The organism is Streptomyces sp. CCM_MD2014 (assembly GCF_000772045.1).
Taxonomy (GTDB): Bacteria; Actinomycetota; Actinomycetes; order Streptomycetales; family Streptomycetaceae; genus Streptomyces; species Streptomyces salinarius.
Map to the genome: position 1 here is coordinate 4,617,966 of NZ_CP009754.1, position 112,402 is coordinate 4,730,367.

A 112,402-nucleotide genomic window follows, 5' to 3' on the forward strand; every position below is an offset into this window, starting at 1 on the left:
GTTCCACGAGCTCCGGGAGTCCGGCCTCCTCTGGCTCATCAACCACCGCCTCCTCCACCGCCGAGGCCTCGCCCTCGCCCTCCACCTCGACGCGGACGACGGAACGGCCACCGGCTGGAACCTCCTCCGCTCTCCGGACGGACAGCCCTGGACGTTCGACACCGCGACCAACGAGCACGGCCGGGAACGCGCGGAGGCCACCCTCACCGCCGCCGGCGCCCTCCCCACCCGCCAGGTCCCCGAGTTCCCGCCGTTCACCGGCGACACCGCCGAGTGCCCGAAGTGCTCCTACGACCTGGTCCGGACGACGTACTGCCACGCGCTCACCGCCATGGCCCGGGACACCCTCAACGAGCTGTGGGTGTGGGGGCCTCTCCCGGAGCGGCACCGCCGCGAGTGCGAGCGGTGCGAATACCAGTGGTTCGAGGCCACCGGCCAGGACCCGACACTCCCCGTCCCGCTCACGGAACGGCAACTCGCCTACGCCCTGGACAACTCCACGCCCTACCCGGAAGAGCTCCACCCCCAGGTGGCCGCCGCCATGGCCGCCAGCCTCGTGAAGATGTTCACCGCGTACGCCCGGCCCGGACACGTCGTGTGGGACCCGGAGGTGGAGGAGGCCCGCCCCGAAGACGTCCGGCCGACCCCGGCCGACGACGCCCCGCCGGCGGAGGTCTCCGCGGACGAGGCGGCCGGCGCATGAGCCGCCGACGTACATACACGCGCCGCTGCTCCGGCCCCGGCTACTGCCCGGAGACGAGCACGATCGAGTACACCGCCCGCCGGGAGCTGGAGCACGTCCCGAAGGACTGGAAGTGCCCGCGCCACGCCGCCCCGGACGAGTGGATGACCACCAGCAACACCGAGACGACCACCGTCCTGGAGCTCCAACCCCGCTACCTCGACCGGCCCCTTCCCGGCCAGGAGCCGCGTCTCCTCGGCTACTTCTGGGGCCCGCCCGGCGGCCGGGCCAGCCACGGGTCCGTCTCCGGCCCCGGCTTCCGCGCCCTCGGGGACAACTTCCCGCCCGGTACCCGCCTCACCGTCACCGCCACGATCACCCTGCCCGACCCCCCGGAAGAGACCGGCACATGACGTACCGGCTCCGCCTCCACCGGCGCGTTGACCGCCTGGCCGTCTGGCTCATCGACCACGGCCAGCACCGCGCCGCGCTCACGCTCTGGCGCACCTTCCGCATGGTCTGACCCCTCCTCACCGAAGGACCCCAACCCACCCATGACCCTCACCCGCGCGGACCTCCCCAGCCACCTCGGCCGGTGGGTCACCGTCGCCAACCCGAACCCCCACCTGGCCACCGCCGCCACCTGGTACGGCCGCCTCGTCGCCCTGTCCGACGACCCCACCGTCATCATCCAGGCCCCCGGCGGCGGACAGGGCGTGTTCCCGCAGGCCTTCACCATCACCCCGGCCGACCCCCCGGAGCCCGGCTCCGTCTCTCCCCGCCGGCAGGCCGCCTACGAGGCCGTATACGCCCTCATCCGCCAACTCGGCGCCTACCTCCCCCCGGACCCCGCCCACCGCAACGCGGTGATGTGGCGCGCGGTCACCGCCGCCCTGGACGCCGCGAACATCCCGGCCCCGGCCGACCCCTACGACCCCACCCCGGCCTCCAACTACCCGCCCGGTGCCACTCCGGGAAATGACCGAGACACCGTGACCTCCACGGAACTGGGCCGAGCCCTGGAGGAGTCCCACCACGGATGGGCCCTCGACCTTTCCCCCGAGTGCGCCGACGTTATGGCGGAGAGACTGCTGCAGCGGTACAACGTCCGCCCTCGGATCGGCCCCGGGGACACGGGGGACCAGACGTCCCCGGCGAGCGGGGGACACGTCCACCTCCCTGTCCCCCTGGACGAACGCGGATGCGACCTGACCAGCGGTGTCCCCGTCCGCCCCCACCCCGAGGACAACGGGGACACGGCAGGGGACACCGGCGAGGGCGGCGTCCGCTTCGCCTACACCGCGACCGTCCGCCGCGGCCAGGTCCGCCAGGCCATCACGGAGGCGTTTGACCTCCTCGGCGCCGAGCTCGACGCCGCCCCCCACCGCACGGAGGACAACAGCCATGGCGCATGACGACGTGATCACCCCCCTCCACCAGGTCCCGGTAACCGCCGTCCGCGTCACGTGGCTGGACCTCGCCGGCACCCCGGACCACCCGTGGGCCGTCACCTACCACTTCAGGGACCCGCTCCTCCTCAACCTCGCCCGCCGCCGCCCCGCCCCGTCGATCATCACCGTCCACAGCGGGGAGTACCTGGCCGCCCTCACCGCCCCGGAGGACCACCCAGAGCGCATGCGCGTCTGCTACGTCGCGCGGAGCCTCCGCCGCTCCTCCCCCGGCAAGTCCCTGGAGGTGTGGGCCGAGATCGAGGAGGGCCGCTGGTGGTACGCCCTCCTCCCCTGGTACCAGGGCAGGCCCACGGCGGACTGGCCCCTGGAGCCCGACCGCGGCCAGGAGCTCCACGCCGCCGGCGTCCTCCGCGACGTCGGCGCGTACACCTGGCCCCCGCTCCACCCGCTCCGCAAACCCTCCACCGTCCCGCCCGGAACCCCCATCCTCATCGCGGACACGAACGTCCCCCCACCCCCACACGGCTACCCGGAGCCCGCCCGGCCGCAAGGACGGCACGCCCGCCACCCCGCCCCTACCGCGTGACCCACGCCACACCCCGTGTGCTCCTCCGGAGCGGACCGCACGGCCGGCCGCCGGAACGCTGGAGACCAGGCACCGGGTGATGACTCCCACGGCCGGGCTGCCCACCACAGGGCAACCCGGCCGACCCGTACCCACCAACCTGAAACCGCGGCCACCCGGCCGACCCGTACCCACCAGCCTGGAGACCCTGATGACCACCAGCACCGCCGCCACCTACGCCACCGCGTACGCTGTCCTCACCGCCGCCCACGAGGCCGGGGACTACCTCGTCCAGCGCGACACCGACGCCCGCGACAAGGGCAAGCACGGCCACCTCGGCCGCGCCGCCTGCGCCCGGCACGTCGCCACCTACACCGCCACACAGGCCCTCACGCTCCTGGCCGCCGACCGCGGCCTCGACCTCCGCCTCAACTGGCGCCGCGCCGCCGCCGGCCTCGCCCTCTCCGCCGCAACCCACTACCTGGCCGACCGGTGCGCCACCCATTGGGCGGACGACACCCCCGCCGCCCCGCTCCTGGTCCGCGCCGCCCACGCCGCCGGAAAGGGGACCTGGCTCCAGCGCGACCCCGCCGCCGGCGCCCTCCTGGACCAGGCCTGGCACAAGACCTGCATCGCCCTGGCCGCCGCGGTGGCCGCCTCCGGACGACGCTCCCGAGGCGGCTTCCCTGCCACCACGACAAAAGCAGCGATTACGAGCACGCCGTGACGCCCCAGTAACTAGCCTGCCCTAGATGGGATACAGGTCTGATTGGCAGGACGGCCGCCGGGCATGGCAGCGGCTTAACGGCTGGCACAACAGGAACCCCACCCACCCCGTTCAGCGTCGCGACGACGGAGAGAGCGCCCTGGCCGCGCTCAAGGACATCCACCGAGTCCGCAGCCTCCTCGACCTGGCCGAGCAGAACGCGATCATCACCGCTCGCCGAGAGGGGATCTCCTGGGCGGAGATCTCAACAACCCTGCACATACCGCGTGCTGAACTCGAAGCACGGTGGGCCGACCTCGACACCGATCGGTGACCAGCGCGCCACCCGCACGGCACGCGGCCCCCCTCACCCGACACCACGGGCGAGGGGGCCACACCCTCACCAGGACCAGCTACTCCACCGGCATCCGATCCACCGTCGACACCTTCACGCTGCGGATGTCCCCGATCTTCCCGTTCGTGATCTCCGACTCCAACGGAGCCGTGTCCCCACGGTTAGTCTTCCCTGGTCCCACGTTGTCCGCGGTGATCCCCGTCGTCCCCAGTACGTCACCGTCCTGGTCCAGGAAGCGCAGTTGAACGAAGTACGAGGCGTCATCCTTGCCGCCGTTCGTCACCTCGTACGCCACCACGTACGCCTTCGGCCCCCACACGTCGTGGTCCTTGACGCCTGAACTCACGATCTTGACGTCCCGCTTCGCGATGTCCTCCCCGGCCGCCTTCGCCGAGTCCCCGGAGCCCGCCTCCTGGCCCGCCGTCGCCGCGGTGCTCTCCTTCCCCGCGTCGCCGGTGCCCCCGTCGCCGGAGCACCCGGCCACCAGACCCACGGCGGCCACGGCCGCACCCACGGACAACATGATCTTGCGCATGGAACCCTTCCTCGCTGCTCACTCCACGAGCGGCAGACGGTAGCCGCGCGACGCCGCCCCGGAGGCCGACACAGGGGAGCACCGCCCACATGAGGCATACCTAGACCACATGACCGAGACACCCCACCCCCTCCACCTGATCAATCCAGGCCGCTAGTCTCGGCTCCGCTCATCGGGAGCGGCGCGTCACAGCGTTCCCGGCGCGACGGCCCGCTCCGGCCGGCGCTCCACAGCGAACGGCCCCTCACCGGACCTAGACACCGGGTGGGGGGCCGTTCGTGGCTCCAGCTCGCGGCCCCTGGCCCGGAGGTCATCCGCCAGGGGCCGCGTCACTCGAAGAACCCGAGGGCCGTGTCCGGCCGACAGTGGATGCACGCCGGGACGCCCTGGCGCAGCGCATCGACCGCCGCCTCCCGCGGCACCGGCTGACACCGATCCGACTGCTCCGCCGCCCAGCAGTCACCGCAGTGGACCGCGTCCACGTTCCGCCGGTTCAACCCGTACTGGACCAGCCACTCCGGCGGCTCCGGCCGGTGCTCCTCCGCGTACCGCCGCTCCGCCTCCCGACGCTCCTCCTGAGCGATCCACCCGTCCAGCTGCCGGAGGCTCGCCTCCGCCTGCTGCACCACCACGCGACGCGCGAAGAGCAGCAGCTCCAGACGACTCAGCTCACCATCGCTCACGCGTTCGAATGTACCTCCGGTGTGTCCGCACAGCACACGGCCCCCGGCGCGGAGGTCATCCGCCGGGGCCCGGAGCGTGCGTGGCTACTCGGCCACGAAGTAGCGCGTCGCTGAGCCCGTCCCGCGTCGCTCAATCACGCCGTGCTGGACGAGTAGGACCAGGGTTCGCCGGATCGTTCCTACGGTGACGCCGAAGCGCTGTTCCAGGGCGCCGAGCGTGGGGAGCCTCTGGCCGGGGAGGAGGTGCCCCTCCTGGACGTCCTCCTGGAGAACGTCCGCGATGCACTCCGTCATGTGGCGCCCGCCACCGGACCACCGGCCGCCCACGGCTCGGTCAAAGTGCTCAAGGGTGCGCATCGGGCACAACCGCTCCCCGGCCGCGAGCTCCCGCCGTGGCGACGGTGCTCCTCCCACGTTGTAGAGCGGGCGCTGAGTGCGGATGATGCGGAGCTCAGTGTCGAGGGCGGCTTTGCGGCTGGCGAACCACTTAACGGTGACGTGCTGAGCGAGCGGCCACCAGGTGAGTGCGGCCCGTTCCTGGTGCTGCTTCCAGCGGCGCGGCGGGTTGTCCGTGACTCCCACGTACAGGGTCTCCCCGCCCGTGTTGAGGAACCGATACAGGGCGCTGAGGCCTGGACGTGGCTCCGGAGCCGTGAGGCTACGCCTTCCCCCCGCTTGGGCCTCCGTCATCAGTTGTCCCACGCTGTTTCCCCTTCCCGATCGGCCCCCGGGTCCTCCCGGACCCGGAGTAGCCCAGTTCGATGTCCTGGACGGTGGAAGGGGAGACACCGATCTCCTCCGCGATCGTCTTCCGCGTGGCTTTCTCGGCGCGCCGTGCCAGGACGTAGTCCCGACGTAGGGCCTTCAACTCCTGGAGCTCCCCGGGCTGCTCCCGCAGGAACTCGCTGATCGCGTGCGCACGCGCCTGCGGGTCCTCCATCGCCTTCAAGGCTTTCAGGGCGTCGAACACGCGCTGGACCTCCTCGCCACCGTCGTCCTCAAGATCGGCCATTTGGGCCCCAATCTGCCATGGCCGGTTGCCCAAATTACGGGAGTCCCGTAATTTGGGCAACCGGCGCCACTCCGCGCCTACAAGTCGGCCCCGGTCGGTGTCTTCCACAACAGCCGACCGGGGCCCGCCAGACACCTGCACACACAGGAGCTGACGCAGTGAGTAACTGTACTGATCAGATCAGGATCGGTGGCCCGAGTGGCACCGTTTCCGTCGACCGCGCGGCGGTCGGTGAGGTCCTGGCCCTCATGGCCGGCCACTTCACCAGGGTCCGCCCCGGTGGTTACCTCACGCCCGTGGCGCTCGGCGCCGCGGTGGCCGGTGAGGTCTACAACGCCGGTGGCCGTACCTCCCGCGCGAACGGGGCGGCCGTTTCGACGGCCGTCACGGCCGCGCTCCCCGCCGCCGACTTCACCAGCACCCGCGGCCAGTACGCCGTCCTCCTCCGCGAGGCGGCCACCGCGCACGGCTGGAGCGACGACGACAACGAGCGTGCCATCCCGACCGTGCCCGGCCCCCGCCCGGCGCCCGCGCCGAGCCCGCGCCCCGGTGTCCCCGGCCCGCGCCCGACCACGGGGGAGGTCGACCGATGAGCGCGGAGACGGAGCAGCAGCGGGCCGCCCGGGCCTACGCGGCCGGTCGGAGGCAGCGCGAGGACGCACAGAGGGTCGCCGACAACGTACGGAGCGGCGGGGCGAACAGCGCTGGCGCGCAGACCGGGGGTGCCCGGTGACGTGCTGCGGACGGCCCATGAAGGACGAGGGCGGAAAGAAGGTGTGCGGGTCGTGCGGCGCCTGGTTCCAGGGCGTGGCCCCGGCCCCGGCCGCGGTGACGGGGGGTGGCCGGTGATGGGTCTGCGTGACTTCGCCCGGTCCCTCGTACCGGGCAATGACGGCGCCCTGGCCGTGGAGCTCCAGCACCGCGCGGAGGAGAAGGAGCGGGCGCGGAAGGCCAAGCAGGAGAGGGAGCGGGAGGCGGAGCGGGCGCGGCGCGCCCGGGCCTCCAAGCAGCGGCTTGCCCGGAAGGGCAGCGGAGCCCGCCTCTTCTGACCCACCAGAACGCCAGGAGCCGGACCCGTACCCGCGGGTCCGGCCCTGCTGTGGAGCACAGAGCGAGAGACGAAAGGGCTACGGCCATGAGCAGGAAGAGGAAGACCCCGGAGGCCCCCCGGCCGCCGAAGGTCCCCGGCGTCCGTCACGTGAAGACGACGGTGTACGACGTCGAGGCCCGGACGTTCGAGGGGGAGACCTCCTACCGGCAGGTTCCGCGGACGGTGTGGGTGCCCGCGCCGCCGCGTGACTGGGACGCCGTGGTGGCCCGCGCGCTGGTGTGCGCCGCCATCCTGGGGACGGTCCTCTCCCTTGGCTGGTCCACGGACTCCATCGGCCACCTCCTGGACCGCACCGGATCCGACGTGACGGCGTACGCCGTGGCGGTCGTCTTTGACGTCGTCTGGCTCGCGTGCCAGGCCCGGGAGTGGCTGGAGCGGGAGTACCCGGAGCGGGCCGCGGGCGCGAAGGTCGGCGGTTACGTGTGCCTGGCGCTCGCCATGGCGGCGATCTTCGCCAACGGCTACGAGGCCGGGGAGACCGTCGCCGGAGCGGGCGGCGCGGCCGTCTCCGCCCTGGCCAAATTCCTGTGGGTCCTGGCCCTCGGCTACTACGCCGTGGAGCTGGACGAGGGCGCCGCGTACGACCTCCACACCCGCCGTCAGAGCATCGCCGTGCGCCTGGCCCTCCGGGCGAGCCGCCGCCGCCTGGACGCTGCGGAGGCGTACGAGCGGCACGTGTACGGCGACCAGGGCGGCGTGGACGTCCAGGTGACCCGGTACGAGGCGCCGGAGACCGCGCCGGCGGCCGTCCCCGCCCCGGTGTCCCCGCCCGTCCCCGCCGTGTCCCCGGCTCCCGCTCCGGCGTCCCTCTCGACTCCTCCGCCCGCCCCGCCGGCCCCGGCCCCGGCGGCCACCGTCCCCCCGGTGTCCCCGCAGGCCCCGGCCGCCTCCACGGTTCCTGTCCCCCCGGCCCCGGCGGACGCCCGTGAGCGTGTCCTCACCTCCCTCGGGCTCCCCCTGGACCACCCGGGCGGCGTCCCCGCCCCGGACCAGGCTCCGGCCGAGCCCGTGAAGGAGCCCGAGCCGGCGCCCCGCCCCGTCCTCAAGGTCGTGGGCGGCAAAACCGACTTCATCCGCGCCGCCATCGCCGCGGACCCCCGCATCACGTTGGACGACCTCACGGACCAGGTCCGGGCCGCGTTCGGCGACAAGCCGAACCTGCGGAAGGACGTGAGGCGCCTGCGTGCCCGTATCGAAGGGAAGGCCTCATGATCTACGTCATTGGGCTGTGGTTCCTCGGGGGCGTCGCCGTGGCGCTCTACGGGACCCGGCCAGGAAGCCAGGAACGCGGGCAAGCCGTCGCCCTCGTGGCGGCCGTCCTCCTGATCCTCCTGTGGGAGCAGTGGTGAGCGGCCAGCCCGACGAGGACGAGCTCCAGCTCCGTGACCGCCTCCGGGACCTCGGCGTCTCCTACGCCCCCGCCCCGGCCGGCGCAGCGCTCCGGGAGCCGGGGGAGGGCCACCTCGAGCAGGCCGCCCCCGCGGCGGAGGAGGCCTCCGTCCCGGCTCCCCGTCGGACCGCTCCGCGCCTGCCGGACTGGTGGGCACCAGAGCGCCCGGACGTCACCGCCGAGGACAAGCCGGCGGAACCGGCGCCCGCCCCCAGCGATGAGGACGCGGAGGACCAGGAGGAGCCCGCGCTACCGCAGACGCCGGCCACGCCGTCCTCCAGCCCCGACCGCGCCGACTTCCAGACCCGCATGCGGGAGTGGCTGGAGTCCAAGAGGGAGCCCGCCAGGCCGGGGGACACCGGCCCGGACGACGACCATGCACCGGACGATGACGAGGACACGGGGGAGGACGACGGGGACACCGCAGGGGACGGCCCGGAGCCTGGCGGACCCGTCCGCAAGATGGCAACCGGCCTCAAGCGCCGGGCCCGCCGTCCCGGCCGGCGTCCCCGGTTCGCCGCCGCTGGCGTTCCGCACACCATGAAGCCGGAGCGCCGCTCCCTCGTGGAGATCATCCGCTCCACCCCGGACCAAGTCTGGTGGATGGCCTACAACGGCAGCGCCCTGGCCGCCGGGTTCTGGCTCGGCTGGCCGCAGTGGGTCAAGGACGGCACGGCCTTCCTGGCGGCGGAACACCCCACCCTCACGGACACCTACTCCCTGACCTGCTACGCCCTGGCGGCCGGCGTGCTCGTCCTGGACTACCGGGCCCGCGGCTGGCTCTTCCCCGTCTCATGGCTGGCCCGCATCCCCACCGCGTCCCTCGTGGTCGGCGTACCGCTGTACGGCGTCGACACCCCGATCTCACAGCTGTACTGACACCCCGGAAGGGATCATGAGTTTCCTCGCAGGCGTCGGCGTCTTCAGCTTCGCCGCCATCCTGACCGTCATCCTGTGGTACGGCACGAAGGACAATGAGGGCGGCCAGCTCGGCCCCCTCAAGTGGGGATGGATCGTCGTCCTCGGGCTCCTGGCCGGCGCCGCCTACCGGGTCGTGGACGGGTTCCCGTTCAACATCATCACGTCTCTGCTCAACGATGTGCTCGGGATCATCGGCGTGGCTCTCCCGGAGCTCACCCTCCCCGGCCTCGGCCTCCTCCTCGTCGCACTGCTCGCGTTCAAAAAGAGCAGCCGGCGCGGCATCGCCATGCTGTGCATCTTCCTGGTGTTCGTGAGCTCGGACGCCAGCGGCCCGTTGGAGGAGGTCGCGACCCGCATCGAGACCATCGCCACGGAGCTCCCGAAGTGAGCGCGGCCCACCTGCACCCGGTCCCCGACCCTGACGACGCCCCGGCCACCGAGGCCGGGACCGTGCCGGGGGAGGAGGCCGTGGTCATGGAGCTCCCCGCCCCCGAGGTCCGGGAAGACACGGCGCCGGGGGAGCCGGCCGAGGACGACGACCAGGAGCCGGGGGAGGAGGACGGCCCCCGGCATGCCCTGGCCGTCCCCGACCTCCGCCCGTACGTGAAGGTGGACCGCCAGGCCGTGGGGGAGCTCGGCGCCCTGGCCGCCGACGTCACCCGGTCCACCGGGCCGCGGCTGGGCTCCGCCCTCCGCCCTGTCTGGCAGCTCCTCCGCGTCGGCGTCCGCGTCCTGGGCCTGGTCCTCCACGGCTGGTTTACCGGGCAGCTCTGCCCGAAGGTTCCGCCGTTCTGGCGGCTCCTGGCCGCGCCCGTCTTCGTCCTCTACTCCATCGGCTTCGCCGTGGCCGCCGATCCCGCCGCCTCCCTCCTCCTCATCCCCGGGTGGCTCCTGGTGGCCGTGGCGGTGGAGCGGTGGGCCGTCGTCAAGGCCTCCCGGGACGCGAAGGCGAAGGCCTCCGCGAAGGCCGGGAAGGGGGCGGCGAAGGAGGGCCGGAAGGCCTCCGGGAAGACGTCCCCGCCGTCCTTCGCGGCACGACTCGTCAAGGCCCGGGAGCGGACCTCCGCGGAGGCGCCGGCGGAGGCCTCCCCCGAGCCCGCCGCCGAGGCCGGGAAGGGCCCGGCGGAAGAGGCCCCGGAGGACCAGGAGGAGCCCCCCGTCCAGGAGGACCCGCCGGCCCCCTCCCGGGACCAGATCGTGAGGGCCCTACACGCCCTCGTCGGGGGGTCCTCCGGGGTGCTGGACACGGCCCTCCGCGACCGCCTCCGCTACCCCTCCACCCGGGCCGTCCGGGAGGCCCTGGACGCGGCCGGAATCCCCCACCGCGAAGGGGTGCGCGCGGTGGGCGGGAACGGGCCCGGCGTCCACCGCCTCGACTTCCCGCCCCTTCCCCCCTCTCAAGAGGGGCCCCCTGGAGACGGCGTTGTCGCAGGTCACGACGCCAACAACAACGCCAACAACACCGGAGAGGGGTCCGGGAAGGGGTCGGCTGTAGAGGGCAACGAGTATCCGTTCGACGTCGTCCCGGACCCCGAGCGTGGCCCTACCTTCTGGAGAGTCGTTCCCCATGACCAGCACCAGACCGCCGCGCGGCCCGGGCCGCAGGGCCCCGCCCGGGCACCAGGACGCCCGCCACGAGCGGGCAGGAAACGAACCGGCCGGGCCGACCACCCGGACCACTGACAACGGAGAGGAACGACCGTGCAGCAGGACCACCAGGAGACCCCGGCCGAGACCGACACGGCGCAGCTGCGCGCCGGAGACCGCATCACGCTGGACGAGCTCGCCGTCCACCTCTCGGCGGTGGACGTGCGCCTCCGGCAGCTCGCCCGCGCCGCCGAGGACCCGGACACGCCCGTGGAGCTGGAGCCCACCATCGACTCCCTCCGCCAACTCGCCGGCCAGGTCCAGGAGCTCGGCGACCGCATGGGCCACCTGGCCCGGATCGTGGAGGGGGACGTCCCCCTCGCCCCGCAGCTCGGCGTGCAGCGTGACCCGTGGGGCGCCGCCGCCCTGGACACCGACCGGGAGGACTTCGGCGGCCCGGCCGTCATCCCCACTCAGTGGCAGCTCATCCGCCTCGCGCAGGACGCCGGCGACGACGCCACCACGTACCCGGCCGCCATGGCCGACGTCCCCCGCTCCGTCCTCCTCAGCTGGGAGTCGAAGGCCGCGGGCGCCCGGCGCCGCCGGGAACGGGACGCGGAGGTGAGGGCCGAGACGCTTCGGATCCCGTGCGAGCGGTGCCAGGCGGCCTCCGGTGAGCAGTGCCGCACGTCCAGCGGGTGGACCGCGGAGCAGGCGCACACCGGCCGCCGGAGGGAGGCGGAGGCCCGGGTGGACGCGCGGCTCGGCTACGTCGGGGACAACCCCGTGGCCGTCGCCGAGGCCTGACCCTGACTCATTCGAACGCAATGACCGGTTTGTGATGTTGCCCGGAACGGTGACCTCCGGCCCGGGGAGAGGGCAAGCTAGGAGGTGAACGGATTGTGAGGAGGAGGGCATGGTGGGCACGTACGTCTACCGGTGCGACAACTGCCGGGAAGAGTCCGACCCGCTGACCCGCCGTGAGCTGGACGTCGTCCGGTACGACCACCGCCACCAGTTCCACGGCGGCCTCAAGCCGGACGGGGAGCTGGTCCTCCAGCCGGAGCGCATGCGCCTGGCGGACCTCCCCCGGGAGCAGCGCATCGTCGGGGGAATCCTCCTGGCCGTCATCCTCCTGTCCTTCCTCGCGAAGATCGCCTAGCGCCGGGCACGACAATGGGCCGCACCTTCCCGTGAGGGTGCGGCCCTTTGCGCGTTGGGGCCCCGCGACCTCGAGGCGGCCCGCCGGCCGCGTCCGTTCACTCCGCGGAGGCCGGCGCCCTCTTCTGCCGCTGCCGCGCCGTGCTGGTGCTCCGGGCGATCGTCCCCACCCATTCCCGGTCATACGGCGTGTAGGAGGACACCTCCTCCGGTCCCCGGCCGGCCTCGTAGTGCTTCACGATCTCCGCGCGGATGAGCGGACGCGCCTTGTCCATGGCGGCCTCGGCGCGCCGGTAGTCGGCGGTGAACCGGTCCAGCTCCTCCAGGGCGGCGGCCTGGACGGCCGGGTCGTACTTCGGCGCCGGCCCCACCGCGTTCGGGCCCTTGAGCGGCGGCACGGGGGGTGTGGCGTTGCGGCCGATGTCCCCAATCCAGTTCCGGTCATAGGGGGTGTGCTCGGCGATCTTCCCGGGCCGCGCGTTGCGTTCCCGGAGGTGCCGGACGATCGCCTCGTGGAGCGCCAGGCGGGCAGTCTCCCGGGCGTCCTCGGCTGCTTTGAAGTCGGCGGAGTGCTTCGCCAGGCGGGCGAAGTGGCGGGGTGTGGAGGTCATGGCAGGCACTATGCCATCCCGGTTTGCAAGGCAGCAAGGCTAAGCGGGTGAACGTCACGCCACATCTAAACGGCTTGACATTGCAAAGTGACCTTGCTTACATGGTGGTGCCGAGGGTCAACGGGACCCACCGAGGAAGAGGGGCCGACATGGCACGCACCATCACCCGCCCGCAGTTCGAGGCCCTGCGCACCGCCGCACCCGTCACCGAGTGGCAGGACCTCCCCGCCTCCCACGCCCTGGCCTCCCTCAAGGACCGCCGCGCGGTCGTGGCCCGGCGCAGCACGGTGGACGTGCTGGTCCGCCTCGGCCTGGTCGAGCTCGCAGACGGCGCCGTGAGCGAGGAGACCGGACGTCCGTGGAACCGGATTCACGCCCTCACCCCGGCGGGCGAGGCCATCGCCGCCTCCCTGGAGGAGGGCGGCCCCCTGGTCACGCTGGACCGCATCGCGGAGGCCGTGGCCGCGCAGGCCACCACCCCGGCCACGCCGGCGCCCGCCGTCACCCCCGGCGACGTCATCCGCCCCGGCGTCACGATCCGGAAGGACGGCCGCATGCAGTGGACCGTGGAGCGGGACGGCCACATGGGCGTGATCTTCGACGAGGGCGGCATGTCCCGCGGCCGGTGGGCCGCCTGGTCCCCCTTCGCCGCCACCCGCCACAACATCGCCGCCTTCACCCACAACGCGGAGGAGGCCGTGGACGCGATCCTGGCCACCCTCCCCGCCCGCGTCTCCACCCTCGCGAAGGCCTCCGGCCACACCCCGGCGGACATCGTGGACGAGGCCGGCACCCTCGCGGACGAGTGGGCGAGCCAGGGCCCGCGCGCCGTGTTCCGTACCGCGGTCATCGCGGATGAGGCCGAGCTCTCCGGCCCGGCCGCCCTGGCCGTCCTGGAGGCCCTGGCCGCCCGTGCCGCCGAGGAAACGGCCGCCGAGGCCGCCCCCGTCCCCGGGGAGCCGGAGTGGCGCACCCTCAAGGGCGTGCAGGTCCCGTTCTTCCTCTACGGCGAGGAGCGCGAGGGCGGCCGGTTCGCCCCCGCCGGGGACCGTAAGCAGGTCACCGGCCAGCCGCTCCGGGTGGTCCGCCTCTGGATGAGCGGTGACATCCGCTACGGCGAGGACGAGACCGGCCGGGAGCTCTACCTCTGGGGGGCCGCCTCGAAGTTCTGGGCCGCCCCCGCGCGGTGACGGCCGCCGCACACCCGGACATGCCCCGGGCCGCCCGCCCCTGGCGGACGGCCCGGAGGGTGCCCGGCCACCCCGGCCGCACTGAACACGGAGGACCGCATGAGCAACGAGACCACCACCCCCGCTTTCCAGGACGGTGACCGCGTCGTGTGCGCGGACGGCGTGGCCCGCACCGTCCGCGGCATGGCGCCGCAGCTCCCCGGCGAGCCCGCCCACGTCGTGGTGGAGGACGGCACGGAGTGGATCGCAGCCAACTGCCGCCGCGCCAACCCGGAGGACCTGGCCGCCGCCCGCACGATCTCCCACCACGCCGGCATCCGTGTCCGCCAGGACCCGGACCCCGCCTCCCCGCAGTGGTGCGCCGCCCTGGCCGACCTCACCGCCGCCATGGACTACCTCAAGGCCGCGGAGACCGACGGCACCATCCTGGCCGCCATCGCCTCCGGCGCTGCCTCCGCCGCCCGGGACGTCGCAGAGATCACCGCGCGCCACGAGGCCGGCGCAGACACGCCGCTCCCGGCGGACCAGGAGGAGGCGGCCCTCCGTGAGGAGGCCGTCGCCCACTTCACCGTCCTCGCCGCGGACGGCAACGCGCACGCCTTCCAGCGCGTCCAGCCGCACGGCGCCTCCTTCCCCGTCGCCTGGACCTACCGCACCGGCTACGGGTCCGCCGCCCGGTACGGGTGGGTGACCGCCCGGAGCGGACGGCGCAACGAGGCCCCCGTGGAGTACCGCTGGCAGGCCGAAAGGGCCGCGCTGGAGGCCGCCGTCCTCACCGACGAGCCGTCCCCCGTAGCGGGAGCCTTCGCCACCATGTCCCTGGACGACCTCCGCGAGGCCGTCGACCGCCTCCGGGACCGCGCCGCACGCACCCGCGGCACCCGCCCGCAGGACGTGTTCGACGACGGCGTACGCGCTGCCCTGGAGGTCCTGGCCGCGTGCCACTTCGCCGAGGTGTCCCGCGGGTTCAACCCGGCCGCCGAGGTGGGCGCGAAGGACCACGACCCGAGCGTGACCGGCCTGGTGGTCGAGCCGCGGGGGAACGGACACGTGACCGCGTATTGGGTCCAGGAGGGCCGGTACGTCCAGGCGGACGGCCGCCCGTGGATGCACCAGCTCCGTGACCTCCGCCGGAAGTTCCAGGACGCCGGCTGGGAGGTCGTCCCCGGCGGCCGACGCGTGGTGACCGCCTACCGGCCCACCGTCTGACCAGGATCGACAGGGCGTCCCGCCTCCCTCGTGGAGGCCGGGGCGCCCTGCCGTTCCGTCACCGCTCCGCAACACGCCCTAACGAACACGCTAGGCAAGTTGACTTTGCAAAGTCACTCCGTCAGTATCGAGGTGCAGGCAGGGCGAGGGACCCGGCCGCAGACGGAGGGAGCACACCATGAGCAAGACCACCGCCACCGCCGCCCGCACCCTGGCCCGCCTGGTCGAGGCCGAGGACGCCGCCACCGCCGCCCGCCGCGAAGAGGCCCGCGCCGCCGGTGTCGCTGAGCGCGCCGCCGCCCGCGTCATCAAGGCCCGCACCGCCCGCACCGAGGCCCGTAAGGCCCTCCGCGCCGCCGAGCGCGCCGGTAAGGGCATCGCCGCCGCCACCCGCCGCCTGGCCACCCGCGAGGCCCGCCTCGCGGAGCTGGTCGAGGCCGCCCGCACCCGGAAGGCCGAGGCCACCGCCGCCCGCCGCGCCCGCCGCTCCGCGGAGCGCAAGGTGGAGAGCATCGGCCGCCGCGCCGCCCTCGCCGCCACCCGCTCCGTCCAGAAGATCGCCGCCGTCCTCGGCGAGGCCGTCCTCACCCCGGCCCCCGAGACGGACCCGATCATGGACGCCGACGAGCTCCCCGCCGTCGAGGTGATCGAGGCCCACGCCGCCCGTTACGCCGAGCTGGACCGCCAGGCGAAGGACACCGCGAAGCTCGCCGAGGCGGAGAAGACCTGGCTCCGCCGCCTCCCGACCGGCACCCACGGCCGCGTGGTCATCACCCGCACCCCCGGCCGCTCCGTCCTGGACAACGCGCGGATCGAACTCGACTACATGGACCGCTTCCAGGAGCCCGCCCCCCGCAAGTCCACCCGCTCCACCTTCAAGTGCGACGCGACCGCCGTCCTGGCCGCCGACGAGGCGGACGCCGCCGCCCTCACCCTCATCGCCTGACCACCCCCACCGGCCGGGCGCCCCGTACGGCGCCCGGCCCCCTACCGCACAGAGAGCAGAGGCACCCCATGGCCACCATCCGCCGCAACTGGACGAAGCGCGTCGAGGGCATCCGCGCCGCCGCCCTCTTCTGCCGGGCGTACGACTCCTCCACCGGCCACATGGTCACCGTCGACCCGGCCCGCGCGTTCGAGGTCTGGGAGGCCAACCCCCGCGCCTCCCTCTACGAGAACACGCCCGGCGCGAAGTGGACCGTTCACGTTCACTCGAACTCGTTCTACGTCCTCACCACCACGGACCCCGCCGAGGCCCGTAAGGAGGCCGCCCCGGCCGCCCCGGCGCCCGCCCGGGCCACGGCCCCGGTCCCGGCCTCCCGGCCCTCCACGGCCCCGGCGCGCACCGCCGGGGAGGAGGCCGTCCTCCAGGACGTCCGGGAGTACATCCAGGACGCGCCCGGCGTCGGCGCCCGCACGGTCGCCGCGGCCACCGCCGCGATCGGCTCGAAGGTCCAGGCCGGCCGGATCACCCGGGACCGGCTTACCGGCGCCCTCCCCGCCCTCACGGCCGCCGTGACCGCGAAGGCCGTCCGCGACATGCGCGGCCAGGGCCTCACCCACGAGCAGATCCGTATGCGCCTGGAGCGCAAGCGCGCCGAGGCCATCCACGCCCGCGACCACGGCCGCGTGACGGTGGCGGAGGCCATGCTCGCCGCCCACGCCGGGATCGTCGCGGACGAGGAGGCGCGCGCCGCCACCGCGGCCCACCAGCTCCCCGCCGCAGACCGGCCCGCCCTCCCGGGCCCGGAATCCGACCGCCGGGCCTGACTCGCCCCCGCCCGCTCCCGGCCGGGCGCCGTCCCCCTCACGGCGCCCGGCCTCACCCATGAGACGAGTTGAGATGAGCAGCAGCACGCCGCGCGCAACCCACCTCACCCCGGAGGAGCTGGAGGAGCTGCGCGCCCGCGCCCGCCGGGAGGCCGGCCCCTTCGTCAACCCAACCATCCTGGGCACCGCCCGGGCGCACAACCCGGAGTGGGCGACGGAGATCCTGGGCCGCCCCTCCGGCGCCCGCCGGGCGACCTGGCCGGAGCTCTACCTCCTCCACCTCGCGGCCGAGGCCGAGCCCACACCGCCCCCGCCGCCGAAGGAGACCGCAGCCCGGGCCGCCCGCGAGGTGCAGGAGGAGGAACGCCGCCGCGCCGCCGCCGAGGAGCGGGCCCGGCAGGTGGAGGCATGGCGGGAGCTGGAGGCCGCCCTCCTCAAGGCCGGGGCCCGCGTGGACGTCCGGCACAACTACACCTCCCACCGCCACCTGGAGACGTACACGCAGGGCGGGGACCACGTGGTCCTCCTGGACCCGCTCCACGTCGGCCGGCTCCACCGGGAGGCCGGGGTGAGCCTCTGTCACACCCCCAGCAACGCGCACAACGTGGCGATCCTGGAGCCGATCCCAGACGGCCGCCTCCCGTCATGCCAGGCATGCCTACGGATCGCGCGGAGCGTGGCCCGCCGCGTGACCTGACCTGCGGGGACACCGTGTCCCCGCCCATGTCCCCCGGCAGCGCCACGCCACACAGATAACGTGTTGACTTTGCAAAGTGAGTGTGTGAGTATCGAGGTGTCAGGGAGGCCGAACGGCCAACCGGCAGAAGGGACCACGCGCCATGAGCACCGCCATCCGCATCGAGACCACCGCGGACGCCGTCCGGGAGATCACCCGCCTCGCCATCCGCACCATCGCCGCCGGCGGCCACCGCGGCCACCACACGGCCCGGGTCACGGAGCTCATGGAGGCGGACGACGTCCAGGCGGCCATCCGGCGCTCCTTCAACCGCAACATCGCCCGCGGCCTCACCGTCCGGGACGCGTTCACCGTCACCGGCCAGGCCCTCATCGCCCACTACTGCAACTCCGCCCGCATCCCCACCGCGAGCTGAACACCCCCGCCGGGCGCCCCACCCCGGGCGCCCGCCCCCCACCCCCACACCACGCCAGGAGGACCCGTGTTCGTTGAGACGTTCATCCACGCCGGCGGCGTCGCCGAGGGCCACGCCAGCGAGGCCCACGCCCTCCAGCTCATCCGCCGCGCCTTCCGCCGCGGCCACACCGTGGACGCCACCCCCGAGGGAGGCGCCGTCATCACCTGGACCGCCCGCCGCCTGGTCGACGGGGAGGCCGTGGAGCAGGGCCGTTCGATCTCCTTCACCCCGCAGACCCCGGCCGGGCCGCTCACCGACGCCGTACGCGGCCACCTCTTCACCCTCCACACCGGCGCCGCCGCCTTCCCCGGACGCCTGGACGGCCGCCCCGTCATCCGCGCCGGCCTCCAGACCATCCCGCCCGCGGCCACCTCCCACCTCTACGCCCACCGCCTGGTGACGGAGGACGGCGGCCGGGTCCGCCTCACCCTCGTGGCCCGCCTGGCCCTCCTCTCCATCCTCACCGCCGCCTCCCCGGAGGACCTGGCCGCCATCGCCGAGACGGACGGCGTGGAGCTCCCCGCCTGACACCCCGGCCCGCGGGCCGTCCCCGCCAGGACGGCCCGCCCCGTACCCTCCACCACCTCCCGAGCAAAGGAGCTCACCCTATGCGCAACTACGCCACCGCCCGCAACATCGGAGGACGCTCCCGCCAGTGCGACGCCACCGCCGTGGTCGCCGCCCCCGGCAACGTCCGGGCGTACGTCCTCCTGGACGGCGTGGGGAGCTCCCCGGAGGTCGCTCACTGGACCCGCGGCGCCGCCCTCCGCGTCGCTGCCTCCTCCGCCCGCCACCAGCACGCGGAGGCCGGCCTCCGCGCCGCCTACGCCCACTACGCCGACCAGCCCGACCGCTGGAACCCGTGGCTGGACCTCCCGCACGCCGCCGCCGTCGTGGCCGTCACCGCCCCCGGAAAGCCGTTGACCGTCGCCTGGTGCGGCGACTCCCGCGCCTACCTCTGGAGCGGCGGCGGCTTCGTCAAGCTCACCAACGACCACAACCTTCGGCGCACCCGCCCGCCGTACGGCCGCGCAAACATCCTCACCTCCTGCCTCGGCTCCACGAAGACCGACGAAGAGGTGGAGGGCGAGCACGGCCACCCCACGGTGGAATCCGTCACCCGCGCCCTCACCGGCCGGGAGCGCCTGTTCCTCATGAGCGACGGCGCATACGAGCCGATCGAGGAGTCCACCCTCCACCTGGAGGACTTCGCCCCCGGCGCCCTGGAGGACGTCCCCGGCGGCATCGTGGAGGCCGCCGTGGAGATGTGGGGAGAGGACGCCGACAACGCCACCGCCCTCGTCGCGGACCTCTGGTACTGACCACCCCCCCCGGGGCGGCGGAACGTCCGCCGCCCCCGCACCGAAGGAGCCCGCACGATGGCCGCCAGTGACCTCCCCTCCTGCTGCTTCACCCGAGACCACCACCTCCATTGCCCCCGGCACGGCCAGCCCGCGCCGTACCCCGTCGGCCGGCGCGTCCGCACCCTCGTGGACGCCCCCGCCGCCTGGCCGGGCGCCTTCGCCGCCCCGGCCGGGACGGAGGGCACTGTGACCGGCCTCCCGGTCCCGCCCGGCACCTCCTACGGCGTCACCCTGGACGGCGACCCCGACGCCTTCCCGGCGGCCTACGAGCCGGGGGAGATCACCGCCGCCGACTGACCTCCCGCCGCCACACGCCAGGGGCGGGGGACAACCTCCGGGCGCCAGCCCGGGGACGTGTCCCCCGCCCCTGACCTGTGGGGACACCAGCTCCTCCCCGTCGTCCCCGCCAGTGTCCCCGGCCCCGGGGGACACCGTCCCCCGTCTCGTCCCCCATGTCCCCGCGCGTCGCGCCACCACACCGGTAAGCAAGTTGACTTTGCAAAGTCAACGCGTCAGTATGGGAGTGCAGGGAGGGCACGGAGCCCGACCGGGAGAGGAGTGCACCATGTGGGACCGCGTACCGGGGATCATCGCCGGACCGGGCGTCGTCAAGACCGGCGTTCACGTGGAGTACCTTCCGCAGCACCAGCCCGGCCCCCGCACCCGCCACGCCCGCGGCGGCGTGATCGTCTCCGTGGGCCCGAAGTGCGTCCGCTGGACCCCCTACGGCTCGGACCAGGCCGTCCGTACCCCCCTGGCCCACATGCGCGTGGACGCCGCCTCCCACATCAACAACCGCGTGGCCGTCCGCGCCGAGCTCGCCGCCCGGGCCGCCGGCAACCCCCTGCCCTACCCCGAGTGGACGGAATGGTCCCTCGCCCGCCACCTGGAGCACGCCGCCGCCGAGGCCGCCAACCAGGCCGCAGACGCCGCCCGCATCACGTGGGACGGCCAGGAGGACGTCACCGCCGGCCCCGGCGTCATCCAGCCCGGCGTCCACGTCGCGCTCCTCCCCGCGCACCGCCCCGGCCCGCGCGTCCGCCACGCCGACTCCGGCGTGATCATCTCCGTGGGAACGAAGTGCGTCCGGTGGCGCCCCTACGGCTCGGACCGGGACGTCCGTACGCCGCTGGACCACATGACCATCAACGCGGTGGCCCACATCAACCAGGACTCCATGGTCCGCGCCTACTCTGCCGCCCTCGCGGCCGGCCGCTCCCTCCCGCGCTACCCGGAGTGGACCCGCTGGACCCTGGCCGCCCACCTGGAGCACGCCGCCGCCCGGGCCGCCGCACGCCGCGCCCGCCTCATCCGCCTCGCCGTGAAGGTGGCCGCCCGCCACACCCCCGCCGCGCGCCCGGTCGCCGTCCAGCTCCCGCGCCTGGCCCTCCCCGCCCCCGCCCCGGCCGTCGTCCCCGTCACCGTGCGCCCGGCCCGCGTCATCGTCGTCCCGTGCGGCGCCGCGAAGCTGGACCGTCCGGCCTCCGCCGGGGAGCTCTACACCGGCAGCTTTCATAAGGCGTGCCGGAGGGCCGCGGACGCCCTCGCCCGGCCCGGGACCACCGTCCTGGTCCTCTCCGCGCTCCACGGCCTGGTCCCCCTGGACCGCGTCCTGGAGCCGTACGAGCTCCGCATGGGCCAGCCCGGCTCCGTCACCGGCGACGAGCTCCGCGCGCAGGCCCGGGAGCTCGGCGTGGACCGTACCGCGGAGGTCACCGTCCTCGCGGGCTCCGCGTACACCGCGGCGGCCCGCCACGTCTGGCCCCACGCCGCCGCCCCGCTGGAGGGCGCCGGCGGCATGGGCTACCAGCTCCAGCGGCTCAAGGCCCTCCGAGAGGGCCGCTACGCCCTCGCCGCCTGAACAACCCGCCCGGCCCGGCCCCACGCCCGGGCCGCCACCCGTAATCTGACCTTCAATCCCGGCATGAAGAGGAGCACTGATCACCATGGGGGCCTGCCTGGAACCCACACCGGCCATGCGCCGGTACCGCGTCGAGAGCAGCGGCCAGTCGTTCTACCTCACGCGCACCGCGGCGAGCCCGGCCACCCACGAGAGCCGCTTTCACGCGGTCCTCCCGGCCCCGGACCTGGACGCCATCCTGGCCGCCCTGGACCAGGTCACCAGTCACCCCGACTGGGCCAGGTGGGAGGAGGCAGGCAGGCTGGCGGAGCCGGACACCTCCTGGACCATCAAGCCGGGCGAGGACGGACCCGCCGCCCCATCGGCCTGGGCCGTGGAGCGCGACCGAGAGGCCCTTTACCTCTCCGGCCCGTGGATCACCGGCCATGAGTACGACCGATGGAGTGCGGAGATCCCGTACAGCGAGCTGGAGGACCTGCGGAAGGCCCTCACCGCCCTACTCGCGGAGGACTGACCCCGACGCACCCCGTGTGAAGGAGCACCACCCCATGAGCAACGCACCCCGCTGCACCGCGTACTACCAGGGCGGCGTCCAGACAGCCAACGGGACCGTGGACACCCTCCTGGTCACCCTCCCGGACTCAGAGGACCAGAACGGGGACTCCAGCCCGTCCTACCACCGCCTTTCCACGGGGGAGTGGACAGCGGATGACATGGTCACCGCCAACGGCTGGACCCGCCTCACCGAGTGGGAGCCCGTCCCCGGCGAGGACTTCCACCAGGCGAAGGTCCAGCGGACTCCGGCCCCGCAGCCGGTCGCCCTCACGGTCGTGCGGGACACCGTGAACGCGGAGATCACGGTCTCCGCGCACGGCATCGCCCCGGCGGACCTGGACGCCCTGACCGCCGCGGTGGAGGACGCCGCCGCCCCGTACAGAGCGATCGTGAACGTGTCCCGCGACTGACCGCCGACCGTTCTGCAGGCCCGCCCGGCACCCCGCCCGGGCGGGCCCCTTTCACATGCCGGAACTGATCACCACGGGTGCCTATCCTCCTGCGGCCCTCACCCCGGACCGACCAGGAAGAGTCCCCGATGACCACCAGCACCGAGCCCACCGGCGCCGTCTTCAAGCGGCTGGAGACACGCCCCCTCGGGGACCTCACCCCCTACCCGGGCAACGCCCGCCGTGGTGACGTCGGGATGATCCTGGAGTCCCTGACCGCCAGTGGGCAGTTCCGGCCCCTGGTCGTGCGGGAGCAGGCGGACGGCGCCCTGGTCGTCCTCGCCGGTAACCACACCCTCCAGGCCATCGAGCGCCACGGCTACGGCCCCTGCGGCCGGGTCACCCGCCACGACGGCCAGGAGCGGCCGTGCGCCCTCTGCCACGGCCAGGAATGGGCACCCACCGCGCAGGTCGCCGTCTACACGTGCACCGACGACACCGCCCGCCGCATCGTCCTCGCCGACAATAGGACCAGCGACGCCGGCGCCTACGACGACCAGGCCCTCGCGGACCTCCTGGCCGACATGGACGGCGACCTCGCCGGTACCGGCTACACGGACGATGACCTGGAAGACCTCTTGCAGTACCTGGAGGAGGACGAGCCCGAGCCGGAGCCGGACGAGGACGACGACCAGGAGCAGGAGGAGCCCGCCCCGGCCGGTGAGCCGGCCACCTCGAGCGCCCCCGCCACCGGCGGGGACACCCCGCCGCCCGGACACGCCTCCCTGGTCCTCACCTACCGCCAGGCCGACAAGGACGAGACCTCCCGCCTCATCGCCGCGGCCGGGGAAGTCATCCAGGGCGCCGACTCCGCGGAGATCATCCTCCGCGCCCTGCGCACCCTCGTTGCCGTGATCGACTCCCGGCACGCCCCGGACGGCGTGGTCACTGTTGCCGCCCTCCTCAAGGCGGCCGACCTGGACCAGACGTGACCACCTGACCGTCCAGGGCCCGCCCGGCACGGGCCCCACACGTCACCGGACCGGGGCCGCGCTCCAGTCGTCCACCAGGAGGTCCCGCATCGTCGGCACCCAGGGGCCGAACGTCTTCGCGTTGCCGTTCCACGCCATCAGGTACGGGTCGAACACGCACCGCGTGCCCTGCTCCACGCCCGTGGACGCCGCCGTGTTCGCATTGATCTCGATACCGTCCGGGTAGCCCGGCTGCAGCACCACGTAGGAGTCCTCGCTCCACCCCTCGCGGCGGATGCGGTGACCGTTCTTGACGGCGCTCAGCGCCTCACTGAAGTCCATACCCCCATGCTGGCAGGCGGGTTCCGGGGGAGCGTTTACACGGAGGTCGCCTCACCCGCCACGGGGACATGACCGGCACGGGCCGTCCCCGCACCCCGTCAAAGTGATCATCTCGGGCGCTTATCCTCCAGGGCCGCCGAACCCCTCCGGACCAGGAGTAACGCCCATGCCGCCCGCCGTACACGTGCGCACCGACACCATTCCCCTGGCCGACCTCCAACACTTCCCCGGCAACGCCCGCCGCGGGGACGTGGAGCTCATCCTCTCCAGCCTCAAACGGAACGGGCAGTACCGCGGCCTGGTGGCCCGTCACGTCCAGCCGGACGGCCCGCTGGTCGTCCTGGCCGGCAACCACACGATGCAAGCCCTCCAGCTTCACGGCCCCGGCGCGTGCGACTACCGGACCACCCACCAGGGCGAGGAACGGCCGTGCGGCGTCTGCCACGGGGAGGACTGGTCCCCGTCCGCCCGGTGTGAGGTGATCATCTGCGACGACGACACCGCCCGCCGCGTGAACCTCATCGACAACCGGGCGTCGGACGTGGGGGAGTACGACCGGGACGCCCTCGCGGAGCTCCTGTCCTACCTGGAGGAGGACGGGTTCGAGGGCACCGGCTACACGGAGGCCGAGGTCCGGCAACTCGCCCACGCCGTCCCCCCGCTGGAGACCAGCGAGGAGGAGTTCCCGGCCTACGACGAGGACGTCCCCACGGCCTACACGTGCCCCCGCTGCTCCTACAGCTGGTCGGGGAAGCCGGCATGAGCCCGCGCCGCGCCCCACGGACCCGCCCCTCCAACCGGGCCGTCGTCAAACCGCCCTACCGCGTCCCGACCATGGCCGAGATCGCCGCCCTGCCCTGGAACGGCTTCACCGCCGCCTCCTCGTTCTCCGGGTGCGGCGGCTCCTCCCTCGGCTATCGCATGGCCGGCTTCCGGATGCGGTGGGCGTCGGAGTTCATCCCGGCCGCGCAGGAGACCTACCGGGCCAACGCCCGCCCGTACACCGTCCTGGACACCCGGGACATCCGCGAGGTGACCGCGGAGGACGTCCTCGCGGCGTGCGGCGTGGCCGTGGGGGAGCTGGACCTCTGGGACGGCAGCCCGCCGTGCGCGTCGTTCTCGACCATGGGCAAGCGCGAAAAGGGCTGGGGCCTGGTCAAGCCGTACTCGGACACCGTCCAGCGCACCGACGACCTCTTCTTCGAGTACGCCCGTCTCCTCAAGGCACTCCAACCCCGCACGTTCGTCGCGGAGAACGTGAGCGGCCTGGTCAAAGGCACCGCGAAGGGCTATTTCCTGGAGATCCTGGCCGCGCTCAAGGCCTGCGGCTACCTGGTGGAGGCCCGCCTCCTGGACGCCTCCCGCCTCGGCGTCCCCCAGTCCCGGCAGCGGCTCATCTTCGTGGGCGTCCGGGAGGACCTGGACATGCCGCCGGCGTTCCCCCGCCCGCTCCCGTACCAGTACACGGTCCGCGACGCCCTCCCGGAGCTGCCGCGCCTCGTCCACGACACGTCCGGCGCCCGCGGCCAGGGCGACGTCACCGACCGCCCGTCCCCCGCGATCACCGTCGGCACGGACGCGATCAACAGCTACCACTTCCGCGTCCTCGACCCCGCCGAGGGCCGGGAGGTCACGCACGACCCGGAGACCGGGAAGAACATCCATATCGGCCGGTACGCCATCGGGGAGGCCTGGCGCGACACCCCGCCCGGCGGCTCCTCGGAACGGTTCTTCAGCCTGAAGCGGATGGACCCGGACCGGCCGTCCCAGACGATCACCGCCGAGGGCGGGAACGTCACGAAGGCCTCCGTGACCCACTACGCCGAGGCCCGCAAACTGACGCTCGGCGAGCTCCGGAAGATCGGCGGGTTCCCGGACGACTTCCAGCTCACCGGCACCTACGAACAGCGATGGGAGCGCATCGGCCGCGCCGTCCCCCCGGTGATGATGAGCCACATCGCGGCCGCCGTCCGGGACCAGATCCTCATTCCCCTCCGCGAGCGGGGGGTGATCTGACCGTGTGCGGCATCATCGCGGCCGCCGGCCACCTCGACCTGGCCCCGGCCGTGGAGGCCCTGGCACACCGGGGCCCGGACGCCGCCGCCGTCGTCCAGGAGTACGGCGTCACCCTCGGCCACACCCGCCTGGCCATCCAGGACCCGGGCTCCCGCTCGGACCAGCCGTACAGGGACGGCCCCGTGACGCTGGTCTATAACGGGGAACTGTTCAACGCCCCCCGCGTGTGCGCCCTCGTGGAGTCCATGGACCCGCGCCGCAACTGGACCACCACGGGGGACACGGAGGTCGTCGCGGCCGCCCTGGCCACGCTCGGCCCGGAGGCGACGCTCCCGGAGCTGGACGGCATGTACGGCCTCGTCTGGACCGATGCCCGCCGCCCCGGCGTCCTCATGGCAGCCCGGGACCGCCACGGGGAGGTCCCCCTCCACGTCCACCGTGGCGCCCCCGCCCTCATCGCCTCCGAGCTCAAGGCCTTCCGCGCGCTCGGCCGGCGCTGCGGGAAGGCCGTGGTCGACGTCCCCCCGGGGGAGTGGTGGGAGCTCTACGGCGGCGCCCTGACCCGCCACGTCTTCCACCGGCTCACCGCCACACCCGCCCCCGGCCTCACCCGAGAGACCGCCGCCGCACAGCTACGCCATGCCCTGGCCCGCGCGGTGGACCGCCGGGTGATCGCGGACGTGCCGGTGTGCGCGCTCCTCTCCGGCGGCATCGACTCCGCCGCCATCGTCGCCGAGCTGGTCCGGCACCACCCCGGCCTCACCACGTACACCGCCGTACTGGACCCGAAGTCGGCGGACCTCCGCCACGCCCGGGAGACCGCCGAAGCGCTCGGCGTGACGCTGGTGGAGGTCCCCGTGGCCCCGCCCACGGCGGACGACCTCACCCGCGCCCTGGAGGTGATCGAGCAGCCCTCCAAAGCTCAGGTGGAGATCGCCTGGCCGTGCCTGGCCCTCGCGTCCGCCATGCGCGCGGACGGCTACCGCGTCACCTACACCGGCGAAGGCAGTGACGAGCTATGGGCGTCCTACGGCTTCGCCTACCGCGGCATCCGGGAGGCCGGCTGGTACCCCTACCGCCGGGACCTCATCGCCGCGCAGGCCGTACGGAACTTCCCCAGGGTGAACAAGGCGTTCATGTCGGCCGGGGTGGAGGGCCGCCTCCCCTTCCTGGACCCCGACCTGGTCACCCTGGCGCTCTCCATGCCCGAGGCCACCGTCCGGGACGCCGACACCCCCACCGGCCGTAAAGCCGTCCTCTCCGCCGCCTACCGCGACCGCCTCCCCGCCTCCGTCCTCCGCCGGGCGAAGGTCGCGTTCCAGGACGGCCTAGGCCTGAAACCGATCATCACCAGCGCCCTCCCCAACCCCGTGAGGTACTACCGTGCAGAACACTTCCGCCTCTACGGCTGACACCGCCGCCGGCCCGGGGCCCGCTCCGGAGGACGCCGCCCGCTGCCGGTGCGGCCACCCGAAGGGCGACCACAGCGACCGCCGCGACCACCCGTCATCCCCGACCGTCCCCCGCCGCCCCTGGTGCCACGCCTGTGAGGGCACGTGCGACTACGCCCCGCGCGGCCAGGAGCCGGAGGACATCGCGGAGTCCTTCGCCACCGGCGCGTGGGAGTTCACCCCCGCCGTCGTGGACGTCTTCCCCGAGCACGTCCGCGCCTCCGTCCCGTACTACGACGCCATTCAAGACCTGGTCGCGGAGGCCGCGGACTGGCTCCTCCCGGATGACGGCCTGGTCGCCGACCTCGGCGCCTCCACCGGGACCACCGTCCACCGCATCGCCCAACGGCACCCCACACGCCAACTCCGCGCCTCCCTCTACGACCAGGAGACCGCCATGCTGGACCGGGCCGCGGAAACCCTGGCCGGCGTCTCCAACCTCCACGTGGACTACGTCCCGGCCGACATCCGCCGCTCCCCCCTCGGCCACCAGGACGCGAACCTCACCCTGGCCCTCTTCACCCTCCAGTTCCTCCCCCTGGCCGACCGCGTCCACGTCCTACGCCAGGCTCGCCACGCCGCCGCCTCCACCGGCGCCCTCATCGTCGCCGAGAAGGTCCGCCCGCCGGACGCCCGCTGGGCGGAGATCGCCGCGGACGCCTCCCACGACTGGAAGGCCGCCCACGGGATCACGGACTCCGCCATCCGCGCGAAGGCCCGCGCTCTCCGCGGTGTCCTCCAGCCTTACCCGGAGGTCGCCCTCGTCCAGGCCGTCCATGACGCCGGCTGGTGCTGCCCGGAGGTCCTATTCCGCTGGCACTCCTGGCTCGTCCTCGGCGCGTTCGCCACCCCTACCGGCCTCTAACCCACCACCCGCACCGCGGCCCCCGGGGAGCCCACCCGGCCCGGCCGTCCCTGGAACCCATAAGACTCTGGAAAGTGAGGGGGCCTCATGGGCGCATCGAAGGCACAGCGCGCGGCTGCGGCGAAGAAAAGAGCGCAGGCCACGGCCCTACGCGTCGCCGGGGTGGACTGGGCGACGATCGCGGAACGCGTCGGCTACGCCTCGGCCGGCGCCGCCTGCACCGCCGTGGGCGAGGCCTTGAAAGCCAACCTCCGTGAGCAGGACCAGAACGTGGACGAGCTCCGCGCGCTCGGCCTGGCGAAGGTCAACCGGCTCCAGGCCGCGTTCTGGCCCGCCGCCATCCAGGACAAGGACCCGAAGGCCGCGAAGGTCGTCCTGGAGTGCATCAAGCAGGAGGCCCGGTTCCAGGGCACGGAGGCACCGACCCGCGTCAACATGGAGGCGCAGCGCCTCGCGGACGAGATCCTGGCCGTCTTCGACGAGGGGGCCGGCGGCCCGGGTGAGGGGACGTGAGGACCCGAGAGGAGCTGGAGCGGGAGGTCCGGGAACTCGCCCGTACGGGAGACATCACCGCCCTGCGCGAGGTCCGGGACGCCGTCCGCAGCGCCCGCTCCCGGAAGAACTCCCGCCGGGTCCTGCGCTACATGTACGACCCGGTGGGGTGGGCGCGGGACTGCATCGCGTGGGAGGAGGGGGAGGGCCTGACCGCCTATCAGGCGGACTCCCTCGGCGCGATCCCCCGGCAACGGCGCGTGGCCGTACGTGGCCCTCACGGCCTCGGCAAGACCGGCATGGCCGCTATCTGCGTGCTCTGGTTCGCCACCACCCGGGAGGCCGCCGGGATCGACTGGAAGGTCATCATGACCGCCTCCGCGTGGAGGCACCTCTCCGTGTACCTGGTGCCTGAGCTCCGGAAGTGGGCGAAGCGCATCCGGTGGGACGCCGTGGGGCGGGAGCCGTTCTCCGAGCGGACGGAGCTCCTGGCACTCAACCTCAAGTTGGAGAACGGCGCCGCCACCCCGGTCGCCTCGAACAAGCCGGAGCTCATCGAGGGTGCGCACGCGGACAGCCTCCTCTACCTGATCGACGAGGCCAAGATCGTCCCGGATGGGACGTGGGACGCGATTGAGGGAGCGTTCTCCGGCGGCCGTACGGACGGCCCGCCCGGGGAACTCCCCGAGGCCTTCGCCTTCGCCATCTCCACGCCCGGGCCGCCGGCGGGCCGGTTCTACGACATCCACCGCCGCGCCCCGGGCCTGGAGGACTGGTGGGTCCGTCACGTCCGGCTGGAAGAGGCCATCGCCGCCGGCCGGATCTCCCGCCAGTGGGCGGAGCAGCGCGCCCGCCAGTGGGGCCGGGACTCCGCCGTCTACGCCAACCGCGTGGAGGGCGAGTTCCAGGCGTCGGACGAGGACTCCGTCATCCCCCTGGCATGGGTGGAGGCCGCCGTGGAGCGCTGGCACGAGTGGGACCAGGCCGGCCGCCCCGACCTCGACGGCCGGGAGTACGTCGGCGTGGACGTCGCCCGGGCCGGCGGGGACTCCACCATCCTCGCCCGCCGGTGGGGCGTCGCCGTCGTGGAACTGGAGAGCCACGACCGGGAAGACACCATGCGCACCACGGCGCGCGTCCAGGCGGCCACTGGAGAGGACGGGGAGGTGATCCCGGTCGTGGACTCCATCGGGGTCGGCGGCGGCGTCGTGGACCGCCTCCGGGAGCTCTCCGTCCCCGTCCTGGCGTACACCGGCGCGGCCAAGACCCGGGCGCGCACCCGGGACGGGGAGTGGGGGTTCCGCAACGTCCGCTCCGCGGCGTACTGGCGGATGCGGGAGCTCCTGGACCCCGCATACGAGCCGGAGGTGATGCTCCCCCCGGACGATGAGCTCCTGGCCGACCTCACCGCCCCCACGTGGGACACCACCACCGGCGTCCCGCCGAAGATCTACGTGGAGCCGAAGGAGGACCTGGTGAAGCGGATGGGCCGCTCCCCCGACAAGGGGGACGCCGTGGTCATGTCCTACTGGGCGGAGATGCTGGCCGCCACCGCCGTCCACTCCCCGGCACGCCGCGGGCAGTCGGCCGGCACCGGCGGCCGGACGGCGGCCTCCCGGTACGGGCGCACCATCGGAGGCGGAGGCACCCGCACCCGGTGACCAGCTACCGCGCCCGGCGCTCCCTGGCGAACCGCTCGAAGCTCCTCCGAGCCCACACCAGCCCGACACTCACCAGAAAGAGGAACCCCGCGACCACGGCAAACCCCCACTCCCCGAGGCACGCACAGAGGGCCACACCAGCGGCCACAGCGGCCAACGCCACGTTGTCCAGGACCTCCCACCGGATGCCAGTACGGAACCGGGCGTAGAGGGTGAACCACGCCAGCACGCCGAGGATGCCAACCAGGACGAAAGCCATGATCACGGTGAAGCTCCCGGGGTGAGATCGAGCGACCAGGGTAGCGAGCGGCGGAGGAGCGGCACGCGCCCGATTGGCGGCCGTCAGGGCAGGAGCGGGCCCACGGGGTCCACCACGGCGTACGCCTCCCCGAGCTCCCGCCACACCCGGCCCCGGAGGTCCTGGCGCGCCTCCTCCCCGAGCATCCACCACAACGCCCCGGAGACGGGGAGGTGATACGAGCGCGTCCCGCCCTCCGCCGGCGTGGTGCCGCAGAGGGTGACCACGTCCGCGCCGTCCTCCAGCGGGGCGTGGACGTGCCGCTCACTGACCTCCCGGCCATCGGCCAGGGCCGCGGCCACCCGGGCAAGCGCAGTCGGGCCGAAGCCACGGATGTCCAGGAGCGCGTGGCCCTTGACCGCGCCCACCCACGGCACGGGCCGCTCATACTCCGCCCGCAGCGCCTCCACGTCCTCGATGCCCTCACGGCGCAGCGCCCGCGCGTACCGGTACGCGTACTCATCGCCGCCGAGGAGGTCCCCCAACACTCGGTTCGTCGGGTCCGGGGCAGCGGGCCGGGCCGGGCGTCGCTCCGTCTCATGACTCATGCCGGGAGCGTAGCCGTGGCCGTCAGGCTCCTTCGAAGGTGACCAGCTCCGCGTCCCCGTCCAGCCGGATCGCCATACGGTGCCCGCACTCCTGGTACACGGCGACGGCGTACCGCCCTTCCCCCGGGCCGCCCTCAATTTCGTGGCTCATCAGCCCTTGATTGACGTCCGGGCATAGGGGACACCCCCGCTCCAGCGCGGCCCGGCGAATGTTCGCCGGAGTGTCAGCGGGAATGAGGAGCGTCCCGCCGTTGAGTACCTGGCCCCCCTCGCCCACGGAGTACAGCAGGAGCTCGCGGCCGTGGTCCGTCTCCAGCTCCACCGTGTCCATCGGAGGCGCGGGGCGGAAAGCGCCCTCCGCCATGGCCTCGAACGCGCGGACGAGGTCCTGGTCATCGCTCATGCCGTGAGCGTAGCCGCACCTGAGTTGCTGCGGGGTTGTCTCAGTTCGTCCCACCGGCTCCGCCCCGGGGCCGCGGTCCGCTACGGTCGTTCCACCACCGCAAGACGGCCCTCCTTCGGCCGGCCCTGCTCGTGGCTCCAACCGGGCCGGGGTCCGGCTCCTCGCTCTTCCTGTTGGTGCAGGAAGGGGCCGCGCCCCGGCTTGAGCCGTCATCAGCACACCGCCCACTCCCGTACGCTTCCCGGCCGCGTCACGACGGAGAGGGGCAGACATGAGCGGCGGAGGCTTCGACTACCTCCACGAGCACGCCGGGACGCTGGACGCGCTCGCGGCCCGGCGGTCCACCGTGCAGTCCGTGGGGGACTATCTCGTGGCCCTGGACGTCCTCGGCTACGGCGACACCGACCGGGCCGGCCGGGACACCCTGGAGCTCGCCCGGCTCCTCCGCCGGTGGGAGCGCCACGCCGTGGCCCACGCCGCGCCCCTCCTGGCCGTCTGGCGGGTAGCGGACCGCGTGGAGTCCGGCGACGCCGGGGAGGCCGAGCTCCGCGCGGCCACCGCCGGGTACGCCGCTCGGCAGGTCTCACCCGGACGGCGCCCCGTGGACGACCCGGCCGGCTACCTGCGGGACGCCCTGGCCACCCACGAGCGCAGTGAGCGTGACCGCCGCACCCTCCACCCCGGCGCCCCTGACATCGAGCTCACCTACCGCCACGGCGCGATGGAGTGGGCCACGGAAGACGGCCAGGTCCTCACGGCCGAGTGGTGGGAGCAGCACTCCGACTCCGCCGCGGACCCGTTCGTCCTCGCCCTCATCGCCTCCATGCGGGACCTCCTGGACGACTACGACCAGGACGCCGCACTCCTCAAGACGTTGGACCCTGCCGGGGAGGCGTACGGCATGACGGTGAAGGGCCAGGCCGTCCGCGCCGGGATCATCCGCCAGTGGGCCGCCGCGTACGCTGCCCGGCAGGAGGGATGACCGTGGAGCAGGAGTACGCCCCCGGCGGCCTGGTGCCGCCCGCCCCGACCGCCGGCCGGTTCAACGGGCCCGTGGTGTTCGTGCCGCTCGGCTACGGTCCCGCGGTCGCCGCCCGGGCCGCGCGCCTGGCGCTCCTCCACGGCGTGGAGGAGGCGGAGGCCTACGTGAACGAGGCCGCCGCGTCACGGCCTACTCCCCGGGGTACGGACCGACGTCCTCCCGGGTGACCACGGTCACGGGGAGCTCGGCGTCCCCGGACGGCCGGCGGGCGATCCCGCGCCACGTCTCCCGGACGTCCTCCGGGGCGACCTCCCACGCGATGGCGGCCACGGGGGCGTGCCACCAGCGGGTCCCGTTGTCCACGCAGAGCGTGACGCAGTCGGGCGGGACGTCCAGGGGGGTATGGGTGTGGCTCATCAGACACCTTTCGGAGAGTGTGATCAGGTCGTGGACCTCGATAGGCCGGCGTCCACGGCCCGGCAGCGGGCGGCCCCAGTCGCACCAGCCGCTAAAGGTCTTGTGTCCAGCGGCAGCCACGCGCGGGGCAGTAGAGGTACCTGCCGCCGTTCGATCCGTCCTCTGACAGGACGCGCCCCCTTCCGCAGGCGGGGCAGCGGTCGCCGTGCCGAGCCTCTGGAAGATCGCCGGCTGACTCCTCATGCCGAGTTTCAACCGTGGCGGGGTTCAGCCCAAGGACTCGCCGAATGACGCGCTCCAAGCCGCTCATGACTGCCCCTCCTGGTGGGCCGTCTCGTTGAAGGTGTACACGTCGAGCACCGCCTCCAGCTCCTCATCGTGGTCCATGCATGAGCGGAACGGGCACGGTAGGTCCTCCGTGGGCGGGGCGGTGAGCGCGGCCCGGGCGGCGGACACTACCTCCGCGGGCTCCGGCACTAGGGAGCGGCACGCGGTGACGGAGGCGCCGCACACGTCACCGGCCGGTCCCCACCCCACGGACCAGCCGGCCTCATCGGTCCATAGGAGGGAGACCTCCTGGTCCCCGTACGCCCGCCAGGTGGCGCGCATGTCGAGGTCGAGGACGGCCCGGCGAAGGAGGACCAAGTCCGCTTCCTCGTCGTGGGGGTAGGACACGGCGCTCACGGGGACGTCGGCGGCGGCGAGGGCGGCGGCCACGGCCCGGATGTAGGCGCGGTGGGTGAGCTGGTCCGGAAGGTCGAGCAGAGGCATGAGGGCACTCCTGTGGAGTCGTTCCTCGCCCGGCCCGCAACCAGCAGCGTAAGAGCCTGCCCGGCGTTCCAGCGCGGGCGGCAGAGCCACCGTAGCGCGTAACCGGCCGGGCGTGGGGGAGAACGGCCGCGGTCCCCGGACCGGGAGGGCACGGGGACCGCAGGGTGGAAGGGCGCCGCCCCCCTTGCGAGGACCAGGGCGGTGCCTTCCGGCGGGGCGGGCGGCGGCCAGTGGGGCGCGTACTCCCACGCCGTCCGGACACTGCATCGGCATAACCGCCGGGGCCCCGTGCCCGCACCCTACCGGAATTCCCGGAGCATTCCGCCGCGGAATTGATCAGAATTACTACGCGCTAAACCCCCGAATTGATCGAAAGAGTGGCCGTGACCAGCGGATTTGCCTGCCCTGACGCTCTCCGCATTGGCCTATGATGCGGCGCCGAACATCGGCGGATCATGCAAGGGGCGGAAATGATCGGAATTCCGGAGATCGGCATCCTGGCACTCGCCGGATATCGGCTCACACAGCTCGGCGTTCATGACGCCATCCTGGACCCCGCACGAGACCGGGTATTCGACTGGCAGACACGCCGCCCGGAGTCCTCCGTGAGGGCCTTTCTCGTCACCCTCATCTCCTGCGTGTACTGCCTCGGCTGGTGGCTCTCCGGCGCCGTCCTGGCCGCCTACCTCCTCACCACCGACCAGTGGACCGGAACCCCCCTCCTCCTCCACGGCCTGGAATGGCTGGCCGTCGCCGGCGGCGCCGTCCTCCTCAACCGCTGGGACGACTCCCGCAAGGACGCATCGTGACCGCCGCCGCGCCCCGCCGCGTCATCACGGCCGCCGCCTCCCGATACACCTCCCGCAAGCTCAAGGGCAACACGAAGAAACCGGACTCCGGCTGGCAGGAACGCGCCTGGACGTTCTACGACACCACCCCCGAGGTCCGGTTCGCCGCACAGTGGGTGTCCGGCGCCATGAGCGCGGCCACCCTCTACGCCGGCCGCCTCGCCGACGACGGGAAGACGGTGGAGCCGGTCCCGGACACCCACCCGGCCGCGGAGATCGTCGCCCAGATCGCCGGAGGCCCCGAGGGACAGGCGCAGTTGCTCAGCGCGTTCGGCCCCCACCTGGTGGTCCCCGGGGAGGGCTGGATCGTCGTCCGGCCACGTGAGAAAGGCGGCCAGGACTGGCACGTCCTCTCCGTCCAGGAGATGCGCCAGCAGGGACAGAAACTCCTCGCGGAGATCGACGGGGAGGAGGTCGAGATCCCGCCGGCCGACCCGGACGGCACCGCCGACGACTCGGCCCCCGTGGGCATCCGTGTGTGGCAGCCGCACCCCCGCCGCTTCCTGGAGGCCGACTCCCCGGTACGCGCCTCCCTCGGCCTCCTGGAAGAGCTCCAGCTCCTCAACGCCGCGGTGGCCGCCATCGCCCGCTCCCGCCTCACCGGCCGCGGCGTCCTCCTGGTCCCGCAGGGCACCCGCTTCCCCTCCACCCCCGTCCAGGGCAACGCCGAGGACGACCTGATCGAGGTGTTCATGGAGGTGGCGGAGACCGCCTACCGCGAGCCCGAGAGCGCGGCGGCCACGGTCCCGATCATCCTGGAGGTGCCGGCCGAGTCCATCGGCGCCATCAAGCGCCTCACGTTCGAAAGCGACTTTGACGAGCTCGCCCTGAAGCTGAGGGACGAGGCCATCCGCCGCTTCGCCACCGGCCTGGACACGCCCGCAGAGGTCGTGCTCGGCATGGGCGGCATCAACCACTGGGGCGCCTGGGCCTTGAAGGAGGAGGCGGTCACGCTCGGGGTGGAACCCCGCCTCAACACCGTTGCCCACGCCCTGACCACACAGTGGCTCCGTCCGCTCCTCCAGGACGTGGACGAGGAGGAGGCGGAGCGGTGCGTCGTCGTCGCCGACACCTCCGGCCTCCGCGTCCGCGCCAACCGGTCCGCGACCGCGCTGGAGGTCTTCAAGGCCGGCGCGATCTCCGCCGCCGCGCTCCGCCGGGAGACCGGGTTCGACGAGAGCGACGCCCCCACCGCCGAGGAGGAGGCCGCCCGCCGCCGCGAGGAGGAGAACCAGGAGCAGCCCGGCCAGGAGGAGGGCGAGGAGGAGACGGACGTCCCCGTGGACGAGAGCGAGGAGGCCCCGGACACCCTCCCCGCCTCCGCCGCCGGACACCTCCCGTCCGCCGTCCTGGAGGCCGCGGACGGCCTGATCTGGACCGCGCTCTCCGTCGCCGGGGAAAAGCTCCGCAAGACGCCGGCCTGCCCGCGCTCCGAGCGGTCGAAGGCCCGCGAGATCGAGCCCGCCCGCCTCCACACCGTCATCCGCGTGGAGCCCGGCCAGGTCGAACAGTGGCGGCTCCTGGAAGGCGCCTGGTCCCGCCTCCCGGAGGTCGCCACCCGCTACGGCCTGGACCCGGATTGCCTCTCCGCCTCCCTGGAGACGTACTGCCGGGAGCTCATCACCGCCGGGATCGGCCACGACTTCGACCTGACCCCGGGCGCGCTACGCACCTCATGCCTGGCGGTGGCCGCATGACACCCCGCCCTCGGCCGTCGTCCCCGCGCCCGTTCCCGGTCCTCACCGTCTACGTGACGGCCGGCACCGCGCGCCCGGACTGGTGCCACGTCTGCAAGGCATACACCCGGTTCACCGGGGACGTCCTCCTCCTCACCCCGGAGGGCGTGTCCGTCGTCGGCTCCTACGCCGGGTGCGAGATCTGCGACGAGCCGGAGGAACACCGTGGATGAGCTGCCCTTCCTGATCAAAGAGGCGTCGGCCGAGCACGCTGCCAACCGCGTGAGCCTGATTGAGGAGGCCGGCACGGTGGCGATGGCCCACTTCGACACCCTCGCCCCGGGGTACGCGAGCGTGTACGTCACGCTGACGGCCCGCACGACGTACGGCACGGCGATGCTCGGCCAGTGGGGGTTCAGGCGCTCCGCTGACGGTGCGGTGACTCTCATCGGAGCGCTCCCGGATACGGAGGCCGCCCGTGTCTGACCAGACCACCGCGCCGAACGGCCGGCCCCTGGACCACACCGGGCCGCCCGGGCACTGGAGGCCCGCTCACCGCGTACACGGCTGGTGCTCCGCGTGCCCTGGCATCGAGCCGTGGGAGGAGCTGGTGGCGTGGCGCCTCTGGGAGGACGAGCGCCACCGCAACGCCCGCCCCGAGACACCGGCAGGGGATGACTACCCCGGGCCGGAGGAGCCCGAGGACACGGAGCTGCCGTTCTTCGTGGACTCGACCGTCAAGCCGGAGCGGTGCCCGGTGTGCCGCGCGGAGGTTCCCTCCGCGCTGGTCTCCACGTTCACGGTCACCACCGGAGCCGGCACGTACACGATCGGCTCCTTCACCTACTGCCTCACTTGCAAGGCATCCCCCCTCACGCGCCCGGAGGTTACCCATGGCTGACGGAGAGGCCTCGCTCCAGGAGGCGGAGGCCGAGGTGGGGCGCACCGTCCGCAACGTCCTACGCGAGGTGGCCGCAGAGTTCACCGACGCCGTACGGGACGCGGATGAGCTGGTGGCCGCCCGGTTCTCCGTCGGCTCCATCGCCCGCATGTGGACGTCCCGCGTCCCCCGGATCGTCCGAAAGCTCCTCGGCGTCTCCGAGACCGCCGCCAACGAGGCCGCCGGTGACGTGGGCGGGGAGCTGGACGACACCTGGCGCGACCTCCCGGGCCGGTACGACGACGGCCGGGAACTCCCCCCGGGCATGGGCCAGTACGTGGAGACCACGGAACACCTCCTCCGCGCCGTGGGAGACCGCCTGGCCGACGTGGCCCGGGAAGAGCTCGCGGCGGGGGTGGAGGCCGGGGAGGACGTGGACCAGCTCCGGGACCGGCTCCGTGCCCGGTTCGCCGCGGACGGCGCGCAGCTCGGCCGCGCCCGCCAGGAGCGCACCGCCGCCACGGAGGCCTCCCGCGCCTGGAACACCGCCACCCTGGAGGCCGGCCGCGCCCTCACCGGCCCGGACCGCCCCCTGGTCAAGCAGTGGCGCACCCGCGGGGACCGGAAGGTCCGGGACGCGCATGACGACGTAGACGGGCAACTCCGGCTCCTGGACGAGCCGTTCCGTGTCGGCGGCCACGACATGGACGGCCCGGGCGACCCGACCGCCCCGGCCTCCCTGGTCGTGAACTGCCGGTGCCGTCTCCGCCTGGCCCGCGCCGAACGCGCCGCCCTCACCCCCCAGTCCGAAGACGACGGACGGGCGCCCTCTAACGAATCTCAGGAGGCGCCCGTGGGCGCACCTACGAATGTGACCGCCGCAGCGGACGGGAGCCACCTCATGGGCGGCATGATCGCGCTCATCCCCACCGAGGAGGACGCCGCCCGCCTCGCCATCGAGGGCGGCGAGGACGCCGGGGAGCTCCACCTCACCCTCTACTTCCTCGGGGACCAGGGCGGCGACTGGACACAGGACCAGCGCCAGGACCTCGCGGGCCGTGTCCGCTCCTGGCTCGCGGACCTCAGCGGCCCCGTCACCGGCCGGGCGTTCGGCGCGAACCACTGGAACGCCGGCAGCGATTCCCCGTCATGGGTGTGGGCCGTGGGAGACGACCGGGACGCGGACGCACCCGGCCTCACCGACATTCACGACGCCATCACGGAGGCCCTGGAAGACACCCACGAGCGGCCGGAGCTCCCCCGCCAGCACTCCCCGTGGGTCCCGCACGTCTGCGCCGCCTACAGCGACGACCCCGCCCTCCTGGAGCAGCTGGAGGCGCGCCTAGGACCGATCACGTTCGACCGCGTACGCCTGGCCTTCGCCGGCGACCACATCGACATCCCCCTGACTCCCGAGGAGGAGCCCATGCCGGAAGAGGAGAGCGCGGCCGGAATGCCCACCCGCGCCTGGTCCACCCCCGGGGACACGGCCCTGGCCTTCGAGAACCAGACCACCGGCGACGGCCGCGTGTTCGCCCCAGGCGCCCTGGAGTGGACCGGGCCCGGCCCGTGGCCGCTCCAGTACGCCGACCAGATGCTCGGCGGCCACGAGGGCGCGGAGCTCGCCGGAGCCATCACCACCGTGAGCCGGGACGGCGACCGCATCCCCGGCGCCGGCGTCCTCTACCTCTCACAGCGCGCCGGCGCCGAGGCCGCGATGCTCCTGGAGGAGGAGGCCCCCCTCGGCGTGTCCGTCGACCTGGACGACGTGGACGTCGAGTTCGTGGACCGCACCCTGGAGGAAGGGGAGGACGGCGTCCTGGTCCTGGCCGCGTCCCTCGCCTCCGCGTCCGTCCTCCACATGGAAGACGGCGGCTGGTGCATCAGCGCCCACCCCGCCGTGGAGTGGGAGGCCTCCGCCGGCGTCCTCTCCCGGCAGCGGCCCACCGTCCAGCTCATCACCGGGCCCGGCGGCCAGGTCAACGCGTCCTCCATCGTCAACGCGTTCGCCGGTACCGGCCTCCTCCCCGACCGGATCATGGCCGCCGCCGGGGAGCCGGACGACCCGGACGCCGGAGTGGTCGTCCACGCGGAGAACAGCGGGGACTTTTTGATCAGGATCACCCGCGCCCGGCTCCGCGGCGCCACCCTCGTATCCGTGCCCGCGTTCGCCGGCGCCCGCATCGTCCTGGACCCCCTGGAGGACGAGGAGGAGGCCCGGGCCGCGTCCGCCCGCGCGGCGCGCCTGGACGACATCACCGCGGCGTCCGGGGAGACCCGTAAGCGCGTCGTCACCTACGTCCGATCCTGCCCCGGCCCCGTCGGCGCCGCCGAGGTCGCCCGCGCGGTAAAGGTCTCCGTCTCCACGGCACGCCGGCACCTCAACGAGGCCGTGAAGGAAGGCCACCTCGTCCGGCTCCGCCCGGGCCTCTACACCGGCGCCTCCTCCATCCCCGAGGGCCAGGAGGAAACGGCCTCCGCCGCCCCCGCGGGCGCGCACGCGGCCGTGGGCGGGCCGCACCTCCACCCCGTCCCGGAGGAGGTCATGACGGACCTGGTGGCCTCCGCGTGGACGGCCATGCAGGACGCCGACCCCATGCCCGCCGCCTGGTTCGCGGAGCCCACGGAGGCCGAGCTCCCGGACGGGAGCGGCGGCGTCCACTACTCCGGAGGCCGGATCTACGGGTGGGTGGCCCGAGCCGGGGAGCCGCACGCCGGCCACCCCGGCCGCAACCTCACCGTGGAGTCCCTGGGGCAGCTGGACATGTCCCACTTCCTCCGCGCCCGCTTCAAGCTGGACGACGGCACGTTCGTCAAGGCCGGCGCCTTCACCATGAACGTCCCGCACTCCCGGGACGGCGCCGAGTGCGACACGGCCGCCTGCCAGTTCGACGACACCCGCACCGTCGCCGGAGTGATCACGACCGGCCTCAACGAACGCGGACTCTGGTTCTCCGGCGCGGCGGCCCCCTGGCTCTCAGCGTGGGACCGGACCGTGTTCGCCGCGTGCCAGCCGAGCTATCACATGCTCAAGGGCGGTGACGGCCGCTGGCAGCTCCGCGCCGTGCTCTCCGTGCCCGTACCCGGCCACTCCTCCCCGCTCATCGCCGCGGCGGTCGAGCGGTCCAACCTCGCGTTGGCGGCCTCCGCCGCCCTGGCCCCCGCCGCCGGGACGGAGGGCGTCATCGTCACCGCACCCCGGACGGCCGGGGACCTCGAGGTGGCGGCGCAGCCGCTCACCGTCTCCGCCGCTGGCGCCCTGGTCCCCACCGTGGACGTACCCGGCCCTTCCGTCCCGGCGACGGACACGGCCGCGCTCACCGCGGCACTCCTGGAACGCCCGGACGTCCTGGACCGGTTGGCGGACGCCCTGGACGCCCGCCGCACCACCAGGGAGGAGGAGCGGCGCGCCGAGGTAGAACGCCTCTCCGCCTCCTTCGCGAAGGTCCCGGCCGGGACCACCGCCTCCTTCTGACCCCCGACCACCTGAGAGGAGCACCGCCATGGCGTGCGCGTGCCAGAACAAGCACAAGTCGTTTGAGGTCGTCACGAAGGCTGGCACCGCCACCCGGCCAGCGTTCACCAGCAGCAGCCAGGGCACCGCGGAAGCCGTCGCCGACCGCTACCCCACCGCCATCGTCCGGGACAAGAAGACCAGCGAGCCCGTCTACTTCGCGTGGCCGAAGGGCACGTACGAGGTCGTCCTGCAGGCCGGGGACGGGCCGGTCCTCAAGGCCGCCGCCCACGTACGCAACGGCAGCGACCGGGGCACGCTCAAGGCCCTCGCGGACGACCGGGCCGGGGAGGGCGCCGTGGTCCGCTCCACCACGGACGGCACCGTGGTCTACCCCCTGGCCGCCGCTCTGACCGCCGCAGCCGTCCAGACGGCCCCCGCCACCCCGTAGCGTCCTGCCGTCACCCCTGGTAGGCAGCTACTATTCAGCCCTAGCAGACCGCTGGTTTTGGGCCGGGTCCCCAGCTTCAACACTGGAGACCCGACCCATGGCCGACGAGTTCGAGCTCCCGCAGGACCTCAACCAGCTCTCCGACTCCGCGTTCCTCACGTCCCTCTCGGACGAGGAACTGGCGGACGCCCTCAGCGTCTCGTCCGTGACCTTCGCCGCGCTCTCCGCGCAGGACGCCATCACGGACGATGCTCTCCAGCAGATGCGCGCCCTGGCCACCGGCTCCGAGGCGATCCGGCTGGAGCAGCGCTCCCGTACCGAGGCCGCGGAAGCCGCCGCCGCCGAGATCGAGGCCATGGCCGCCCGGGTCCGCGGAGACCAGGCCACCACCGAGGAGACGGCGGCAGCCGAGGGCGGGGAGGGCGGTGACGGCCAGGAGGCCACCGCCTCCACCGAGACCGCCCCGGCCGCTCCGGAGCAGCCCGCGGCACCCGCGGCCCCGGCCGCGCCGGCGGCGACGGCGTCCGCGGTCGTCGCCCGGCCGCCGCTCAACCTGAGCGCGGTCCGCCGCGTCCAGCCGCGCGTCCTCCCCGAGGCCCCGGCCCCCACGACCCGCATCACCGCGGCCGTGGACGTCCCCGGCTACACCCCGGGCGCGCCCCTGGACTTCGACGACATCACCGCCGGCATCATCAGCCGCGCCAACGCGCTCAAGACGGCCGGCGGCGGGGTCGGGCAGGTGATCTCCTACCGGCACCCGTACGAGCAGGACCAGATCGTCACGGACTCCTCCTCCGCGCCGGAGGGGACCACAGTCTCCCTGAGGGCGTCGGACCAGCGGCGCCTTCCGCAGAAGGAGCTCGTCGCCTCCGGTGGCTGGTGCGCGCCGTCGGAGACGATCTACGAACTGACGGACACCGCGTGCCCTGACCTCCTCTGGGACGCACCGGAGATCCAGCTTGCGCGAGGTGGCCTGCGCTACTACAAGCCGCTCTCCCTGGACGTCGCCGCCATGACGTGGGTGCACACGGAGGCGGACGACATCTCCGGGGCCGAAAAGCCCTGCTACCGGGTGCCGTGCCCCGACCCGGTCGAGGTCCGGTGTGACGCGATCGGCGTCTGCCTGGAGGCTGGCATCCTCACGCAGCGCCACTTCCCGGAGCTCGTCTCCTGGTACCTCCGCAACGCCATGGTGGCGCACGAGATCCGCGTCAAGCAGTACCTCTTCCAGCAGGCCCTGAACACGGCCACGACGGTGGACATCCCGCAGTCCTTCGGCGCGCTCTCCTCCGTCTTCGCGGCGGTGGCGCTCCAGGCCGCCGACATGATCGAGCGTCACAGCCTCTGCGAGTCCACGGCCCTGGAGGTCGTGTTCCCGTACTGGTCCCGTCAGCTCTTCCTCGCGGACCTGGCGCGGCAGAACGGCAAGGACATCTGCGACCTCGACCCGGGGTGCATCCAGAACACGTTCGCCAAGCTCGGCGTACGCGTCCAGTTCGCCCGCGGCCTCAACCCGGCCGTGCCGGACGAGATCGGCGGGGAGACCCCGGCCACCGCGTTCCCGTCCACCGTGAAGTTCCTCATCTACCCGTCCGGCGGGCTGGTCATCGGACGCGGCGAAGAGGTCAATCTCGGGGTAATTCATGATTCAACTAAGTTCCGGTTCAACGACTACACGGCGCTTTTCGCGGAGGAATGCACGGCCCTCGTGGACAGGTCGGTGGACACCCGGCTGGTGACCGTCCCGGTCTGCCCGTCCGGTGAGACCGGCGCACAGACCCTCCTCGCCTGCGCCTGAGCGGCACCTCCCGCCCGAGACGTGCCGGGCCCGCGGACCTGAGACGCGGGCCCGGCACCCCCTGACCCTGACTGGAGGTCCGCGCGATGCCGGGTATGCGCAAGCTCGTTCAGCCGATCCCGGGCGTGCCGCTACCGCACGGCATCCTCAACGCCTGCACCACCGTGGAGGACGTCACGGACGTCCATGAGCTCATGGGCGTGGAGTGGCGGGCCCTCGGCTGCTGCCCCGTCCACGAGTGGAAGGACCCGTGCCTGACGGACGACTCCCCCGGGGAGGAGTCCCCCGGCGAGCCGGTAGCCAAGCAGTTCTGCAGGCCGGAGTTCGAGCACGCCCAACCCATCACGCTCTACGCCGGCGCGGAGTGCTCCACGTTCGGCTGGTCCTACGAGGAGGCCGTGACCCACGCCCGGGCCACGATGGCCCTCGGGGAGCAGCACGGCCTGGAGGCCGCGTTCTGGTCCGGGAAGCTCACCGTGGACGCGGTGGACCTCACCCCCGCGGCCGGGCCGGTGTCCGTCGCGCAGGGCGTCGCGGCGCTGGAAGGCTGCTTGGCCGAGTCCTACGGCGGCGTGGGCGTCCTCCACGTTCCGGCCGGTGCCGCCGCGCTCCTCGGCTGCTGCAACGTCCTCACGAGGGACCCGGCCACCGGGAGCCTGGAGACCCTGGCGGGGAACTGCGCCGTGATCGGTGCCGGCTACTCCGCCGAGAACACCGGGCCGGGCGGTATCCCGGCCGAGCCGGGGACGGCCTGGCTCTACATCACCGGGCCCGTCCACATCCGGCGCGGCCCCCTGGACGTCATCCCGGACCGGTCCGCGTCCGTCAACCCCCGCACCAACGATCGCCGCGTGCTGGTGGAGCGGACGTACGTGGTCGGCACGACGTGCACCGTGTGCGCGGTGCTCGTGGAGGTCTGCGCGTGAACGACTTCATCCGTATCCGCCCGGCCGCGCGCCGGCGTGTGCCGTTCGCCCGGTGGGCGGTGAGCCAGAACCCGAAGATCCGCACCGTCAGCCAGTCCGAGTTCGGCGTCCCGCCAGTCCTCTTCGTCGACATGCCGGAGGACCTACTCCGCGGCTCCCTGGTCGACGGCCGCCCGTACGTCTCCCCCCTCGACCAGGAGGAGGAGACAGAGGCGGCCGGACCGGGCGCGCCGGAGCTCCTGGGCGTCGCCACGCGCGGCCCGGACGGCTTCCTGGAGGCGGTCCCGGGCCAGCCGCTCCCGGAGGTCCCCGCCCACATCTACGGCCCGGACGCCGTCCCGCTCCCGGCCGACTTCGCGCCGCTGGAGGACGCCCCCGAGACGTACGAGCTCTCCGGTGTCCTGGTGGGGGAGACCGGCCCGGAGACCTATGTCCCCCTCGGGGACACCAGCGGGGACACCCCCGGGGGCGCCCTCGCGCAAGGAGGGGACACGGCCGGAGAGACACCGGCCGTGACCAGCGAGGACACCCCGGGGGACACCGGAGACACGGCGGGGGACACCAGCGGGGGCACCGGCCGGTCGTTCCCGTGCGGGGCGTGCCCGCGCGCCTTCAAGAGCGAGCGCGGCCGGGACTCCCACCGCCGCCAGGTCCACGGGAGGTAGCCGGTGCCGGTCGAACCAATCCCCTGCGCCCCGGGCGGCGGTGGCGAGCCCCCCGGCCCGTCCTGCTGCGCCCCGTCCATCGCCTCCACGCCCCTGTGCCAGGAGGACGGGACCACCATCCTCCTGGTGCTCCGCTCCGCGTGCGCGTGTGACGGCGCGGAGCCCACACCGCCGGAAGTCGTCGGCTGGCTCGATCCGGTCACCGGCGACTTCACGGAGGGCCCGGCACCGGCCGGCGCCGGGCCGTGCGGCGCGGACGACTGCGCGTCCGTCTCCCTCCTCCGCCTGTGCGACCTGACGGAGGAGGAGTGCGTCCCGTTCCTCCGCCACCTGGTCCACGACTGCACGGGCGCCGTCACCTCGAGCACGGACACCGCCCTGGACGGCGTCACCCCCTACACGCCGACCGGAACGGTAGGGGACTGCGAGGACTGCCCGTGCCCGCCGAAGACGCGCGTACTCCCGCTCTGTGACTACCTCGGCCCGGGCCCCACGCCCGTCGTCCAGTTCCTCCGCCACGTCACCTACGACTGCACCACCGGCGAGGTCCTGGAGCAGACGGACACCCTCCCGGACGCGGTGACGCCGTACACGCCCGTGGGGGAGGTCGGGGAGTGCGGCCAGTGCCGGCCCACCCCGATGTGCCCCACCCTCCTCGGCCTCTCCGGCCCGGAGACCTGGTCCATGCCGGAGGGCACGGAGTCGCTGGCCATCACCGTGGCGTGCGGCCCCGTCACCGTCACTGACTGCTCCGGGAACGCGACCACGATCAACGAGTGCGGCGCCTCCTTCACCTGGGCTGCCCCGCCTGGCGACTGCACCCCCGGACGCCTCTGCACTCCCGTCACGGTCGACGTCCCCGAGGGCGCGGCCGTCTACCTCAACCTGCTCATCCCGTGCGGCATGGGAGACGTCTCGTGAGCTGTGACAACTGCTGCCCGCCCGTCATCCTCGGCGGCTCCGGCCAGCCCGGCCCCCAAGGACCCGCAGGGCCGACGGGTCCGCCCGGCCCGGGAGTATGCGTCTCCAACGACCCGGGGAACGCCCTCCAGCTCGGCACGGACGGCTGCATGTACGTCGCCGAAGCGGACGCCGGCGCCGAGGGCCCGCCCGGCCCCCAGGGACCCGCAGGCCCGGCCGGACCGGCCGGAGAGGGCGTGTGTATCTCCACGGACCCGGACAACGCCCTCCAGCTCGGCACGGACGGCTGCATGTACGTCGCCGCGGCCGAGGCCGGCGCCGAGGGCCCGCCCGGCCCCCAGGGACCCGCAGGCCCGGCCGGACCGGCCGGGGAAGGCGCGTGCATCTCCACCGACGCCGGGAACCAGCTCCAGGAGGGCACAGACGGCTGTCTCTACGTCGCCGAGCCCGCCCCCGCAGAACTGTGCATTGCCGCCGACTCGGCGGACGTCCTGGCCGTGGACGCGAACGGCTGCCTCAGCCTCACCACCGACCCGACCGGCCCCGTACGGCCCGGGGAGAACGGACTCACCCTCTGCCTGTCCGAGGACCCCGGCCAGACCGCGACCCTGGACGGTGACGGCTGCCTCCTGGTCACCGGCGGCGGCACCGGCGCGCTGCCCGTCGTGGAGATGACCACCGCGGTCGAGGTGTTCGAGGAAGACGGCACCTTCGACCCGGCCGCCTACCCCGGGCTTCAGTACGTGCGTGTCCGTGTCCAGGGTGCGGGTGGCGGCTCCACCGGGTCCGGGCCCAACCCCGGCCCGGTCGGCTCAGGGTTCGTGTCGATCGGCGCGGCCGGCGGGGGCGGCGGCTACAGCGAATCCCTCCTCAACGCCGCCGACCTGCCCGGGCCCGTCCCGGTCGCTATCGGGGCGGGCGGTGCCGGATCGCCGGTCAACGTCAACGCGGGGAACGGCGGAGGGTCCTCCTTCGGCACGCTCGTCACCGCGAACGGGGGCTCGGGCGGCTTCCTCACCAACGGCGGGATGCCGGAGTCCTGGGACGACTCCCGGGGCCAGATCGCCCGCGCCGGCGGTGGCACCACCACTGCGGCAGGCCAGCTGAAGATCCCGGGCAGCGCGAGCATGCCCGGATGGGCGGCAGGCGGCGGCGCCCTGGTCGACGTCCCGCAAGTCCCCACCGGCACCGTCATGAACTCCCGGATGAGCTTCGGCGGCAACGGCGGCGGCTCCCACCTCGGCGGCGCCTCCGCCGGCGGCAAGAGCAGCGGACCGAACGACACCACCGTGGGTGTCGGCTCCGCCCTCGGCTACGGCAGCGGCGCACCGGCGCCCGCCTCCGCATCCGGGAGCGGTACCGGCGGCGGCAACCCGAGCCCCGCGGTGCCCGGCCGGGACGGAGCGCCGGGGGTCGTGATCGTCGAGGTCCACATGCTCACCGTCACCGCCGCCTGAGCGGCCACCAGCAAGGAGAACCACAGTGCCCAGCGGCGGGAACTTCAGCTCATGCAACTGCGGCCCGGACGTGTCGGCATGTGACAGCCCGACACAGCCCGTGGCCACGGTCGGCCTCTGCCTCGCGGACGGCTCCCCGATCGCGGTCACCGTCGTACGGGACTGCGCCGGCACCGTCACCAGCGAGGGATGGATCGACCTCACCACGGGCGCGTGGTCGTCCGGTCCGCCACCGGCCGGGACCATCGCGTGCGGCGACAGCCGGTCCATCACGACGAACGGCACCTTCTGTGACGTCCTGGAGGACGGCACGGTCGCCGGCCTGGTCCTCGTCGAGTACCAGTACGCCGCCGACGGCTCGATCGCGTCCGTGCGCCTGGTCGACGCCGTCACCGGGACCACCTACACCCCGCAGGGCGAGGTGACCACCTGCCCCGCCGGGGTCGAGGCGCCGGAGCGGGACATGCTCCAGCTCTGCGACACCACCGATGACGAGTCCGGCGCGATCACCAGCGTGCCGTTCCTGCGGGACTACGCGCGGGACGAGTCCGGCGCGGTGGTCGGGCACACCGACTACACCCTGGACGGGGACCCGTACACGCCGTCCGGCACCGTCGGCGTCTGCGGCCCCCAGACCGAGCCCGTGGAGCCGTGCGCGTCGACCGTCACCGTGCTGCGCCTGTGCGACCTCAACCCCGACGCACCCCCGGACGACGAGGGCAAGCGGTGCGCCATCCCGTTCCTGCGGCACCTCGTCCACGACTGCACCGGTGCCCTTGCGGAGACCCGCGACACCACCACGGACGGCACCACCCCGTACACGCCCGTCGAGGCCGTGGACTGCGGCTCCGGCGGCGTCCCGGCCATGGTGGAAGTTCCCTGGGAGGTCGTGGACATCCAGCCGGACCCGGCCAGCCCGGTCGGCCGCGGCCTCATCTACACCCTCTCGCCGATCGACGACCCGGCAACGGTGGGCACGGTCACGGTCACCACCACGGCCACCGCGAACACCGCATGCCCCGGCACCCCGCCCTCGTACAACTTCCGCAACCCGTGCACGTACACGTTCACGCCGGACCAGGCGCTCCAGGACGCGGCCACCTACGTGCGCTGCGACTTGATCGACTTCGACACCTTCGAGCCGGTCACCGGCCTGAACCCGCCGCCGTCCCGGCTCGGCGGAACCGCGTACTGGGACGGCACGACGATCCGCCCGACCGAGTCCAACGGCACGGGCGAGATGTACTACGACGGCCCGCCGGCCTCCTGGTCCTACCGGGTCGGGAACACCGGCGGCGGCAACTCCTGCTCCAGCCTCTCCTTCGCCGCGGTCTCGCTGCGCCCGGAGGGCTGCTGCGCCCCGTGCGGGAGCAGCGGCGGCGGGGACGGAAGCGGGCGCACCGTGCAGGAGGTGTGCGTCATCGCCAACTCCGCCCCCACGGAGGTGATGACGTGGACGCGGGTGATCGAGGACGGCGGCGCCACGATCTACTACCTCGACCAGGACGGCGCCCGCTACGACGACACCCTCCCGGCCGGACACCAGATCATCGCCTGCGCTGTGGAGCCGGAACCGTGCCGCAACAGCACGACGCTGCTCCTGTGCGACACGCAGGCCGAGCCTGAGGAGCCCGTCCCCGCCGAGGGCGAGCCGACCGCGACGGATCTCGTCCCGCCCGCCCCGCTGCCCGCCGGAGGCGCGCACGTCGCCCTGCCGGGAGGCGGGGCCGACCTGTGGTCCGGCGGAACGCTGGTGTTCCCCGCGGACCCGGACGCGACGGCGGGCGACGGCTCGCAGGTGTACCGCAGCGTCGCCGCCACCCTCCAGGCCGACCGGCCGGCGTGCGACGACGGCACGGCCACCGTGACCGCGTCGGTGCACGTCCACCTCGACGGCCCGACCGACGCCGGCGGCTACCCGGGCGCGTTCCACCTCGTCGACGGCTCCGGCACGGACATCGCCCTGGACGCCCCGCCGACGGACACCGTGTCCGGCTATGACGGCGTCCTCGTCGTCAGCGGCACCGTCCCGGCCGCCGACCTGGCCGCCGGAACCGTGACGCTGGTGCTCTCCCTGGAGACGTTCCAGAGCGGCGGGAAGGCATGGACGACCGATGGCTTCACCGCGGACTACGTCTTCGGGACCGGCGAGGAATGCGCCAGCCCGGAGCCGGTCCAGTTCCTGCGGACCCTGGTGACGGACTGCGTCACCGGAGACATCGTCAGCGTCACGGACACCACCCTGGACGGACAGCCGTACACGGCGGCCGGGGAGGTCAGCCAGTGCACCGCCACCGGAAGCGACGCCGGGGAGTGCCGGCACTGCGAGACGCTGACCCTGTGCGACGTCCAGCCCGACGAGGAGGAGTCACCGGGCGAAGGAACCGAAGTGCCGTGGACCACGGTGAGCGTGGTCGAGGACCCCGCAACTGCTGGGCAGCACACGGACTTCATCTTCACGATCTCGCCGCAGGACGACCCCAGCACGGTGGGCACCGTCCACGTCAACGTGAGCCGCGCGGCAGGCGGGGCGTGCGGTGACTTCGACATCAACGACCTGATCTTTTCCAACACCGCGCAGTACCACCTGACGCTGGACGAGGTCGCCCAACAGGTCGACTTCCTGCGCGTAGACCTGCTCGACTTCGACGGCTTCGAACCGGTCGCGATCCTCACCGGCACCCCGGAGCCCACCCGGCTGGGCGGCACCGCCGTATGGAACGCCAGCCACGACCGGATCATCCCGACCGAGGACAACAGCACCGGCGAGCTGTACTGGGACAACCCGCCCGCCACGATCGCCTACGAGATCTTCAACACCGGCGGCGGCACCAGCTGCTCGCGGCTGTCCTTCGCCGGAGTGACGATCGTGCCCCCGCCGCCCCCGCCACCCGCGGGCACAAGGACACCGTTCCTCCGCACGATCTGCCGGGCCTGCGACGGCTCTGCCCTGTCCGTCACCGACACCAGCGTGGACGGCGACCCCTACACCCCGGCTGGCCAGGTCACCGTGTGCGCCACCGGCAGCGGCGGCGGGACGGAACCGGGACCGGACGTCGAAGTCCTCCAGCTCTGCGACACCCCCACGGAGGGCGCGGACCCGGTGCCGTTCCTCCGGCACCTCATCTACAGCGACGGCGCCGTACCGCCCTTCGTGCTCGATACCGAGCTGGACGGCGTCACCCCGTACGTGCTGGCCGGTGAGGCAGTCGACTGCGCGGCGTCGGAGCCGTGCCGGGACAGCTCCTCCACGCTCCTGTGCGACACGTCGGCCGCGGACCTGATCACCGTCTTCGACCCGGCCAACCGGCCGGACGATGACGGCTGGGAGGTTGTCTCCTTCACCGGTTACCACGCGGACGCACCGCCGGAGGCGCCGCTGCCCTACCCGGCCCGCTACGGCACGCCGTACGGGTATCCGGCCCTCGGCGCCCGCGCCGACCAGTACGGCGGATACGGCGGCGGCTCCTGGCAGGGCTACGACAGCGCGCCCGTCCGGTGGGTGCTCCGCAAGACCTTCACGGCCCCCGAGGACGGCGTCGCGATCGCCCAGAGCATCGGCTTCCGCGGCGACGGCGGCGCCCGCGTCCGCATCAACGGCATCGACGCCGGCATGTACGGGCAGTGGAACCAGCCCGCCACCAGCGGCACGGCGGAGATCCCGGTCACCGCCGGCGCGAACACGGTGGAGATCGAGGTCCGTGACGTCAACGGCGTCAACAACGTCGTGGGCAGGCTGGACATCGCGCTCCCGAAGACGGTCCAGTTCATGCGCCGTCAGACGGTGGACTGCGAGACCGGCGACGTCATCTCAACCACCGACACCACCTTGGACGGCGAGCCGTACGAGGTGACGGGCGAGGTCGGCCAGTGCACCCCGACGTCGGAGTGCTGCGAACAGCCACCACCGGAGCTCCGGGTCGACGTCGAGTCGGACGTCATGTGCATCCGCGACGCGGACGGGGAGATCACCGGCCAGGTCGTGGTGGAGCGCGTCTACGACGACCAGTCCGGCGACCGCACGGAGCAGCGCCTCACGGACCCGACGACCGGGGACCCGGTGGAGCTCCCGGACGGCGCGGAACTGGTCCTCTGCCAGGACCCGCCGTGTCCCACGGCGTTCTCCACGGAGTGCGTGGGCGCCGTGACCCGCACGGAGGCCGGCTACGACAACACCTCAACGATCAACGGGGTGCCCGGCAAGTGCGGGTCGGTGCAGGGCCCGAACGGGCAGTTCCCGTGCCAGCCGACCACGGGCGCTCTGACGATCACCTCGTGGGTCGTGGACGGGGAGGAAGTCATCGGCGAGGGCGGCGGTCGAGCCTTCAACGGCGGCCCCTGCGGCGAGGGCACCACCGCCAACCCGGGCATGCACCACAACTGGGCACTGGCCCTGACCAACCTGGACCCGTCCGGCGCCAACTGGAGCGCGCAGGAAGCCGACGGGTGCGCGTGGTTCGTCGGCTCCACCGGCGGCACACAGACCGTGTACGGCCCCATGACCGTGGTGGACGCCGAGGGCCGGCAATGGATCCTCGGCCCGGCGCAGGCCTGCGAAGAGGTCCAGTTCACGAAGGTCTACAACCAGCAGTGCGACGGCTCCGTGACCGTGTCGTGGCTGGACGCCCAAGGGGTGGAGACCGACGCCCCGGAGGGTGACCTCGTCCCGTGCGGTACGGGCTGCGGTACGGGCGGCGGCGCCGGCCTGGACGTGGAGACCGTGGCGCTCTGTGACGTCGCCGAGGACGGCACCACCGTGCCGTTCCTCCGGCACATCACCTACGGGACGGGCGGGCAGGTCTCCGTCGTCCTGGACACGGGCCTAGACGCGTTCTCCGCGTACACACCGAGCGGCACCGTGGGCGTGTGCCAGCCGCGCGAGGACGGCCAGGACGTGGAGCTCCTGGCCCTCTGCGACGTCGCCGAGGACGGCACCTCTACGCCGTTCCTCCGGCACCTGGTCTACATGGCCGCGGCGACCGCCCCGGCCGTCCTGGACACCCTCCTGGACGGCGCGACGCCGTACACGCCGGCCGGTGAGGTGGGCACGTGCGCGCCGGAGGAGGAGTGCCCGAGCCGGAACATGCTCTCCGCCTGCCGGTGTGACGACACGGACGGCGACGGCGTCGCGGACACCGGGTACGTGGAGCTCCTGGCCGTCGACTGTGAAGGCGTCCTCACCTCCGTGGGCACCTACACGGAGGACCTGTCCGCCCCGTACACGCCGGTCGCTCCGGTGGACTGCGAGACGGCCGACCCGGGCCCGGAGCCGGTCGTCTCCGTCCAGGCGCACCGCGTGCAGCTGGCCCCGGGGCAGTCGTGGGACGCCTCGACGGTGGCGTCCCTGCGCTCCGTCACGCTGACCGCGCACACCGGGGACGGCCTGATCACCACCGGGGACGGCGTCTCCACCCTCTTCCAGGGGGAGTCCGTGTCCTGGTCCATCAACAAGGAGACGGACGCCGCCCTCGTCGGCCCGCTCACGGTGGACGCCGTGGACGGCGTGATCACCGTTACGTGGACCCGAACCTCCTGACCCCGTCCCGCGGGCCCGCTCTGTGTGCGGCGGGCCCGCGGGACGGCCTTCCCTTCCCTCACCAGTAGAGGAGTCCCCTCATGTCCGGTACCAACGGCAGCGTGGCCGCCGCCTCCACGGACGCGGAGTACGCCGTCCTCTGTGACGAGACCGGAGACCAGTTCCTCCGCCGCTACACGAACACCGGGAGCGGCGCCCCGACCGTCACGGACACGGAACTGGACGGCGTCACCCCGTACGCGCCGACCGGCGAAGTGGTCCGGTGCGGCGCCCCGGCCGTGAACCCGGAGATCACGTCCACCGTCCAGAGGCAGACCGACGCCGGCGCAGTCACCATCGACGCCGGCGCCCGCTCCGTCACCGTCCTCGTGTACGCCGGGGAGCCCACCGTGGCCATCGGCGGCGGCCCGGCCGTGACGCTCCTTCCGGGGACGTCGCTCTCCTGGGGCGTGAACCGGGGCGGGAACCTCGGGGAGGCACTGGCGGACGCGTTCGTGTTCACCGCGGAGGCCGGTGAGGACCTGGTCGTCTCCAGCACGCGGGAGGCGTAGCCGTGGCAGCGGGGACGGACGGCTCCTACGCCCGGCCGCCCGGGCCCCGGGTGGAGGCCGCCCGGGGTGTCACGGACGGCTCCGGGAACGTCACCTTCACCTGGCCGCCGGGGGCGTTCGCCGCACCGCCCGTCGTCACCATCGGCCTCCAGGGCGCGGCCGGGTTCCGCGTGCACTCGATCACCGGGAACACCGCGGCGGCCACGACGGTGAACGTCCAGGCCTCCACCGGTGTGACGCTCCTCGGGATCGGGGTCCTGGCCGTGGGCGGGCCGGCGGCCGGGGTCACCGTCCACGCTCACGCGGTCGCCGCGCCCTGACCCCTGCCCGGGCGGGCGCGCAGAGCCGCCCGGGCGCGTGGGGGCCCGGCTAGACTCCTGGTAGCTGCTGGTTCTGGGCCGGGCTGACACCACGTTTGTTACGCCTGCTGGTTTAGGGCCGAGCCGTCCAACTTCCTTTGTTGGAGGCTCCACCGTGGCAGCTCCGCTCATCTCGAACGCGGCCACCGTCCGGGTCACCCGCGTTGACGGCTGCGGCCGTCCCGTCTGTGGTGACGACTCCTCATACGTCACCGACTGCTTCGCCTCCGTCGCCATGGCCGCGAACGTGGAGGACGGGGAAGACATCGTCTTTACCGCCGCCAACGGGAGGCAATGCGGATTCAAGCGCGGTTGCCCGACTCTGAACGGGTATGACCTGACCTTCACGTTCTTCCAGGCCTCCCCGGAGCTCATGGAGATCATGACGGGGTCCCCGGTCTACTTCGACTACGCTGGCAACCCGATCGGCTTCGACTCCTGCTCCATCCCCTGCAACACGGGCTTTGCCTTGGAGGTCTGGACGGACGTCCTGGGCGAGGACGTGTGTGAGGACGAGGCCGCGGAAGGCGCCTGGGTCTACTTCGTCTTGCCGTGGATCACGAACGGCATGATCGGGGACCTGGAGCTCGCCAACGAAGCCGTGAACCTGGAGCTCACCGGCGCCACCCGCGCGGGCGGGAAGTGGGGCACCGGCCCCTACGACGTCCAGCCGCAGGACGCCGCCGGCACCCCCGGCCCGATGCTCACCCCGCTCGGCTCCTCGTGCCACCGCCGCATGTTCATCACCTCCACCCCGCCGCCCGAGCCGTCGACCACCTACATCCCGGTGGCCGGCGAGTACTGCATGGCCTCCTGACCATGAGCGCGCTCGACATCGTGGTACCGGTGCGGGAGGGCGCCGCGAACGAACAGCTCCGCTACGCCCTGCGGAGCTGGTCAGCGAACCTCCCGCACCGGCGGGTGTGGCTGATCGGGGGACGTCCGGCATGGGCTACGGGGGTCGAGCACATCCCCACCCGGCAGGCCGGGACGAAGTACCAGAACACGACGTCCGCGGTGGCGGCGGCCTGCCTCCACCCGGACGTCTCCGACCCGTTCATCTACTGCAACGACGACTTCTTCGTCCTCCGCCGCCGCACGAGCCTGCCCGTGTTCCACCGTGGGCCCGTGGCGGAGGTGGAGGCGTACTACGCGACCAGGGGGAACGGCCGGTACCTCCGCGGGCTCCGGGAGACCCGGGATCTCCTGGTGGAGCTCGGCCACCCGGACCCGGTCTCCTACGAGCTCCACGTCCCCCTCCCAATCGCGAAGGGCGGGATGCTCGCCGCGCTGGAGGCCGGCCGCCACCTCGACGTCATCCACAAGCGGACCGCGTACGGCGTCCTGGCCGGGATCGGCGGGGAGCGGATGCGGGACGTCAAGGTCCTCAGTCGCGGTCCCGGCTACGACACCTCCAGCGGGTTCCTCTCGACCATGCCGGACTCCTTCGCCCACGGCATGGTGGGCCGCTACCTCCGTCAAGCGTTCTTCCAGCCGAGCCCGTACGAGAAGGGGCGCCGTCGGTGAGCCTCCAGGTAGGGCCGTGCGATCCCTGGCCCACGCGCCTGTGCTGTGACGTGGAGGACCGGGACCCGGAGGACGTGGAGCACTGGACACGGGTCGCCTCCACGATCCTCTGGTACCTCTCCGGGATGCGGTGGGGGCCGTGCCCGGTGACCGTGAGGCCGTGCTCCCGCTCGTGCTTGGACACGGCCGGCCCTATCTCCTTCCAGGCCGTCTCCGGGGCGTCCGTGGGCGGGTGGGTGCCGTACATCGACTCCTTCGGCGTGTGGCGTAACGCGTCGCTGTGCGGCTGTAAGAGCTCCTGCTCCTGCGGAGAGCTCTCCGAGCTCTACCTTCCCGGCCCCGTCTATGACGTCCTGGAGGTCAACGACGGCGGGACCATCCTCACGCCGGGGCTGGAGTACCGGGTGGACGCCCCGGGCAAGCTGGTCCGCCTCGGCGGCCAGCAGTGGCCGAAGTGCCAGGAGATGGCCGAGCCGGAAGGCGCGCCCGGCACCCTCACCGTCACCTACCGGTGGGGCCTACCCCTGGAGGCCGCCGCGATCGCCGCGGTGTCGGAGTTGGTGTGCCACCTCCTCAAGGGGTGTGGCCCGGGCGCCGGCGGATGCGGCTGCAAGGCGAACCCCCGCGTGACCCGGACGACGCGCCAGGGCGTGGAGATCGAGCGCCAGGACGTCACGCTGCTCTACGCGGAAGGCCTCACCGGCCTCTCCACCACGGACATGTGGCTCAAGGCCGTGAATCCCTACGGCCTGCGTTCCCCGGGCCGTGTCCATAGCCCGGACTTCAAGCGCCCGCGCGTCACCACCTGGCCCCCGTAGGAGACCCGCATGCCCTTGAAGCCGTTCAGTGTCCATGACCTGGCGGAGGCCGTCCTCGGCTGCGTGTGTGCGGCCCTGGACGCGGTGGCCGAGGAGGTCCCCGGGCAGCCCGGGTGCCCGTGCCGGGCGTGTGTCGTCCCCGGCGTGGTGGCGTGGGACGGGTGCGGCCCCGACGACTGCACCGACGGCGGGGAACCCGGGCAGCTCACCGTGTCCGTGGCACGGATCTACCCCGCCAGTCATGCCTTCCCGGCGGAGGACCGGAGCGTCCAGGGTGTCCGCGGCTGCACCCCGCCCCCGCTCACTGCCGTGGAGCTCATCGTCACCCTCCTGCGGTGCGCGCCGATCCCGGACGAGGAGGGGTGTCCGCCCACGTGTGAGGAGCAGGCGGAGGCCGCGCGGGTCCTTCACGTGGACGCCTCCACCGTCTACTCCGCGCTCTGGTGCTGCCTTCCCGGTATCGGCCCCAACCCGCGCAAGCCACGCCGGTTCATGATCGGCGCGCAACGGATGATCGGGCCGGAAGGCGGTTGCGTGGGCGTGGAGCAACGCGTCACCGTGGCCCTGCCCGGCTGCGGGCCCTGCCCCGGGGAGGACGGCACGTCATGAGCGTTCAAGTGCGGGTGAACCCTGGTGCCCTGGCCCGGCTCCTCCGGCTCCGCAACGGGCCCGTGGAGCGGCGCCTCCGTGAGAAGACACGGAAGGTCGCCGGCATCGCAGCCCGGGAGGCTCCGGGCTCGATGGGGGATTACGTGGACTGGGACGTGGTGGAGAGCCGGCGCGGCCTCCAAGGCGTCATCACGTGCGACCACCCGGCCGTCCGCTTTGTCCTGGACGGCACGCCCCCGCACCTCATCCGGCCGCGTCGCCGGACGTACCTCCGGTTCCAGGTCGGCGGCCGGGTCGTCTACACGAAACTCGTCCGCCACCCGGGCACGGATGCAAACAACTTCCTCGAACGCGCCCTACGCGCCGGCCGGTAGTTGACCCCCGCCCGGGCCTCGTGCCAGCCTGCCGGGAGCTGATCAGTGCAGCGGCGGAGGCCGCTCCCCTTTACCCCGGCCTGGCCGGGGGCCCCTCATGCCGGGAGGGCGGGGAGCGGCCTCCGTGTCGTCTCACGCCCCGCCCGGGCCCGGCTACCCTCTGCCCCTGGACGCGTTCACTGCTGGTTGTGGGCCGGGTGACGGCGCGTCGGAGGCATGAGGGGCGAGCCCGTGAGGAAGTCATTCGCGCTCAACACCGAGCCGCACGTCGCGGAGATCGGGGCGGAGCTGGAGCTCCAGTTCCAGGCGGAAGTCATGGGGGACGAGTACCTGGACGCGTACGCGGAGTTCCGCGAGGCGCAGCAGTCGGAGAGCGGCGTGGACGTCGATGAGCTCCAGTCGGGGGACGTGGAACAGCTCCGGAAGGTCACCGGCGGCCTCCGTATCTTCCTCGCCCGCCTGGCCGTCCCGGAGTCGGCGGTGCTCCTGACCCGCGTGGACGTCGTCAAGGGCGGCGAGGTGCTGGAGTCCTTCCAGTCGTGGGGTGAGGCCGCGGCGTACGCCGACGGCATCGACGGTGCCAAACCGCAGTGGGGCCTTCGCCTCCCGGAGCGCGTCCTCCTCCAACTCCTGGAGTGGACCGTGGAGCTCTACGCCGGAGGCAAGCGCCCTCCTACGTCGCCTGGCGCCTCTGCAAGGCCCTCACCGAAGGCTGGGAAGCGTTCGACGGGAACCTCGCGCTCAAAGGGGTCGACCCGCACGGCTGGACGCTGAGACGGCTCCTCAACGCGGCGGAGGCGTACATCTACTCCCACGCGGAGGACGAGGCCGCCCTCGAACGGGTCCGGCTGGAGCTGTGGGCCGAGCCCGGCGCGAAGGCCGGCGGCCGACGGATCGGCGCCACCAGACCAGCGCGGCCCGCGCCCGCGGAGGCCGCCGAGGACCAGGACCAGGAGGCGGCGGCGCCGCCCACCGCCGGGGCCGGGCCGCCCCCCGAACCGCCGCGCGCTACGCCGCCGGAGGGCGGGGGCGGGATGAGACGGTCCGCGGCGATGGCGCTCATGGCGCAGGTAGCGGCCGAGGACGCCCGGTTCTCCGGGCCGCGTGGCTGACGTGACCAGCGGCTAACCTGGGGACGTCCGGCCCCCCTTGTGCGCGGCCGGCGCGCCGCTGGTTTTGGGCCGGGCAACCACACACGACACGTGAGGTTGCCCGGTGGCCGGCGATGAGATCGACTACGGCAGCGCCCGCATCACGATCGACCTGGACGACACGGACGCGGAGCGTCAGGCGTCCAGCATCGGCGCCGACATCGAACGGGCGTTGACCAGGGCCACCCGGAACATCGGCCGGACCGTCTCCCGCAACCTCCAGCGGAGCCTTCGCCGTCTCTCCATCGGCGCGCGCGTGGAGCCGGACCTCAGCCGGTTCGAGCGGACTCTACGCCGCAGCATCCGCGGGATGGCGCCCGTGGCCGTCCCGGTCACCGCGGACCTCCGGCAGTTCCAGCGCGGCATCCGACGGGGCGGCGGTGACGCCGTCTCCGTCCCCGTCTCCCCGGACCTACGCCGCTTCGCCCGGGACCTCCGCCGAGGCCTGCGCGGCATTCAGGCGGAGGTCCAGGTCCGGGCCGACGCACGGGCCCTGATCCGGGATATCGAGCGGGAGCTGCGCCGGGTCTCCCCGCCGGCCATCAGGATCCCGGCGGAGGTGGACCTCTCCCGACTCCGGTCCGAGCTCGCCAGCCTGGACGTCCCCCGGATTCACGTACAGGTGTCCCTGGACGTCGCGCGGGTGGAGGCGGAGCTCCGGGATCTGGCCTCCCGCACGATCACCATTCCCGTCACGCTCGGGGAGCCCGGCGGCGGTGATCCCGGGGGCGGGCTCCTGGACGCTCTGCGCGGCTCGTTGAGCGGGGCCGGGGGGATCGGTCTCGGCGCGGGCGCCGCCGCGTTGGGCGGTATCCGTGCCGGGCTCCTGGCCGCCGGGCCGTGGGGCGCGATCGCTGCCGGCGTCGCCGCGTACGCCGCGGCGATCGGCAAGGTGCTCATGACCGGCATTGAGGGGGTCATCGAGCACCAGCAGATCGCCGGGGCCCTCCGCGCCGCGCTCGGCCTCGGCGAGGCCGCCGCGAACCAGGTCGGCCGGGTCGTCGGGCAGCTCTACGCCCGCGGCGTGGTGGAGTCCGTGGAGGAGGGCACCGCCGCGGTGCAGGCGGCCCTCCGTAACGGCCTGGCCGCCCCGGACGACCTCCCGGGGCTGGAGTCGATCTCCACGAAGGTGTCCGACCTCGGGCGCCTCATGGAGGAGGACATCGGCAAGGTGGCCCGCGCCATCGGGACGATGGTGAAGACGGGCCTGGTCGACAACGCCACGGAGGGCCTGGACCTCCTGACGCGGTCCGTCCAGCAGGGCGGGAACGTCGCGGAGGACCTGCTCGACACCTTCACGGAGTACCCCACTCAGTTCCGGCAGTTGGGGCTTTCCGCGGAGGAGGCGTTCGGCCTCATCCAGCAGGGCCTACGCGGTGGCGCCCGGGACTCGGACGTGATCGCGGACGCGCTCAAAGAGTTCTCGATCGAGGCCGCGCAGGGCGGTAAGCGGGTGGTCGACGCCTTCAAGGCGATGCACCTGGACGCCGAGCGGCTGACGGACCAGTTCGCGAAGGGCGGCCCGGAGGCCCGGTCCGCGCTGGCCGAGATCTTCGACGAGCTCCAGAAGATCGAGGACCCGCTAGAGCGGAACCAGGCCGCCGTCGGGTTGTTCGGTACCAAAGCGGAGGACCTGGCGGGGGCCCTCGCCAGCCTGGACCTGACGAACGCGGCGAAGGAGCTGGACGGCTTCGGCGGCGCCGCCGGCCGGGCTGGTGACGCCCTCCGGGACGACCTGGGGACGAAGCTCCAGACGATCGGCCGGGAGATCAAACAGGCCTTTCAGGGCCTCTTTACCGGGGACTTTTCCCAGTTCGCGGACGTCGGCCGGGCTATCGAGGACGCCCTACCGGACCTCAAGGCCACCGGCGCGCACATCGCCGAGTCCATCCAGCAGGGCATTACGGAGTACGGCCCGAAGGTGTTCGCGGCCCTCTTCGATCTCGCCTTCGAGATCGGGGAGCGGGTGGACATCTGGGGCCCGCTCCTCCTCAAGATCATCGCTGGTGCGTCGGCGCTCCCGGCCGTCATCGGATCCCTGATCCTCACCGCTATCGCCGGCGGGCTCGCCGGGATCGGCTCCAAGCTCCTCCCGTACCTGGAGACGGCTTGGGACGCCGTGGCCTCGTTCATCACGGAGACCGTCCCCCAGGTTGGCGCGGACCTGGCGTCCGGCCTGGCCGACGTCTTCACCGGCGCGTTTGCCTCCGCGCGGGACGCCGTCTCCTCCGGGATCGACACCGTGGTCGGGTTCTTCACCGGCCTGCCCGGCCGGATCGCGTCCGCCGCCTCCTCCCTGGGCGGACAGATCGGCGGATTCTTCACGAGCGCTTTCGAGACCGGGAAGCAGGCGGTGAGCGACGGGACCACCGCGGTGGTCGACTTCTTCGTCCAGCTCCCCGGCCGCATCCTCGCGGGCCTGGCCGCGCTCCCCGGGCTCCTCCTGGACGCCTTCACCTCCGCCGTGGCGTACGTGGCCATCGGGCTCCTCACCGCGGTCGCAGGGATCGTCTTCGTCTTTACCGAGCTGCCAGGCCGGATCTGGAACGCCCTACTGGGTTTGGGAGCGCTGCTCCTGGCGGCCTTCCAGGCCGGTTGGTCGGCGGTGACGGCGTGGCTCGGCCAGGCGCTCACCTCCACCATCGCGTTCTTCGCCGCGCTCCCCGGGCGGGTGGGTGGCGCCCTGGCGTCCTTCGGCTCGTTCCTCCTCGGCGCCCTGGTGTCCGGGTTCAACTCCGCCCGGTCCCGGATCTCCGGGTGGATCTCGGAGGCCGTCGGGTTCTTCGCCGCGCTCCCCGGCCGGGTGGGTGGCGCCCTGTCGTCCTTCGGCTCGTTCCTGCTGCGGAACATCGTTGCCGGGTTCAACTCCGCCCGGTCCCGGATCTCCGGGTGGATCTCGGAGGCGGTCGGGTTCTTCCGGGCCCTCCCCGGCAAGATCGGCTCCGCACTCTCCGCGCTCCCCGGCCGTCTGGCGTCGGCGTTCTCCAGTGCGGCCAGCCGCGCCCGGTCCGCCGTCTCCAGCCTGATCAGCGGCATCGTGGGCCTCTTCCGCGGCCTACCCGGCAAGATCGTCTCGGCCGTCGGCAACATCGGCGGCCAGATCATGAGCAAGATCAAATCCGGGCTCCCGTCCGCCGTGAAGAAATACCTCCCCTTCGCCAACGGCGGCGTGGTCCTCGGCCCGACCCACGCCCTGATCGGCGAGGCCGGCCCGGAGGTCGTCATTCCCCTGACACGGCCGAAGCGGGCGCGGCAGCTCGCGCAGGAGTCCGGGCTCCTGGACATCCTCGGCGGAGCCCGGCCACCGCGGCCCGGAGGCGGGGAGACGGCGGGCCGGACCGTGAACCAGTACGTGACCATCAACGAGGTTGGGGACGCGCGCACGACCGCGCACCGCGTCACGTCCCGCCTCGCCGTGGCGGGAGGCCTGCTCTAGTGCTCGACTGGTACCTATCCCTGGGAGGCGTGGAGGTAGCCAACCACGCCCGCCTGGCGGCCTATCTGGAGACGGTGGGCTCCCCGCTGGACTCCGTGGAGGCCTGCCGGTGCGAGACGTTCACCGCGGAGATGGTGGGGGACCTCCCGTACACGACGCCGGCCGCGGATGCCGCGCCCTGGTACGACCCCTCCGTCCCCGAGTCCGCCGACTTCGCCGGGCTCCTGGTCCTGGATGTGGACGGCCTGGACGCGCACCCGGTGAAGCGGACCGTGACGACCGCGGTAACCGGCGGCGGTGCCCTCGGCCCGGCGCGGGTCCTCCCGCGCACCATCACGGTCACCGCGGTCCTCCTCGGCGCCTCCTGCTGCGCCACGGCGTACGGCCTCCACTGGCTCGGGGAGGTCCTGACCGGATGCACCACCGGCGAGTGCGAAGGCGACTGCCTGACCCTCTTCAACTGCTGCCCCTCGGAGGACCTGACGCCGGAGGAGTTCGCGGAACGGCACCGGCGGAGCATGCGGCGCGTGGGCCTGGTCGACGGGCCCACGGTCACCGCCCGGCACGGCAACGGGTGCGGGCGCGGTGCGTGCTCCGCGGGCGGGGAGATCCTGACCGTGGAGTTCATCCTCTCGGCCAACACCCCCTGGCTCTACACGGACACGGTCCCCGTGCTCGAGGTGGCTCCTCCGCTGGACCCGTCCACGGAGTGCGTCACCTGGTGCCTCCACGGCGGCGGGGACCAGGAGGGGTGTGACGGGGAGTGCCGTCTCTCCCCGTGCCCGGACCCCACGGCGGCGTGCGGTGACCCGCTCTGCCGCCCGCCGGCGCCGCCCGTGCCGAACATGCCGGACACGTGCTACTGCATGCCGCTCGCCGCGGAGCGCGAGTGCTACGACGTGGACCTCACCGACCGCCCGGGCTGGTCCGTGGACGTCCCCATGATCACCGTGCGGGCCGAGGACAAGGAGATCCGGAACCTCACCCTGACGTTCTACGAGCGGACGCCCGGGGATGAGGACCTGACGTGTGAGGAGATGGCCGAGCTCCAGCGCTGCAACCCCCACTCCGTCTACCACGTGCGCTACCTCCCGGCCGGCGGTGCGCTCACCCTCGACGGGCAGATCGGCCGGGCCACCGTGGAGTGCGGCGGCGTGTGTGAGTCCAGTTCGGACGTGTACGGCCGGGACGGCCTCCCGGTCTCCTTCAAGCCGTTGTCCTGCGCGACGTACTGCCTGTGCGTGGAGACGGACGTGGCCAACCCGCCGTCACCGAACGCCGTGATCAGCGTGGGCGTGTCCGGACGGGGGTACTGACGATGGCTCAAGCGGGCTGCGGCACGCACCAGGCGCGCATCGTGGACCGGAGCGGCGCCACCATCGCGGAGGCCGACGTCCTCACGGAGGTGGAGTGGACGAGGGAGCTGGACGAGTTCTCCAGCGCCCGCGTGCTCATCCGTCCCTCCGGTGACTGCTGCAACCGCCTGGAGCGCGTGGAGCCCTGGCGCCACGAGCTCCACGTGTTCCGGGACGGACAGCCTGTGTGGAACGGGCCCGTCATCCAACCCGAGTGGCGCGCCGGACAGATCGAGATCTTCGCCGCGGACATCCTGGCGTGGCTGGACCGCCGTGTCCCGCACCGGTCCCAGACCTTCGGGGACTCCGACCTCACGGACATCGCCACGTGGTTGATTGAGGACGGGTTCGAGCCGGACGACCCCGGCCATGAGCTCTACGTCGTGGCCCCGTCCCGGGTGACCGGCGGCCGGGCCTACACGGTGAACGTGGGGCAGACCGGGGACCACCTCCGGGACCTGGCGGAGACCGGCCTCGACTACACCGCGGTGGGCCGCACGGTCATCCTCCTGCCCGAGGACTACACGGGGAGCGTCGGCCGGCTGACGGACGCGGACTTCCCGGAGGAGCTGGTGGTGGGCCAGGACGGCTCCAACCTCATCACCCGGTGGGTCGTGGCGGGGGATGAGGACTCCGGCGTGATGGGGGAGGCCGGGGGCGTGGACCCGTATTACGGGCTCCTGGAGCGGTACGAGGAGCAGACGTCTATCAAGACGGCCGGCTCCGCCATCGCGGCCGCCCGGGCGAAGCTCCGCGCGTCGCTACCGGCGCCGGTGTTCGTGGACACGCAGCAAGTGACGATTTCGCCGGACGCCGCGGTGGACGTGGCGAAGCTGGTGCCGGGCTGGTGCCTGGACGTCACCACGGAGGCCACGTGCCGGGTGGTCACGCAGCGGATGAAGATCGTGGGGCTCAAGGTCTCCGAGGACGGCGGTACGGACAGCAGCCCCGGGCAGGAGAGCGTGCAAGTGCAGTTGGCGGCGACCGGGGCGGAGGCATAGGTGGCGAGGCGTGGAGGACCGACCAGGCTCCTGACCGGCAATCCCCTCGGGGGGATGCTCCGGGACCTGGACCGGCGGTCGAGGAGCACCACCAGGAGGAGCGGGACCTCCCGCCCCGCCGACACGGAGCGGGAGCCGCGGGAAGGCCGTGTGACGCCCCTCCCGCCGCATCCCGGGCCGCCGGTGGCCGCCCGGCCCCGGACGGCCGTCGCGATCGCCGTGACGGGTGAGGACGGCCGCGCTCGCTGGACCTACCCCGTGCCGTTCACCCGGCCGCCGGTGCTCACCGCGCTCCCCGTCGACCCCGCCCCCGAGGACGAGCAGCGGACGGCCACCGTGGCCCTGGAGGAAGTCACGCCGACCCATGCGGTGGTGCGGGTGTGGAGGACCAGGGCGCGCCGGGGGAGCGGGGTGTCCTCCCCGGCAGGGGACGGCGTCACGGTTCACCTCGCGGCGTACGAGGCGGACGCGTAGCGCGGTTACCCTCTGGTCACGCCGCTGGTTGTGGGCCGGGCGCCCGTCCTCTCCCTTGAAGGGGCCAGACCGTGGCGTCCGTATGCGTGTGTGACGACTACTTCACCGTGACCGACACCGGGGAGCTCTGCCTCATCCCCGGCCGCCAGGGCCTCCGCCAGGTCCTGAAGTTCAGCGAGCCCGGCACCTTCCAGTTCCGGAAGGCTGACTATCCCTGGCTCGCGCGGGTGCTGGTCCGCGTCCAGGCGGCGGGCGGTGGCGCGGCGGGAGCGTCGGCGGGGAATGACCTCCTGGCGTGCCAGCCCGGAGGGGCGGGCGGCGGCTACTCGGAATCCCTCCTCGCCGTGTCCGCGCTCGGCCCTGTGGAGACCGTGATCGTGGGCGAGGGCGGAGAAGCCGGCGGCTCCACCACGGACGGCGGCAACGGCGGAGGCTCTAGCTTCGGGGGCCTGGTGACCGCGAACGGCGGCGGAGGAGGCTCGGCCGTCATGACGGCCGGGAGCACACCGATCTGCTACTCCGGCACGGCCGGCCCGCTCGCTGGATCGGGACAGACGGCCATGGGCGGTGGAGCGGGCGGCGGCGCAATCCGGATCAGCGGCACTCAAGGCCTGGCCGGTTCCGGCGGCGAGTCGCACATGGGACACGGCGGGTTCCAGCGGGCCTCCACCGGCGGTGGTGGCGCTCCCCGTGGGTACGGCGGCGGCGCGGCCGGCGGCATGGCGCGCGGCGGAACCGTGGACGGCACGAAGGGCCAGGACGGAGCCGTGTGGGTGGAGCTCTACGGCTGACCGCAGCCCGGCCGCCGGCGGGCCGTCCGTCGCTAGACTCGACGGGACGCCGCTGGTTGTGGGCCGGGCCGAGGACTTACCCCGTGAGGACGGTGTCCCTTGGCTCGTTGCGGATGCGGCGGTGGCGTGTGCAACTGCTCGCTGATCGCAGGTGAGAACGTCACGATCAGCGGCACGGGATCAGTGGCGAACCCCTTCAAGGTCTCCGCGGAGGTTCCGTGCGAGACGGTCCGGACGTGCTTTAGCGCCGGCCCCGGGATCGACCTGGACCAGACGTCCGGGATCATCGCCGCGGACCTCTCCGGGGAGGCCGGGAACAATCTGGTGATCGGGCCGGACGGCGGGCTCCTGGTGCCCACGGCGGCCGGGCAGATCCTCACCGGGTGCGGCCTGACCGGTGACGGATCGGGGAGCTCTCCGGTTGAGGCGGCCACCGGGACGTGGCCGTACGAGTGCCCGGTGGACGAGGCCGGCACGGTAATCGCGTGCGATTCGGCCGGCGTCCTGCGCGGGGAGCCGCGCGCGGTGGCTACGTTCACCACGTACTCCGAGGAGCGGACGTTCCCGGACATTGAGATCCCGCCGGGCTCCGTCCAGACGGTGGACAACTACGCTGTAACCGCCACGAACCCCTCCTCCTGCCGCCCGGCGATGATCCTGGCGGAGCAGGAGGTGGACGTGTGGATGGTCCTCCCGGCCGGCGCTGGCGGGGCGACTGGCTTCGACGGTGACGAGTGCTTCTACATGCGGAACACCGGCACCAGCACCCTGACGAGCGTGCACGCGCAGGCAACGAAGTTCCTCTCCCGCGGCATGCTCGCGCCCGGGGCGTCCACGTCCGTCGGGTTCGGGGCGTCGGTCGGCAAGGGCTCCGGTGGCGCCTACTACTGGCGCATCAACTACATCCTCCGCGTGTTCCTCCTGGCTCTGTGAGGTCTGCTCATGACGACTCCTGACTTCCCCTGGCCCTGGCCGTGGCCGGACTGGGAGCCCAACCCGACGCCGGTGAAGGCCTACGTCCAGTACGAGGACGGCTCACTGGGCTCGATCACCGTCACGGGCGGGAAGGTCCCCGACCTCGCGCGGCCGGGCCGCCTCATCCCCCGGGACGAGTACAACCGGCTCACCACGGCCATGACCGCCGCGCACACGGCGCGCCTGGACGCCATGGCCGCCGAGGACGCGGAGCGGCAGGTCCGGGAGTTCCGGGACCTCACGGCGGCCGGTATCCGGGAGGAGACGGCCCGCCGTCTCTCCGGCTACGAGGGCCCCGCGGACGCCTCGGCCATGAGCGCGCCCTAGCTAGACTCCTGGTAGCCGACTGGTTATGGGCCGGGCGCAGCGCTGCTGCTGGTTGTGGGCCGGGCGTCCCTCCGAAGTCTCCGGAGTACACCCATGGCTCAGTTCGGCTGCGGCGGCTCCCGCTGCACCTGCCAGGTCACCGCCGGCCCGGGCGTCACCGTCACCGGCAACGGTTCCGCCGGCGCCCCCTACGTCATCGAATCCGAAGCGGGCACGGTCACGTGTGACCAGGTCCGCCCCTGCATCTCCGCCGGAGACGGCGCCTCCTACGACCCGGCCACGGGGGTGGTCGCCGCACGACCGTCGACCGACGCCGGGAACAGCCTCGGCTTCGGGACGGACGGCGGCCTCCTGGTCCCGCCCGCCGGCGCGCCCGCCCTGGAGGCCGGGGACACGGACACCGTGGACACCACGGTCACGGGCGCCGGGGTGCCCGGGGACCCGTTCGTGGTCTCGGCGGACGTGAAGCTGGACCCGACGCCGCCGCAGGGCGGTACCAACCTGATCGGCTCCGGGGCGGAAGGCCTCTTCCTGGAGTGCGCCGACGTCCGCGGTTGCTTCACCGCCGGGGACGGCATCGCCTACGACCCGGACACGGGCGAGATCGCCGCCCGGGTCTCCGAGGACGCCGGGAACCAAACGGTGATCGGAACGGACGGCGGGATCTACACCCCGGCCTCCGGCGGCTCCTCCACGTCCCTGGCCGCCGGGGACTCGGACACGGTGGACACCACCGTGGCAGGGAGCGGCACGGAGGCGGACCCCTTCGTGGTCTCCTCCACGGTCATCCTGGACCCCACCCCGCCGCAGGGCGGTACCAACCTGATCGGCTCCGGGACGGAAGGCCTCTTCCTGGAGTGCGCCGACGTCCGGGGATGCTTCACCGCCGGGGACGGCATCGCCTACGACGAGACCACGGGCGAGATCGCCGCGCGGCCGTCGACCGACGCCGGGAACGGCGTCTCCTTCGGCACGGACGGCGGCCTCTACGCGCCTGCCGCCTCCACGGCTCTGCAGGCCGGGGACACGAACACCGTGGACACCACGATCACGGGCACGGGGGAGGCCGGGGACCCGTACGTGGTGGCGGCGGACGTCATCGTGGCGCCGGAGCCGAACGGCCTGGAGGCCACGGATGACGGGCTCCTGGTGGCGCCCTCGGCCGACGCCGGGAACCAGCTCACCATGGGCACGGACGGCCGGCTCTTCGTCCCGCCGGACGAGCCGCTGGAGATCGGGTGCGGTCTCCAGGGCGACGGCACCGCGGCTGCGCCCCTGGCCGCCTTCCCCATCGCCGGGGAGCAGCCCTGGACGGATGACTGGGACTGCGACGCGGCGGCGAACAGCACGCTGAAGTGTGACCCGGGCACGGGAGCCCTGTGGACCCCGCCGGAGCACACCAGCGCGGCCGTCACCCTCCAGCAGAACCACCCGGTGACCGGGCTCGCCTTCACGGACACCGGCGGCGCCGTCGTCGTCTCCGAGGACGCCTGGTCCGCTGGCCAGTACACCGCGGACACCCTCACGACCTGCCGCGGCGTCTCCTACTCGGTCCGGTTCACCGGCCACCTCGAGGTGTCATGGACGGCCAACGCCCGGTTCGACGTCGGATACGCAATCCAGATCGACGGCGGCGGCCTGGCCGTGCGGCTCATGCACAGCATCCTCGCGGACGGGCCCGCCGGCCGGGAGCGCTGGACGTTCAACCTCTCGGAGGCCGCCGTCCTGCCCCCGCACACCGGCAAGAACGTGCGGGTATACCCGGCCATCCGCGTGACCGCGGGCACCGCCACGATCCAACAGTGGATCACCGACACCGACCTCATCGTGATCACCCGGTAAGGAGCCCTACCCGTGCGCTACTTCCTCAACGACGCCGGCGGATGGATGTCCGTGAGCGGTGACGCCGACCTCTTCAACGTCGTGCCGGACGGGTACCGGGAGGTGACGGAAGCCGAGTTCAACGAGGCGGCCGGCGTCATCACCCTGGAGCCGCCGCAGCCGAAGGACCCCGAGCCGGCCGAGTAACGGCCCGCTGCTGTGGGCCGGGGAGCACCCCCGGCCCACAGCTACACTCCCCGTAGCCGCTGGTTCTGGGCCGGGCCAAGGAACGTCCCCACACGGGAGACCTCTTGGCACCCGAAAGCCACCAGGCGGCGCCCGCCGTACGCGTCTCGTACGGCGTCTCCTCTCGGCCTCGCCGCCACCAGCTCCGCGCACGCCGCATTGCGCTGCCCGCATCCGGCCGGCCCGCCTGGAGGTGGTCACGGTGAAGTTCGTTGAGCGTGAGGACTGGGGCGCGCCGGCGTCGTCCCCGGCGGCCTACCTCGGGTCCGCCCGGGGCGTGAAGTTCCACTACCTGGGGACGGAGTACACCTCCCGGTCGCACTCCCTCTGTGACGACTACGTGAGGTCCATCCGCGCCTCCCACCTGGCGAACGTCCAGGAGAACTATGTGGACATCGCGTACACGGCCCTGGTGTGTGAGCACGGGTCCGTGTTCGAGGGGCGCGGCTCCCACAAGCGGCCGGGCGCGAACGGGAACGCGGACCTCAACTCCCGGGACTACGCCGTGTGCGCGCTCCTCGGCTCCAAGGGGCTGACGACCCCGCCGGATGCGATGCTCCACGGCCTTCGGGACGCCCTGGAGTGGCTGCGCCGGGACGGGAACGCCGGTACGTGGATCGGCGGCCACCGGGACGGCTACGCCACTGAGTGCCCCGGGGACAAGCTGTACGCGTGGGTCCAGCGGGGCGCGCCCCGGCCGGGCTCGGCGCCGGCCCCGGCGGATGACGTCTACGTGGTGAAGGCGGGGGACTACCTCTCCGTCATCGCCCGGCGCCTGGACGTCCCTTGGAAGGAACTCGCGAAGGTCAACGGGCTCCGCGCCCCGTACACGATCTATCCGGGCCAGGAGCTCACCATCCCCGACGGGGCCGCCCGACCGGTGCCGCCGTTCCCCGGTACGGGGGCGTTCGTGATCGGCCGCTCCCACTCGGCCGTGGTCACGCTGGACGAGGGCCTGATCCGGGGCGGCTGGACGCGCCACCACGACGGCAACGGCTACCAGAAGGGGCCGGTGTTCACGGAGTACACCAGGCGGAACGTGGCGGACTTCCAGCGGTCCCGCGCCGAGCTCCGCGGGGACCCGGACGGCTACCCCGGCCCGCTTACCTGGCGCCTCCTCCTCTCCTAGACGGGACTTCCGCATGGCACAGCACGCACGCCGCCCGGTGGAGGCGAAGGTCAAGGCCGGGACGGCGCTCACCTACCTCGCCGGTGTCGCCGGGCTCTCCGTCGTCAACGCCGTCCAGGGTGACCCGCTCCTCATCGGCGGCCTCCCGGACTGGCTGGAGCCGTTCGTCCTCTCCCTCCTCCCGGCGGCAGGGTCGGCCATCGGCGGGTGGATAGCTCCGCACACCCCGGCACCGGACGCCGACGCGCAGGGCGGGTGACCCGTGGCGGCTGAAACGGGAATCCCAGCTCTGGACACGGTCCTGGTGTGGGGCGGGGCGGTCTCCCTCGGCGCCGGCCTCCTCACCCTGGGGTGGCGGCTCGTCCGTGGCCTGGTCCGACTCGGCCGGCGGGTGGAGCACGTGATGGACGACTGGCAGGGGGAGGAGGCACGGCCCGGGGTGGCCGCGCGGCCGGGCGTCATGGAGCGCATGGCCGGGCTGGAGGGCCGTATGGGAGGGGTGGAGGAAGACCTCCGGCGTATCCGGCACGAGCTCTACCCCAACTCCGGGGAAAGCCTCCGGGACGCGGTGGACCTGGCGAACCATCGTCTGGCCCTCTTGTGCCCGGAGGAGCCCACCGGCCGTCCGGGGACGGGTGTCCCCGAGGGGGACAGGCGGGGAGACAACCGTCCCGAGCCAGGAGACGCGGACGGGTGGGCACCCGACGTGACCAGCGGGGACACCTCCGGGGACAACCCCGGGGACGCCGGGGGACAGTGACGGAACGTCCGTCCCCCGCCTGACTGAGCGCCCGCTCCCAACCGTCCCGGGGAGCGGGCGCTCTGCCGTACCATCCCGGGCCATGACGAAGAGCTCGGGCGAACGCACGACGACCACGGACGCGGACACGGAGGACCTGGAGGCCATCATCAGGAGCGCCGCGCCGACGCTCCTGGACGAGGCGTTCCGGGCCATGCTCGCCGAGCGAGAGCGGGCGCGTACGGCGCCGCCGGAGCCGGAGCCGGTCCTGCCCCGGCCGGACCCCGGCCCGGGCATCTTCGGGTACGGCGGGGAGGTCCGCTGGCACTGCCGGCACTGGTGCGGCTGGTACCACGCGGAGCGGCCCGACCTCGACGTGATCGGCCCCGTGGTGATCCCGGCGGACGGCGGCCCGGACGACGTCTCCGCGGCGATCACCCGGCAGGCGAAGGGACGTCATCAGGCCCGCCACGACCGGGTCTTGGCGGCCGTCACGGAGCACTACGAGCAGGAGCACCAGGAGGCGGAGTCCGCTTCGCACTCCGGCCGGTGAACTAGGGTCGTCGGCGTCCAAGCTGGTGCTGCCAGATCGGATCCCAGGAAGAGCGCTCCGCCGGATGATGCCCCGGCGGGGCGCTCGTCTTCTACGCGGCGGTAGCAGGCCGGTCGCAGCCGGGGCAGCCCGGGCAGCCGTCGACCCACCGGGTGAGGAGGTGGAGCCACTGCGTGCTCCGGGCGTCGCTGGCTGGCTGTTCCATGAGGATTCGGATTCGCTCGTTGACCTCTTCCCGGGCAGGGCAGTAGAGGCCGTCTGGCCTGGTGGGGGAGGGCATACACCTACGGTAAGGCCGACCGCCGACAGCCGGATACGTCAACGCCCCGTGTGCTCGGGGGAGTCACGGGGCGTCAACGCGAGTACCGTTTTGAGTGTCTAGGTCAAAACGGAGGCTCCAGTATGGCGCACAACTCAACCCCGTTGGGAGACACCGTCCGTGCGTACCGTCGGACAGCGGGATGGACTCAGGAACGGCTCGCGGAGGAGGCCGGTCTCTCCCTGGGCACCGTAAGGAACATCGAGCAGCGCGGACACGCGAGGTTGGACACTTTGAGTCAGGTCGCACAGGCATTTGACGTGCCGACCTCCGCCCTCTTCGCGCCGGGTGTCCCGCACCCGGTGGGCGAGGACGACAGCGCGAACCGGCAACTCCTGGCGTCCCTCCGGCAGGCGCTGATGCCGCCGGTAGGGATCGAGGGAGAGAACCTGGCGGACCCCGGCGAGGCGGCGGACATCCCGGCCATCCGGCGGTCGATCGAGGACGCCCTGTCTCTATACAACTCGGACCGGTACGAGTCGGTGGCCCTCATGCTCCCCGGGCTCCTGCGCCAGGCCGACGCCGCGGTGCTGGTTGCCGAGGAAGAGGAGCGGCAGCGGGAGGCCACCCTTGTGCGGGCCCACGCGCTCCTCCTGGCCGGGAAGTACCTGACGCAGGTACGGCAGTACGACATGGCTTACCAGGCGCTCGTGGAGGGCATCAGACTGGGCCGGGAGCTGGACAGCACGCTGACCGCGGCGACCGGTGTCACGGGACTGTGCTGGCTACTCCTCCGCCAGGACCGGTTCGACGAGGCGGAGCGGCTGGCGGCCACCACGGCCGAGGCCATCGAGCCCAAGCTGTCCACCGCGTCCCTGGGGGAACTGGCGGCGTGGGGGGAGCTCTGCCTCCGTGTCGCCGCCGCAGCCATCCGGAACAACCGGGACGATGAGGCCGAGCAGGCGCGGCGGATGGCGGCCACTGCAGCGTCCGCTATGGGACACGAACATCGGGACTACCGGACCCACTGGGGCCGCTTCGGCCCGGCCACTGTGGAGGTCAAGTCCGTGGAGGACCTTTCCCTGGCCGGTGACGCACACGGTGTCCTCAGCCGTAAGGACAAGGGCCTCCTGTCGAAGGAGAGTCTGGAGGCTGTAGGCCGGCCTGCCGCGATCAACTGGTACCGCCACCGGCTGGACATCGCGAAGGCTCACGTAAAGGTTGGGTCGACGCAGGACGCCATGGAAGAGCTCGGACGCATCCGGAAGAGGGCGCCCTCCTGGATCCGGCACCAGCCCATGGCGCGGTACGTCATGGAAGACATCCTCAAGACCCGGAAGCGGACTCTTACGCGGGACATGCGGCAGATGGCCGGGTTCCTCAACGTCCGTGCCTGACGGATCACCAGAAATACCAAGCTGGTTGGTAGTTAGCCAGTCACCCACGGCTAACTACCAACCGCGCTGTGTGGTCCACGCCACACCCCGGCCGTACGGTCCATGTACCAACCACTGGACCTACGCCAGGGACACAGTCATGCGTAGAACAACCGCCGACCGGCAACGGCGCCGCGCGCTGGTGGACATCTCGGTAACGGCCACCACGCCCGTGACGGAGCCCGGACCGGTCCTCCCTTTCCCCATCAACCCCCCGCTCCTCCCGCCGCGCGCCGAGCGCCCGCGCCGGAGCCTGGAGGCGGCCGAATGAGCGGGGACGAGTTCGAGTGCATGGCCGTGGAGGGGACGGCCGTGACAACGCTGCCGGAACGGCAGCTCGCCGTGGGCCACTGGCTCCTCAGCGCCGCCGAGAACCGACAGACCGCACAAGGCCAGTGGGACGCCCAGGACCTGGCGCTCTTGCAGTGCGGCGGCATCCTCTCCGCCGTCCGTGTCCCGGCCCGCCTGGTGTGGGCGGCGGCCAGCTCCGAAGACCTCCACGTAGTGGACGACTACCTCCGCCGCTGGTTCGACAGCGGCGCAGTGCTCATGGACCTCCACTCCCTCCTGTACTACTTCCTGGTGCCCGGCACCACGCCGTGGCGGTGGACGGAACGGGAGTTCCCCGGCGTCCACTGTCTCGGCCGGGACGACCACTACCTGGGAGTGCCCGCGCCCCGGCTCACGGAGCCGCGCGGGCGCGCGTACTGGTGCGTCCCGATGGACTCACCCGGTGACCTCTGCTACCCGGACGAGGTGGAGGGGCTATTGAAGGCCGGCCGGGCGGCACGCGCCTTAGAGGGCGGCGCCCGATGACGACGGAGACATATGCACCTACCCCGGCCGGGGAGATCCCCGCGCCGCGCCCGACACCGGGCGAAGCGGCCGCCGCGATGGGACCGATGCCGTGGCTGACGGCCACCGGGCGCATAGACCAGGTCCTCACCGCGTGGGGCCGCGGGGAACTCGCGGAGGTCCCGTCCGGGATCTCCTTCGACGTCCTCCTGACCCCGTTGACACTCGGCCGGGACACCGTCCACCGGATGCATGCGGCCGGCCGCCAGGTCGGGCCCGTCGTCCTCGGCCCGCTCGGCGCGGAGTTCATCGTCGAACGCGGCTCCGCTACTGGCTGGTCCGCCTCTCACTCTCTCGTCCTTCGCCAGGGCGCCCTGGTCCTCCTCCCGCCACCCGGCGACGACACTCACGTGGTGGGCTCCCGGAGCTGGCTCGTGCCGCCGTGCCGCCCCGAGACGGGCGCGCCGCTCTGCTGCGCCGAGCTGACGATGGCCGGCGCCCTCGCGGAGCCGTTCCAGGCGGCCGTCCAGGACGCGGCAGCCCGGAGGGAGTGGCCGTGCGCCCGGTGAGGCCGGACAGCGCGGCCGGGCAGGTCCTCTACGCCGTGTCCCTGGCCGCCCTTGTGGCCGCCCTGGTGGCCGGCATCGCAACCCGGTAGACCACCGCCCCCCCCGCTGGCCCGGCCCGGTCTGTCGTTCCTCCCCGGCCGCGGACGGGCCCGGCCCGGCGCACCCGAACTCAACCCCGAGTGTGCCGGGCCCCGCCCCTCCCTCCACGCACAGGAAGGCTCGAACCGTGCTCCCTCCGGCCCCGCCTGGCGTCGTCCCCTACGTCACCTCCGGCAGTGAGGAACGGCTCCTCCCGTCCCGGCTCATCCGCCGGCCCGTCTGGGACGGGATCGCGCACGCGGATGAGTCCCCCCATGACCGGGACAGCTTCGGCGTGACGTGGATCCGGCCCCGGCTCCTCCCGAAGCACCGGCGCGGGGAGCCCCGGTTGAAGGAAATTCATCCGTACCGGCAGCGGCGGGCCATGGACAACATGCTCTGCCAGGTCTGCGCCCGCCCGCCGGCCGACCCGGACGGCGCGCAACTCTTCCTCCTCCGGGACACCGGCGGCCCGATCCGGGAGGGGGAGCGGACGGCGTCCCCGCCCGTGTGCGTGCCGTGCGCGGGGATCGCCGTCCAGCAGTGCCACGCCCTCCGCCCGGACCGGTGGGTGGCCGCGTGGGTCAGGCACGCCCCGGCGTGGGGGGTGCGCGGGACGGTCCACGACCCGCGGACTCTCCAGGTGGTCCCGGGCCGGTACATGGAGGCCGTGGAGTACGGCTCCGCCCTGGCGCCGTGGACGATGGCCGCCCGTGTGGTGGTCGAGCTCCAGGGCGTGAGGCCGGCCTACCTGGAGCTGGAGTGGGCGGCCCTCGGCCGGGACCGGCTGGAGGCCGAGTTCGCCCGGGTCGCGGAGCTCACCGCCGTGTGAAGGCTCCCGTCACGTACATGGCGGCGGCGCGCCGTGTCCGTGGCGGGTCCCGGCCCGGCGCGCCCACACATCCCCCGGGGCGCGCCGGGCCCGTTCGTACCCCTGAACTGCGCAAGATCAGTCGCCCGAGGAGGCGCCCATGATGATCAGCGTTACGACCGAGCGGGACCAGGACTACCGGCCTGGTATCGGGGACGTTTTCACGTACGGAGCCGCGCAGATACACCAGGCCGCCGCCGCCCTATGGCCCACCGCGCCCGTCACGCTGGAGCGGCACGTCCCCAGCATCACCGGCTATGTGCACCAGACCCGCGTGGGTGACCGCCTCCTCTACGGCAAGGTGTCCGTCCTCGGCGTCTCCCTCGTCTCCCTCCTCCGCGGTGCTTGCGGTGGCTGGCCCGCGGCCCTCCAGGCTCAAGGGGAGTACCTGACGCGGCAGGACGGCCTGGTCCCGCGCGAGGCGGCGCAGCTCGGCCTCCTGGCCGGCCTGGACGGGCCGAAGGTGTGCGACGTGGCCGCCGTGAGCCGGGGCGTCCTCTTCACGGAGCCCGTGCCCGGGCCGTGCCTGGCGGACCTACTCCTCCAGGAACCCGGCCGTACGGCCGATCTCCTGGCCGACGTCCACGCAGAGCTCCGTCCCCTTCACCGGCCGGGCGCGGCCCGGCTCATCGATGAGGGCACGGTGATCGGTGAGCGCGGTGTGGGCGGGACCTTCCTCCGGAAGTTCAACGGGATTTCCGGCCGGGTCTACGTGGACCGGATCGGGGAGGAGCGGTGCGCGCCGGAGGACCGGGAGGAGGTGGTGGCGCTGGTGCGGAGGTCCGTCCGGGAGCTCCGGAAGCTCCGGGCCACGCTGCCCGGCGCGGTGGGGACGACGCTGGTGTACGGGGACCTGAAACCGGAGCACGTGAAGTATCCGGACGGCCCCGGGGGACGGCCGGTGTTGCTGGACCCCGGGCTGATGCGGATGAGCCCGGCGGCGGACCTGGCGAAGCTCGTGAGCCGGATCGTGCTCTCCCTCTGCGCGCACCGGCCCGGGGAGAACACGGTCCGCCAGGTCGTGGAAGGTGTGGCAGCGTTCGCGGCCCGAGCCGTCCAGCTCTCCCACCGGGAGCGGGCGCTATGGCTGCGCAACGTGGTGACGCTCTGGCTCATGGACACCGTCAACATCCTGTCCTCCTACCTCTCCGCGCCGGCCGCGCTCCCGCTCCCCGGGCCCGGCCTGGCGCTGGTGGCCCGGGCGGTCCCTGTGGTCTCCTTCGTCGCCGCGGTGAGCAAGGACGTGGCGGGGAAGGCCGACCCGGCCGGCGTGTGGGACCGGGCGCTGGAGCGTGCCGCGGCGGTGGCGTCATGAGGGCGCCGGCGGTCGGGGTGATCGGGGCCGGGGCGGTCGGCCAGGCCGTGGGCGCCGCGCTGGTGGCCGTAGGCCTCTGTGACCGGCTCCTCCTGGCCTCCCGCTCCGTGGACCAGGCCGCCGCCCTGGCGGACGACCTCAACGACCTCCGGGCCGGGATCGGCTCCCCGGCCATGGCGTACCCCGTGAAGGTGGCCGAGCTCCGCGACTGCCCGGCCGTCGTGGTGGCCGTCCGCGCCCGCTTCACGAACACCCGCCAGACGGATGTCCGCATGGCCGGGATGCACGCGAACACCCCCGCCCTCCTGGCCCTGGCCGAGGAGTTCCGCGGCTACCCGGGGACGCTCCTGGTGGTCACGAACCCGGTCGACCTCATGACGCGCCTCGTGGCCGAGGCCTCCGGCTGCGCCCGCGTCTTCGGACTCGGATCGAGCCTGGACACGGCTCGCTACCGGCTGACTCTGGCCCGCCTCCTGGACGTGCCCGTGGACGCGGTCCGCGGGCACGTGATCGGTGAGCACGGGGACGCCGCCGTGGTGTGCGCCTCCACCACCACCGTCAACGGCGCGCCCGTCACGGTCCCCCTTGAGCGGGTACGTGCCGAGCTCGCCGAGCGGCCCGGCCGGATCAGTGCCGGGATCGGCCGGACCCGCTACGGCCCGGCCGGCGCCCTGGTGAGCGCGCTACGGCTGGCCCTCGGCCTGGAGGACGGCATTACCGAGCTCTCCGCCCCGCACGGGGACGTGTGCCTCGGAATCCCGTTGCAGTTCACGGGGGGCCGTCCTCTACCGTGCGTGCCTCCGCTGGACGACGCCGAGGCCCGGCAACTGGAGGCCGCCCGTTCCAAGCTCCGCGACGCCTATCAGGGCGTGTGCGGTGTCCCCGTCCAACACCTACCTGTGAGGAACACATGAGCGCTCACGCCGTACGCCTGGAGACCGCCGGCGCCTCCGTAACCGTGGTCTCGTCCGAGAGGTCCGTCACGGACTGGACCGGCCGGTACCTCGGCCCGTGGTGGAACGCGGCCGAGGTGGCGCCGGAGACCATCTGTGCCGGGCCGCTGCTCACCGCGACCGTCGGCCGTGAGGCCTACGACGACGCCGCGTTCCTGGTGACGCAGGATCCGCACACCAGCACCATGTACGCGCGGGAGCAAATGCTCCTGGCGGGGGACGTCTCGGCCGGCGTGATCCGGGGCGTGACCCCTGGCAGCGGCCTCGCGTACCGGTCGGTGCTGGGCACCGGGTCCCTGGAGGTCACCGGCTGCGGCACGGAGGCCGTCGCCACGGCGACCGCGCGCCTGGCCCGGGAGATGATCCGCGGAGTCCTCCTCCGGGACGGCTGGTCCATCCTCCACGCCTCCGCCGTCGTCCATGAGGGCCGGGTGATCCTCACCCTCGGCGAGAAGCGGGCCGGGAAGACGACCACCGCCCTGGCCCTGGCCAGTCGTCACCGGCTCGGGCTCCTGGCCAATGACCGGGTGTTCGTCCGCGCGAGCGGGGACGGGGGCGTGGACGTCCTCCCGTGGCCGTCCGCGGCGGCGGTCGGGTTCGGCCTCCTCGGCGCTCTCGGCTGGTTCGACATCGCCCGCCACCGGCTGGAGCGCGGTGAGTCCTTGCACCCCACGCAGGACGAGCGGGTCACGGACGCCCTCCTCCGCGGCATGACGACGCCGCTGTGGGACGGCGGACGGGAATTGAAAGCGCAGGTATGGCCGGACCAGTTCGTGGACTGGTTCGGGCTGGACCTGGCGATGGGCGGGCAGGCGGCGGCCCTCGTGTTCCCGCGGGTGGAGGCCGGCGCCGTCCCCGCCGTGGAGGACCGAGGCCGGGTGCTGGAGGACGGTGACTTCATGTCCGGGGCGACGGAGGACCGCTACCCCGACGTGTTCGCCCTGGCTCGGGTCGACGGAGGCGGATCACCCACCGCACGGCGGGAGGTCGCGCGGCGCCTGGCCGAGCTCCCGCACCACTGCGTGGTCCTCGGCCATGACGTGACCGCGAACGCGGACTTCCTCGCGAAGGTCACCGGCTGCCTGTAGCCCGAGCATGACGAAGGGCCCGGCCTCCAGGGGGGATAAAGGCCAGGCCCTTCCGTGTGGTGGAGCGGCCCCGGGGGGGGTGAGGAACCGGTCCACCGTCTGTGGGGGTTGGGGGTTGGGGGTTAGGCCGCCACGGTGGCGGCGGCCTGGTCCTCGACGCCGAGCACGCGGCGGAGGTCCACGGTCTGGACGCGGAAGAGTCGGCCGGCCCGGATGACGCGGCACGGGAACTGGTCCGCGCGGGCCAGGGAGTAGCCGTAGGAGCGGGAGAACCCGAACGCGCGGGACGCGGTCTCCACGTCCACCGTGGCGGGGAGGTCCAAGACCTCCCGGACCGTCAGGGCCTTGACCGCGGCATCCGTTTGGGTTGTCACCGCTCAACTCCTCCCGTGCATTGGGTAGTACTGGCTGGACTGTAGGGCACGCGTTGCTACTGCGCAACACTCTCTGTACGTTGAGCCGTTGTGGAGCAACCAACGGAGTGGCCCGCCCGGGTCGGCCAGACCATCGCCCGGGAGCTACGCAGACACCGGACAGCACGGAAGATGAGCGCGCAGCAGCTCGCGGACGAGTGCGCCCGCCTCGGCCATCCCGCCCTCCAGCGGACGGTGATTTCCAACATGGAGAACGGCCGCCGGCGGGACGTCTCCGTGGCGGACGTCCTGGTCCTGGCCGCCGCGCTCGAGGTAGCGCCGGCGGCGCTCATCTTCCCGGCCGGGTACGCGGCGGAGGTGGAGCGCCTGCCCGGCCGGACCGCCGCGCCGCTGGAGGCCGTCGACTGGTTCGCCGGTGCCGAGGCGGAGGAGAACTCCGCCCTGGCCCTCATGCGCCGTCACCGGGACCTGGAGCGCCGTATCCGCGGCGTCTACCGGCGTATCTGGGAGCAGGGGATCGCGGAGCAGCGGTACGGCGTGGAGCTGGAGGACGCGGAGGCGGAGGCCGGCCGCGAGATGGCGCGCGAGCTCACCGACCAGCTCCACGAGCTCCGGGAGGAGATGACCGGCCGGGGCCTGGAGCTCCCGCCGCTTCCCGGCCTGGACGGGCCGAAGCAGAACTGACACGAAGGACAGACATGTTGAGGGAAAGTCAGGAGGCTGACCGCCAGGTGACGGTCCGTGAGTGGACGTCCGAGTGGTGGGCGGGACGGGTAGTGCCAGGAGGGATGGAGGACCACCTCCGCCAGGAGGTTGCGCGCCTCGGCGGCCACGGGCTGGACCGGCTCAGCGCGATGCAGTCGCGTGCCCCGGGCCGGACCGCGGGCTCATAAGGGAGGGGGCGTCATGCCTGGACCACGCCGCGCGGGCGGAATCAGTAAGCGGTGCGAGTGCCGCGGTGAGGACGGTAAACGGCTGGCGGGGAGCTGCCCCGATCTCCCGAAGAAGAACCACGGCCGGTTCCGGCTCATCCAGGAGCTCCCACCCGGGGAGGACGGCAAGCGCCGGCGCTTCGAGCGCACCGGCTACGACACGTCCAAGGATGCACAGAAGGACCTGGACCGTATCCGCGCGATCCTCGACCTGGCCGGGGATGAGGAGGACTGGCTCCGCCGGGTCGGGGACCTCCTGGCGGGCGTGCAGAAGGAGCGGCGGGAGATCCCGGACCCCACGGAGGTCTCCCGAAAGCTCGGGGTCGGCGTCCCGCTGGACGGCAAGATGACCGTTGGGGAGTGGCTGGACACGTGGCTGGCCGGTAAGAAAACACGGGCCACGACGAACCACGGGTACGGCTCCCACATCCGGGTCCACCTCCGGCCGCACCTCGGCCACCTCCGGTTGGACCGCCTCGGTATCCCGCACTTGGAGGACATGTTCACCGCGATCGACGAGCGGAACGAAACCGTGGTCGCCGAGAACGCGGCGCGGCGGGAGCAGGAGGCCCGGTGCACGCTCGGCCGGCCGGGCGCACCGAAGGCGAAGGACCGGGCCCGCCTCGCGGAGGAGCGGGCGCGGCTGGCCGAGATGCCGCCCTATCGGAAGGTGACGGGGAAGGCCTCTCAGCAGGCGATCAGGACGACGCTCCGGACGGCCCTCAACGCGGCGATTGCCCGGAAGCTGATCACGTTCAACCCGGCGTCCTTCGTGGAGATGGAGACGGCGTCCCGGCCGAAGCCGATGCTGTGGACGCCGGAGCGGGTGGAGCGGTGGCGGGAGACGGGGGAGGCTCCCGGCCCGGTCATGGTCTGGACGCCGGAGCAGCTCGGGACGTTCCTGGACGAGGCCGAGGAGGACCGGCTCTACTCCCTGTTCCACACCATCGGTTTCCGGGGCCTTCGCCGCGGTGAGGCCGTGGGCCAGGCGTGGGAGGACACGCAGCTGGAGGCCGGGCTCCTCACGGTCTCCACGGAGATCATCGTGGACGGCTGGACGCCCGTGGAGACGGTCCCGAAGACGGCCGGGTCTGTGGGCACGATCAGTCTGGACTCCGTCACCGTCCAGGTCCTCCGGGAGCGCCGGGCGCAGCAGCTGCGGGAGCGGCTGGCCGCCGGGCCGAAGTGGGCGGAGACGGGGAAGGTCTGGACGACGGAGACCGGCGGTTGGCTCCACCCGGACACGGTCTCCAAAACCTTCCAGCGGATCCGCGCCCGGACGGACCTCCCGCCCATCAACCTCCGGGACCTCCGGCACGTGGCCGCGACGATCCTCCACGCCGCCGGCGCGGACCTCCACACCATCAAGGAGACGTTGCGGCACTCCACCATCAAGCTCACGTCGGACACGTACACGTCGCTGCTGCGGGAGGTGGACCGTACGCACGCGGAGGCGGCCGTCGCTCTGGTCCCCCGTGCGAAGCGGCGGGCGGCGGAGTGAGGCGTGAGGAGGCTGCCGCGTGCTACCTCTACCCGAACGGTGTGCGTCGCATGGCGTGCCCGGATGATGAGGACGGGGCGCCGACGTGCATGGGCGATACGGGGTACTGCGGATTCAGCCCTGAGTTGGGCCACGGGGTCTGCGTGCACCTCGACGAGGCCGCCGACTAGGCCGCCGGTGGAGCACGTCATCGCCGCTGGTGGCGGGCCGGTTCTGCTCCACCGACGCTCCACCGGACGCCACGACACGGGGTGGACTGGAGCGCACGGGAGGTCGTCCGGGAGGACGGGAAACCCCTGGTGACCAGGACCGGAGCGGGCGGGGTGGACTGGAGCACACGGGGTGTACGGCGGCACATCGGCCGACCATCGACTTTTAATCCATTGGTTGTGGGTTCGAGTCCCACAGGGCCTACCGCGTCGGACCCCGGGTCAGAGCACGACTGACCCGGGGTCCTGTCGGTTCCGCTCCCGGCCCGGTCCGGCCCGGGACGTCGGCGCCGGTACGGAGGTGCGCAAAAGGGTGTGCGTCGGCGGGCGGAGGGCGGGTAGCTTGCGGGACATGTCGAGCCCCGAAGCATCCAGGGTGGGGGCTTTCGGTCACGCCGTCAGCCCCCTGAACCACTGAGTCCGCAGCACTGACCGTCCCGCCGCGTTCTGCGGCCGGACGGCTGGGTCCGTGGGTGCTGACCGCGGTGACGAGAACGCCTCTCCTCCTGTTTCTCCTCGCCTCGGAGCCACTCGATGCCTCTCGCGCTCTACCTGCTCGCCATGGCCGTCTTCGCCATGGGCACCTCTGAATTCATGCTCGCCGGCCTCCTGCCCGGTATCGCCTCCGACCTCGGCGTGACGGTCGGAACGGCGGGCGCGCTCACGTCGGCCTTCGCCATCGGCATGGTCGTCGGCGCTCCGCTCATGGCCGGGCTCGCCCGCACCTGGCCGGCGCGATCCGGCCTTCTCGGGTTCGTCCTCGTCTTCGCGGCGACTCACGTCCTGGGCGCCACCACCGGGAACTTCCCTGTCCTGTTCGCCACCCGGGTGGTCGCGGCGCTCGCGAACGCCGGATTCCTCGCCGTGGCGCTGACCACCGCCGCCCAACTGGTCCCGGCGGACAGGAAGGGACGCGCGCTCGCGGTCCTGCTGTCCGGGACGACGGCGGCCACGATCGCCGGGGTCCCCGCGGGAGCGGTACTCGGCACCGTGCTCGGCTGGCGAGCCACGTTCTGGGCCGTCGCCGTCCTCTGTCTGCCCGCGGCCCTCGGCATCCTCAAAGGCGTCCCGGCCGGCCCCGGCCGGGGAGACGAGCCCCACAGGCCGGCGCTGCGAGCGGAGCTCACCCGGCTCAGGAGCCGGCGCCTGGCGCTCGTGATGCTGCTCGGTGCCCTGGTGAACGCCGCGACCTTCGCGAGCTTCACCTTCCTCGCCCCCGTCGTCACCCACACCGCCGGCCTCGGCGATCTGTGGATCTCCGTCGTCCTGGTCCTCTTCGGCGTCGGTTCCTTCGTCGGCATCACCGTGGCCGGACGCGTGTCCGACCACCGTCCCGGCCTGGTCGTCCTCCTCGGCGGCCCGCTGCTTCTCCTCGGCTGGCCGGCCCTGGCCGTGCTGGCCCACCGGCCGGCCGCCCTGCTCGTCCTCGTGTTCGTGCAGGGCGCGCTGTCGTTCGCGCTGGGCAGCACTTTGATCACGCGAGTCCTCTACGAAGCGGCAGGAGCCCCCACCATGGCCGGCTCGTACGCGACCGCGGCCTTCAACATCGGCGCGGCGGTGGGGCCGTTCATCGCCGCGGCCTCCCTGGGGACCACGTTCGGGGACCTCGGCCCGCTCTGGGTGAGTGGACTGCTCGTGGCGGTCGCGCTGCTCGTGGCGTTCCCCTTCCAGGCGGTGATCGCGGCGCCCGGTCGCAGCGCCGAGACCGACGGCTGACGCGTACGGACGCCGTCGGCCGCCCCGTCAGTGCCTGCGGGTAGAGTCCCCCGGCATGAGTACAACTCCGCCCGACGGAGGCTGGGTTGGCCTCCGTCCCCGCCGGATCACCCCGCGCCGCCTCGGTGCCGCCGCCGTGGTCTACGGCGTCTTCGTCGCGGGCTGGTACCTGGGGCAGCCCCTGACGCCCGAGTGCCCGGACCCGACCCTCGACAGTCAGGCCGGACAGTACGGGCACGTGCCGGTCTCCACGCCCGCCCCCGCGGCCTCCGCGTTTCCGGGGCGTCCGGATGACGAGATGGGTGTGACGGGCCACCCCACGATGGCCGTGGCCTACAGCTCCTACGTCGTCATCTGCGCCGACGGGATGGGCGAACGCCCGCGCCTGCGGGCCTGGTTCGAGGGCGACTGGAGGTAGCGGAGCATGCCCGCCTGGATGACCCCGCGCCGCCTCGGTGCCGTCACCACGCTGTACGCCGTGTTCCTGGCCGGGTGGTGGCTGGGCCAGCCGGTGCTGTCCGACGGCTGTCTGGAGGACCGGAACACCGCCGAACCGGACGGCCGCCCCGCACCGGTGGAACCGGCCGACCCGGGCCGGTATCTCGACAACCTCGGTCTCGACTTCGAGTTCCTGGACTTCGGCCTGCTCGACTGGGCCGACGGCATGGACGGCCGCCGCGACGGCGAGTACGGCCCCGGCGACTACGGGTACGCGGTGCCGGGCTGGTCCGCAGCCCACGACACGTCCGGGGCCGACCAGGCCCGCTGCTCCTACAAGAAGCGCGCCCGCCTGGTCGCCTGGGTCAACGGCGACTGGGGCTGACCCGGCCCGAGCGGCGGAGGGCCTGGGCCATCCAGGGCTGGAAGGGCAGGTGCCCGGGGACCACCTGCCAGTCGTTGACGGTCCACACCAGACGCCAGTACCGCTCGACGAGCGGATCGTGCCCCGCTTCGAACCGCGACGCCATCCAGTCCCGCAACCCGGGCCCGTCGGGGCGCCCGAGCACGGCGGCGAAGCGCTGCGCGACGGCGTCGGCCACCGCGTCGGCGCCGGAACCGTCCGGGTCGATGCCCGCCGCCCTCGCGTCGGCGACGGCCCCCCGGGCGAAGGGGAGAAGCTCCGCCACCGCCTCCGGGGCCACCCCCGGCAGCACGTCCTCGTCGGCGGGCGGGAGCGCCGCATCCGCCATCCGCGCGCGGAAGTCCTCGTCGGCCATCAGTTCGGCCAGCTCCACCCAGGCGGCGAGTTGGGCGTCGGACGGTTCGTCGGGAAGGTCGGGCAGCGCGGCGCGCAGGGCTGCGGCGGCACCGCGGGCCCGCGGCGTTTCCGCGCCGAGGCTCGTGACGAAGTCGGCGACCATGCGCCGTCGTTCGTCGGAGGTGAGGCGGGTGAGCCGGTGCATGAGAACGGTCTCCTCGGGACTGGGACCGCGCCGGGCGACAAGTCGCAGCATGCTGTGCCGCAGACGCAGGGCGCGGATCCGGAGGGCGGTGGCGTCGGCGTGCGCGGCGGCGACCTCGGCGACGGAGACGGCGCCGTCCAGCACGCGGCGGACCGTGGCGAGGTCGACGTCCAGTTCCCGCAGGACGCCGATGAGATGGAGCCGGCCCAGGGCCGCGTCGTCGTAGCGGCGGTATCCGGCCGGGGTGCGGTCGGTGGGCGGCAGCAGTCCGGTGTCCGAGTAGAACCGGATCGTCCGCACGGGCACGCCGGTACGGGCCGACAGTTCACCGATCGAGTGCAGGGGCGTCGCGCCGTTCATGAGGCCCACTCTCCGGTCTCCAGTCACTGGAGAGTCAAGCCGTACGGGACTCCCCGCGGTCCCTCAGGCGGCCCGCTCGCCGAGCCAGGCCAGCGCGGCCACCGTCAGCGCGCTCACGCCCGTGTCCAGGGTCGGCTGGACGACGGGGGCGAAGGAGGGACTGTGGTTGACCGGGATGTCCTGGGCGACGGTGCCCTTGCGGGCGGCCTCGGCGTAGCGCTCCGGGTCGATGCCGCCGATCGCCCAGTACGTGAACGGCACCCCGAAGGCCCCCGGGATCTCGCTCATGTCCTCGCTGGCGGTCTGCAGTTCGACGGTGTGGGCGTCGTCGCCGAAGTACGCGCCGAACGCCTCCGCGACGCGCCGGGTCGGCTCCTCGTCGTTGACGGTGGGCGGGAAGGACGAGAGCCGTTCGAACTCGGGCTCCTGGGGGGAGCGCGACGCCGCGCACTCGGCACGGACGATCCGCTCGACCGCGTCCAGGACCCGGGTGCGGGTGGCGTCGTCGTACGTGCGGACGTTCAGCTCCAGGACGGCCCGGTCGGGGATGACGTTGGGGCCGCTGCCTGCGTGGATGCTGCCCACGGTGAGCACGGCGGGTGTGGTGGCGGCCAGCTCGCGGGAGACGACGGTCTGCAGGCGTACGACGACGGACGCGGCGATCACCACCGGGTCGACCGACGCCTGGGGCGCCGAACCGTGCGCGCCCCGCCCGTGCACGGTGACGCGGAGACTGTCCGCGGCGGACAGGAAGGAGCCCGCACGGGTGCCGACGTAACCGGCCGGGTACGGCAGGACGTGCTGGGCGAGGACGACGTCGGGACGGGGCGACCGGTCGGTGAGGCCGTCCTTGACCATGGCGTCGGCGCCCGCGCCGTTCTCCTCGGAGGGCTGGAAGAGCGCGACGAAGGTGCCGCGCCAGGCGTCCCGGTGCTCGGCCATCAGCCGCGCGCACCCGACCAGGCAGGTCACGTGCACGTCGTGGCCGCAGGCGTGCATCACCGGCTGCTCCCGGCCGTCCTCGTCGGTCACCGTCTGGGTGGAGGCGTACGGCAGGCCGGTGCGCTCCCGCACCGGGAGGGCGTCCATGTCGGCGCGGGCCATGACGACCGGGCCGTCCCCGTTCGCGAGGACCCCGATCACGCCGGTGCCGCCGACCCCCTCGGTGACGTCGTAGCCGCTCTCGCGCAGGGCGTCCGCCGCCTTCTTCGCCGTACGGTGCTCCCGCAGGCCGAGCTCGGGGTGCCGGTGCAGGTCCCGGTAGAGGTCCTCCAGGCCGGAACGGACGGAGCCGAGGCCGGCGAGGACGCTCCGCGCGGTGTCACGCGTCGAGTTCGTCGAGTTCGTCGAGGTCATCGAGGGTGCTCCATGGTTCGAGGCTACTTACGGCGCCGGGTTCGGCCACCGGACGGACGCGTCTCGGGTGGTTCGGGCGCGTTGAGGCCGAAGTGGAGACCGAGCATCCGGATCAGGAAGCAGGCCGCCGCCGCGCCCAGCTCCGCCGGCAGGCCGTACAGCCCCGTTTCGACGGTGGCGACGGTCACCGCCGCGCCCACCAGGGCCGGGATGGCGTACAGCCCGGTGCGCAGCACCGTCGGGATCCGGCCGACGAGGGTGTCGCGGATCGTCCCGCCGCCCACCGCGGTGATCACGCCCAGCAGCATCGCGGGTACGACGGCCAGCCCGGCGTCCAGCGCCTTGCTCGCGCCGATCACCGCGAAGGTGCTCAGCCCCACCGCGTCGAGCACCGTGATCGCCGGTTCGAGTCGTCGCAGGTGCCGGCTGACGGCGAAGGCGATGAGCCCACCGGCGGCGGCGAGCGTGTAGTACCGCCAATCCAGGAGCGTGGCGGGCGGCAGCGAGTCGATGAGGACGTCCCGGATGAACCCACCGCCCAACGCGGTGATCATCCCGAGCACGACCACCCCGACCACGTCCAGCCGCGCGGCCCGCACCGCGGTCAGCGCCCCGTTCAGCCCGAACGCGAACGTGCCGGTGAGATCCAGGGCGAGCAGCGGAGCGGGTTCGGTGCTCATGGGGCGCCGGGTACCCCGGCGCGGGTGCCCGCCACGCGGGCGGCACCGGAGCCTAGGGTTGCTGCGCCGGAACCCGCCGCCCGTCTGCCTCCCGGAGTGCCGCCCATGCCCCTGCCCCACGTCCTCCTCTCCGCCGCCGTCTCCCTCGACGGCTACCTGGACGACACCGGCCCCGAGCGGCTCCTGCTGTCCGGCCCCGCCGACTTCGACCGGGTCGACGAGGTGCGGGCCCGTGCGGACGCGATCCTGGTCGGGGCCGGGACGATCCGGGCCGACAATCCGCGGCTGCTGGTGAACTCGGCCGAGCGGCGGGCGGCCCGGGTCGCGGCCGGGAAGGCGGAGTACCCGCTCAAGGTCGCCGTCAGCGGCGGCGGCGAGCTGGACCCGGCGGCGCGGTTCTGGCACACGGGCGGGGAGAAGGTGCTGCTGACCACGGACGACGGGGCCCGGCGGGCCCGAGAGCTCGGCATCGGTGCCGACGTCGTGGCCCTGGGGCCCGAGCTGGACTGGCACGCCGCGCTGGAGTACCTGCACGACCGGCGGGGCGTGCGGCGGCTCATGGTGGAGGGGGGCGGGACCGTCCACAGCCAGCTGCTCCAGCGGGAGCTCGCCGACGAACTGCAGCTCGTTCTCGCGCCCCTCCTGGTCGGGGACCCGGCCGCGCCCCGGCTGTTCGGGCCCGGCGCCTACCAGCGCGGGCGGCTCGCGCTGGTCGGGACGCGGCGGATCGAGGACGTCGTGCTGATGCGGTACCGGCCCACCGCGCCCGGGACCGGTGAGCGCGTGGCCCCCGCCGACCGGTACTGGCTGGAGGTCGCGTGTGAGCTGGCCGGGCTGTGTCCGCCGTCGCAGACCGCGTTCAGCGTGGGGGCGGTCGTGGTCGCCGCCGACGGGAGCGAGCTGGCGCGGGGGTATTCGCGGGAGGGCGGCGATCCCGTGGTGCATGCCGAGGAGGCCGCGCTCGCCAAGACCGACCCCTCCGACGCACGGCTCGCGGGCGCGACCGTGTACAGCAGTCTCGAACCCTGTGCCCGCCGTGCCTCCCGGCCCGCGCCCTGTGCCCGGCTGATCCTCGACGCCGGGGTGCGCCGGGTCGTCACGGCCTGGCGGGAGCCGGACACCTTCGTGGCGGGCGCGGACGGGAGCGGGGTGCTCGCCGCGCAGGGCGCCACCGTCGTCGTGCTGCCCGAGTACGAGGAGGCGGCCAAGGCGCCGAACCGCCATCTGGAGCGGTAGGGAACCGGCGGCGGAGACACCGATGTGCATTCCGGTCCCGGGATGACGTACAGTGGTGAACACAACGACGCGGGGTGGAGCAGCTCGGTAGCTCGCTGGGCTCATAACCCAGAGGTCGCAGGTTCAAATCCTGTCCCCGCTACTGAAGGCCGAGGGCCGGAATCCGAAAGGGTTCCGGCCCTCGGTGCGTCTCGGACGTACGCCGCCGTCCCGTACCCCGTGTCATCCGGTCGGCCCCTCACCGCTCGCCGCCCGCCCCCGCTCCCGGAAACCTGGACTCCTGGACGGTGAGCGGCGCGCGGACGTGCGGGGTGGCGGGAGACGAGTGGTGCGGCCAGGTGACGTGGACGACGAGGGAGCGGCCGCCAGGGCCGGTGGCCGGCTCCCCGGCGATCCCGTGCCCGACCCGGGTGTCGGAGACGAGGAGCCGCCCGCAGGGCCGCCGCCGCGCCGCCGGACCGCGTACGGGCGCGCCTTCGTGCACGCGCTCCCCGTGCTGCTGATCGTGGTCGCCATCCTGTACGACATCTTCACCCCGAGGTACTTCACCGCCGGTCCCCTCTACACGGCCGCGCCCCTGGTCGCCGCCCCGCTCTACTCGCGGCGCGGCACGGCGCTCACCGGTGTCGCCGTGGTCGCCTCGGTCATCGGGCTGCAGCTCGGCAAGGGCGTCATCCACTACGTCGACTCCCTCACCGAGCTGATCACCATCGCGACGGTCGCCGTGCTCGCCGTCCTCGTGAACGGCATGGTCCGGCGCAGCAGCGAGCGTCTTGTCTCCGTCCGCGAGATCGCCGAGGCCGCCCAGCGCGCCGTGCTGCCCGAACCCGCCGAGCGCATCGCGGGTTTCGAGATCGCCGTCTGCTACGAGGCCGCGCAGGCCGACGCGTTCATCGGCGGCGACCTGTACGCGGTGCAGGACTCCGCCCGCGGTGTCCGGCTCATCGTCGGCGACGTGCGCGGCAAGGGCATGGGCGCGGTCGCCGCCGTCGCCGTCGTGATCGGTGCGTTCCGGGAGGCCGCCGAGCAGGAGTCGACGCTGGAGGCCGTGGCGCAGCGGCTGGAGCGGGCGCTGGCGCGCGAGGGCACCCGGCGGGACGGACTGGACGCCTTCGAGGGCTTCACCACCGCCGTCCTCGCCGAACTCCCGCACGGCGACGGCACCGTACGCATCGTCAACCGCGGCCACCCGCCGCCCCTCCTGCTCTACGCCGACGGCACCCTGGGCGCCCTGCCCGCCCGCGAGTCGGCGCTGCCGCTGGGCATGGGCGAGCTGGGTGTCTGGCCCGACCGGGCGGAGGAGGTCGCCTTCCCCGGCGGGGCCACGCTGCTGCTCTACACCGACGGGCTGACCGAAGCCCGCGACGCCGGGGGCGAGTTCTACGATCCGCAGACCCGGCTGGCCGGCCGCGTCTTCCGGCACCCGGCGACCCTGCTCGACACCCTCGCCGAGGACGTGCGCCGGCACTCCGGGGGCGGCATGGCGGACGACATGGCGCTGCTCGCCGTACGGCGCCCCCGGCCCGGCGATCATGATCATTGTCACGAGCCGTGACAGTGCGACCCCCCTCCGCATAACAATTGATGCACCGTCAGAAGAAAGTGGCGTGAAGGGGAATACTGAGAGCGGGTCAACTCGCCCGGATTTAACCGGTCGTGAGGGGTACGTCCCGCCCGTTTCCGTTAATGATCAAGCGGAACGGCTTGGAATCCGAGCCTCGCGTCTATTAACGTTCGATAACGCAGCGCGGTCGTCCCAGCCGTCACAGAAGGCGGCTCCGTGCGCACGCGCCGAATCCCGCAAGGGAACCGGGGAACCACCACATTGGGGTGAATCGGGCGTATGGCGCCGTGGAGACACGGTCGGCAGGCACCCGTAGGAGACCTTCCTGCTCCGAACCCGTCAGCTAACCCGGTAGGCGAGAAGGAAGGAAAGGAGTACGCCCACGTGGCGTCCAACCGGCCTGCCCCCGAGGCCCCGTTCGTGCCCGCCGGGCACGGCACCGACACCTTCGGCTACGACGCCCCCCGCGCCGAAGAGGGCCCCTGGGAGGAGTGGAACCCCACCGCGGAGTCCATCCGCCCCGTGCGCGGCCGGCACCGCGTCGCCAAGCAGCGCGGCGGACTCGCCCGCAGCTCCACCGTCCTCGGCGTCGGTGTCATAGCCGCCGTCGGCGCGGGCGGCATGGCCAGCGCGCAGACCGGCAAGCCGCCGGTGTCCATCTCCATGCCGGACCTGCCGAACGTCGGCTCGCTCATGCCCGGCGGCGAGGAGCCGGAGCCCGAGGGTTCCGCCACCCCGCTGAGCGGCATCACCCAGGCCGTCGCCGCGGACACCGGGGAGGACGCGAGTTCCGCCGGTGCCGGTGAGTCGCTGCGGGCCCGGATCATGGCGCAGGCCGAGCAGCAGCAGGCCCAGGTCGAGACCAAGGCCGCCGCCGAGGCGCAGGCCGCCGCCGAGGAGAAGGCCGCGGAAGCCGCCGCCAAGGCGGCGAAGGAGGCCGAGGAGAAGGCCGCCGCCGCCAAGAAGAAGGCGGAGGAGGAGGCCGCGAAGAAGGCCGAGGCCGAGCGGCTCGCGAAGCTGGCCAAGCAGTACACGCTGCCGACCTCCTCGTACACGATCTCCTCCACCTTCAACCAGGCCGGCTCCCTCTGGGCCTCCGGCCACCACACCGGCCTCGACTTCGCCGCCCCCACGGGCACCCTGCTCAAGGCGGTGCACAGCGGCACCATCACGTCGGCCGGCTGGGACGGGTCGTACGGCTACAAGACCGTGCTCACCCTCGACGACGGCACCGAGCTCTGGTACGCGCACCAGTCGTCGATCAACGTCAGCGTCGGCCAGAAGGTCACCACCGGTGACGTCATCGGCCGTGTCGGCGCCACCGGCAACGTCACCGGGGCCCACCTCCACCTCGAGGTGCACACCGCCGACGGCTCCGGCATCGACCCGATGGCCTGGCTGCAGAGCAAGGGCCTCACTCCCTGAGACTCCCTGGGTCATCTCCGAGACTCCCGAGTCGCCACGCTTTCGACCCCGCTGAACCCCGGCGGTCCTGACGGCAACCCCCCGACGTCAGGGCTGCCGGTTCGCGGTCGTTTTGCGGGGATTTTGCGCCGACCCGGAATGGCCCGCTCCACTGCGGTCGTTGATCCTCCACATGACTTCTCTGCGCAAGCTCGGTTCCTCCGGCCTCGAGGTCTTCCCCCTGGCCCTCGGCGGCAACGTCTTCGGCTGGACCGCGGACCAGGACACCTCCTTCGCCGTGCTCGACGCCTACACGGCGGCGGGCGGCAACTTCATCGACACCGCCGATTCCTACTCCGCCTGGGTCGACGGCAACGGCGGCGGCGAGTCCGAGACCGTCCTCGGCAAGTGGCTCGCGGCCCGCGGCAACCGTGACGACGTCGTCCTCGCCACCAAGGTCAGCCAGCACCCCGAATACCCCGGCCTGTCCGCCGCGAACATCAAGGCCGCGGCCGACGCCTCGCTGCGCCGCCTGGGCACCGACCACATCGACCTCTACTACACCCACTTCGACAAGCCCGAGGTGCCGGTCGAGGAGATCATCGGCGCCCTCGACGAGCTGGTGCGGGCCGGCAAGGTCCGGCACATCGCCGCCTCCAACATCTCCGCCGAGCGGCTCGCGGCCTCCCTGGAGTTCTCCGACCGCGAGGGCCTGGCCCGGTACGTCGCCCTACAGCCGCACTACAACCTGGTCTCCCGTGACACCTACGAGGGCGAACTGAGCGACCTCGCCGAGCGGTCCGGCCTCGCCGCCGTGCCGTACTACGCCCTGGCGGCCGGCTTCCTCACCGGCAAGTACCGGCCGGGCACGGCGGTGGACAGTCCGCGGGCGGGCGGTGCGGCCAAGCACCTGGAGACCGGGCGCGGGCGCCGGGTGCTCGCCGCCCTGGACGAGATCGCCGAGGCCCACGGTGTGCCCGTCGCCACGGTGGCCCTCGCCTGGCTGGCCGGCCGGCCGACGGTGGCGGCGCCGATCGCCTCCGCGCGCACGGTCGAGCAACTGCCGGCGCTGCTCGGCGTGGCCGAGCTGAACTTGACGGAGGACGAGACCGAGCGGCTCACGCGGGCGTCCGCCTGAGCGTGCGGCGCGGACCCTACGGCCCGTAGGGGCGGGGCGGCGGGTAGTGCGGTGCGTAGGGCGCCTGCGGGGTGGGCGGCGCGTACGGACTGTGCGGCGAGGGAGGTCCGTACGGCCCGTACGGCCCGTACGGCCCGTACGGCCCGTACGGGGCGGGAGCCGGCGCGGGTCCGTACGGGCCGGGCGCCCGGTACCCGTACACCCACGGCGGGACCGGCCGCGGCGCCGGCGGTGCCGTGGCCCGGGCCGCGTACTCCAGCGCCGGTCGGGCCACGCCCCGCAGGTGCCACAGGGCGTCCAGCAGTTCCCGCTCGCGTACGGCGAAGTCGGCGCCCGCCCTGCCCCGGCGCCCGCGCTGCCGCAGGAAGGCCACCGAGGTCGCGCAGGCCTCGTACCGCGCCACCGCCCGCGCCCCCTCCTTCCCGGCGTGCCGGCGGGCGTACTGCCGGGCGACGCGGCGGGCCCGCATCGAGCCGAGCGCGTACGGCTCCGCGGGCGTCAGCCACCCGGCGGCGACGTAGGCGGGCAGCTCGGCCCGTACGGTGCCCAGTTCGCGCTGCCGGGTCCAGATCACCAGCCAGGTCAGCAGGCCGAACGACGGCACCATGAACGCCGCGTACACGGCGAAGAAGCCGTAGTCGCCGAACGCGGCCGAGCCGTTCCACAGGGCGTGCATGCCCATCGCGAGCAGCAGTCCGCCGAGGGGCAGCAGGGACCGGCGCAGGCGGTGCCGGCCCGCCGAGAGGGCGGCGATGCCGAAACCGATGCCGGTGAGCACGGTGAACAGCGGATGTGCGAACGGCGACATCACGACGCGGACGAAGAAGGTCGCCGCGGTGACGGAGGCGATGCCGCTGTCGCCGGTCAACTGGTCGGTGCCGAAGGCGGTGCCCAGATAGAGGATGTTCTCGGTGAAGGCGAAGCCGGTGGCGGTGACCCCGGCGACGACCACGCCGTCGACGAGGCCGGTGAAGTCCCGCCGGCGGAAGAGGAAGACCAGGAGGACGGCGGCGGCCTTGGCGGACTCCTCGACGACCGGGGCTATCACCGTGGCGCCCCAGGTGTCCGCGCTGGTCGGGTCGGCGGTCGCGGTCGCTATCCAGCGGGTCGCGAAGCTGTTGGCGACGATCGCTATCAGCGCCGCCGCGCAGGCGCCCCAGGCGAAACAGAACAGCAGGTTCCGCCAGGGTCCGGGGTCGACCCGGTCCAGCCAGCGGAACGCGGCTATGAGCAGCGGTACGGGCAGGACGGCGAGGCCGAGTCCCACGAGGAACCCCTGCGTGCCGGTCTGTTCGCGCACCAGGGCGAGGATCACCAGGCCGGAGAGCGCCAGCAGGGTGATCAGCGCGGCATAGCGGACCCAGGGGCGCTGCCACCAGTGCGTATGCCGGTGCACAGGGGTCGGATACGGGGGACAGGTGGCCACGGCATGGACCCTAACCGGTGGGGGGCAGCTCCTTGTGCGGTACGCGGCGGAAGAGCAGGTCGTTCACCACATGTCCCTTGTCCAGTCCCTGCCCCTCGAAACGGGTCAGCGGCCGGTGCTCGGGACGCGGCGCGAATCCGCCGCCGGGCACGGTGTTCTCGAAGTCGGGGTGCGCGGTGAGCACCTCGAGCATCTGCTCGGCGTACGGCTCCCAGTCGGTGGCGCAGTGCAGCACGGCCCCCGGGGCGAGCCGGGTCGCGGCCAGGGTCAGGAACTCCGGCTGGATCAGCCGGCGCTTGTGGTGCCGCTTCTTCGGCCACGGGTCGGGGAAGTAGACGCGCAGCCCGGCGAGGGAGCCGGGGGCGAGCATCTCGCGCAGGAGGATGATCGCGTCGCCGTTGCCCACCCGGATGTTGGACAGCTCCATCCGCTCGGCGAGACCGAGCAGGTTGCCCTGGCCCGGGGTATGGACGTCGACGGCGAGGATGTTGGTGGCCGGGTCGGCGGCGGCCATCGCGGCGGTCGCCTCGCCCATGCCGAAGCCGATCTCCAGGACGACGGGGCCGGCGTTGCCGAACAGCTCGGCGAGGTCGACGACCCGCTGCCCGTCGATGTCCAGCCCCCACCGGGACCACAGCCGCTGCAGCGCGTCCGCCTGCCCGGCGGTCACCCGGCTGCGGCGCGGCTGGAAACTCCGGATCCGCCGCTCGAAGTGCGACCCGGCGGGATCGGCCTTCGGCCCGTCGGGGAAACGGGGCTCGCCCTTGGCACGGACGTGCCGCAGGGAGGCCCCGGCCGGGGGCTGGGGAGCGGCTCCCGGGGCGGCTTCGGCTCCGGGGGCGGGGGCGGGGGCGTGGCGGGAGTCAGACACAATGCGTCGATTTTAGTGCGTGCGCCCGAGCGCGATGGCCTATCGGAGTAGTTATGGGTTATAACTAGAGCGACAGGCAGAAATGCTTGCGTCAACGCCGAGGAGAGCCGCCGTGATTCACCACCAGATCCGCCTCGCCATGCGCCCCGACGCACCCCGGGACCAGGTCGACGAGGCCCTCGAGATGCTCCGCAGGATGGGACGGGAGATCGAAGCCGTCACGTACTGGTCCGTCGGGCGCGACGTGGGCGGCGACTTCGACTACGGAGCGCTGTTCGCGGTCGAGGACGTCGAGGGCTACCGGGCGTACATGCACGCTCCCCTGCACCGGCGGGTCGACGAGATCGGGTTGCCGCTGGTGCGGCGCATGGTCTCGCACGACCTGACCGACGACGAGGACCCGGCCACGGGCGACCTCATCCGGCAGATCCACGCCGAGCGCTTCGCCGGGGACCCGGCCCTCGTCGCCCTGATCCAGGGCCTCGGCTCGTACGAGGGCAGCAGCGCGCCCGAGCCGGACAGGTCCTAGTCCGCGGCGGCCAGCATCGCCAGGGCCCTGCGCCCCACTTCCCGGCCGATGGGCAGGGACGCGGTCGCCGCGGGCGACGGTGCGTTCAGGACGTGTACCGCGTGGGCGCCTTCCTTGATCAGGAAGTCGTCCACCAGCGTGCCGTCCGCCAGCACCGCCTGCGCCCGCACCCCGGCCGGCGCGGCGACCAGGTCGTCCTCCGTCACCGCGGGCAGCAGTCTGCGGACCGCCGTCGTGAAGGCGGCCTTGGACAGGGACCGGCGCAGCTCGCCCGCCCCGTACCTCCAGTGCCGCCGGGCTATGTGCCACGACCCCGGCCAGGCCAGGGTGGCGCCCAGCTCGCGGGGGTGCACCACGCCCCAGGCGTACCCCTCGCGGGCCAGCGCCGGCACCGCGTTCGGCCCGACGTGGACGCCTCCGTCGATGCCGCGGGTCAGGTGCACCCCGAGGAACGGGAACGCCGGGTCAGGCACGGGATACACCAGTCCCCGCACCAGCCCGGGCCGCGCCAGCTCGTAGTACTCGCCCCGGAAGGGCACGATGCGCATGCCGGGGTCGTCCCCGGTCAGCCGGGCGATCTCGTCGCAGTGCAGCCCGCCGCAGTTGACCATGACCCGGGCGCGGAGCACGTCTGCGGAACGGGTGCGGACGGCGACCCCGAGGCCGGGGCGCCGGTCGATGCGGTGCACCTCGGCGCCGTAGCGGATCTCCGCGCCGGACGCGCGGGCGAGCTGCCGGGCCACGGCGCCGTAGTCGCAGATGCCGGTGGTGCCGACGTGTATGGCGGCCAGGCCGCGCACCTGAGGCTCGTACTCCTCGATCTGGGCGCCGCCCAGCTCGCGCACCGGTATGCCGTTCTCCCGGCCGCGCTGCACCAGGGCGTGCAGGCGGGGCAGCTCGGTGCGGTCGGTGGCCACGATCAGCTTGCCGGTGACGGCGTGGGCGATGCCGTACTCGGCGCAGAACTTCACCATCTCGGCGGCGCCCCGCACCGCGTAGCGCGCCTTCAGGGAGCCCGGGCGGTAGTAGACGCCGCTGTGGATGACGCCGCTGTTGCGGCCCGTCTGGTGGCGGGCGGGGCCCGGCTCCTTCTCCAGCACCGTGACCCGGGTGCCCGGGGCGGCACGCGTGATCGCGTACGCCGTGGACAGGCCGACGATCCCGCCGCCGATCACCAGCACGTCACAGTCGAACACTCGTTCCATCTCCCGGTTCACCTCCCGGCTTCGATAGTGCACTGCGCCACTGACAGTGCCTTCAAACCCGGAAGAGGGCGGTCCGTCAGGCCGGAGTCACCAGCAGCGGGCGGGCGCGCTCGCGCAGCTCGACCACGCGCGGCTCGTCGCCGTAGGGTTCCAGGCGGTGCAGGAGGTCCTTCACGTACTCGGTGGTGCGGGCCGAGGAGATGCGCCCGGCCACCTCGACCGCCCGCACGCCCTGCTCGCAGGCCGCGTCCAGGTTGCCCGACTCCAGCTCGGCCACCGCCGAGACGACGAGTCTGAGGCCGTGCGAGCGTACGAACTCCTCCGTCGGTTTCGACAGCGCCTGCTCCGTGAAACGGCGGACCTGGCGCGGTGCCTTCAGGTCGCGGTAGCACTCGGCCGCGTCGGCGGCGAACCGGTCGTAGGAGTAGAAACCCAGCCACGACGGGTCGCTGTCGCCGGGGCGGGCGCGCTCCAGCCAGCTCTCGGCGGCCTTCAGGGCGGCCCCGGCCGCCACCGCGTCGCCCGCGCGCGCGTGGGCACGGGCCTCCACCAGGCGGAAGAAGCTCATGGTCCGGGCCGTGGCCAGGCCCCGGTTGCGCTCCAGGGCGGCCTGGGCGAGGTCCACGCCCTCGTCGCCGAAACCGCGGTAGGTGGCCTGGAGGGACATCGAGGCGAGGACGTAGCCGCCGAGCGGCACGTCGGCTGCCGCGCGGGCCAGGCGCAGGGCCTGGATGTAGTACCGCTGTGCGGCCTCCTGCTGGCCGGTGTCGAAGGCCATCCAGCCGGCCAGGCGGGTCAGTTCGGCCGAGGCGCCGAACAGGGCGCGGCCGACCTCGTCGGAGTAGGAGCCGAGGAGCAGCGGTGCCGCCTCGACGCGTAAGCACTCGGGGACCATCGACGAACGCCAGTCGCCGCCGCCGTACTTGGAGTCCCAGCGCCGGGCGTCCTCGGCGGCCTCGCGGAGCTTCTGCACATCACTGTGGCCGACTTTGAGCGGTGCGCCGGAGCCCTCGGACGGGCTCACCTCGCGCGCCACCGAGCTGTCGGCCGGGGTTATCAGCCATCGTGAGGCGGGCGTCGCATATGCGCTCACCGCGAACGATCCGGCGAGCGACTGCCAGATGCCGCCGCCGGTCCGGCGGCCGGCGAGGTCGAGACGGTACAGCTCGGTGGCGGACCTGACCGCCTGGCCGACGTCCCTCGGGAAGGCGAGGCCCACCTCGGGGGCCGGATCCGCGTCCGCCAGGCCGATCTCGTGGAGCGGCACCGGGCGGCCGAGCTTCTGGCCGATGGCGGCGGCGATGAGGTGCGGCGCGGCACCCTGCGGCACCATGCCCTTCGACACCCAGCGCGCCACCGACGTCTTGTCGTAGCGAAGGGTCAACCCGCGCTGGGCGCCGAGGTCGTTGACGCGCCGTGCGAGACCTGCGTTGCTGATTCCCGCGAGGGCGAGAACGGCGCCGAGCTTTTCGTTCGGCCCGCGTTGCTCCCTGGACATGCGTCACCCCTCGACACAGACGGCTGCCGCGCTGGCATAACCACGCGGCATTCGTAAACCCAGCGTAGTTCGCCGCATCCCATGCGTTAAGAGGCATTCTTCCGGATGGCGGGATTGTGGTCCGTACTCAAGTGCGGTGTATGCACGGTCTGTTGCCGCGTGCTCCCGATGTGTGGCCGTGCGCCCGTCCGTGCGCTCTTCTCCGGCCACGGCGGGAGCGATTCCATGGGCGGTGCGTGGGTCGGCCCGCTGTACTGGATCCAGTGGGCTGGGGGACGCCGCCGCCTACATCCCCGCGGGCGGCGGACCGGCCCGGGGGGCGAGTCCCGTCCCCCGGGCCGCGCGCTGCCGGCAGGCCGTCGGGTGGTGCGCGGAGTTTGTACGGAGCGTGTTCGAGTGTGGCCGCGTTACGTCGATTTGGCTGAAAATCACCCCCGGTGATTTCGGGGTACCACCGCCCTCACCACGGGAGTTGAGGGCGCGCGGGGGAGCCAAAGGGCGCGTTTCGGGGGCGCATTCGCGTCGTCTTCACTCCCTCGGTTGCGGCGTCCCGGAGGCGGTGCAAGGGAGTTGGCGTCCTGGCGTGAGTCTCCGCCGGGGCGCATTCGCGGAGCACACACGGCTCCGCCGACGCTCTGTGGCGCGCCCTTCGTGGCAGCATGGGGAACCAGTTCGTACGGTGCACTGGTTGTCCCCAGCCTGTGGAGGCGTCGATGCGGTGGTTGGTGGGGTGGAGCAGCGCCGCCGTGGGAGCAGGAGCAGCGGGGACGGCCGGGGCGGCCGGCTCCGCCGGGGCCACCGGTTCCGCGGGGTTCTACGGCTCCGCCGGGGCCACCGGCTACGACGGTGAGACCGTGCAGCCCGTAGGGGCACAGGCGTTGTGGGGCGACCCCGACCCGCTGTGGGCGGTCGGCGACTGGCGTCCCGACGAGGTGCGTGTCGTCACCGCTGACCCGCAGACCCGGATCGCCGTCCTCGGCATCTGCGGCGCGAGCGACGAGCAGCTGCGGGTCGCGCTGTTCGCCGCGCGCGGGGGCGCACTGCGGCATCTGACGGCGTGGCCCGGCAGCTACACGGCCGTCGTCCAGGTCGGGCGACGGATCACCGTGTGCGGCGATCTCGCGGGCGCGCGGCCGGTCTTCCACACCCCCTGGGCGGGCGGCACCGCCTACGCCACCGCCGCGCTGCCGCTCGCCGACCTCGTCGAGGCCAACCTCGACTTCGGCCATCTCGCCGCGCTGCTCGCCACGCCCGACGTGCCCGCCGCGCTCGACGACTCCACCCCGTACGACGGCGTGAAGCGCGTTCCGCCGGGCCACGCACTGATCCTGCGCGCCGGGGCGCGCGAGATCGCCGGGTACGAGCCGGTGGCCTCGCTCGCCGTCGCGGCGCCCGCGGCCGACCCCGACCGTGCGGTGGACGGCGTGCGGGACGCCCTGGTGGAGGCGGTACGGACCCGGCTCGCCGCGCCCCGGCACGTCCCCGGGGACGGCATCGACCCCGGCCCGGTGCCGGGCATGGGGCCCGCCGAACGGCGTGCGGCGCGCGGGATGCCGGTGCCGGGGATCGGGGCCGACCTGTCCGGCGGGCCGGCCTCGGGCACGCTGGCGCTGCTGGCGGCCGGGCTGCCGGGGATGCCGGGGACCGTGCTGGGGCACGGCACCGGGGCGGGGGAGCGGCTGCTGGCCGTCACCTTCAACGACCTCGCCGTCGGCGGGCAGGAACCCGAACTGGCGCGGGCCGGGGCGCTGGCGGCCAACCCGCGGTTCCACCACGTGGTGGTCACCGGCGACGACGACATGCTGCCGTACGCCGCCCTCGACGGGCCGCTGACCGACGAACCGGGGTCCTTCCTGGTCGCCGCCGCACGCCACCGGGCGCGGCTGGCCGCGGGCAGCGCGGACCACTTCACCGGATACGGGGCGCGGCAGGTGCTGGACGCCCATCCGGCGCGCCTCGCCGACCTCCTCATGGACCGCAAGAGGCGCCACCTGGTGCGGCCGGTCGCCGCGCTCGCCAGGGCCGACGGGTCGGTACTGGTCCCCGCCCGCGTGTACGCGGCGGCGCGGCGGCTGGCGCGCACGCCGTACCGGAGCGGCCTCGAAGTACTCGCCGAGCGGTTGCTGCGGCGGCGGTTCGACCCGCCCGGTGACGGGGCGATGGACGCGTCCCTGGCCGCGCTGACCTGGGCCGGGGCGGGGCCGGCGGCGCGGTGGCTGACCGGAGAGGCGCTGGCTGAAGTATCGGTTCGCCTGCAGACGTCCTCGCAGCGGTCGGGGGTGGGGCCGGGGCAGCGGCCGGGGGACTTCCGGGCGCGGGCGGCTCTGGCCCGGCAGGCGGCGGAGGTGCGGGTGCTGGAACAGGCCGCGGAGATCCGTTTCCAGCGGCTGCACACCCCGTTCCTCGACAACCAGGTCGTGCGGGCGTGCCGGGCCCTGCCGGAGGCGCTGCGGGTGCAGCCGGGGGCGCGGGCGGCGATCCTGCGGTCCGTGCTGGAGGGGGCGGGGGTGAGCGAGCTGCCGCCGGGGTGGGGGGCGCCGACCCAGGCGCTGGCGGCCTCCGCGGCGCGGACGGGGCTGCGGGTCGCCGCGGATTCCCTGCTGGGGCTCTTCGACCGGCCGCTGCTCGCGGAGGCGGGGCTGGTGGAGGCGCGGGTCGTGCGCAAGGCGGTGCGGGCGGCTGCCGCGGGGGAGCCGTTGCCGCTGGACGGGCTCGCCGACCTCGTCTCCCTGGAGCTGTGGCTCGGCCGCCTCCTGGCCCGCCGCGGCACCTGCTGGACCGGCACCCCGGCCCGCCAGCGCGCGGTCCCCGGCGGCATCGCGCCACAACGGGGCGCGCTGGGCGGTGCGGGGGCGGTCGTGCGACGGGGGTGACGGGTGCGGGGTGCCTGCGGCGCCTGTGCGGGTTCGGTGGGGGTGCGGGATGCCTGCGGCGCCTGCGCGGGTTCGGTGGGGGTGCGGGGTGCCTGCGGCGCCGGTGCGGGTTCGGTGGGGGTGCGCGTAGCGCCTTGGGGTGCGTTGTGGGTCGGGGGCGGGCCGGGGGGTGTCCGTCCTCGGAACGGCGCGGAATCGGTGGGCCACAGATCTGTACGGCGTTGACGCGCCAACCGCTGCGGGCGGACACCCCCCGACCCGCCCCCTCCTCGCCGTACGCGTCTGCCGGCCGCCCCACGCCGCTGCCCCGTCCCCGCCGTACGCGGCTCTCCCCGCCGCCGTCGTCGTAGCTGCGGGCAGTCGTGCCGCTGGGGCGGCACGGGTGGGCGCAGCGGCACCCCGCAACGCCGGGCCGCGTCACCCACCCCCGCACCCGCGCCGGGCACCCTGTGGGCGCCGGGCCGCGCGACCGCACCCGCACCCGCACCGGGCACCCTGTGGGCGCCGGGCCGCGCGACCGACCCCGTGCCCGCACCACCGGGCGTGACTGGGGACCCCGGGCCGGTGGCCGCCCCGTGCCCGCTCACACCCGCTCGGCGACAATGACCCCGTGCGGTACAGAATCCTGGGCGTCACCCAGACGGAGGACCACGGCACCGTCGCAACCCCCGGCGGCCCCCGGCTGCGCGCGCTGCTCACCGCCTTCGCCCTGCGCCCCGGTGAGGTCGTCACGCCCACCACGCTGATCGACGAGGTCTGGGCGGAGGACGACCCGCCGCAAGACGCCCCCGCCGCCCTCCAGGCCCTGGTCGGCCGCCTCCGCCGTACCGTCGGCAAGGAAGCCGTCGCCTCGGCCCCCGGCGGATACCGGCTCGCGGCAACCCGCGACGACGTGGACCTGTACGTCTTCGACCGCCTCGTACGGCAAGGCACGGCCGCCCTCGGACACGGCGACGCCGCGACCGCCGCCCGGCACCTGGACGAGGCACTCGCCCTGTGGCGCGGCCCTGCCCTTGCCGACCTCCCCGGCCACGCAGCCCGCGCCGAAGCCCTGCACCTGGAGGCCACCCGCGCCCGTATCGAGGCCGGTCTGCGCCTCGGCGACGCCCACGACGCCGTACCGCGGCTGCGCGAACTGACCGCCGCGCACCCGTACGACGAGCCCCTGCACGCCCTCCTCATCACCGCCCTACGCGCCACCGGCCGCGCAGCCGACGCGCTGGCCGCCTACGAAAACGTCCGCCGCACCCTCGCCGAAGGCCTCGGCACCGAGCCCGGCACCCGACTGCGCACCCTGCACGCCGAACTGCTCGGCGCGGAGCCGGAGACCGAGCGGGCTGCGGCCGGTGAGCGCCGAGGCAACATCCGGCCCAGGCTGACCACCTTCGTGGGACGCGAACGGGAGCTCGACGCCATCCGTTCCGACGTGCGCCGGGCCCGCCTCGTCACCCTCACCGGGCCGGGCGGCTCCGGGAAGACCCGCCTCGCCGAGGAGGCCGCCGCCGGGATCGATCAGGCGTGGCTGGTCGAACTCGCCCCGCTCGACCGGCCGGAGGCGGTGCCCGGCGCGGTCGTCAACGCCCTCGGGCTGCGCGAGACGGTGCTGCTGACCGGCGACCGGCCGACCGTGCAGGACGATCCCGTCGCCCTCCTCGTCGAGTACTGCGCGCCGCGCAGCCTGCTCCTGGTCCTGGACAACTGCGAGCACGTCATCGGCGCGGCGGCCCGGCTCGCCGAGACCCTGCTGACCCGCTGCCCGGGCCTCACCATCCTCGCCACCAGCCGGGAGCCGCTGGGCGTGCCCGGTGAATCGGTGCGCCCGGTCGAGCCGCTCAGCCCCGAGCAGGCGTTTCGTCTCTTCACCGCGCGCGCCGGTGCCGTACGGCCCGACGCCGACGTCGTACTGCGCGACGAGGAGGCCGTCGCCGAGATCTGCCGGCGCCTCGACGGACTGCCGCTCGCCATCGAACTGGCCGCCGCCCGGCTCGGCTGCTCACTCCCCGGGAGATCGCCGACCGGCTCGACGACCGCTTCCGCCTGCTCACCTCCGGCAGCCGCACCGTCCTGCCCCGCCAGCAGACCCTGCGCGCGGTCGTCGACTGGTCCTGGGACCTCCTCGACGAGCCGGAACGCACGATGCTGCGCGAACTGTCCGTCTTCGCGGGCGGCTGGGACCTGGCGGCGGCGGAGGCCGTGTGTTCCGGGCCCGCCGCGGACCTCGTGGGCGCTCTCGTGGACAAGTCCCTCGTCGTCGCCGATCTCGGCCGGGAGGGAGCCGACATGCGCTACCGCATGCTGGAGACCATCCACGAGTACGCCGGGGAACGCGCCGCCGAGGTTCCCGGGCTGCGCGCCGACGCCGAGCGGGCCCACCGCGCCTGGGCGCGCGCCCTGGCCGAGGAGGCCGACCCGCGACTGCGCTCGGCCGGACAACTGCCGTACATAGCCCGCCTGGAGACCGAGCACGACAACCTCCGCGCGGCCCTCGACCGCTCTCTGACCGCGGGCGACGAGCCGGAGGCCGCCGCACTCGCCCTCGCCATGGGCTGGTTCTGGTGGCTGCGGAACTACCGTCACGAAGGCGTCGGATGGCTGGACCGGGTGCTGCGCCTCGGCGCCGCTCTGGACGCGGACGGCCCTTCGGCGCCGGCGACGGACGTCCTCGACCGTGCCGCCGATCCCGTGGACGCGCTCCTCGCCGAGCGGGACGGCGACCCGCCGCACCCGCTGCACGCCCTGCGCATGCGGGTGCGGATGATGCACATCCTCCTCACCTTCGAGACCGCGCCGAGGGAAGGACTGCGGGACGAGCGCATGCGGCGGTACGTGCGACGGGTGCGGGACCACTTCGCCGCGGGCGGCCCCGAAGCGGCCCGGGTGCCCGGCCTCATCTGGCCGCTGACCGAGTTCTTCGTCAGCGACTCGGACGACGTCCGCGGCTCCATGGACGCCTCCGTCGCCAACTGCCGTGCGTACGGAGGCGAGTGGGAGATCGCCGCCAGCCTCATGTTCCGCGCCCACGCGGTGGTCGACCTCTCGGGCACCCCGGTCGGCATCGACGACGACCTGGCGGAGCTGCGAGTGCTCAGCCGCCGCGTCGGCGACCGCCTGGTGGAGGCCCAGGTGTGCAGCGCCTTCGGCGAGGCCGCCATGGTGCGCGGCCGCTACGAGGAGGCCAGGGCCGAGTACGAGGAGGCGCTGCGGCTCGCCGAGGAGGTGGGCGCCTTCGCGGAGGCGCCGTTCCTCATCGCCCGGCTCGCCGAGATCGCCTACCGCGAGGGGGACTACGGCACGGCACTCGGCGTCCTCGACGAGGCCGGGGCCGCGGCGGACCGGTACGGCGTCGTGGACTCCAAGGCCTTCGTCCTGATGCTGCGCGCCGGGCTCGCGGTGGTGGAGGAGGACTTCGCACGGGCGCGCGTCCTGTGGGAGGCGGCCCACGAGGAATGCCTGCGCGGCACGCCGCCGCCGCAGTTCCTGGCGATGCTCGGGCTGGTGGAGGCGCTCGTGACGGCGGGCGAGTCGGGACCGAGGGCGGCCCTGTCGCTGCTGGCCGGCACCGTCCGCACGGCCGTCGAGGAACGGTGCGCCGACCTGATCCTCGCGACCCTCGTGGACAGCTCGGCCGGGCTGCTGAGCGACCTCGGCGACCATGCCCGCGCGGTGCGGCTGCTCGGTGCGGCCGGACACTGGCGCGGCGACCGGCCGCGCCCCGTGCCGGACCGCGCACACGCCGAGCGGGCCGCGGCCGCCGCCCGCCGAGCCCTCGGCGGTGAGCGGTACGACGTCGAACTGGCCGAGGGGGCCGTACTCACGCCCCGGGACGTCGCCGCCGAGCTGGAGTCGGCGGTGGGGCAGCCGGTCCCGCAGGCGCCTACGCGCAGGTGAAGCGGGACTCGGCCCAGTCCGCGAGCGCCACCGTGTCGACGGGGCTGTGCGGCTCGGTCACCAGCCGGAGCGTCTCGCGCCCCGCGATGTCCACGTGGACGGGGACCGCCGGGTCGCCGCCCTTGACCATCCCCGAGTTCCACAGCCGGACGCCGTCTGCGTACACCGAGAAGTGGACCTTGCCCAGCTTCATCGTCAGGTCGTCGACGCCGACCAGCGCGTCGTAGGACGAGCAGTCACGGTTGAGGTCGATGGTGACCGAGGAACGCCCGTTGACGGTGACGCCGTGCGCGTACGACACGTCGTCGATCGACAGGCCCGAGCGCTGCCAGACCCAGCTGCTCCCGGCCAGCCGCATCTCCGGGCCGGTGCCGTCGCCGCTCACGTCGTACGCCAGCTCGCTCCACTGGTAGACGGCGGGCGGGGGCGGAGGCGTCGGGGTGGGAGTCGGCGTGGGAGTCGGTGTCGGGGTGGGTGTCGGGGTCGGTTTCGGCGTCGGGGTGGGTGTGGGGGCGGGCTTCGGAGTCGGGGTCGGTTTCGGCGTGGGGGTGGGGGTCGGGGCCGGTTCGGGCGCTGTCACCGGTTCGGGTGGGTTCGGCGGCCGCGTCGAGGGCGTGGGGGTGTCCGGGGCGGGCTGTGCCACCGGTGAGGAGGCCGGCGGGGCGGCCTTCGGCGGTTCCTTGTCCGGGGCGTCGTTGCCGGCCAGCGCGAGGGCCAGCGCCGCCGCGGCGGCCACCGCGACCACACCGGCCGCGATACCGGCCTTCACCGGCGCGCCGAGCCCTTCCGCCGCCGCACCGCCTCCGGCGCCCGCGCCGCCGGAACTGCCGCCGCTCGCCGCGGCCGCCGCGCCCGCGGCTCCCGCCGCACCCGCGCCCGCGCCGCCGGCGATGAGCCCGGCCGCCTTCGCGTACCCGGCGACACCGAACCAGCCGATGACCGCGACGGGCACCACGGCGGGGATGCCGCTCGCGACCTCCTCGATCTGGGTCGCGGCCAGCCGGCACCTGGCGCACTCCTCCAGGTGCTTGCGCAGCCCGCGTTGAGCCCGGATGCGCAGCCTGCCGCGCGCGTACGTGCCGAGCTGGTCGGCGTAGCGGGCGCACTCCTCGTCGGTGGCGAGGGCATCGCTGACGTGGGCCTGGAGGTAGGCCTGCTTCAGCCCCTCACGGGCGCGGCTGGCGAGGACGCGCGTGCCGTTGGCGTCCAGCCCGAAGAGCGTGGCCACCTCGCTCGGCGACTCGTCCTCGACCTCGGTGTGCCACAGCACGGCCTGCCACCGCTCCGGCAGCGACCGGAAGGCCCGCATGGCCATCGACTGCTCGGCCTCGTGCATGGCACGGACGTCGGCGCCCAGCTCCAGGGTGTCGTCGTCCGGCACCTTCGCGGTGTAGGCGGCCTGCGCGGCGAACACCGCGAAGTCCTCGACCAGCTGCTCCCGCCCCGCCGACCGGGTCCAGCCGGCGGCCACGCGCCGGACCGCGGTGAGCAGGTAGGCGCGTACGGCGTGCTCGGGACCCGAACCGCCGCGCACCGCCTGGAGCATGCGGGCGAACACCTCGGCGGTGAGGTCGTCCGCGGTGTGGGCGTCACGGCAGCAGGTGCGCGCGTACCGGCGGACCGCGTCCGCGTGACGCCGGTACAGCTCCTCGTAGGCCGTGTCGTCGCCCGAGCGCATCCGCTGGATCAACTCCGCGTCGGACGCCGGAAGCTCGCGCGGCGGCGGCAGGATGCCGTCGTCGTCCGGCTCCCGGGGCGGCGGCAGCACGCTGTCCTCGTGCAGCTCGCGCTGCGCCGGGACCCCGGCCCCGGCACGGCCTCCGCCCTCGTCCCCGGCGGGAACATCGCGGCCACCGTCCTCGACGGGGCCGGCCTGCCGGTCGCGGGCCGGTCCGGCCGGACCGCCCTGGCCCGGCACCTGCGGCGAGTCGCCCTCCCGGGCGGCACCGGCCCCGGTGTCACCGGGCCCCTTCTCGCCGTCACCGACTGACCCGTCCCGCCCGTCAACGCTCATCGCGGAAAGCCCCCGCCAACCTGCCCAGCCAGTCCGAACACCGGGTCAGCGTGCCATATTGGCTTTTGTTCAGGACCCCCCTGTGCCGACCATCACTCTTCTGTGGGGACTTGCCGGGCCGCGGTAATAACGCTCAGCCGTTCGGGGAAGGAGAGTCGGACCAACCAACGGCGCCCCCACCCCGGACCGCCCCGCCTTGCCCCGGCCGTTCCGTGCAGGACGCCTTCCGCCCCGGCCGTTCCGTGCAGGACGCCTTCCGCCCCGGCCGTTCCGTGCAGGACGCCTTCCGCCCCGGCCGTTCCGTGCAGGACGCCTTCCGCCCCGGCCGTTCCGTGCAGGACGCCTTCCGCCCCGGCCGTTCCGTGCAGGACGCCTTCCGCCCCGGCCGTTCCGTGCAGGACGCCTTCCGCCCCGGCCGTTCCGTGCAGGACGCCTTCCGCCCCGGCCGTTCCGTGCAGGACGCCTTCCGCCCCGGCCGTTCCGTGCAGGACGCCTTCCGCCCGGGGCGTCCGTGCAGGACGCGCACCGCCCCAGGCGTCCGTGCAGGATGCGCACCGCACCGGCCGTCCGAGTAGGGCGCGTTCCGTTCTCGGCCGTCCAGTCCCGGACCGGCCCGTCTAGTTCCGCCCGTCCAGTTCCGGCCGTTCGGCTCCGGCCGTCCCGGACAGGCCCGGTCGGCGCCCGCCGTTCCGCACCGGGCGTCACGCGCGGGCCGTGCCGAGCGGGCCCTCCCGAGCGGGCCGTCCCGCACGGGGCCGTTTCCCGTCGGACCTCTCAGGCCGGCCGTGACCGCAGGCCCTCCAGCAGGATGTCCAGCAGGCGGGCCGAGGCCGCCGCCTGCTGGGCCGGGTCCGGCAGTGAGGGTGCCGCCGTGGCTATCACCAGCAGGACGTCGGACACCGACACGTCCGGCCGCAGCTCACCCGCCGTCCGCGCCCGTTCCACGAGCCGGCCCACGACCTCCAGCAGCGTCGCGGCGCCTTCGTCGCCCGGCATGGAGCCGACGCCGGAGGCGGCGACGGAACCCACCCCGTCGGCCGGAGCCCCGGCCGCAGCGGTCTCCTCGGGCACCAGCCGCAGTTCGCCGGTGCCCGGCTGTATCCGCTGCTGCGGCACCCGGGGATCACCGGCCGCCGCACCACCGGCGCCACCGGTACCGCCCTCACCGTCCTCCGGAACCCCGACCCGCAACACCTGCGGCGGCAGCAGCCGGCCGGCGCCCGAGGCCACCGACGTCCGCAGGAAACGGGACAGCGCCGACCACGGCTCGTCCTCCTGCCCGAGCGCCGCGCGTGCCTGGTCGGTCAGCCGAGCCGTCTCCTCCTCGGCTATCCGGCGCACCAGCACGTCCTTGCTCGGAAAACGCCGGTACACCGTGCCCACGCCGACCCGCGCGCGCCGCGCCACGTCCTCCATCGGCGCGCCGTATCCCAGCTCGCCGAACACCTCGCGCGCCGCGCGCAGCACGTGCTCGAGGTTGCGCTGGGCGTCCACGCGCAAGGGCGCGCTGCGTGCCGCGTCTCCGCGGGCGCCGCCCGCCGCCGTACTCATCGCACCGCCGGGCGCGACGGCCGACGCGGACGACCAATGAGAATCCTGAACATGCATAGACAATCCCCCGGTAATGACGTCTCCCCCCGGAGACTCTCCCCGCCATCGAAGCCGGAGTGCACGGATCGGGCCCGCTTCCGTGGTCCGCCCGTCGCGGACCCCATGAGCACATCCCCCCACACACCGTCGGAAAGAACATAGTTGAGCGAGGGTCAATTCAGAAGGGGCACGTTCCGCACGGAGCGCCCCCCGATCGGAGCACCGATCGCATACGCCCCGAATGTGTCACCCCCGAACCCCGCCCCCGCCCCCGCTGACCTGCGTGATCACGTATCCCCGGCCTGTTTCTCCCGCCTGCGCGCGCCCAAGATCTCCAGTCACACAATTTGCCGAGCCTGTGGACAAACGCAAGCGTCGGGTGCGTCATGGGGTGGTGAAGGAACGTGCGCGCATTCTCGTTGTCGGCGGTGGCTACGTCGGGATGTACACGGCCCTGCGGCTGCAACGGAATCTCAAGGGCGAACTGCGGCGGGGCGAGGCCGAGATCATGGTCGTCACCCCCGACCCCTACATGACGTACCAGCCGTTTCTCCCCGAAGCGGCGGCCGGTTCCATCTCCCCGCGGCACGTCGTCGTTCCCCTGCGTCGTGTCCTCGGCCAGTGCGACGTCGTCATCGGCGAGGTGCGGTCCGTCGACCACACGACGCGCACCGCCACCGTCACCACCCTCGCCACGGACGAGGAGAAGACCGGCGCCCGGCGGGTGACGTACGACGAACTCGTCCTCGCGCCCGGCTCCGTCTCGCGCACCCTGCCCGTCCCCGGTCTCGCCGACCACGGAGTCGGCTTCAAGACCGTCGAGGAGGCCATCGGCCTGCGCAACCACGTCCTCGAACAGATGGACATCGCCTCCTCCACCCGCGACCCCGCACTCCGCGACGCCGCCCTCACCTTCGTCTTCGTCGGCGGCGGCTACGCGGGCGTGGAGGCCCTCGGCGAACTGGAGGACATGGCCCGCTACGCCGCGCGGTACTACCACAACGTCACCCCCGAGGACATGAAGTGGATCCTCGTCGAGGCCTCCGGCCGCATCCTGCCCGAGGTCGGCGAGGAACTGGGCCGCTACACGGTCACCGAACTGCGCCGCCGCAACATCGACGTACGCCTGGACACCCGACTCGAATCCTGCGCCGACCGCGTCGCCGTCCTCAGCGACGGCTCCCGCTTCCCCACCCGCACGGTCGTCTGGACGGCCGGCGTCAAACCGCACCCGGTCCTCGCCGCCACCGACCTTCCCCTGGACGACCGGGGCCGGCTCACCTGCACCGCCCACCTGTCGGTCGACGGCGCCCCCCACGCGTGGGCGGCCGGGGACGCCGCCGCCGTCCCCGACGTCACCGCCGCCGAACCCGGCCGCACCTGCGCCCCCAACGCGCAACACGCCGTCCGCCAGGCCCGGGTCCTCGGCGACAACGTCGCCCACGCCCTGCGCGGCGAGCCCCTCGACACGTACGCGCACACCAACGCCGGTTCCGTCGCCTCCCTCGGCTTCCACCAGGGCGTCGCCCAGGTCTACGGGCGCAGGCTGAAGGGCTACCCCGCGTGGTTCATGCACCGCGCCTACCACCTCAGCCGGGTCCCCACCGTCAACCGCAAGGCGCGCGTACTCGCCGAATGGGTGATCGCCGGCCTCTTCAAAAGGGAGATCGTCTCCCTCGGCTCCCTCGAACATCCGCGGGCGGAGTTCGAACTCGCGGCCGGTGGAAAGCCTTCTCAGGAACCTCCGCACAACCCGAAGGGGTCGTCCTGACCGGAGCCAGGAACTCCCCCGGCCACTGGGGCGTCTGACGGATGTCGGCCGGGCGGGCACCCTGCCAGACTGGTCCACCACCGCGGGCGCGCCGCCGCTCGCCCCAGCGCGGCCCCCGGGGCCCGGGCCGCCCCGGCCCGTCCCGGTCCCCGGCCGCCGACAACTACACGAGGCAAGGATTCGTGAACTTCACGCGCTGGAGCGCCCGACTCCCCGGAACACAGCGCCGCGCCGCGTCGCGGACGGACACGGCGGTCCCCCCGGACCGCCGGGGAGACGGCTCCGTACCCGCCGCCCGCGCCGAACAGCTGACCGACGAGGCCCCGCCCGTCCCCGACGTGGACGACCTGCCCGTACGCGACGTCCTCGACCGTGTCCCGGCCCTCGTCGCCCTCGTCCACGGGCCCGAGCACCGCCTCGCCTACGTCAACGACGCCTACGTCGCCGCCTTCGGTACGCGCGACCTCGGCGCCCGTGCCCGCGAGGCCCTCCCCGAGCTGGACGAGCCAGGCCTCTTCCCGCTCCTGGACCAGGTCCAGCGCAGCGGCAGGCCCCGCACCCTCAAGTCCCGCAAGGCACCCGACGGCCGCTCCTACACCTTCACCTGCACCCCGGTCCCCGAGGGCCACAACCGCGAGGGCCGCGGCGTACTCGTCTTCGCCACCGACGTCACCGACCACGCCGAAGCCGCGGGCCGCCTCCGCGCGAGCGAACGCAGCCAGCGCGAAACCGCCGTCACCCTCCAGCGCTCCCTCCTCCCGCAGGAGCTGGAGGAGCCCGACGACCTGCGCGTCGCCGCCACCTACCACCCCGGCGGCACCGAGGCCGCGGTCGGCGGCGACTGGTACGACGTGATCACCCTCGGCGGCGGCCGCACCGCGCTCGTCATCGGCGACGTCATGGGGCGAGGCGTCCGCGCGGCCGCCGTCATGGGCCAGCTCCGCACGGCGGTCCGGGCCTACGCCCGCCTCGACCTGCCCCCGCACGAGGTGCTCCAGCTCCTCGACGGCCTCGCCGCCGAGATCGACGCCAACCAGATCGCCACCTGCGTCTACGCCATCCACGACCCGAACGAGGGCCGCCTCGTCTACGCGTCCGCCGGCCACCTGCCCATCCTCGTCCGCGACGAGGACGGCACCGTCCAGCGCGCCGACGAACCCACCGGCCCCCCGCTCGGCACCGGCGGCTGGATCCACGCCTCCGGCTCGATCGCCCTGCCCCCCGGCTCCACGGCCGTCCTCTACACCGACGGCCTGGTGGAACGCCGCGACGAGGACCTCGACGAGGGAATCGCCGCCCTGGAGCACGCCCTGTCCGGCGCCACCGGCACGCCCCAGGTCGTCTGCGACCGCCTGGTCCGCTCGGCGGGCGTCACCCCGGACCACGACGACGACGTCGCCGTCCTCGTCCTCCAGCATCCCGCCCGCAAGGGCGCCGAGGCCGAGCTGTTCCGCAACGCCGCACTGGAACTGCTCGGCGGAGTGGAAGCGGCCCCACGCGCGCGTGCCTTCGCCTCCGGCGTCCTCACCAGCTGGCGCTTCCCCGCCGACCTGCACGACCTGGGCGTCCTGGCCACCAGCGAACTGGTAGCCAACTCCCTCCAGCACGGCACCCCGCCGATGCGGCTGCGCCTGCGCCGCACCGACCGCCGTCTGATCATCGAGGTGACCGACGGAGACGACCACCTGCCCCGGCGCCGTCGGGCGGAGCCCGGCGACGAGTCCGGCCGGGGCATCGCCATCGTCGCGACGATCGCCTCCAACTGGGGATCCCGGCGCACGCCGGGCGGCGGCAAGGCGGTCTGGTGCGAGTTCGTCCTGCAGAAGCCGTGAGCCGGCGCCGGGGGCGGCGGGAGCACCGGCCCCTCGGCTCCCGGCCCGCTCACGCCTCCGCGGCCACCACCGCGTCGGCCGGCGCCCCGCCCTGCGTGACCACGCGGCTCCGCGCGAGCGACGGCTGATTCTGTACGTCGGTCAGCTGCCGCCCCAGCCGCACCGCCAGCACCGTGATGCCCAGCGAGAACAACAGGAACGCCACGATGTACGGCCCGTGCAGCGAGGCCCCCAGCGGCCCGCCCACCGCGGGCCCGATCGCCAGCGCGAGCTGCTTCACCAGGGCGAAGGCGGAGTTGTACTGCCCGGCGAGCCCGGTCGGCGCGAGGTCCGCCACCAGCGGCGCCAGCGTCGGCGACAGCATCGCCTCCCCCAGCCCGAACAGCGCGTACGTCGAGATGAACGCGGCCGTCGCCATCGCCTGACTGCCGTGCCCGAGCCCGGCGTACCCGGCCACGGCCCACGCCACGGCCCAGATCAGTCCCACGGACGCGATCACGCGCGAGCGCTTCCGTCGCTCCACGAACTTCAGCACCGCGAACTGCGCGACCACGATCATCAGCGTGTTCGCCGCCAGCGCGGTCCCCAGAGCGGAGGTGGAGATACCGGCCGCCTCGACGCCGTACGCGCTCAGCCCCGACTCGAACTGCCCGTAGCAGGCGAAGAACAGCACGAAGCCCAGCACGCACAGCTGCACCATGGCCCGGTTGCCGAGGAGCTGCTTCCAGCTCCCGCCGCCGGTGCTCTGCCCCGGCGCCTCCTCGATCCGCGGTGCGCGCGGCGCCCGCACCGTCGCCATGACGGCGACCAGCACCAGGAACATCGCCGCCTCGATGGCGAACAGCAACGTGAAGGACGACGCGCTCGAGGTGTCGACCAGGTGGCCACCGATGAGCCCGCCGACGCCCAGTCCAAGGTTCTGCAGGAAGAACTGCATCGCGAACGCCCGAGACCGGGTCTCCGTCGTGGAGCAGTCCACGATCATCGTCGCGAGCGCCGGCTGCATCACGGCCTGCCCCGCGCCGAGCGCGGCGGCGGACAGCAGCACCGTGGCAGCCGATGCGGACAGTCCGAGGCTCATCGCGCCGAGCGCGGCGGTGACCAGGGCGACCAGCAGTACCGGCAGCGGGCCGCGCCGGACGATGGCCCGCCCGGCGAACGGCAGCACGATCAGCGCGGCCACGGCGAAGACGGCGAGCACGAGGCCCGCCGTGACAGAACCCAGTCCCCGTACCTGCGCCACATAGACGTACAGGTAGGGGACCGTGAAGCCGAGTCCGAACGCGCTGAGTGCGTTGCCCACGTGAATCCGGCGCATCGCCGCGCCCATTGCCCTGGTCACGTTCACCCTCTCTTGATCTCTCGGGATCGATCGCTGCA

116 protein-coding genes, 1 tRNA gene, 1 pseudogene and 1 riboswitch (1 of these 119 running past the window's edge) are annotated in these 112,402 nt (G+C 73.3%); of the genes and pseudogenes, 95 read left to right on the forward strand and 23 right to left on the reverse strand.

The window, feature by feature from the left end:
* The 6 genes from NI25_RS20485 to NI25_RS20510 all read left to right on the forward strand — a co-directional run.
* On the forward strand, nucleotides 1-703 hold the 3' portion of the coding sequence (locus NI25_RS20485) for a hypothetical protein (protein WP_061443831.1). The gene continues 485 nt to the left of window position 1, outside the view; only the last 703 of its 1,188 coding nucleotides appear in the window; its start codon lies off the left edge, out of view; its stop codon occupies nucleotides 701-703.
* On the forward strand, nucleotides 700-1,095 hold the full coding sequence (locus NI25_RS40515; RefSeq protein ID WP_061443832.1) for a hypothetical protein: 396 nt from the start codon (nucleotides 700-702) through the stop codon (nucleotides 1,093-1,095). The genes NI25_RS20485 and NI25_RS40515 overlap by 4 nt, the downstream gene beginning before the upstream one ends.
* 141 nt (nucleotides 1,096-1,236) lie before the next feature.
* Complete coding sequence (locus NI25_RS20495; protein WP_061443833.1) at nucleotides 1,237-2,097, forward strand: hypothetical protein; 861 nt, start codon at nucleotides 1,237-1,239, stop codon at nucleotides 2,095-2,097.
* Nucleotides 2,087-2,680, forward strand: a complete 594-nt coding sequence (locus NI25_RS20500) for a hypothetical protein (protein WP_061443834.1) — start codon at nucleotides 2,087-2,089, stop codon at nucleotides 2,678-2,680. Before NI25_RS20495 ends, NI25_RS20500 begins: the two co-directional genes overlap by 11 nt.
* A gap of 190 nt (nucleotides 2,681-2,870) precedes the next feature.
* Complete coding sequence (locus tag NI25_RS20505; protein WP_061443835.1) at nucleotides 2,871-3,386, forward strand: DUF3307 domain-containing protein; 516 nt, start codon at nucleotides 2,871-2,873, stop codon at nucleotides 3,384-3,386.
* Nucleotides 3,387-3,411: 25 nt separating this feature from the next.
* The gene (locus NI25_RS20510; RefSeq protein WP_061443836.1) at nucleotides 3,412-3,699 is read left to right on the forward strand and encodes a hypothetical protein; all 288 of its coding nucleotides are present in this window, start codon (nucleotides 3,412-3,414) and stop codon (nucleotides 3,697-3,699) included.
* A gap of 79 nt (nucleotides 3,700-3,778) precedes the next feature.
* Here NI25_RS20510 and NI25_RS20515 read toward each other — a convergent pair whose 3' ends face one another.
* The 4 genes from NI25_RS20515 to NI25_RS20530 form a co-directional block, all read right to left on the reverse strand.
* The gene (locus NI25_RS20515) at nucleotides 3,779-4,255 is read right to left on the reverse strand and encodes a hypothetical protein (RefSeq protein ID WP_061443837.1); all 477 of its coding nucleotides are present in this window, start codon (nucleotides 4,253-4,255) and stop codon (nucleotides 3,779-3,781) included.
* A 329-nt stretch (nucleotides 4,256-4,584) separates the two neighbouring features.
* Nucleotides 4,585-4,938: a DUF6233 domain-containing protein gene (locus NI25_RS20520; protein WP_061443838.1), complete on the reverse strand. Its 354-nt coding sequence runs from the start codon at nucleotides 4,936-4,938 to the stop codon at nucleotides 4,585-4,587.
* An 84-nt stretch (nucleotides 4,939-5,022) separates the two neighbouring features.
* Complete coding sequence (locus NI25_RS20525; RefSeq protein WP_061443839.1) at nucleotides 5,023-5,628, reverse strand: GntR family transcriptional regulator; 606 nt, start codon at nucleotides 5,626-5,628, stop codon at nucleotides 5,023-5,025.
* A complete protein-coding gene (locus NI25_RS20530) occupies nucleotides 5,597-5,950 on the reverse strand; it encodes a helix-turn-helix domain-containing protein (RefSeq protein WP_061443840.1) in 354 nt (117 codons plus the stop codon). The genes NI25_RS20525 and NI25_RS20530 overlap by 32 nt, the downstream gene beginning before the upstream one ends.
* A 158-nt stretch (nucleotides 5,951-6,108) precedes the next feature.
* Here NI25_RS20530 and NI25_RS20535 point away from each other — a divergent pair, with 158 nt between their 5' ends.
* The 10 genes from NI25_RS20535 to NI25_RS20570 all read left to right on the forward strand — a co-directional run bounded on the left by NI25_RS20535 (nucleotide 6,109) and on the right by NI25_RS20570 (nucleotide 12,121).
* A complete protein-coding gene (locus NI25_RS20535; RefSeq protein ID WP_148315142.1) occupies nucleotides 6,109-6,543 on the forward strand; it encodes a hypothetical protein in 435 nt (144 codons plus the stop codon).
* Nucleotides 6,540-6,683: a hypothetical protein gene (locus NI25_RS39430; RefSeq protein WP_158508454.1), complete on the forward strand. Its 144-nt coding sequence runs from the start codon at nucleotides 6,540-6,542 to the stop codon at nucleotides 6,681-6,683. The genes NI25_RS20535 and NI25_RS39430 overlap by 4 nt, the downstream gene beginning before the upstream one ends.
* Nucleotides 6,684-6,798: 115 nt before the next feature.
* On the forward strand, nucleotides 6,799-6,999 hold the full coding sequence (locus NI25_RS20540) for a hypothetical protein (RefSeq protein ID WP_061443842.1): 201 nt from the start codon (nucleotides 6,799-6,801) through the stop codon (nucleotides 6,997-6,999).
* An 86-nt stretch (nucleotides 7,000-7,085) separates the two neighbouring features.
* A complete protein-coding gene (locus NI25_RS40520) occupies nucleotides 7,086-8,273 on the forward strand; it encodes a hypothetical protein (protein WP_061443843.1) in 1,188 nt (395 codons plus the stop codon).
* Nucleotides 8,270-8,410, forward strand: coding sequence for a hypothetical protein (locus NI25_RS39435; protein ID WP_158508455.1), 141 nt, complete (start codon nucleotides 8,270-8,272; stop codon nucleotides 8,408-8,410). Before NI25_RS40520 ends, NI25_RS39435 begins: the two co-directional genes overlap by 4 nt.
* The gene (locus NI25_RS20550) at nucleotides 8,407-9,330 is read left to right on the forward strand and encodes a hypothetical protein (RefSeq protein WP_061443844.1); all 924 of its coding nucleotides are present in this window, start codon (nucleotides 8,407-8,409) and stop codon (nucleotides 9,328-9,330) included. Before NI25_RS39435 ends, NI25_RS20550 begins: the two co-directional genes overlap by 4 nt.
* A gap of 16 nt (nucleotides 9,331-9,346) precedes the next feature.
* On the forward strand, nucleotides 9,347-9,760 hold the full coding sequence (locus NI25_RS20555; protein ID WP_061443845.1) for a hypothetical protein: 414 nt from the start codon (nucleotides 9,347-9,349) through the stop codon (nucleotides 9,758-9,760).
* The gene (locus tag NI25_RS39440) at nucleotides 9,757-11,055 is read left to right on the forward strand and encodes a hypothetical protein (RefSeq protein ID WP_061443846.1); all 1,299 of its coding nucleotides are present in this window, start codon (nucleotides 9,757-9,759) and stop codon (nucleotides 11,053-11,055) included. The genes NI25_RS20555 and NI25_RS39440 overlap by 4 nt, the downstream gene beginning before the upstream one ends.
* A gap of 18 nt (nucleotides 11,056-11,073) precedes the next feature.
* Complete coding sequence (locus NI25_RS20565) at nucleotides 11,074-11,766, forward strand: hypothetical protein (protein ID WP_061443847.1); 693 nt, start codon at nucleotides 11,074-11,076, stop codon at nucleotides 11,764-11,766.
* A 109-nt stretch (nucleotides 11,767-11,875) separates the two neighbouring features.
* Complete coding sequence (locus NI25_RS20570) at nucleotides 11,876-12,121, forward strand: hypothetical protein (protein ID WP_061443848.1); 246 nt, start codon at nucleotides 11,876-11,878, stop codon at nucleotides 12,119-12,121.
* Nucleotides 12,122-12,218: 97 nt separating this feature from the next.
* Here NI25_RS20570 and NI25_RS20575 read toward each other — a convergent pair whose 3' ends face one another.
* Complete coding sequence (locus tag NI25_RS20575) at nucleotides 12,219-12,731, reverse strand: hypothetical protein (protein ID WP_061443849.1); 513 nt, start codon at nucleotides 12,729-12,731, stop codon at nucleotides 12,219-12,221.
* A gap of 149 nt (nucleotides 12,732-12,880) precedes the next feature.
* Here NI25_RS20575 and NI25_RS20580 point away from each other — a divergent pair, with 149 nt between their 5' ends.
* The 13 genes from NI25_RS20580 (at nucleotide 12,881) to NI25_RS20640 (ending at nucleotide 23,215) form a co-directional block, all read left to right on the forward strand.
* The gene (locus tag NI25_RS20580; protein WP_061443850.1) at nucleotides 12,881-13,921 is read left to right on the forward strand and encodes a hypothetical protein; all 1,041 of its coding nucleotides are present in this window, start codon (nucleotides 12,881-12,883) and stop codon (nucleotides 13,919-13,921) included.
* 99 nt (nucleotides 13,922-14,020) lie between these two features.
* Nucleotides 14,021-15,130 (forward strand): hypothetical protein, encoded by a 1,110-nt coding sequence (locus tag NI25_RS20585; RefSeq protein WP_061443851.1) that lies wholly within the window; start codon nucleotides 14,021-14,023, stop codon nucleotides 15,128-15,130.
* A gap of 178 nt (nucleotides 15,131-15,308) precedes the next feature.
* Nucleotides 15,309-16,076: a hypothetical protein gene (locus NI25_RS20590; protein ID WP_061443852.1), complete on the forward strand. Its 768-nt coding sequence runs from the start codon at nucleotides 15,309-15,311 to the stop codon at nucleotides 16,074-16,076.
* Between the two features lie 68 nt (nucleotides 16,077-16,144).
* A complete protein-coding gene (locus NI25_RS20595) occupies nucleotides 16,145-16,900 on the forward strand; it encodes a hypothetical protein (RefSeq protein WP_061443853.1) in 756 nt (251 codons plus the stop codon).
* A 73-nt stretch (nucleotides 16,901-16,973) separates the two neighbouring features.
* A complete protein-coding gene (locus NI25_RS20600; protein WP_061443854.1) occupies nucleotides 16,974-17,597 on the forward strand; it encodes a hypothetical protein in 624 nt (207 codons plus the stop codon).
* 142 nt (nucleotides 17,598-17,739) lie between these two features.
* Nucleotides 17,740-18,012 carry a hypothetical protein gene (locus NI25_RS20605; RefSeq protein WP_061443855.1) on the forward strand — a complete coding sequence of 91 codons (273 nt, stop codon included), beginning with the start codon at nucleotides 17,740-17,742 and terminating at the stop codon, nucleotides 18,010-18,012.
* Nucleotides 18,013-18,078: 66 nt separating this feature from the next.
* Entirely contained in the window at nucleotides 18,079-18,582 is a 504-nt protein-coding gene (locus tag NI25_RS20610; protein WP_061443856.1) for a hypothetical protein, read from the forward strand.
* A gap of 80 nt (nucleotides 18,583-18,662) precedes the next feature.
* Nucleotides 18,663-19,376 carry a PP2C family protein-serine/threonine phosphatase gene (locus NI25_RS20615; RefSeq protein ID WP_061443857.1) on the forward strand — a complete coding sequence of 238 codons (714 nt, stop codon included), beginning with the start codon at nucleotides 18,663-18,665 and terminating at the stop codon, nucleotides 19,374-19,376.
* Between the two features lie 57 nt (nucleotides 19,377-19,433).
* Complete coding sequence (locus tag NI25_RS20620; RefSeq protein WP_061443858.1) at nucleotides 19,434-19,715, forward strand: hypothetical protein; 282 nt, start codon at nucleotides 19,434-19,436, stop codon at nucleotides 19,713-19,715.
* 268 nt (nucleotides 19,716-19,983) lie between these two features.
* A complete protein-coding gene (locus NI25_RS20625) occupies nucleotides 19,984-21,279 on the forward strand; it encodes a DUF6884 domain-containing protein (RefSeq protein ID WP_061443859.1) in 1,296 nt (431 codons plus the stop codon).
* 85 nt (nucleotides 21,280-21,364) lie between these two features.
* Nucleotides 21,365-21,793, forward strand: coding sequence for a hypothetical protein (locus NI25_RS39445; RefSeq protein ID WP_061443860.1), 429 nt, complete (start codon nucleotides 21,365-21,367; stop codon nucleotides 21,791-21,793).
* A 34-nt stretch (nucleotides 21,794-21,827) separates the two neighbouring features.
* Entirely contained in the window at nucleotides 21,828-22,244 is a 417-nt protein-coding gene (locus NI25_RS20635) for a hypothetical protein (protein WP_061443861.1), read from the forward strand.
* A 128-nt stretch (nucleotides 22,245-22,372) separates the two neighbouring features.
* Nucleotides 22,373-23,215 (forward strand): hypothetical protein, encoded by an 843-nt coding sequence (locus NI25_RS20640; RefSeq protein ID WP_061443862.1) that lies wholly within the window; start codon nucleotides 22,373-22,375, stop codon nucleotides 23,213-23,215.
* Nucleotides 23,216-23,257: 42 nt separating this feature from the next.
* Here the strand turns inward: NI25_RS20640 and NI25_RS20645 are convergent, their stop codons facing one another.
* Nucleotides 23,258-23,536 carry a Thoeris anti-defense Tad2 family protein gene (locus NI25_RS20645; RefSeq protein WP_061443863.1) on the reverse strand — a complete coding sequence of 93 codons (279 nt, stop codon included), beginning with the start codon at nucleotides 23,534-23,536 and terminating at the stop codon, nucleotides 23,258-23,260.
* 166 nt (nucleotides 23,537-23,702) lie between these two features.
* Here NI25_RS20645 and NI25_RS20650 point away from each other — a divergent pair, with 166 nt between their 5' ends.
* The 6 genes from NI25_RS20650 (at nucleotide 23,703) to NI25_RS20675 (ending at nucleotide 30,021) form a co-directional block, all read left to right on the forward strand.
* Nucleotides 23,703-24,299 (forward strand): hypothetical protein, encoded by a 597-nt coding sequence (locus NI25_RS20650; protein ID WP_078884677.1) that lies wholly within the window; start codon nucleotides 23,703-23,705, stop codon nucleotides 24,297-24,299.
* Nucleotides 24,296-25,552, forward strand: a complete 1,257-nt coding sequence (locus NI25_RS20655) for a DNA cytosine methyltransferase (RefSeq protein ID WP_061443864.1) — start codon at nucleotides 24,296-24,298, stop codon at nucleotides 25,550-25,552. Before NI25_RS20650 ends, NI25_RS20655 begins: the two co-directional genes overlap by 4 nt.
* A 2-nt stretch (nucleotides 25,553-25,554) precedes the next feature.
* Nucleotides 25,555-26,964 carry an asparagine synthetase B family protein gene (locus NI25_RS20660; RefSeq protein ID WP_061443865.1) on the forward strand — a complete coding sequence of 470 codons (1,410 nt, stop codon included), beginning with the start codon at nucleotides 25,555-25,557 and terminating at the stop codon, nucleotides 26,962-26,964.
* On the forward strand, nucleotides 26,936-27,868 hold the full coding sequence (locus NI25_RS20665) for a methyltransferase domain-containing protein (protein ID WP_061443866.1): 933 nt from the start codon (nucleotides 26,936-26,938) through the stop codon (nucleotides 27,866-27,868). The genes NI25_RS20660 and NI25_RS20665 overlap by 29 nt, the downstream gene beginning before the upstream one ends.
* A gap of 87 nt (nucleotides 27,869-27,955) precedes the next feature.
* A complete protein-coding gene (locus NI25_RS20670) occupies nucleotides 27,956-28,381 on the forward strand; it encodes a hypothetical protein (RefSeq protein ID WP_148315143.1) in 426 nt (141 codons plus the stop codon).
* Entirely contained in the window at nucleotides 28,378-30,021 is a 1,644-nt protein-coding gene (locus tag NI25_RS20675; protein WP_061443868.1) for a hypothetical protein, read from the forward strand. The genes NI25_RS20670 and NI25_RS20675 overlap by 4 nt, the downstream gene beginning before the upstream one ends.
* 4 nt (nucleotides 30,022-30,025) lie before the next feature.
* Here NI25_RS20675 and NI25_RS20680 read toward each other — a convergent pair whose 3' ends face one another.
* The 3 genes from NI25_RS20680 to NI25_RS20690 form a co-directional block, all read right to left on the reverse strand.
* Complete coding sequence (locus NI25_RS20680; RefSeq protein WP_061443869.1) at nucleotides 30,026-30,286, reverse strand: hypothetical protein; 261 nt, start codon at nucleotides 30,284-30,286, stop codon at nucleotides 30,026-30,028.
* 77 nt (nucleotides 30,287-30,363) lie between these two features.
* Nucleotides 30,364-30,867 (reverse strand): hypothetical protein, encoded by a 504-nt coding sequence (locus NI25_RS20685; protein WP_148315145.1) that lies wholly within the window; start codon nucleotides 30,865-30,867, stop codon nucleotides 30,364-30,366.
* A gap of 22 nt (nucleotides 30,868-30,889) precedes the next feature.
* Nucleotides 30,890-31,270, reverse strand: coding sequence for a hypothetical protein (locus NI25_RS20690; protein WP_061443871.1), 381 nt, complete (start codon nucleotides 31,268-31,270; stop codon nucleotides 30,890-30,892).
* Nucleotides 31,271-31,541: 271 nt separating this feature from the next.
* Here NI25_RS20690 and NI25_RS20695 point away from each other — a divergent pair, with 271 nt between their 5' ends.
* A complete protein-coding gene (locus NI25_RS20695) occupies nucleotides 31,542-32,252 on the forward strand; it encodes a hypothetical protein (protein WP_061443872.1) in 711 nt (236 codons plus the stop codon).
* A complete protein-coding gene (locus NI25_RS20700; protein ID WP_061443873.1) occupies nucleotides 32,249-32,479 on the forward strand; it encodes a hypothetical protein in 231 nt (76 codons plus the stop codon). Before NI25_RS20695 ends, NI25_RS20700 begins: the two co-directional genes overlap by 4 nt.
* Here the strand turns inward: NI25_RS20700 and NI25_RS20705 are convergent.
* Both NI25_RS20705 and NI25_RS20710 read right to left on the reverse strand, forming a co-directional pair.
* Nucleotides 32,442-32,669: a hypothetical protein gene (locus tag NI25_RS20705; protein WP_061443874.1), complete on the reverse strand. Its 228-nt coding sequence runs from the start codon at nucleotides 32,667-32,669 to the stop codon at nucleotides 32,442-32,444. The two genes, NI25_RS20700 and NI25_RS20705, sit on opposite strands and share 38 nt — an antisense overlap.
* 306 nt (nucleotides 32,670-32,975) lie before the next feature.
* Nucleotides 32,976-33,440, reverse strand: a complete 465-nt coding sequence (locus NI25_RS20710; protein WP_061443875.1) for a DUF6292 family protein — start codon at nucleotides 33,438-33,440, stop codon at nucleotides 32,976-32,978.
* Between the two features lie 470 nt (nucleotides 33,441-33,910).
* On the opposite strand from NI25_RS20710, the gene NI25_RS20715 reads away from it, so the two are divergent.
* The 20 genes from NI25_RS20715 to NI25_RS20810 all read left to right on the forward strand — a co-directional run bounded on the left by NI25_RS20715 (nucleotide 33,911) and on the right by NI25_RS20810 (nucleotide 56,290).
* On the forward strand, nucleotides 33,911-34,249 hold the full coding sequence (locus NI25_RS20715; protein WP_061443876.1) for a DUF1360 domain-containing protein: 339 nt from the start codon (nucleotides 33,911-33,913) through the stop codon (nucleotides 34,247-34,249).
* Complete coding sequence (locus NI25_RS20720; protein ID WP_061443877.1) at nucleotides 34,246-35,985, forward strand: hypothetical protein; 1,740 nt, start codon at nucleotides 34,246-34,248, stop codon at nucleotides 35,983-35,985. The genes NI25_RS20715 and NI25_RS20720 overlap by 4 nt, the downstream gene beginning before the upstream one ends.
* Nucleotides 35,982-36,197 (forward strand): hypothetical protein, encoded by a 216-nt coding sequence (locus NI25_RS20725; RefSeq protein WP_061443878.1) that lies wholly within the window; start codon nucleotides 35,982-35,984, stop codon nucleotides 36,195-36,197. The genes NI25_RS20720 and NI25_RS20725 overlap by 4 nt, the downstream gene beginning before the upstream one ends.
* The gene (locus tag NI25_RS20730) at nucleotides 36,190-36,450 is read left to right on the forward strand and encodes a hypothetical protein (protein ID WP_061443879.1); all 261 of its coding nucleotides are present in this window, start codon (nucleotides 36,190-36,192) and stop codon (nucleotides 36,448-36,450) included. Before NI25_RS20725 ends, NI25_RS20730 begins: the two co-directional genes overlap by 8 nt.
* Nucleotides 36,443-36,865 (forward strand): hypothetical protein, encoded by a 423-nt coding sequence (locus NI25_RS20735; protein ID WP_061443880.1) that lies wholly within the window; start codon nucleotides 36,443-36,445, stop codon nucleotides 36,863-36,865. The genes NI25_RS20730 and NI25_RS20735 overlap by 8 nt, the downstream gene beginning before the upstream one ends.
* Entirely contained in the window at nucleotides 36,858-40,319 is a 3,462-nt protein-coding gene (locus tag NI25_RS20740; RefSeq protein WP_061443881.1) for a phage minor head protein, read from the forward strand. Before NI25_RS20735 ends, NI25_RS20740 begins: the two co-directional genes overlap by 8 nt.
* Before the next feature lie 28 nt (nucleotides 40,320-40,347).
* Nucleotides 40,348-40,749: a hypothetical protein gene (locus NI25_RS20745; protein WP_061443882.1), complete on the forward strand. Its 402-nt coding sequence runs from the start codon at nucleotides 40,348-40,350 to the stop codon at nucleotides 40,747-40,749.
* Between the two features lie 97 nt (nucleotides 40,750-40,846).
* Nucleotides 40,847-42,547 carry a major capsid protein gene (locus NI25_RS20750; protein WP_061443883.1) on the forward strand — a complete coding sequence of 567 codons (1,701 nt, stop codon included), beginning with the start codon at nucleotides 40,847-40,849 and terminating at the stop codon, nucleotides 42,545-42,547.
* A 95-nt stretch (nucleotides 42,548-42,642) separates the two neighbouring features.
* Nucleotides 42,643-43,473 (forward strand): cupin, encoded by an 831-nt coding sequence (locus tag NI25_RS20755; protein ID WP_233520756.1) that lies wholly within the window; start codon nucleotides 42,643-42,645, stop codon nucleotides 43,471-43,473.
* Nucleotides 43,470-44,138: a hypothetical protein gene (locus NI25_RS20760; protein WP_061443885.1), complete on the forward strand. Its 669-nt coding sequence runs from the start codon at nucleotides 43,470-43,472 to the stop codon at nucleotides 44,136-44,138. The genes NI25_RS20755 and NI25_RS20760 overlap by 4 nt, the downstream gene beginning before the upstream one ends.
* 3 nt (nucleotides 44,139-44,141) lie before the next feature.
* Nucleotides 44,142-45,059 (forward strand): hypothetical protein, encoded by a 918-nt coding sequence (locus tag NI25_RS20765; RefSeq protein ID WP_061443886.1) that lies wholly within the window; start codon nucleotides 44,142-44,144, stop codon nucleotides 45,057-45,059.
* Nucleotides 45,056-46,516 carry a hypothetical protein gene (locus NI25_RS20770; RefSeq protein ID WP_148315146.1) on the forward strand — a complete coding sequence of 487 codons (1,461 nt, stop codon included), beginning with the start codon at nucleotides 45,056-45,058 and terminating at the stop codon, nucleotides 46,514-46,516. The genes NI25_RS20765 and NI25_RS20770 overlap by 4 nt, the downstream gene beginning before the upstream one ends.
* Before the next feature lie 100 nt (nucleotides 46,517-46,616).
* Entirely contained in the window at nucleotides 46,617-52,052 is a 5,436-nt protein-coding gene (locus tag NI25_RS20775) for a hypothetical protein (protein WP_061443888.1), read from the forward strand.
* A gap of 80 nt (nucleotides 52,053-52,132) precedes the next feature.
* Nucleotides 52,133-52,603 (forward strand): hypothetical protein, encoded by a 471-nt coding sequence (locus NI25_RS20780; protein ID WP_061443889.1) that lies wholly within the window; start codon nucleotides 52,133-52,135, stop codon nucleotides 52,601-52,603.
* 2 nt (nucleotides 52,604-52,605) lie between these two features.
* Nucleotides 52,606-52,923: a hypothetical protein gene (locus NI25_RS20785; RefSeq protein ID WP_061443890.1), complete on the forward strand. Its 318-nt coding sequence runs from the start codon at nucleotides 52,606-52,608 to the stop codon at nucleotides 52,921-52,923.
* Between the two features lie 154 nt (nucleotides 52,924-53,077).
* Nucleotides 53,078-53,779 (forward strand): hypothetical protein, encoded by a 702-nt coding sequence (locus NI25_RS20790; RefSeq protein ID WP_061443891.1) that lies wholly within the window; start codon nucleotides 53,078-53,080, stop codon nucleotides 53,777-53,779.
* Between the two features lie 2 nt (nucleotides 53,780-53,781).
* Nucleotides 53,782-54,489: a hypothetical protein gene (locus NI25_RS20795; protein ID WP_061443892.1), complete on the forward strand. Its 708-nt coding sequence runs from the start codon at nucleotides 53,782-53,784 to the stop codon at nucleotides 54,487-54,489.
* The gene (locus NI25_RS20800) at nucleotides 54,486-55,307 is read left to right on the forward strand and encodes a hypothetical protein (RefSeq protein ID WP_061443893.1); all 822 of its coding nucleotides are present in this window, start codon (nucleotides 54,486-54,488) and stop codon (nucleotides 55,305-55,307) included. The genes NI25_RS20795 and NI25_RS20800 overlap by 4 nt, the downstream gene beginning before the upstream one ends.
* Before the next feature lie 9 nt (nucleotides 55,308-55,316).
* On the forward strand, nucleotides 55,317-55,916 hold the full coding sequence (locus tag NI25_RS20805; protein WP_061443894.1) for a hypothetical protein: 600 nt from the start codon (nucleotides 55,317-55,319) through the stop codon (nucleotides 55,914-55,916).
* Complete coding sequence (locus tag NI25_RS20810; protein ID WP_061443895.1) at nucleotides 55,913-56,290, forward strand: hypothetical protein; 378 nt, start codon at nucleotides 55,913-55,915, stop codon at nucleotides 56,288-56,290. The genes NI25_RS20805 and NI25_RS20810 overlap by 4 nt, the downstream gene beginning before the upstream one ends.
* A gap of 240 nt (nucleotides 56,291-56,530) precedes the next feature.
* On the opposite strand, the gene NI25_RS39450 is transcribed toward NI25_RS20810, so the two are convergent.
* A complete protein-coding gene (locus NI25_RS39450) occupies nucleotides 56,531-56,917 on the reverse strand; it encodes a hypothetical protein (RefSeq protein ID WP_158508456.1) in 387 nt (128 codons plus the stop codon).
* A gap of 8 nt (nucleotides 56,918-56,925) precedes the next feature.
* Here NI25_RS39450 and NI25_RS39455 point away from each other — a divergent pair, with 8 nt between their 5' ends.
* The 22 genes from NI25_RS39455 to NI25_RS20915 all read left to right on the forward strand — a co-directional run bounded on the left by NI25_RS39455 (nucleotide 56,926) and on the right by NI25_RS20915 (nucleotide 77,652).
* Complete coding sequence (locus tag NI25_RS39455) at nucleotides 56,926-57,402, forward strand: hypothetical protein (RefSeq protein ID WP_158508457.1); 477 nt, start codon at nucleotides 56,926-56,928, stop codon at nucleotides 57,400-57,402.
* Between the two features lie 103 nt (nucleotides 57,403-57,505).
* Nucleotides 57,506-60,877 (forward strand): phage tail tape measure protein, encoded by a 3,372-nt coding sequence (locus NI25_RS20825; protein WP_061443897.1) that lies wholly within the window; start codon nucleotides 57,506-57,508, stop codon nucleotides 60,875-60,877.
* A gap of 29 nt (nucleotides 60,878-60,906) precedes the next feature.
* On the forward strand, nucleotides 60,907-62,193 hold the full coding sequence (locus NI25_RS20830) for a hypothetical protein (protein WP_324610074.1): 1,287 nt from the start codon (nucleotides 60,907-60,909) through the stop codon (nucleotides 62,191-62,193).
* A gap of 2 nt (nucleotides 62,194-62,195) precedes the next feature.
* On the forward strand, nucleotides 62,196-63,233 hold the full coding sequence (locus NI25_RS20835; RefSeq protein WP_061443899.1) for a hypothetical protein: 1,038 nt from the start codon (nucleotides 62,196-62,198) through the stop codon (nucleotides 63,231-63,233).
* A 150-nt stretch (nucleotides 63,234-63,383) separates the two neighbouring features.
* Nucleotides 63,384-63,707: a hypothetical protein gene (locus tag NI25_RS20840; RefSeq protein WP_148315147.1), complete on the forward strand. Its 324-nt coding sequence runs from the start codon at nucleotides 63,384-63,386 to the stop codon at nucleotides 63,705-63,707.
* Nucleotides 63,708-63,778: 71 nt separating this feature from the next.
* The gene (locus tag NI25_RS38700) at nucleotides 63,779-64,498 is read left to right on the forward strand and encodes a hypothetical protein (protein ID WP_061443901.1); all 720 of its coding nucleotides are present in this window, start codon (nucleotides 63,779-63,781) and stop codon (nucleotides 64,496-64,498) included.
* A 183-nt stretch (nucleotides 64,499-64,681) separates the two neighbouring features.
* A complete protein-coding gene (locus tag NI25_RS20850; protein WP_061443902.1) occupies nucleotides 64,682-65,431 on the forward strand; it encodes a hypothetical protein in 750 nt (249 codons plus the stop codon).
* Nucleotides 65,432-65,440: 9 nt separating this feature from the next.
* The gene (locus tag NI25_RS20855) at nucleotides 65,441-65,800 is read left to right on the forward strand and encodes a hypothetical protein (protein ID WP_061443903.1); all 360 of its coding nucleotides are present in this window, start codon (nucleotides 65,441-65,443) and stop codon (nucleotides 65,798-65,800) included.
* Nucleotides 65,801-65,893: 93 nt separating this feature from the next.
* A complete protein-coding gene (locus NI25_RS39460) occupies nucleotides 65,894-67,642 on the forward strand; it encodes a hypothetical protein (protein ID WP_061443904.1) in 1,749 nt (582 codons plus the stop codon).
* A gap of 12 nt (nucleotides 67,643-67,654) precedes the next feature.
* On the forward strand, nucleotides 67,655-67,828 hold the full coding sequence (locus NI25_RS39465; protein WP_158508458.1) for a hypothetical protein: 174 nt from the start codon (nucleotides 67,655-67,657) through the stop codon (nucleotides 67,826-67,828).
* A 241-nt stretch (nucleotides 67,829-68,069) separates the two neighbouring features.
* Nucleotides 68,070-68,996, forward strand: a complete 927-nt coding sequence (locus tag NI25_RS39470) for a peptidoglycan-binding protein (RefSeq protein WP_078884883.1) — start codon at nucleotides 68,070-68,072, stop codon at nucleotides 68,994-68,996.
* A gap of 13 nt (nucleotides 68,997-69,009) precedes the next feature.
* Complete coding sequence (locus NI25_RS20870) at nucleotides 69,010-69,255, forward strand: hypothetical protein (RefSeq protein ID WP_061443906.1); 246 nt, start codon at nucleotides 69,010-69,012, stop codon at nucleotides 69,253-69,255.
* A gap of 3 nt (nucleotides 69,256-69,258) precedes the next feature.
* Entirely contained in the window at nucleotides 69,259-69,756 is a 498-nt protein-coding gene (locus NI25_RS20875) for a hypothetical protein (RefSeq protein WP_199560979.1), read from the forward strand.
* A gap of 82 nt (nucleotides 69,757-69,838) precedes the next feature.
* Nucleotides 69,839-70,288 carry a hypothetical protein gene (locus NI25_RS20880; protein ID WP_061443908.1) on the forward strand — a complete coding sequence of 150 codons (450 nt, stop codon included), beginning with the start codon at nucleotides 69,839-69,841 and terminating at the stop codon, nucleotides 70,286-70,288.
* A gap of 402 nt (nucleotides 70,289-70,690) precedes the next feature.
* Nucleotides 70,691-71,944 carry a helix-turn-helix domain-containing protein gene (locus tag NI25_RS20885; RefSeq protein WP_061443909.1) on the forward strand — a complete coding sequence of 418 codons (1,254 nt, stop codon included), beginning with the start codon at nucleotides 70,691-70,693 and terminating at the stop codon, nucleotides 71,942-71,944.
* 139 nt (nucleotides 71,945-72,083) lie between these two features.
* On the forward strand, nucleotides 72,084-72,254 hold the full coding sequence (locus tag NI25_RS39475) for a hypothetical protein (protein WP_158508459.1): 171 nt from the start codon (nucleotides 72,084-72,086) through the stop codon (nucleotides 72,252-72,254).
* A complete protein-coding gene (locus NI25_RS20890; RefSeq protein WP_061443910.1) occupies nucleotides 72,251-72,799 on the forward strand; it encodes a hypothetical protein in 549 nt (182 codons plus the stop codon). Before NI25_RS39475 ends, NI25_RS20890 begins: the two co-directional genes overlap by 4 nt.
* 86 nt (nucleotides 72,800-72,885) lie before the next feature.
* Entirely contained in the window at nucleotides 72,886-73,347 is a 462-nt protein-coding gene (locus NI25_RS20895; RefSeq protein ID WP_061443911.1) for a hypothetical protein, read from the forward strand.
* A gap of 427 nt (nucleotides 73,348-73,774) precedes the next feature.
* Complete coding sequence (locus tag NI25_RS20900) at nucleotides 73,775-74,257, forward strand: hypothetical protein (protein WP_233520757.1); 483 nt, start codon at nucleotides 73,775-73,777, stop codon at nucleotides 74,255-74,257.
* Between the two features lie 139 nt (nucleotides 74,258-74,396).
* Nucleotides 74,397-75,611 (forward strand): phosphotransferase, encoded by a 1,215-nt coding sequence (locus tag NI25_RS20905; protein ID WP_233520758.1) that lies wholly within the window; start codon nucleotides 74,397-74,399, stop codon nucleotides 75,609-75,611.
* Entirely contained in the window at nucleotides 75,608-76,525 is a 918-nt protein-coding gene (locus tag NI25_RS20910) for a lactate/malate family dehydrogenase (protein ID WP_061443913.1), read from the forward strand. Before NI25_RS20905 ends, NI25_RS20910 begins: the two co-directional genes overlap by 4 nt.
* Nucleotides 76,522-77,652, forward strand: coding sequence for a hypothetical protein (locus NI25_RS20915; protein ID WP_061443914.1), 1,131 nt, complete (start codon nucleotides 76,522-76,524; stop codon nucleotides 77,650-77,652). Before NI25_RS20910 ends, NI25_RS20915 begins: the two co-directional genes overlap by 4 nt.
* Nucleotides 77,653-77,774: 122 nt before the next feature.
* On the opposite strand, the gene NI25_RS20920 is transcribed toward NI25_RS20915, so the two are convergent.
* The gene (locus tag NI25_RS20920; RefSeq protein WP_061443915.1) at nucleotides 77,775-78,026 is read right to left on the reverse strand and encodes a hypothetical protein; all 252 of its coding nucleotides are present in this window, start codon (nucleotides 78,024-78,026) and stop codon (nucleotides 77,775-77,777) included.
* A gap of 90 nt (nucleotides 78,027-78,116) precedes the next feature.
* Between NI25_RS20920 and NI25_RS20925 the strand changes: the two genes are divergently transcribed.
* The 5 genes from NI25_RS20925 (at nucleotide 78,117) to NI25_RS20950 (ending at nucleotide 83,207) form a co-directional block, all read left to right on the forward strand.
* Nucleotides 78,117-78,710, forward strand: a complete 594-nt coding sequence (locus tag NI25_RS20925; protein WP_267886339.1) for a helix-turn-helix domain-containing protein — start codon at nucleotides 78,117-78,119, stop codon at nucleotides 78,708-78,710.
* Between the two features lie 222 nt (nucleotides 78,711-78,932).
* Nucleotides 78,933-80,459 (forward strand): site-specific integrase, encoded by a 1,527-nt coding sequence (locus tag NI25_RS20935; RefSeq protein WP_061443918.1) that lies wholly within the window; start codon nucleotides 78,933-78,935, stop codon nucleotides 80,457-80,459.
* A 743-nt stretch (nucleotides 80,460-81,202) separates the two neighbouring features.
* On the forward strand, nucleotides 81,203-82,384 hold the full coding sequence (locus NI25_RS20940; RefSeq protein ID WP_061443919.1) for a Cmx/CmrA family chloramphenicol efflux MFS transporter: 1,182 nt from the start codon (nucleotides 81,203-81,205) through the stop codon (nucleotides 82,382-82,384).
* Between the two features lie 55 nt (nucleotides 82,385-82,439).
* Entirely contained in the window at nucleotides 82,440-82,802 is a 363-nt protein-coding gene (locus NI25_RS20945; RefSeq protein ID WP_061443920.1) for a hypothetical protein, read from the forward strand.
* 6 nt (nucleotides 82,803-82,808) lie between these two features.
* Entirely contained in the window at nucleotides 82,809-83,207 is a 399-nt protein-coding gene (locus tag NI25_RS20950; protein WP_061443921.1) for a hypothetical protein, read from the forward strand.
* Here the strand turns inward: NI25_RS20950 and NI25_RS20955 are convergent.
* The 3 genes from NI25_RS20955 to NI25_RS20965 all read right to left on the reverse strand — a co-directional run bounded on the left by NI25_RS20955 (nucleotide 83,188) and on the right by NI25_RS20965 (nucleotide 86,183).
* A complete protein-coding gene (locus tag NI25_RS20955; protein ID WP_061447005.1) occupies nucleotides 83,188-84,147 on the reverse strand; it encodes a MerR family transcriptional regulator in 960 nt (319 codons plus the stop codon). The genes NI25_RS20950 and NI25_RS20955 overlap by 20 nt on opposite strands.
* A gap of 63 nt (nucleotides 84,148-84,210) precedes the next feature.
* Complete coding sequence (locus NI25_RS20960) at nucleotides 84,211-85,503, reverse strand: M20 family metallopeptidase (RefSeq protein WP_061443922.1); 1,293 nt, start codon at nucleotides 85,501-85,503, stop codon at nucleotides 84,211-84,213.
* Nucleotides 85,504-85,526: 23 nt separating this feature from the next.
* The gene (locus tag NI25_RS20965; RefSeq protein WP_061443923.1) at nucleotides 85,527-86,183 is read right to left on the reverse strand and encodes a trimeric intracellular cation channel family protein; all 657 of its coding nucleotides are present in this window, start codon (nucleotides 86,181-86,183) and stop codon (nucleotides 85,527-85,529) included.
* 105 nt (nucleotides 86,184-86,288) lie between these two features.
* On the opposite strand from NI25_RS20965, the gene NI25_RS20970 reads away from it, so the two are divergent.
* The 5 genes from NI25_RS20970 (at nucleotide 86,289) to NI25_RS20990 (ending at nucleotide 91,525) form a co-directional block, all read left to right on the forward strand.
* The gene (locus NI25_RS20970; protein WP_061443924.1) at nucleotides 86,289-87,419 is read left to right on the forward strand and encodes a dihydrofolate reductase family protein; all 1,131 of its coding nucleotides are present in this window, start codon (nucleotides 86,289-86,291) and stop codon (nucleotides 87,417-87,419) included.
* Nucleotides 87,420-87,487: 68 nt separating this feature from the next.
* Nucleotides 87,488-87,561 (forward strand) — tRNA-Met (locus NI25_RS20975).
* A gap of 186 nt (nucleotides 87,562-87,747) precedes the next feature.
* Complete coding sequence (locus NI25_RS20980; protein WP_107072081.1) at nucleotides 87,748-88,974, forward strand: PP2C family protein-serine/threonine phosphatase; 1,227 nt, start codon at nucleotides 87,748-87,750, stop codon at nucleotides 88,972-88,974.
* A 224-nt stretch (nucleotides 88,975-89,198) separates the two neighbouring features.
* Nucleotides 89,199-89,356, forward strand: a riboswitch (cyclic di-AMP (ydaO/yuaA leader).
* Nucleotides 89,357-89,367: 11 nt separating this feature from the next.
* Entirely contained in the window at nucleotides 89,368-90,408 is a 1,041-nt protein-coding gene (locus tag NI25_RS20985; protein ID WP_061443926.1) for a M23 family metallopeptidase, read from the forward strand.
* A gap of 172 nt (nucleotides 90,409-90,580) precedes the next feature.
* Nucleotides 90,581-91,525 (forward strand): aldo/keto reductase, encoded by a 945-nt coding sequence (locus NI25_RS20990; protein WP_061443927.1) that lies wholly within the window; start codon nucleotides 90,581-90,583, stop codon nucleotides 91,523-91,525.
* 16 nt (nucleotides 91,526-91,541) lie between these two features.
* Here NI25_RS20990 and NI25_RS20995 read toward each other — a convergent pair whose 3' ends face one another.
* Both NI25_RS20995 and trmB read right to left on the reverse strand, forming a co-directional pair.
* Nucleotides 91,542-92,951 (reverse strand): PrsW family intramembrane metalloprotease, encoded by a 1,410-nt coding sequence (locus NI25_RS20995; protein WP_061443928.1) that lies wholly within the window; start codon nucleotides 92,949-92,951, stop codon nucleotides 91,542-91,544.
* Nucleotides 92,952-92,961: 10 nt separating this feature from the next.
* On the reverse strand, nucleotides 92,962-93,822 hold the full coding sequence (gene trmB / locus NI25_RS21000; RefSeq protein ID WP_383517573.1) for a tRNA (guanosine(46)-N7)-methyltransferase TrmB: 861 nt from the start codon (nucleotides 93,820-93,822) through the stop codon (nucleotides 92,962-92,964).
* Between the two features lie 112 nt (nucleotides 93,823-93,934).
* Between trmB and NI25_RS21005 the strand changes: the two genes are divergently transcribed.
* The gene (locus tag NI25_RS21005) at nucleotides 93,935-94,351 is read left to right on the forward strand and encodes a Dabb family protein (protein ID WP_061443929.1); all 417 of its coding nucleotides are present in this window, start codon (nucleotides 93,935-93,937) and stop codon (nucleotides 94,349-94,351) included.
* Here the strand turns inward: NI25_RS21005 and lhgO are convergent.
* A complete protein-coding gene (gene lhgO, locus NI25_RS21010; RefSeq protein WP_061447007.1) occupies nucleotides 94,348-95,556 on the reverse strand; it encodes an L-2-hydroxyglutarate oxidase in 1,209 nt (402 codons plus the stop codon). The genes NI25_RS21005 and lhgO overlap by 4 nt on opposite strands.
* A gap of 76 nt (nucleotides 95,557-95,632) precedes the next feature.
* Nucleotides 95,633-97,054, reverse strand: a complete 1,422-nt coding sequence (locus NI25_RS21015) for a hypothetical protein (RefSeq protein WP_061443930.1) — start codon at nucleotides 97,052-97,054, stop codon at nucleotides 95,633-95,635.
* 713 nt (nucleotides 97,055-97,767) lie between these two features.
* On the opposite strand from NI25_RS21015, the gene NI25_RS21020 reads away from it, so the two are divergent.
* Together NI25_RS21020 and NI25_RS21025 are read left to right on the forward strand one after the other, a co-directional pair.
* Nucleotides 97,768-99,927, forward strand: coding sequence for an asparagine synthase-related protein (locus tag NI25_RS21020; protein ID WP_078884681.1), 2,160 nt, complete (start codon nucleotides 97,768-97,770; stop codon nucleotides 99,925-99,927).
* Between the two features lie 610 nt (nucleotides 99,928-100,537).
* Nucleotides 100,538-103,815: pseudogene (locus tag NI25_RS21025) on the forward strand (BTAD domain-containing putative transcriptional regulator).
* Here NI25_RS21025 and NI25_RS21030 read toward each other — a convergent pair.
* Nucleotides 103,802-105,829 carry a sigma-70 family RNA polymerase sigma factor gene (locus tag NI25_RS21030; protein ID WP_061443932.1) on the reverse strand — a complete coding sequence of 676 codons (2,028 nt, stop codon included), beginning with the start codon at nucleotides 105,827-105,829 and terminating at the stop codon, nucleotides 103,802-103,804. The pseudogene NI25_RS21025 and the gene NI25_RS21030 sit on opposite strands and share 14 nt — an antisense overlap.
* Nucleotides 105,830-106,041: 212 nt before the next feature.
* On the opposite strand from NI25_RS21030, the gene NI25_RS39480 reads away from it, so the two are divergent.
* Nucleotides 106,042-106,404, forward strand: coding sequence for a hypothetical protein (locus NI25_RS39480; protein ID WP_061443933.1), 363 nt, complete (start codon nucleotides 106,042-106,044; stop codon nucleotides 106,402-106,404).
* Nucleotides 106,405-106,603: 199 nt separating this feature from the next.
* Here the strand turns inward: NI25_RS39480 and NI25_RS21040 are convergent, their stop codons facing one another.
* Complete coding sequence (locus tag NI25_RS21040; RefSeq protein ID WP_061443934.1) at nucleotides 106,604-107,437, reverse strand: TetR/AcrR family transcriptional regulator; 834 nt, start codon at nucleotides 107,435-107,437, stop codon at nucleotides 106,604-106,606.
* Between the two features lie 373 nt (nucleotides 107,438-107,810).
* Here NI25_RS21040 and NI25_RS21045 point away from each other — a divergent pair, with 373 nt between their 5' ends.
* Complete coding sequence (locus NI25_RS21045) at nucleotides 107,811-109,190, forward strand: NAD(P)/FAD-dependent oxidoreductase (protein ID WP_061443935.1); 1,380 nt, start codon at nucleotides 107,811-107,813, stop codon at nucleotides 109,188-109,190.
* Between the two features lie 182 nt (nucleotides 109,191-109,372).
* Entirely contained in the window at nucleotides 109,373-111,022 is a 1,650-nt protein-coding gene (locus NI25_RS21050) for an ATP-binding SpoIIE family protein phosphatase (RefSeq protein ID WP_061443936.1), read from the forward strand.
* 49 nt (nucleotides 111,023-111,071) lie between these two features.
* On the opposite strand, the gene NI25_RS21055 is transcribed toward NI25_RS21050, so the two are convergent.
* Nucleotides 111,072-112,352: an MDR family MFS transporter gene (locus tag NI25_RS21055; protein ID WP_061443937.1), complete on the reverse strand. Its 1,281-nt coding sequence runs from the start codon at nucleotides 112,350-112,352 to the stop codon at nucleotides 111,072-111,074.
* Nucleotides 112,353-112,402: the final 50 nt, after the last annotated feature.

Coding starts and splice junctions, on each gene's coding strand:
- NI25_RS40515 (WP_061443832.1), top strand. CDS start 700: ATGAGCCGCCGACGTACATACACGCGCCGCTGCTCCGGCCCCGGCTAC.
- NI25_RS20495 (WP_061443833.1), top strand. CDS start 1,237: ATGACCCTCACCCGCGCGGACCTCCCCAGCCACCTCGGCCGGTGGGTC.
- NI25_RS20500 (WP_061443834.1), top strand. CDS start 2,087: ATGGCGCATGACGACGTGATCACCCCCCTCCACCAGGTCCCGGTAACC.
- NI25_RS20505 (WP_061443835.1), top strand. CDS start 2,871: ATGACCACCAGCACCGCCGCCACCTACGCCACCGCGTACGCTGTCCTC.
- NI25_RS20510 (WP_061443836.1), top strand. CDS start 3,412: ATGGGATACAGGTCTGATTGGCAGGACGGCCGCCGGGCATGGCAGCGG.
- NI25_RS20515 (WP_061443837.1), bottom strand. CDS start 4,255: ATGCGCAAGATCATGTTGTCCGTGGGTGCGGCCGTGGCCGCCGTGGGT.
- NI25_RS20525 (WP_061443839.1), bottom strand. CDS start 5,628: ATGACGGAGGCCCAAGCGGGGGGAAGGCGTAGCCTCACGGCTCCGGAG.
- NI25_RS20530 (WP_061443840.1), bottom strand. CDS start 5,950: ATGGCCGATCTTGAGGACGACGGTGGCGAGGAGGTCCAGCGCGTGTTC.
- NI25_RS39430 (WP_158508454.1), top strand. CDS start 6,540: ATGAGCGCGGAGACGGAGCAGCAGCGGGCCGCCCGGGCCTACGCGGCC.
- NI25_RS20540 (WP_061443842.1), top strand. CDS start 6,799: ATGGGTCTGCGTGACTTCGCCCGGTCCCTCGTACCGGGCAATGACGGC.
- NI25_RS40520 (WP_061443843.1), top strand. CDS start 7,086: ATGAGCAGGAAGAGGAAGACCCCGGAGGCCCCCCGGCCGCCGAAGGTC.
- NI25_RS39435 (WP_158508455.1), top strand. CDS start 8,270: ATGATCTACGTCATTGGGCTGTGGTTCCTCGGGGGCGTCGCCGTGGCG.
- NI25_RS20555 (WP_061443845.1), top strand. CDS start 9,347: ATGAGTTTCCTCGCAGGCGTCGGCGTCTTCAGCTTCGCCGCCATCCTG.
- NI25_RS20570 (WP_061443848.1), top strand. CDS start 11,876: ATGGTGGGCACGTACGTCTACCGGTGCGACAACTGCCGGGAAGAGTCC.
- NI25_RS20575 (WP_061443849.1), bottom strand. CDS start 12,731: ATGACCTCCACACCCCGCCACTTCGCCCGCCTGGCGAAGCACTCCGCC.
- NI25_RS20580 (WP_061443850.1), top strand. CDS start 12,881: ATGGCACGCACCATCACCCGCCCGCAGTTCGAGGCCCTGCGCACCGCC.
- NI25_RS20585 (WP_061443851.1), top strand. CDS start 14,021: ATGAGCAACGAGACCACCACCCCCGCTTTCCAGGACGGTGACCGCGTC.
- NI25_RS20590 (WP_061443852.1), top strand. CDS start 15,309: ATGAGCAAGACCACCGCCACCGCCGCCCGCACCCTGGCCCGCCTGGTC.
- NI25_RS20595 (WP_061443853.1), top strand. CDS start 16,145: ATGGCCACCATCCGCCGCAACTGGACGAAGCGCGTCGAGGGCATCCGC.
- NI25_RS20600 (WP_061443854.1), top strand. CDS start 16,974: ATGAGCAGCAGCACGCCGCGCGCAACCCACCTCACCCCGGAGGAGCTG.
- NI25_RS20605 (WP_061443855.1), top strand. CDS start 17,740: ATGAGCACCGCCATCCGCATCGAGACCACCGCGGACGCCGTCCGGGAG.
- NI25_RS20615 (WP_061443857.1), top strand. CDS start 18,663: ATGCGCAACTACGCCACCGCCCGCAACATCGGAGGACGCTCCCGCCAG.
- NI25_RS20620 (WP_061443858.1), top strand. CDS start 19,434: ATGGCCGCCAGTGACCTCCCCTCCTGCTGCTTCACCCGAGACCACCAC.
- NI25_RS20625 (WP_061443859.1), top strand. CDS start 19,984: ATGTGGGACCGCGTACCGGGGATCATCGCCGGACCGGGCGTCGTCAAG.
- NI25_RS39445 (WP_061443860.1), top strand. CDS start 21,365: ATGGGGGCCTGCCTGGAACCCACACCGGCCATGCGCCGGTACCGCGTC.
- NI25_RS20635 (WP_061443861.1), top strand. CDS start 21,828: ATGAGCAACGCACCCCGCTGCACCGCGTACTACCAGGGCGGCGTCCAG.
- NI25_RS20640 (WP_061443862.1), top strand. CDS start 22,373: ATGACCACCAGCACCGAGCCCACCGGCGCCGTCTTCAAGCGGCTGGAG.
- NI25_RS20645 (WP_061443863.1), bottom strand. CDS start 23,536: ATGGACTTCAGTGAGGCGCTGAGCGCCGTCAAGAACGGTCACCGCATC.
- NI25_RS20650 (WP_078884677.1), top strand. CDS start 23,703: ATGCCGCCCGCCGTACACGTGCGCACCGACACCATTCCCCTGGCCGAC.
- NI25_RS20655 (WP_061443864.1), top strand. CDS start 24,296: ATGAGCCCGCGCCGCGCCCCACGGACCCGCCCCTCCAACCGGGCCGTC.
- NI25_RS20670 (WP_148315143.1), top strand. CDS start 27,956: ATGGGCGCATCGAAGGCACAGCGCGCGGCTGCGGCGAAGAAAAGAGCG.
- NI25_RS20685 (WP_148315145.1), bottom strand. CDS start 30,867: ATGAGTCATGAGACGGAGCGACGCCCGGCCCGGCCCGCTGCCCCGGAC.
- NI25_RS20690 (WP_061443871.1), bottom strand. CDS start 31,270: ATGAGCGATGACCAGGACCTCGTCCGCGCGTTCGAGGCCATGGCGGAG.
- NI25_RS20695 (WP_061443872.1), top strand. CDS start 31,542: ATGAGCGGCGGAGGCTTCGACTACCTCCACGAGCACGCCGGGACGCTG.
- NI25_RS20700 (WP_061443873.1), top strand. CDS start 32,249: ATGACCGTGGAGCAGGAGTACGCCCCCGGCGGCCTGGTGCCGCCCGCC.
- NI25_RS20705 (WP_061443874.1), bottom strand. CDS start 32,669: ATGAGCCACACCCATACCCCCCTGGACGTCCCGCCCGACTGCGTCACG.
- NI25_RS20710 (WP_061443875.1), bottom strand. CDS start 33,440: ATGCCTCTGCTCGACCTTCCGGACCAGCTCACCCACCGCGCCTACATC.
- NI25_RS20715 (WP_061443876.1), top strand. CDS start 33,911: ATGATCGGAATTCCGGAGATCGGCATCCTGGCACTCGCCGGATATCGG.
- NI25_RS20725 (WP_061443878.1), top strand. CDS start 35,982: ATGACACCCCGCCCTCGGCCGTCGTCCCCGCGCCCGTTCCCGGTCCTC.
- NI25_RS20740 (WP_061443881.1), top strand. CDS start 36,858: ATGGCTGACGGAGAGGCCTCGCTCCAGGAGGCGGAGGCCGAGGTGGGG.
- NI25_RS20745 (WP_061443882.1), top strand. CDS start 40,348: ATGGCGTGCGCGTGCCAGAACAAGCACAAGTCGTTTGAGGTCGTCACG.
- NI25_RS20750 (WP_061443883.1), top strand. CDS start 40,847: ATGGCCGACGAGTTCGAGCTCCCGCAGGACCTCAACCAGCTCTCCGAC.
- NI25_RS20755 (WP_233520756.1), top strand. CDS start 42,643: ATGCGCAAGCTCGTTCAGCCGATCCCGGGCGTGCCGCTACCGCACGGC.
- NI25_RS20780 (WP_061443889.1), top strand. CDS start 52,133: ATGTCCGGTACCAACGGCAGCGTGGCCGCCGCCTCCACGGACGCGGAG.
- NI25_RS20795 (WP_061443892.1), top strand. CDS start 53,782: ATGAGCGCGCTCGACATCGTGGTACCGGTGCGGGAGGGCGCCGCGAAC.
- NI25_RS20805 (WP_061443894.1), top strand. CDS start 55,317: ATGCCCTTGAAGCCGTTCAGTGTCCATGACCTGGCGGAGGCCGTCCTC.
- NI25_RS20810 (WP_061443895.1), top strand. CDS start 55,913: ATGAGCGTTCAAGTGCGGGTGAACCCTGGTGCCCTGGCCCGGCTCCTC.
- NI25_RS20835 (WP_061443899.1), top strand. CDS start 62,196: ATGGCTCAAGCGGGCTGCGGCACGCACCAGGCGCGCATCGTGGACCGG.
- NI25_RS20855 (WP_061443903.1), top strand. CDS start 65,441: ATGACGACTCCTGACTTCCCCTGGCCCTGGCCGTGGCCGGACTGGGAG.
- NI25_RS39460 (WP_061443904.1), top strand. CDS start 65,894: ATGGCTCAGTTCGGCTGCGGCGGCTCCCGCTGCACCTGCCAGGTCACC.
- NI25_RS20870 (WP_061443906.1), top strand. CDS start 69,010: ATGGCACAGCACGCACGCCGCCCGGTGGAGGCGAAGGTCAAGGCCGGG.
- NI25_RS20880 (WP_061443908.1), top strand. CDS start 69,839: ATGACGAAGAGCTCGGGCGAACGCACGACGACCACGGACGCGGACACG.
- NI25_RS20885 (WP_061443909.1), top strand. CDS start 70,691: ATGGCGCACAACTCAACCCCGTTGGGAGACACCGTCCGTGCGTACCGT.
- NI25_RS39475 (WP_158508459.1), top strand. CDS start 72,084: ATGCGTAGAACAACCGCCGACCGGCAACGGCGCCGCGCGCTGGTGGAC.
- NI25_RS20890 (WP_061443910.1), top strand. CDS start 72,251: ATGAGCGGGGACGAGTTCGAGTGCATGGCCGTGGAGGGGACGGCCGTG.
- NI25_RS20895 (WP_061443911.1), top strand. CDS start 72,886: ATGCCGTGGCTGACGGCCACCGGGCGCATAGACCAGGTCCTCACCGCG.
- NI25_RS20905 (WP_233520758.1), top strand. CDS start 74,397: ATGATGATCAGCGTTACGACCGAGCGGGACCAGGACTACCGGCCTGGT.
- NI25_RS20910 (WP_061443913.1), top strand. CDS start 75,608: ATGAGGGCGCCGGCGGTCGGGGTGATCGGGGCCGGGGCGGTCGGCCAG.
- NI25_RS20915 (WP_061443914.1), top strand. CDS start 76,522: ATGAGCGCTCACGCCGTACGCCTGGAGACCGCCGGCGCCTCCGTAACC.
- NI25_RS20935 (WP_061443918.1), top strand. CDS start 78,933: ATGCCTGGACCACGCCGCGCGGGCGGAATCAGTAAGCGGTGCGAGTGC.
- NI25_RS20940 (WP_061443919.1), top strand. CDS start 81,203: ATGCCTCTCGCGCTCTACCTGCTCGCCATGGCCGTCTTCGCCATGGGC.
- NI25_RS20945 (WP_061443920.1), top strand. CDS start 82,440: ATGAGTACAACTCCGCCCGACGGAGGCTGGGTTGGCCTCCGTCCCCGC.
- NI25_RS20950 (WP_061443921.1), top strand. CDS start 82,809: ATGCCCGCCTGGATGACCCCGCGCCGCCTCGGTGCCGTCACCACGCTG.
- NI25_RS20955 (WP_061447005.1), bottom strand. CDS start 84,147: ATGAACGGCGCGACGCCCCTGCACTCGATCGGTGAACTGTCGGCCCGT.
- NI25_RS20960 (WP_061443922.1), bottom strand. CDS start 85,503: ATGACCTCGACGAACTCGACGAACTCGACGCGTGACACCGCGCGGAGC.
- NI25_RS20965 (WP_061443923.1), bottom strand. CDS start 86,183: ATGAGCACCGAACCCGCTCCGCTGCTCGCCCTGGATCTCACCGGCACG.
- NI25_RS20970 (WP_061443924.1), top strand. CDS start 86,289: ATGCCCCTGCCCCACGTCCTCCTCTCCGCCGCCGTCTCCCTCGACGGC.
- NI25_RS20990 (WP_061443927.1), top strand. CDS start 90,581: ATGACTTCTCTGCGCAAGCTCGGTTCCTCCGGCCTCGAGGTCTTCCCC.
- lhgO (WP_061447007.1), bottom strand. CDS start 95,556: ATGGAACGAGTGTTCGACTGTGACGTGCTGGTGATCGGCGGCGGGATC.
- NI25_RS21015 (WP_061443930.1), bottom strand. CDS start 97,054: ATGTCCAGGGAGCAACGCGGGCCGAACGAAAAGCTCGGCGCCGTTCTC.
- NI25_RS21020 (WP_078884681.1), top strand. CDS start 97,768: ATGCGGTGGTTGGTGGGGTGGAGCAGCGCCGCCGTGGGAGCAGGAGCA.
- NI25_RS21030 (WP_061443932.1), bottom strand. CDS start 105,829: ATGAGCGTTGACGGGCGGGACGGGTCAGTCGGTGACGGCGAGAAGGGG.
- NI25_RS21040 (WP_061443934.1), bottom strand. CDS start 107,437: ATGCATGTTCAGGATTCTCATTGGTCGTCCGCGTCGGCCGTCGCGCCC.
- NI25_RS21055 (WP_061443937.1), bottom strand. CDS start 112,352: ATGGGCGCGGCGATGCGCCGGATTCACGTGGGCAACGCACTCAGCGCG.